Origin of the sequence: Dactylosporangium sp. NPDC006015 (assembly GCF_040614215.1) — a bacterium.
GTDB classification, from domain to species: Bacteria; Actinomycetota; Actinomycetes; order Mycobacteriales; family Micromonosporaceae; genus Dactylosporangium; species Dactylosporangium maewongense.
The window spans coordinates 58043-173385 of sequence record NZ_JBEXUD010000019.1; the positions used below are offsets into that span (position 1 = coordinate 58043).

Annotated in this window: 94 protein-coding genes (1 of these 94 cut by a window edge); 50 read left to right on the top strand and 44 right to left on the bottom strand. The window is 72.8% G+C overall.

From position 1 onward, the window contains the following. Window positions 1-457 precede the first annotated feature (457 nt). A complete protein-coding gene (locus tag ABZ321_RS30425) occupies window positions 458-985 on the top strand; it encodes a hypothetical protein (RefSeq protein WP_354897568.1) in 528 nt (175 codons plus the stop codon). A 107-nt stretch (window positions 986-1092) separates the two neighbouring features. Here ABZ321_RS30425 and ABZ321_RS30430 read toward each other — a convergent pair whose 3' ends face one another. Together ABZ321_RS30430 and ABZ321_RS30435 are read right to left on the bottom strand one after the other, a co-directional pair. After that, the gene (locus tag ABZ321_RS30430) at window positions 1093-1527 is read right to left on the bottom strand and encodes a hypothetical protein (protein ID WP_354897571.1); all 435 of its coding nucleotides are present in this window, start codon (window positions 1525-1527) and stop codon (window positions 1093-1095) included. A 353-nt stretch (window positions 1528-1880) separates the two neighbouring features. Next, a complete protein-coding gene (locus tag ABZ321_RS30435; RefSeq protein ID WP_354897574.1) occupies window positions 1881-4487 on the bottom strand; it encodes an Hsp70 family protein in 2607 nt (868 codons plus the stop codon). Between the two features lie 95 nt (window positions 4488-4582). Between ABZ321_RS30435 and ABZ321_RS30440 the strand changes: the two genes are divergently transcribed. From ABZ321_RS30440 to ABZ321_RS30455, 4 genes are all read left to right on the top strand, one after another. Further along, window positions 4583-5113 (top strand): flavoprotein, encoded by a 531-nt coding sequence (locus ABZ321_RS30440; RefSeq protein ID WP_354897577.1) that lies wholly within the window; start codon window positions 4583-4585, stop codon window positions 5111-5113. Continuing rightward, the gene (locus tag ABZ321_RS30445; protein WP_354897579.1) at window positions 5110-5712 is read left to right on the top strand and encodes a nucleoside monophosphate kinase; all 603 of its coding nucleotides are present in this window, start codon (window positions 5110-5112) and stop codon (window positions 5710-5712) included. The genes ABZ321_RS30440 and ABZ321_RS30445 overlap by 4 nt, the downstream gene beginning before the upstream one ends. After that, a complete protein-coding gene (locus ABZ321_RS30450) occupies window positions 5706-6485 on the top strand; it encodes an alpha/beta hydrolase (protein WP_354897582.1) in 780 nt (259 codons plus the stop codon). The genes ABZ321_RS30445 and ABZ321_RS30450 overlap by 7 nt, the downstream gene beginning before the upstream one ends. A gap of 78 nt (window positions 6486-6563) precedes the next feature. Continuing rightward, on the top strand, window positions 6564-7715 hold the full coding sequence (locus ABZ321_RS30455; protein WP_354897585.1) for a serine hydrolase domain-containing protein: 1152 nt from the start codon (window positions 6564-6566) through the stop codon (window positions 7713-7715). Window positions 7716-7974: 259 nt separating this feature from the next. Here the strand turns inward: ABZ321_RS30455 and ABZ321_RS30460 are convergent, their stop codons facing one another. From ABZ321_RS30460 to ABZ321_RS30475, 4 genes are all read right to left on the bottom strand, one after another. After that, on the bottom strand, window positions 7975-8742 hold the full coding sequence (locus tag ABZ321_RS30460; protein ID WP_354897588.1) for a class I SAM-dependent methyltransferase: 768 nt from the start codon (window positions 8740-8742) through the stop codon (window positions 7975-7977). 150 nt (window positions 8743-8892) lie between these two features. Continuing rightward, window positions 8893-13416: a hypothetical protein gene (locus ABZ321_RS30465; protein WP_354897591.1), complete on the bottom strand. Its 4524-nt coding sequence runs from the start codon at window positions 13414-13416 to the stop codon at window positions 8893-8895. A 26-nt stretch (window positions 13417-13442) separates the two neighbouring features. Beyond that, window positions 13443-14225 (bottom strand): hypothetical protein, encoded by a 783-nt coding sequence (locus tag ABZ321_RS30470; protein WP_354897594.1) that lies wholly within the window; start codon window positions 14223-14225, stop codon window positions 13443-13445. Then, the gene (locus ABZ321_RS30475; protein WP_354897597.1) at window positions 14222-15754 is read right to left on the bottom strand and encodes a hypothetical protein; all 1533 of its coding nucleotides are present in this window, start codon (window positions 15752-15754) and stop codon (window positions 14222-14224) included. The genes ABZ321_RS30470 and ABZ321_RS30475 overlap by 4 nt, the downstream gene beginning before the upstream one ends. 111 nt (window positions 15755-15865) lie before the next feature. Here ABZ321_RS30475 and ABZ321_RS30480 point away from each other — a divergent pair, with 111 nt between their 5' ends. Next, on the top strand, window positions 15866-16162 hold the full coding sequence (locus ABZ321_RS30480) for a hypothetical protein (RefSeq protein WP_344504134.1): 297 nt from the start codon (window positions 15866-15868) through the stop codon (window positions 16160-16162). Here the strand turns inward: ABZ321_RS30480 and ABZ321_RS30485 are convergent. The 3 genes from ABZ321_RS30485 to ABZ321_RS30495 form a co-directional block, all read right to left on the bottom strand. Further along, complete coding sequence (locus tag ABZ321_RS30485; protein ID WP_354897600.1) at window positions 16159-17211, bottom strand: hypothetical protein; 1053 nt, start codon at window positions 17209-17211, stop codon at window positions 16159-16161. The two genes, ABZ321_RS30480 and ABZ321_RS30485, sit on opposite strands and share 4 nt — an antisense overlap. Next, window positions 17211-17723 (bottom strand): SigE family RNA polymerase sigma factor, encoded by a 513-nt coding sequence (locus ABZ321_RS30490; RefSeq protein WP_344504137.1) that lies wholly within the window; start codon window positions 17721-17723, stop codon window positions 17211-17213. Before ABZ321_RS30490 ends, ABZ321_RS30485 begins: the two co-directional genes overlap by 1 nt. A gap of 61 nt (window positions 17724-17784) precedes the next feature. Beyond that, on the bottom strand, window positions 17785-18684 hold the full coding sequence (locus ABZ321_RS30495; protein ID WP_354897603.1) for an ADP-ribosylglycohydrolase family protein: 900 nt from the start codon (window positions 18682-18684) through the stop codon (window positions 17785-17787). Window positions 18685-18817: 133 nt separating this feature from the next. On the opposite strand from ABZ321_RS30495, the gene ABZ321_RS30500 reads away from it, so the two are divergent. After that, window positions 18818-19483, top strand: coding sequence for a methyltransferase domain-containing protein (locus ABZ321_RS30500; protein ID WP_354897606.1), 666 nt, complete (start codon window positions 18818-18820; stop codon window positions 19481-19483). Here the strand turns inward: ABZ321_RS30500 and ABZ321_RS30505 are convergent. From ABZ321_RS30505 to ABZ321_RS30515, 3 genes are all read right to left on the bottom strand, one after another. Then, window positions 19461-19712 (bottom strand): hypothetical protein, encoded by a 252-nt coding sequence (locus ABZ321_RS30505; RefSeq protein ID WP_354897609.1) that lies wholly within the window; start codon window positions 19710-19712, stop codon window positions 19461-19463. The genes ABZ321_RS30500 and ABZ321_RS30505 overlap by 23 nt on opposite strands. A 132-nt stretch (window positions 19713-19844) precedes the next feature. After that, window positions 19845-23150 carry a family 16 glycoside hydrolase gene (locus ABZ321_RS30510; RefSeq protein WP_354897612.1) on the bottom strand — a complete coding sequence of 1102 codons (3306 nt, stop codon included), beginning with the start codon at window positions 23148-23150 and terminating at the stop codon, window positions 19845-19847. A 194-nt stretch (window positions 23151-23344) separates the two neighbouring features. Continuing rightward, window positions 23345-25399 (bottom strand): carbohydrate-binding module family 20 domain-containing protein, encoded by a 2055-nt coding sequence (locus ABZ321_RS30515; protein ID WP_354897615.1) that lies wholly within the window; start codon window positions 25397-25399, stop codon window positions 23345-23347. A 286-nt stretch (window positions 25400-25685) separates the two neighbouring features. Here ABZ321_RS30515 and ABZ321_RS30520 point away from each other — a divergent pair, with 286 nt between their 5' ends. Both ABZ321_RS30520 and ABZ321_RS30525 read left to right on the top strand, forming a co-directional pair. Continuing rightward, the gene (locus tag ABZ321_RS30520; RefSeq protein WP_354897618.1) at window positions 25686-28628 is read left to right on the top strand and encodes a carbohydrate binding domain-containing protein; all 2943 of its coding nucleotides are present in this window, start codon (window positions 25686-25688) and stop codon (window positions 28626-28628) included. Window positions 28629-28645: 17 nt separating this feature from the next. Beyond that, the gene (locus tag ABZ321_RS30525) at window positions 28646-30745 is read left to right on the top strand and encodes a carbohydrate-binding module family 20 domain-containing protein (RefSeq protein WP_354897621.1); all 2100 of its coding nucleotides are present in this window, start codon (window positions 28646-28648) and stop codon (window positions 30743-30745) included. Window positions 30746-30774: 29 nt separating this feature from the next. Here ABZ321_RS30525 and ABZ321_RS30530 read toward each other — a convergent pair whose 3' ends face one another. The 5 genes from ABZ321_RS30530 to ABZ321_RS30550 all read right to left on the bottom strand — a co-directional run bounded on the left by ABZ321_RS30530 (window position 30775) and on the right by ABZ321_RS30550 (window position 36642). Then, window positions 30775-31314: a hypothetical protein gene (locus ABZ321_RS30530; RefSeq protein ID WP_354897623.1), complete on the bottom strand. Its 540-nt coding sequence runs from the start codon at window positions 31312-31314 to the stop codon at window positions 30775-30777. A 100-nt stretch (window positions 31315-31414) separates the two neighbouring features. Then, the gene (locus tag ABZ321_RS30535) at window positions 31415-33040 is read right to left on the bottom strand and encodes an insulinase family protein (RefSeq protein WP_354897626.1); all 1626 of its coding nucleotides are present in this window, start codon (window positions 33038-33040) and stop codon (window positions 31415-31417) included. 4 nt (window positions 33041-33044) lie between these two features. Further along, window positions 33045-33986: a hypothetical protein gene (locus tag ABZ321_RS30540; RefSeq protein ID WP_344504147.1), complete on the bottom strand. Its 942-nt coding sequence runs from the start codon at window positions 33984-33986 to the stop codon at window positions 33045-33047. A 54-nt stretch (window positions 33987-34040) separates the two neighbouring features. Further along, entirely contained in the window at window positions 34041-35579 is a 1539-nt protein-coding gene (locus ABZ321_RS30545; RefSeq protein ID WP_354897629.1) for a glycoside hydrolase family 13 protein, read from the bottom strand. 49 nt (window positions 35580-35628) lie between these two features. Further along, on the bottom strand, window positions 35629-36642 hold the full coding sequence (locus tag ABZ321_RS30550) for a LacI family DNA-binding transcriptional regulator (RefSeq protein ID WP_344504149.1): 1014 nt from the start codon (window positions 36640-36642) through the stop codon (window positions 35629-35631). A gap of 230 nt (window positions 36643-36872) precedes the next feature. Here ABZ321_RS30550 and ABZ321_RS30555 point away from each other — a divergent pair, with 230 nt between their 5' ends. The 6 genes from ABZ321_RS30555 to ABZ321_RS30580 all read left to right on the top strand — a co-directional run bounded on the left by ABZ321_RS30555 (window position 36873) and on the right by ABZ321_RS30580 (window position 45165). Beyond that, on the top strand, window positions 36873-38126 hold the full coding sequence (locus ABZ321_RS30555) for a maltose ABC transporter substrate-binding protein (RefSeq protein ID WP_354897632.1): 1254 nt from the start codon (window positions 36873-36875) through the stop codon (window positions 38124-38126). A 2-nt stretch (window positions 38127-38128) separates the two neighbouring features. Next, window positions 38129-39658 (top strand): ABC transporter permease subunit, encoded by a 1530-nt coding sequence (locus ABZ321_RS30560; protein ID WP_354897635.1) that lies wholly within the window; start codon window positions 38129-38131, stop codon window positions 39656-39658. Beyond that, a complete protein-coding gene (locus ABZ321_RS30565; RefSeq protein ID WP_354897637.1) occupies window positions 39655-40500 on the top strand; it encodes a sugar ABC transporter permease in 846 nt (281 codons plus the stop codon). Before ABZ321_RS30560 ends, ABZ321_RS30565 begins: the two co-directional genes overlap by 4 nt. Next, complete coding sequence (locus ABZ321_RS30570) at window positions 40497-42230, top strand: glycoside hydrolase family 13 protein (protein WP_354897640.1); 1734 nt, start codon at window positions 40497-40499, stop codon at window positions 42228-42230. Before ABZ321_RS30565 ends, ABZ321_RS30570 begins: the two co-directional genes overlap by 4 nt. A 22-nt stretch (window positions 42231-42252) precedes the next feature. Then, complete coding sequence (locus ABZ321_RS30575) at window positions 42253-43200, top strand: hypothetical protein (protein WP_354897643.1); 948 nt, start codon at window positions 42253-42255, stop codon at window positions 43198-43200. Between the two features lie 93 nt (window positions 43201-43293). Beyond that, window positions 43294-45165 carry a ricin-type beta-trefoil lectin domain protein gene (locus ABZ321_RS30580; protein WP_354897646.1) on the top strand — a complete coding sequence of 624 codons (1872 nt, stop codon included), beginning with the start codon at window positions 43294-43296 and terminating at the stop codon, window positions 45163-45165. 25 nt (window positions 45166-45190) lie between these two features. Here ABZ321_RS30580 and ABZ321_RS30585 read toward each other — a convergent pair whose 3' ends face one another. From ABZ321_RS30585 to ABZ321_RS30595, 3 genes are all read right to left on the bottom strand, one after another. Continuing rightward, a complete protein-coding gene (locus tag ABZ321_RS30585; protein WP_344504156.1) occupies window positions 45191-45496 on the bottom strand; it encodes a DUF3817 domain-containing protein in 306 nt (101 codons plus the stop codon). A gap of 104 nt (window positions 45497-45600) precedes the next feature. After that, window positions 45601-46125: a DUF6886 family protein gene (locus tag ABZ321_RS30590; RefSeq protein WP_354897649.1), complete on the bottom strand. Its 525-nt coding sequence runs from the start codon at window positions 46123-46125 to the stop codon at window positions 45601-45603. Beyond that, window positions 46125-46757, bottom strand: coding sequence for a CGNR zinc finger domain-containing protein (locus ABZ321_RS30595; protein ID WP_354897652.1), 633 nt, complete (start codon window positions 46755-46757; stop codon window positions 46125-46127). Before ABZ321_RS30595 ends, ABZ321_RS30590 begins: the two co-directional genes overlap by 1 nt. Window positions 46758-46842: 85 nt before the next feature. On the opposite strand from ABZ321_RS30595, the gene ABZ321_RS30600 reads away from it, so the two are divergent. After that, window positions 46843-47760 carry a pyridoxamine 5'-phosphate oxidase family protein gene (locus ABZ321_RS30600; RefSeq protein ID WP_354897655.1) on the top strand — a complete coding sequence of 306 codons (918 nt, stop codon included), beginning with the start codon at window positions 46843-46845 and terminating at the stop codon, window positions 47758-47760. Here the strand turns inward: ABZ321_RS30600 and ABZ321_RS30605 are convergent. After that, window positions 47750-47896 (bottom strand): hypothetical protein, encoded by a 147-nt coding sequence (locus ABZ321_RS30605; RefSeq protein WP_354897658.1) that lies wholly within the window; start codon window positions 47894-47896, stop codon window positions 47750-47752. The genes ABZ321_RS30600 and ABZ321_RS30605 overlap by 11 nt on opposite strands. Window positions 47897-48058: 162 nt before the next feature. Here ABZ321_RS30605 and ABZ321_RS30610 point away from each other — a divergent pair, with 162 nt between their 5' ends. Further along, window positions 48059-48496, top strand: a complete 438-nt coding sequence (locus ABZ321_RS30610) for a hypothetical protein (protein WP_344504162.1) — start codon at window positions 48059-48061, stop codon at window positions 48494-48496. A 58-nt stretch (window positions 48497-48554) separates the two neighbouring features. Here ABZ321_RS30610 and ABZ321_RS30615 read toward each other — a convergent pair whose 3' ends face one another. The 3 genes from ABZ321_RS30615 to ABZ321_RS30625 are packed head-to-tail and all read right to left on the bottom strand — an operon-like array spanning window position 48555 to window position 51666. Then, a complete protein-coding gene (locus ABZ321_RS30615) occupies window positions 48555-49817 on the bottom strand; it encodes a cysteine desulfurase-like protein (RefSeq protein ID WP_354897661.1) in 1263 nt (420 codons plus the stop codon). Then, complete coding sequence (locus ABZ321_RS30620; protein ID WP_354897663.1) at window positions 49802-50788, bottom strand: RNA ligase family protein; 987 nt, start codon at window positions 50786-50788, stop codon at window positions 49802-49804. The genes ABZ321_RS30615 and ABZ321_RS30620 overlap by 16 nt, the downstream gene beginning before the upstream one ends. Window positions 50789-50829: 41 nt before the next feature. Further along, window positions 50830-51666 (bottom strand): undecaprenyl-diphosphate phosphatase, encoded by an 837-nt coding sequence (locus tag ABZ321_RS30625; RefSeq protein ID WP_344504165.1) that lies wholly within the window; start codon window positions 51664-51666, stop codon window positions 50830-50832. Between the two features lie 195 nt (window positions 51667-51861). Between ABZ321_RS30625 and ABZ321_RS30630 the strand changes: the two genes are divergently transcribed. Next, on the top strand, window positions 51862-53412 hold the full coding sequence (locus ABZ321_RS30630; RefSeq protein ID WP_344504166.1) for a GGDEF domain-containing protein: 1551 nt from the start codon (window positions 51862-51864) through the stop codon (window positions 53410-53412). 56 nt (window positions 53413-53468) lie between these two features. Here the strand turns inward: ABZ321_RS30630 and ABZ321_RS30635 are convergent, their stop codons facing one another. Genes ABZ321_RS30635 through ABZ321_RS30645 form a run of 3 tightly spaced genes read right to left on the bottom strand, consistent with a single transcriptional unit; the run spans window position 53469 to window position 56826 of the window. Next, window positions 53469-54215 carry a succinate dehydrogenase/fumarate reductase iron-sulfur subunit gene (locus ABZ321_RS30635; protein ID WP_354897666.1) on the bottom strand — a complete coding sequence of 249 codons (747 nt, stop codon included), beginning with the start codon at window positions 54213-54215 and terminating at the stop codon, window positions 53469-53471. Then, window positions 54215-56152 carry a fumarate reductase/succinate dehydrogenase flavoprotein subunit gene (locus tag ABZ321_RS30640; RefSeq protein WP_354897669.1) on the bottom strand — a complete coding sequence of 646 codons (1938 nt, stop codon included), beginning with the start codon at window positions 56150-56152 and terminating at the stop codon, window positions 54215-54217. Before ABZ321_RS30640 ends, ABZ321_RS30635 begins: the two co-directional genes overlap by 1 nt. Further along, on the bottom strand, window positions 56149-56826 hold the full coding sequence (locus ABZ321_RS30645) for a succinate dehydrogenase cytochrome b subunit (RefSeq protein ID WP_354897820.1): 678 nt from the start codon (window positions 56824-56826) through the stop codon (window positions 56149-56151). Before ABZ321_RS30645 ends, ABZ321_RS30640 begins: the two co-directional genes overlap by 4 nt. Before the next feature lie 111 nt (window positions 56827-56937). Between ABZ321_RS30645 and ABZ321_RS30650 the strand changes: the two genes are divergently transcribed. From ABZ321_RS30650 to ABZ321_RS30660, 3 genes are read left to right on the top strand one after another with little or no spacing between them, the layout of a single operon-like run. Beyond that, window positions 56938-57882, top strand: a complete 945-nt coding sequence (locus tag ABZ321_RS30650) for a LysR substrate-binding domain-containing protein (protein ID WP_354897672.1) — start codon at window positions 56938-56940, stop codon at window positions 57880-57882. Next, entirely contained in the window at window positions 57879-58967 is a 1089-nt protein-coding gene (locus ABZ321_RS30655; protein WP_354897675.1) for a type VII secretion target, read from the top strand. The genes ABZ321_RS30650 and ABZ321_RS30655 overlap by 4 nt, the downstream gene beginning before the upstream one ends. Further along, window positions 58964-59203, top strand: coding sequence for a hypothetical protein (locus ABZ321_RS30660; protein ID WP_354897678.1), 240 nt, complete (start codon window positions 58964-58966; stop codon window positions 59201-59203). The genes ABZ321_RS30655 and ABZ321_RS30660 overlap by 4 nt, the downstream gene beginning before the upstream one ends. 31 nt (window positions 59204-59234) lie before the next feature. Here ABZ321_RS30660 and ABZ321_RS30665 read toward each other — a convergent pair whose 3' ends face one another. The 4 genes from ABZ321_RS30665 to eccB all read right to left on the bottom strand — a co-directional run bounded on the left by ABZ321_RS30665 (window position 59235) and on the right by eccB (window position 63817). Continuing rightward, window positions 59235-59903 carry a hypothetical protein gene (locus ABZ321_RS30665; protein ID WP_344504172.1) on the bottom strand — a complete coding sequence of 223 codons (669 nt, stop codon included), beginning with the start codon at window positions 59901-59903 and terminating at the stop codon, window positions 59235-59237. Window positions 59904-60606: 703 nt separating this feature from the next. After that, the gene (locus ABZ321_RS30670) at window positions 60607-61827 is read right to left on the bottom strand and encodes a hypothetical protein (RefSeq protein ID WP_354897681.1); all 1221 of its coding nucleotides are present in this window, start codon (window positions 61825-61827) and stop codon (window positions 60607-60609) included. After that, window positions 61817-62176 (bottom strand): hypothetical protein, encoded by a 360-nt coding sequence (locus ABZ321_RS30675; RefSeq protein ID WP_354897684.1) that lies wholly within the window; start codon window positions 62174-62176, stop codon window positions 61817-61819. Before ABZ321_RS30675 ends, ABZ321_RS30670 begins: the two co-directional genes overlap by 11 nt. Before the next feature lie 45 nt (window positions 62177-62221). Then, complete coding sequence (gene eccB / locus ABZ321_RS30680) at window positions 62222-63817, bottom strand: type VII secretion protein EccB (RefSeq protein WP_354897687.1); 1596 nt, start codon at window positions 63815-63817, stop codon at window positions 62222-62224. 461 nt (window positions 63818-64278) lie between these two features. Here eccB and ABZ321_RS30685 point away from each other — a divergent pair, with 461 nt between their 5' ends. Genes ABZ321_RS30685 through ABZ321_RS30695 form a run of 3 tightly spaced genes read left to right on the top strand, consistent with a single transcriptional unit; the run spans window position 64279 to window position 67303 of the window. After that, window positions 64279-65517, top strand: a complete 1239-nt coding sequence (locus tag ABZ321_RS30685; RefSeq protein ID WP_354897690.1) for a type VII secretion protein EccE — start codon at window positions 64279-64281, stop codon at window positions 65515-65517. After that, a complete protein-coding gene (locus ABZ321_RS30690) occupies window positions 65514-66185 on the top strand; it encodes a hypothetical protein (RefSeq protein WP_344504178.1) in 672 nt (223 codons plus the stop codon). Before ABZ321_RS30685 ends, ABZ321_RS30690 begins: the two co-directional genes overlap by 4 nt. Beyond that, window positions 66182-67303 (top strand): S8 family serine peptidase, encoded by a 1122-nt coding sequence (locus ABZ321_RS30695; protein ID WP_354897693.1) that lies wholly within the window; start codon window positions 66182-66184, stop codon window positions 67301-67303. The genes ABZ321_RS30690 and ABZ321_RS30695 overlap by 4 nt, the downstream gene beginning before the upstream one ends. 64 nt (window positions 67304-67367) lie before the next feature. Here ABZ321_RS30695 and eccD read toward each other — a convergent pair whose 3' ends face one another. Then, on the bottom strand, window positions 67368-68765 hold the full coding sequence (eccD, locus tag ABZ321_RS30700) for a type VII secretion integral membrane protein EccD (RefSeq protein ID WP_354897696.1): 1398 nt from the start codon (window positions 68763-68765) through the stop codon (window positions 67368-67370). Window positions 68766-68921: 156 nt separating this feature from the next. On the opposite strand from eccD, the gene eccCa reads away from it, so the two are divergent. The 7 genes from eccCa to ABZ321_RS30735 all read left to right on the top strand — a co-directional run bounded on the left by eccCa (window position 68922) and on the right by ABZ321_RS30735 (window position 78183). Beyond that, the gene (gene eccCa / locus ABZ321_RS30705; RefSeq protein WP_354897699.1) at window positions 68922-72887 is read left to right on the top strand and encodes a type VII secretion protein EccCa; all 3966 of its coding nucleotides are present in this window, start codon (window positions 68922-68924) and stop codon (window positions 72885-72887) included. A 144-nt stretch (window positions 72888-73031) separates the two neighbouring features. Then, window positions 73032-73346: a WXG100 family type VII secretion target gene (locus ABZ321_RS30710; RefSeq protein WP_344504182.1), complete on the top strand. Its 315-nt coding sequence runs from the start codon at window positions 73032-73034 to the stop codon at window positions 73344-73346. A gap of 24 nt (window positions 73347-73370) precedes the next feature. Further along, window positions 73371-73649 (top strand): WXG100 family type VII secretion target, encoded by a 279-nt coding sequence (locus ABZ321_RS30715; RefSeq protein ID WP_344504183.1) that lies wholly within the window; start codon window positions 73371-73373, stop codon window positions 73647-73649. A gap of 118 nt (window positions 73650-73767) precedes the next feature. Next, window positions 73768-74328, top strand: coding sequence for a hypothetical protein (locus ABZ321_RS30720; RefSeq protein WP_354897704.1), 561 nt, complete (start codon window positions 73768-73770; stop codon window positions 74326-74328). Between the two features lie 5 nt (window positions 74329-74333). Further along, window positions 74334-75683 carry a hypothetical protein gene (locus ABZ321_RS30725; protein WP_354897707.1) on the top strand — a complete coding sequence of 450 codons (1350 nt, stop codon included), beginning with the start codon at window positions 74334-74336 and terminating at the stop codon, window positions 75681-75683. 5 nt (window positions 75684-75688) lie between these two features. After that, window positions 75689-77344 (top strand): S8 family serine peptidase, encoded by a 1656-nt coding sequence (locus ABZ321_RS30730; RefSeq protein ID WP_354897710.1) that lies wholly within the window; start codon window positions 75689-75691, stop codon window positions 77342-77344. Between the two features lie 77 nt (window positions 77345-77421). Further along, window positions 77422-78183 carry a hypothetical protein gene (locus ABZ321_RS30735; protein WP_354897713.1) on the top strand — a complete coding sequence of 254 codons (762 nt, stop codon included), beginning with the start codon at window positions 77422-77424 and terminating at the stop codon, window positions 78181-78183. Window positions 78184-78567: 384 nt separating this feature from the next. Here ABZ321_RS30735 and mycP read toward each other — a convergent pair whose 3' ends face one another. Further along, window positions 78568-79935: a type VII secretion-associated serine protease mycosin gene (mycP, locus tag ABZ321_RS30740; protein WP_354897716.1), complete on the bottom strand. Its 1368-nt coding sequence runs from the start codon at window positions 79933-79935 to the stop codon at window positions 78568-78570. A gap of 85 nt (window positions 79936-80020) precedes the next feature. Beyond that, the gene (locus ABZ321_RS30745) at window positions 80021-81034 is read right to left on the bottom strand and encodes an alcohol dehydrogenase catalytic domain-containing protein (protein WP_354897719.1); all 1014 of its coding nucleotides are present in this window, start codon (window positions 81032-81034) and stop codon (window positions 80021-80023) included. 29 nt (window positions 81035-81063) lie between these two features. Between ABZ321_RS30745 and ABZ321_RS30750 the strand changes: the two genes are divergently transcribed. Next, on the top strand, window positions 81064-82782 hold the full coding sequence (locus ABZ321_RS30750) for a dihydroxy-acid dehydratase (protein ID WP_354897722.1): 1719 nt from the start codon (window positions 81064-81066) through the stop codon (window positions 82780-82782). A 117-nt stretch (window positions 82783-82899) separates the two neighbouring features. Beyond that, window positions 82900-83280 (top strand): hypothetical protein, encoded by a 381-nt coding sequence (locus ABZ321_RS30755; protein ID WP_354897724.1) that lies wholly within the window; start codon window positions 82900-82902, stop codon window positions 83278-83280. Between the two features lie 828 nt (window positions 83281-84108). Here the strand turns inward: ABZ321_RS30755 and ABZ321_RS30760 are convergent. After that, on the bottom strand, window positions 84109-84822 hold the full coding sequence (locus ABZ321_RS30760; RefSeq protein ID WP_354897727.1) for a DUF4386 domain-containing protein: 714 nt from the start codon (window positions 84820-84822) through the stop codon (window positions 84109-84111). A gap of 61 nt (window positions 84823-84883) precedes the next feature. Between ABZ321_RS30760 and ABZ321_RS30765 the strand changes: the two genes are divergently transcribed. The 7 genes from ABZ321_RS30765 to ABZ321_RS30795 all read left to right on the top strand — a co-directional run bounded on the left by ABZ321_RS30765 (window position 84884) and on the right by ABZ321_RS30795 (window position 92735). Next, entirely contained in the window at window positions 84884-85369 is a 486-nt protein-coding gene (locus ABZ321_RS30765; RefSeq protein ID WP_354897730.1) for a MarR family winged helix-turn-helix transcriptional regulator, read from the top strand. 33 nt (window positions 85370-85402) lie between these two features. After that, entirely contained in the window at window positions 85403-85936 is a 534-nt protein-coding gene (locus tag ABZ321_RS30770; RefSeq protein WP_344504195.1) for a hypothetical protein, read from the top strand. A gap of 149 nt (window positions 85937-86085) precedes the next feature. After that, window positions 86086-86229: a hypothetical protein gene (locus tag ABZ321_RS30775; protein WP_354897733.1), complete on the top strand. Its 144-nt coding sequence runs from the start codon at window positions 86086-86088 to the stop codon at window positions 86227-86229. A gap of 1170 nt (window positions 86230-87399) precedes the next feature. Next, the gene (locus tag ABZ321_RS30780; protein ID WP_354897736.1) at window positions 87400-87657 is read left to right on the top strand and encodes a hypothetical protein; all 258 of its coding nucleotides are present in this window, start codon (window positions 87400-87402) and stop codon (window positions 87655-87657) included. Window positions 87658-87708: 51 nt separating this feature from the next. Then, window positions 87709-89475 (top strand): hypothetical protein, encoded by a 1767-nt coding sequence (locus tag ABZ321_RS30785; protein ID WP_354897739.1) that lies wholly within the window; start codon window positions 87709-87711, stop codon window positions 89473-89475. A 167-nt stretch (window positions 89476-89642) separates the two neighbouring features. Continuing rightward, window positions 89643-92075 (top strand): DUF2334 domain-containing protein, encoded by a 2433-nt coding sequence (locus ABZ321_RS30790; protein WP_354897742.1) that lies wholly within the window; start codon window positions 89643-89645, stop codon window positions 92073-92075. A 138-nt stretch (window positions 92076-92213) separates the two neighbouring features. After that, the gene (locus ABZ321_RS30795; protein ID WP_354897745.1) at window positions 92214-92735 is read left to right on the top strand and encodes a hypothetical protein; all 522 of its coding nucleotides are present in this window, start codon (window positions 92214-92216) and stop codon (window positions 92733-92735) included. Here the strand turns inward: ABZ321_RS30795 and ABZ321_RS30800 are convergent. The 3 genes from ABZ321_RS30800 to ABZ321_RS30810 all read right to left on the bottom strand — a co-directional run bounded on the left by ABZ321_RS30800 (window position 92713) and on the right by ABZ321_RS30810 (window position 95393). Beyond that, complete coding sequence (locus ABZ321_RS30800; RefSeq protein WP_354897748.1) at window positions 92713-93918, bottom strand: NAD(P)/FAD-dependent oxidoreductase; 1206 nt, start codon at window positions 93916-93918, stop codon at window positions 92713-92715. The two genes, ABZ321_RS30795 and ABZ321_RS30800, sit on opposite strands and share 23 nt — an antisense overlap. A 63-nt stretch (window positions 93919-93981) precedes the next feature. Beyond that, window positions 93982-94563, bottom strand: coding sequence for a PadR family transcriptional regulator (locus tag ABZ321_RS30805; protein ID WP_344504202.1), 582 nt, complete (start codon window positions 94561-94563; stop codon window positions 93982-93984). Beyond that, window positions 94560-95393 (bottom strand): oxidoreductase, encoded by an 834-nt coding sequence (locus tag ABZ321_RS30810; RefSeq protein WP_344504203.1) that lies wholly within the window; start codon window positions 95391-95393, stop codon window positions 94560-94562. The genes ABZ321_RS30805 and ABZ321_RS30810 overlap by 4 nt, the downstream gene beginning before the upstream one ends. Window positions 95394-95479: 86 nt before the next feature. On the opposite strand from ABZ321_RS30810, the gene ABZ321_RS30815 reads away from it, so the two are divergent. The 4 genes from ABZ321_RS30815 (at window position 95480) to ABZ321_RS30830 (ending at window position 100618) form a co-directional block, all read left to right on the top strand. After that, window positions 95480-97003 carry a radical SAM protein gene (locus ABZ321_RS30815; RefSeq protein WP_354897752.1) on the top strand — a complete coding sequence of 508 codons (1524 nt, stop codon included), beginning with the start codon at window positions 95480-95482 and terminating at the stop codon, window positions 97001-97003. Further along, window positions 96903-97754, top strand: coding sequence for an NAD(P)-dependent oxidoreductase (locus ABZ321_RS30820; RefSeq protein WP_344504205.1), 852 nt, complete (start codon window positions 96903-96905; stop codon window positions 97752-97754). The genes ABZ321_RS30815 and ABZ321_RS30820 overlap by 101 nt, the downstream gene beginning before the upstream one ends. Before the next feature lie 101 nt (window positions 97755-97855). After that, complete coding sequence (locus ABZ321_RS30825) at window positions 97856-98935, top strand: serine hydrolase domain-containing protein (RefSeq protein ID WP_354897755.1); 1080 nt, start codon at window positions 97856-97858, stop codon at window positions 98933-98935. Window positions 98936-99049: 114 nt separating this feature from the next. After that, on the top strand, window positions 99050-100618 hold the full coding sequence (locus ABZ321_RS30830; RefSeq protein ID WP_354897758.1) for an ABC-F family ATP-binding cassette domain-containing protein: 1569 nt from the start codon (window positions 99050-99052) through the stop codon (window positions 100616-100618). Between the two features lie 52 nt (window positions 100619-100670). Here ABZ321_RS30830 and ABZ321_RS30835 read toward each other — a convergent pair whose 3' ends face one another. The 5 genes from ABZ321_RS30835 to ABZ321_RS30855 all read right to left on the bottom strand — a co-directional run bounded on the left by ABZ321_RS30835 (window position 100671) and on the right by ABZ321_RS30855 (window position 106070). Beyond that, the gene (locus ABZ321_RS30835) at window positions 100671-101987 is read right to left on the bottom strand and encodes a hypothetical protein (RefSeq protein ID WP_354897761.1); all 1317 of its coding nucleotides are present in this window, start codon (window positions 101985-101987) and stop codon (window positions 100671-100673) included. After that, a complete protein-coding gene (locus ABZ321_RS30840; protein ID WP_344504209.1) occupies window positions 101966-103195 on the bottom strand; it encodes a hypothetical protein in 1230 nt (409 codons plus the stop codon). Before ABZ321_RS30840 ends, ABZ321_RS30835 begins: the two co-directional genes overlap by 22 nt. A 113-nt stretch (window positions 103196-103308) precedes the next feature. Next, window positions 103309-104355, bottom strand: coding sequence for a 3-deoxy-7-phosphoheptulonate synthase (locus ABZ321_RS30845; RefSeq protein WP_354897764.1), 1047 nt, complete (start codon window positions 104353-104355; stop codon window positions 103309-103311). A gap of 211 nt (window positions 104356-104566) precedes the next feature. Then, window positions 104567-105730 carry a metallophosphoesterase gene (locus ABZ321_RS30850; RefSeq protein WP_354897767.1) on the bottom strand — a complete coding sequence of 388 codons (1164 nt, stop codon included), beginning with the start codon at window positions 105728-105730 and terminating at the stop codon, window positions 104567-104569. A gap of 28 nt (window positions 105731-105758) precedes the next feature. After that, complete coding sequence (locus ABZ321_RS30855) at window positions 105759-106070, bottom strand: DUF3303 family protein (protein WP_354897823.1); 312 nt, start codon at window positions 106068-106070, stop codon at window positions 105759-105761. Window positions 106071-106302: 232 nt separating this feature from the next. Here ABZ321_RS30855 and ABZ321_RS30860 point away from each other — a divergent pair, with 232 nt between their 5' ends. Next, window positions 106303-107298 carry a LacI family DNA-binding transcriptional regulator gene (locus tag ABZ321_RS30860; RefSeq protein ID WP_354897770.1) on the top strand — a complete coding sequence of 332 codons (996 nt, stop codon included), beginning with the start codon at window positions 106303-106305 and terminating at the stop codon, window positions 107296-107298. 11 nt (window positions 107299-107309) lie between these two features. Next, window positions 107310-108146 carry an AAA family ATPase gene (locus tag ABZ321_RS30865; protein ID WP_354897773.1) on the top strand — a complete coding sequence of 279 codons (837 nt, stop codon included), beginning with the start codon at window positions 107310-107312 and terminating at the stop codon, window positions 108144-108146. Window positions 108147-108254: 108 nt separating this feature from the next. Here ABZ321_RS30865 and ABZ321_RS30870 read toward each other — a convergent pair whose 3' ends face one another. Beyond that, a complete protein-coding gene (locus tag ABZ321_RS30870) occupies window positions 108255-108824 on the bottom strand; it encodes a hypothetical protein (RefSeq protein WP_344504215.1) in 570 nt (189 codons plus the stop codon). Between the two features lie 78 nt (window positions 108825-108902). On the opposite strand from ABZ321_RS30870, the gene ABZ321_RS30875 reads away from it, so the two are divergent. From ABZ321_RS30875 to ABZ321_RS30890, 4 genes are all read left to right on the top strand, one after another. Beyond that, window positions 108903-110225: an ATP-dependent 6-phosphofructokinase gene (locus tag ABZ321_RS30875; RefSeq protein WP_344504216.1), complete on the top strand. Its 1323-nt coding sequence runs from the start codon at window positions 108903-108905 to the stop codon at window positions 110223-110225. Window positions 110226-110404: 179 nt separating this feature from the next. Next, the gene (locus ABZ321_RS30880) at window positions 110405-114451 is read left to right on the top strand and encodes a DUF4132 domain-containing protein (protein ID WP_354897777.1); all 4047 of its coding nucleotides are present in this window, start codon (window positions 110405-110407) and stop codon (window positions 114449-114451) included. 126 nt (window positions 114452-114577) lie between these two features. Further along, a complete protein-coding gene (locus tag ABZ321_RS30885) occupies window positions 114578-115135 on the top strand; it encodes a DUF4291 domain-containing protein (protein WP_354897780.1) in 558 nt (185 codons plus the stop codon). A 137-nt stretch (window positions 115136-115272) separates the two neighbouring features. Further along, a protein-coding gene (locus ABZ321_RS30890) for an EAL domain-containing protein (protein WP_354897782.1) crosses the window boundary here: on the top strand, window positions 115273-115343 show its 5' portion. Its footprint extends 2233 nt past the window's final position; only the first 71 of its 2304 coding nucleotides appear in the window; it begins with the start codon at window positions 115273-115275; its stop codon lies beyond the right edge, outside the window.

The window sequence follows — 115343 nt, forward strand, 5'->3', positions numbered from 1 at the left end:
CGTAACCGATCCCGCGCCCGGCCGACTCCGCACCCAGCCTGCGCAGCCCCTCGTCCCCGGCGATCACGGTCGGCCCAGCCGGCGCCGAGCCGACGACGGCGACGCGCTTGGAGCAGACGACGTGCCCAGCGAAACCACAACGACGGCGCCCGGCTCAATCGCGCGGTGATCGACGAGCGCCAGTCCATCGCCGACGAACGAACACCAGCGCAGGCCGGCAATCCATGCGGAGGTGGCCGGCCCACCTGGTCGGCCCGACGGACTGCTGCCGCCAGCCCCCGATGTGGCGGAGGCCCTTCTGGTGGTGGCCGGCACCAATGCCGCCGGTCCGAGCCGAAGATGTGACGTCGGCAGCCCGCGGCGCCGAGCGGAAACCGGCAAGCGGAAGTGTCGTGGTCGTAGCTCCTTTGTCGATGGTGGCTGCCGGTCGCAGCTGTCTGGGCGCGATCGCGCCGCGGTGGTGATGGTGGTGGCGGGCGTGACGACGGTGGGGCGCCGACATGGTTCGCCGCTGCGCAAGAGCATCGCGGCGGTGGCTCGCCCGGCCGGAGGCGCCAGACCGACGAGGGCAATCCGACGAGACCACGCCGAGCGAACGACGCCGCCCGATGAGGTGGCGGCGAGTCAGCGGACTCCGGCGGATGAGACGACGGTGAACCAGCAGCGATGCCCGGACCAGCAACAGCGACGGCCGACCCGAGCAACCGTGGACTGCCGGTTGCGGCAGGCGCAGGTGAACGCTGACAGTCGTCGACGACCGGTAGGGCCGAGGCTGAACCCGCGACTGTCACTGGTGGACATGTTTCGGCCGCCGGGCTGGGCGGATGTGGACGGATGCTGGCACCCGGTCGAGCCGGTGGCGGTCCGATGGTCGGTGCCACCGTGGGTGGCGATGACGGCGGCGATGACGGCGGCGATGACGGCGGCGATGACGGCGGCGATGACGGCGGCGATGACAGCGGAGATGGTGCGGCAGTTGGTCTGAGCGCCTGCGCGCCAGCCTTGGTCCGTGGCCGCGACGCCGAACGCGCGCCCACGGCCGTAGCGGCTGGCGGTTGGCCTGTTGCGGTGACTGGTGCAGGTGCCTGCGGATCAGTGGTGGCTGGTGGAGGTGCCTGCGAACTGGTGGTGGTTGGTGGTCGGGGTGGTGAGTCGACCACTGAGGCCCGGCTGGGTGGTGACAGACGCGTCCCAGTCGGTGGGTTGGGTGATGAGCCAGCTGCTGACGTCCGATGGGGTGGTGATGGGCGCGTTGTCGCCGGTGGTCTGGGTGCCTGTGGGTCGGCGGTCGCGACAGGTCCGGGCCATGGTGTGCCGGCGGCCGGCCCGGGTGGAGGTGGTGCGGTGGTTGGTCTTGGTGATGGTGTGCCAGCGGCTGTTCTGGGTGGCAGCGGGGCGGTAGTTGGTCTGGGTGGTGTGCTGGCGGCCGGCCTGGCCCGCGGTGGGTATGGAGCAGGGCCGCCCGGAGCTGGTCCTCCTGCCCCCGTGCCCTCTCCGCCTCGGCCGGCGGGTGGTCCAGATGGGCACGGCTGTGGTGGGGTGGGTTGGTCGACCTCGCGCAGGATCTTGGCGTTGCGGAGGCGGGTCAGCTTGGTCGCGTGGCGGGCGGCGAGGCCGTGCGTGCGGGCTTCCGCGAACTCCGCCCTGGCTCGCTGCTTCGCATCGCGGCGGCGTTGCCACTCGGCGGCGGACGCGGCGCGGCGGGCTTCCCCGCTGACAGGGTCCAGCGTCGCCAGTGGGCTGGAATCTGGTGCTGACAAAGAAAAGTACGGTCGTGGCATGCGCCGCCTCCCCCGATAGGCGCTGCCCCAGCATTCTCCCAACCCCCACACCCCACCGTCCAGTCCGATGACGCACAGCGAGCGTCATCGCACCGTGAGTCAGGCTGTGATTTCGAGGGTGGCTTTTGTGGGACGCTTGGAGCGGGAGCCGGTCAGTTCGACGGTGGTCTTGCCCTCGGTGAGGGCTGCCGTCGGCATGGTCCATTCGACGGTGCCTGTGGAGGTGGCGGTCTTGACGGTCTTCTGGGTGCCGTTGACCTTGATGGTGACCTGTTCGCCCTTGTCGAAGCCGGTGCCGGTGACCTTGACCGAGGCGGTGCCGACCTTGACGGAGCCGGGGGTGAGCTTGGCGGTCGGGCCGGGGGCGGCGGCAGTGGTGGAGGGGGCAGCGGAAGCGGCGGCCTTCGTCGGGGTGGTCGAGGCGGGCGCGCTCGCCTGCGGATTACCGGTCCACTGCTCGATCTTGTCGCGGCCGGCGCTGAGCAGGCCGCGGCCCCACGGGGTCAGGGCGAGGACGATGATGAGCGGCACGGCCATGAGACGGAGGCGCCAGAAGAAGCGGGAGATGGAGAAGCCTGAGCCGCTCCGGCGGGGACGGGCGGGCGGCGGTGCCGGCGGTGGGTCCGCGGGACGCTCCGGCGGGTCTTCGCGGGCGTACTGCGGCATCAGGTCCTCGTCGCCGTAGATCGCGACGTTGCCCTGCATGGTGACGCCCGGGCCGATGATGACCGAGGGTCGCTGTGGGCGTTGTTGCTGCGGTACGACCGGAGCCTGCTGGACCACCGGAGCCTGCAGGGCGGCCGGAGTCTGCGGGGGTGCGCCGTGCGCGGGCGGGTAGGCCGGTGCGGGGGATGCGTACGCCCCGGGGCCGGAGGTCTGATACGTCGCAGGCGGTGCGGATGCAGGGAAGCTCGCCGAGGGGGGATAGCCGGCCGGTTGCCCAGCACCCGGATGGGCCCCGGACGTACCGGAGGCCGGGTAGCCCGCAGGCGGCGTAGAAGTCTGGTAACCCGCAGGCGGTGAGGAAGCCGGGTAACCAGAAGACGGTGAAGAAGCTGGGAAACCAGAAGACGGTGAGGAAGCCGGGTAGCCGGCAGGCGACGCGGAAGTCTGGTAACCCGTGGGCGGCCCGGAAGCTGGGTAACCAGACGACGGGGTGGAACCCGCGTAGCCGGCAGGCGGGGCGGAAGCCGCGTAGCCAGACGACGGTGAGGAAGCCGCGTAGTCAGAAGGCGGGGCAGAAGCCGGGTAGCCAGACGACGGTGTGGAAGCCGCATAGTCAGACGACGGGGTGGAAGCCGCATAGCCAGACGACGGGGTGGAAGCCGCGTAGTCAGAAGGCGGGGCAGAAGCCGGGTAGCCAGGCGACGGTGACGAGGCCGGATAGGCAGAAGCCGGGTAGCCAGAAGATGGGGCAGAAGCCGCGTAGCCGGCAGGCGGGGCGGAAGTCTGGTAACCCGTGGGCGGCCCGGAAGCTGGGTAACCAGAAGACGGGGTGGAAGCCGGGTAGCCCGCGGCGGGTGTGGAAGTCGTGTACCCGGGCGGCGAAGAGAGGGGATAGCCCGGCGGCGGGTCGGTGGGTGGTGGGGCGGAAGGATATGCCGCAGGGGCGCCCAGAGTAACGGTGTTGCCCAGGAGGAGGGCGCCGAAGGCGACCGGCAGCTCAGGCTGCTCCGGCACGATGGGGGCCATGCCGAAGCGGGCGTGCAGGCGGCTCGCCACCAGGGGCAGCCGGCTGGAGCCGCCGACCAGGAGGATCGCGTCCAGCTGGGAGGCGGGGACGCCGGAGCGTTGCAGGACGCGGCGGGTCTCGTCGACGGCGCGGTCGACCAAGGGGCCCGCGACCCGGTCCAGCTCCTCCCGCGTCAGGTGGGTGGCCTGGTCGACGCCCGGCACGTGCACCGGCGCGGAGGCGGCTCTGGAGAGCATCTCCTTCGCTGCGCGTACCTCCGACCAGAACGCCATCCTGTCGCGGAAGTCGGCACCTGTACGCGGCTGCTGCAGGCGGCGCCACAGGTCGGGGTCGTGGGCGGCGATCTGCTGGCCGAGGTGGCCGACCAGGGCGGCGTCGATGTCGGTGCCGCCCAGGTCGTCGAGGCCACCGGTGGCCAGGACGCGCAGAGCGTCTGGCGAACCCGGAGCAGCCGCGGCGGCCACGGTGACGTCCAGCGTGCCGCCGCCGAAGTCGAACACGGCGACCGCGCGGCCGGGAGCGACACGGGCGCCGAGGACCCGCATGCAGTACGTGGCCGCGGCCACCGGCTCGTCCAGCAGCGTCACCCGGCCCAGCCCGGCGACGTCGGCCGCCGAGGACAGCACGGCGCGGCGGCGCGGGCCCCAGTCGGCGGGGCAGGTGAGCACCGTGGTGCCGCCGGCCAGGACGCCGGTCTGCGCGGCCTCGCCCGCGACGCGGCGCAGGATCGCGGCGAGCAGCTCGACGACGGGCACCTCGCGGTCGCCCAGCAGGATGAGGCCCTCGTCGACGTGACCCTTGGGGTTCGGCTCGTAGCGCGCCGCGTCGGTGGCCATGTGCCGCTCGGCGTCGCGCCCCACGAACACGGTGCCGGAGGCGTCGGCGAACACGGCCGACGGCAGCAGCGGGTTGCCGTCGAAGAGCAGCGGGCGCGGCGTGCCGTCACCCCGGTCGACGACCGCGACCGTGTTGGAGGTGCCGAGGTCGACGGCGAAGCGGACCTGACCCTGCACGAAGCACCCCCACAAGCGGACCGGACGCCGAATGGTACGCCACCACGGAAGGTACGCAGCCCGCAACTGAGACGAACGGAGGTTAGGGTTGGCGGATGCCGGTGCTGTACGTCGTGGCCTGCGGCGGGCGCCCCGCTGCCGACCTGCCCGACTTCGTCGCCTCCGCCCAGCGCGACGGGTGGACCGTCTGCGTGGTCGCGACCCCCGACGGACTCAAGTTCATCGACGCCGCCGCCCTGCGGGAGCAGACCGGATATCCGGTGCGCTCGCAGTACAAGAACCCCGACGAGCCTGACGTCCTGCCGCCCGCCGACGCGTTCGTGGTCGCGCCGGCCACTTTCAACACGGTCAACAAGCTCGCCGCCGGGATCAGCGACACCCTCGCCCTCGGCCTGCTCAACGAGGGCATCGGCCTGGGCCGCCCGGTCATCGCCGTCCCCACCCCCAACGCGGGCCTGTCCCGCCACCCCGCGTTCCTGGCGAGCGTGCGCACCCTGCGCGACTGGGGCGTCACGGTCCTGTTCGACCCGGCCGCCGTCCCGCCCCTGGACAGCGACCCGACCACCCCGGTGCCCCCGTTCCCGTGGCCCGCCGCCACCGCCGCGCTCCGCGCCCTGCCCAGATGAGACGCCTCGCCGTCATCGGCGTCCCCGGCACGGACCCGTGGGCCATCGCAGACATGATCGCCGCGCGCCTCGGCGTCGGTGCCGTCAGCATCCGCGATGCCATGCAGGCGGAGTTCCGTGCCGGCACCGCCCTCGCGGCCGAGGCGGACCGGTTCATGCGTGCCGGTGAGATCGTGCCGACCGAGCTGCATTTGTCGATCCTGCTGCCGCACCTGCACCGCGACGGCTTCGTCCTGGCCAACTTCCCGAGAGACCTCGCCCATGCCGCCGGGCTCGCCGAGCGGGGCGTCACCCTCGACCGCGTCGTCGATCTGGTGCTGCCGGACGCGGAGGTCGTCCGCAGGCACGACGGCCAGCGGATCTGCCGCGGCTGTGGCCGGGTGTGGCAGGTCGACGACGCCCCGCCGGACCGTTGCGACCGCTGCGCCGGCGAGCTGTTCCGGCCCGGTGCCAACGCCCCCGGACTCGCCGTGATGAGAGTGCGGAACTACCGGTCCATGGTCGCGCCGGCGCTGGAGCACTACCGGGCGCTGGGGATCCTGCACCCGGTCGACGCGACCCTGCCGCCGGAGCGGATCGTCGAGGCGGCGCTGTGCTGACCCGGGACGGGTGTCGACTGTGGACGGAGGTCGGCGGGGACGGGCCGCCGTTGGTGTTCTGTCACGGCGGGCCGGGGCTGTGGGACATGGCCGGCGACCTTGCCACGATGTTCGCCGGGCACCACCGGACCGTCCGCTGGGACCAGCGGGGCTGCGGGCGGTCGGAGCGGCGCGGGCCGTACACCCTGGACCAGAGCCTCCAGGATCTCGATGACGTCATCGAGGAGCACGCGGGCGGTAGGGCCACGCTGCTCGGGCACTCGTGGGGTGCGCACCTCGCCCTCGAATACGCGCTGGGGCATCCGGATCGTGTGCGGCGGCTGGTGTACGTCGCCGGCACGGGCATCGACGACGAGGACACGTGGAAGCCGGCGTTCCGGCGCAACCTCGGCGGCGTGCTGAGCGGCTGGGACCGGGCGTCGGTGGTGCGGCTGTGGACCGCAGAGTTCCCCGATCGGGAGCGGGCCGCCGAGCACGCCGAGGCGATGGCGACGCCGTGGTTCGACATCAACCGGGAGTGCAGCGCCACCATCAACGCCGAGATCGCGCGGCGGCTGCGGGAGACGGACCTGGCCGCGCGGTGCCGGGAGCTGCGCGTGCCGGTGCTGGTCGTCGACGGCAGCGCGGACCTGCGGCCGCGGTCGGCGGTCGACTCGCTGGTGGCGGCGCTGCCCGACGTGCGCAGGGTGGTGCTGGACGGGGCGAGCCACCTGCCGTGGGTGGAGGACCCTGACGGCTTCTCGGGGGCGGTTCTCGGGGACCCGCGGAGGTAAACCCCGGATGCCCGTGCGGCGGCTGCGGCGAAAGGGTGGGAGGGACAGATTTCCACCTATCGTTGGAGGTGACCGCAAATGCGCGCACTCGGTGCCGCACTCGTCGCGGCGGCGCTCGTCGTCGGGACGGCCGTGCCCGCCCAGGCACACGGCACGCACGGGGAGCGGTGCACGCCCGTGGCCGCCGGGACCCCGCTGGGGGAGGCCATCGCGGGGCTGCCGGACGCGGAGGCGTCCGGGGCGCTCCTGCTGCTGCACGACGCCGGCGGCTGCCGGCAGGGCGCCGCCGGGATCGCCGACGTCCGCACCGGACGGACGGTGCCGGTGGACGGCAGGTTCCGGATCGGCAGCATGACGAAGACGTTCACGGCGGTCGTCACGCTGCAGCTGGTCGCCGAGGGGCGGCTCGACCTGGACGAGACCGTGCAGCACTACCTGCCGGACCTCCTGCCCGCCGGCACGGCACCCGTGACGGTGCGGCAGGTCCTCACGTACACCAGCGGCATCAACCACGTCGAGGTCCCCAACAAGCAGTCGGCGTGGTTCCTGGAGCACCGCTACGACCGGTGGGCCAAGGGCAGCCAGATCGACACGGCGAAGCCCTTGGCGTTCACGCCCGGCACGAAGCAGCGGTACGGCAACGTCGACTACATCGTGGCCGGGCTGCTGATCGAGAAGGTGACCGGCCGCACCTGGGAGTCGCAGATCCAGCGCCGGATCGTCGAGCCGCTCGGCCTGCGCGGCACCACCGCGCCCGGCCGGGACGTCGAGATCCGCGGCCCGCACGCCCACGGCTACGAGGCGACCGACGCCGGCTGGGTCGACGTGACCCGCGCCGACACGTCGCTGCAGTGGTCCGCCGCGTCGATCGTCTCGACCGCGCCGGACCTGGACAGGTTCATGGTGGCCCTGTTCAGCGGCCGGCTGGTGCCGGAGCCCCAGCTGTCGGAGATGTTCACCGTGCCCGCGGGGATCAAGCTGTACGACGGCAACGACGACCCGTCCGACGACAAGGACGCGGTGTACAGCGCCGGCCTGACGAAGCTGCCCGTCGGCCCGCTGACGCTGTGGGGCAAGAGCGGCGACCGCCCCGGCTACAACAATGGGATGGCCGCGACCCGGGACCTGTCCTCGCGCCTGGTCTTCTCCGTCAACACCCTGCACATGGGCGGCAGCGACCAGCCGGTCCGCTCCCAGCGCATCATCGCCGCCGCGCTCCTGGGACTCTGACCGCTTGCTCTTGGTCTCCGCGAAGACAAGCTGCACGGAGACTAAGGGGAGCCATCTGGGGCCGCGGCTCGGGCCGGCGATCACCGGCGACTTCCCGGACGTCGTCGCGGCCCTCATCGCGCAGGCGCGGGTAGGGGCGTAGAGGATGGCGTTGCGGCCGGACGAGAGCCCGGGGTTCCTGCTGTGGCACGTCACGCTGCGCTGGCAGCGGGGCATCGCGGCGGCGCTCGGGCCGCTCGAGCTGACGCACGTGAAGGGCTTAGGGCTTCGTGCCGGTGATGAGGACCGAGTGTTTGCCCACGTGGAATGCACCCTCCGTGTCGATGCGGGTCTGCACGTAAGCGGCCGCGGCGGCGCGTTCGGACGGGGTCAGCGGGGTGTCGGCGAGGCTCTCCAGATAGGCCAGGACCGGCTCGACCCTGGTTATGCGCAGGTCACAGTGGTACCGCTCGACGCGCACCCCGGTACACCAGCGGTCGATCAGGGCCGGAGCTGACTCCGCGCTGAAGTCGCCGAGCCGGCCCGCCAGCTGCAGGTCGGGCCGGCCGATCGCGGGGCCGATGGCGTCGAGCTCGGCCAGGTGGGCGCGGCCGTTCGTCGTCGTGATCAGGCGACCGCCCGGGCGTAGGACTCGGACCAGCTCGCGGACGCCGGCGGGCGGCTCGTCGAGGTGGTACAGCATGTGGTTGGCCAGCACCGTGTCGAAGGCCCCATCGGCGAACGGCAGCCGGGTCACGTCGCCGCGCAGGACGCGGGCGGACGGGACCGCCGTCAGCCGCGCGCACATCGCGGCGGAGAAGTCGGCCAGGGTCAGGGTGCGCACCGCCTCGGTGCGGGCATACGACCACAGCGCGCCGGTGCCGGCCCCGGCCTCCAGCACGTCGCCGGCGAGGCGGAGGCGCTCGGCCAGCCAGTCGAACCAGCTCTGCGGGTTGGTGCCGTGGTTCTGGTGCAGCGCGATCCGGGCGGCCAGGCGCCCGTCGCTTTCCGCGTACTGAATGACGGCGTGCGCGGCGGCGGCGGTCATGCGCCTCAACCTACCGTGTCGCGCAGCCCCCGGTAGGCCGCGAGCGCGCCGGGCAGCGTCACCGCGCCGCCGGCCCCGTTTACCGGAGACCTCGCCTTCTATCGATCACCGACACGCAGCCAACCAGCTCGACGACGTACCAAACACGGCTTAGAGCAGCGTCTCCTGGTGCGGGAACGTGAGCCGGGCGGTGGTGATCCCCTCGATCACCTGGTCGTCGTTCAGCTCGCGTTCCTGCACCTGGGCGTAGTTGCGGCCGCGGTGGTGGGTGTTGCGCATCCGGACCACGTTGGGGAAGCGGCCGACGGCGCGCATGTCGCCGAGGCCGGACAGGAAGACGAGCTGGATGCCGTTCGCCGCGGCGACCCGGCGCTGCAGGTCCAGGAACGCGACGTAGTTCGCCGTGCCGAGCGGGTTGTCCATCGGCAGCACGCCCAGGCCGGGCACGTCGCCGCCGCGGTTGGCGGCGCGCAGGCGGGCGAGCATGCAGAACAGCAGCAGGCTGATCGTGACCTTCTCCCCGCCGGACCACTTGCTCATCAGCTCGACCGGCTGGCGGTCCTCACCGAGCTCGGTCGACGGCTTCAGCACGCGGGCGGTGAAGTTGCCGCGGCCGACGACGGCGGTGGTCGCCTCCCACACCAGCGTCAGCCCGTCGGGGATGTTCTCCTGGCGGGCGACGAGCCGCTCCACGAGGCGCTCGACCCGGCTGCGCAGCGTCGCGTCGGTGGTGTCCACAGTGGAACGCGGTCCGACGTCGAGGAAGCGGCGGTTGCGCAGGTGGTCGGCGAGGCCGGGCGGCAGCTGCGCGTGGTGCTGGGCCCGCTGCAGCGTCTTGAGCCCCTCGCGGACCTCGGCGCACAGCGCGGTCACCACGAGGTGTTTGTCCTTGTCGACGGCCTCGAGCTCGCCGGCGAGCGCGTGCCGGTAGGTGCGCAGCTCCCCCGCCAGCTCCGGCGGCAGGTCGGCGGTGCGCTCGCCGCGGAACCGGTCCCGCACCTCGGCGGTGACGGCGGCGAAGCGCTCCTCGCCGGCCCAGCGGTCGACGCGGTGCACCTCGGCGGCGAGCTGGTTGCGGGCGGCGGTGACCGCCTTCTCGGCCGCCTGCAGCGCCCGCCGCGCGGCGCGGCCCGCCTCCCGCGCCGCGTCGACGTCGCCGTCGAACGGTGGCGCGGCGACCGGGTCGTGCTCGCCGAGGTCGGCCTCCAGGTCCCCGGCGAGGCCCTGGAAGTCGGCGGCGCGGCGGTGCTGCGCCTCGGCCGCCCGCACGGCCGCCGCCTGCCGTTCGCGGGCCACCCGCACGGTCTCACCGGCGGCGTCGAGGTGCTCCTGCAGGTTCTGCGGCGTCGGTACGGCCGGCGACAGCTCCTCCGGCGCCGGGCGGCTCGCGCCGCGGTCGGCGAGGTCCCGGCGGGCGGCGTCGCGCTCGGCCTCGGCCCGGGTCGCTGCCGCCCGCGCCGCGAAGTGCTCCTGCTCCGCGAGCTCGGTGTCGCGGGCGACGAGCGCCGGGTCGGCGGCCTCGGGCGTGGCGGCGAGCCGGGCGGCGGTCTCGTGCTCCTCGGCGCTGAACTGCCGCGCCTGCCGGTCGAGCGCGTCGAGCCGCCGGCCGATCTCGCTGATCGTGGCCTCGAGGGCGTCGCCGGACGAGCGGCGCGTGTACGCCTCGTCGGCCGCCTGGTACGCGCTCATCGCCGCCGCGAGGCTCACCGGCTTTCCGATGCCTGCCGCCGCGCCGGCGCCTTCGCGGGCCGGCCCGGCTCCGGGCGCCGGTTCGGCGACCCGGCGGAGCTCGTCCATCCTGGCGCGGTGGCCCCTGGCGGTGCTCCGGTGCTGTTCGGCGTCCGAGGTGCAGCGGGCGGCGACGGTGGCGTGCCCGCGCTCCTGCTCCTCCGCCTGCTCCAGCTGCCCCTCCAGGTCGGTCCGGGCGGCGGGCAGCCCGCGCAGCTCGGCGCGCTGCCGGTCGGCCTCGGGCGCCCGGCGGGCCAGGTCCTGCAGCACGCCGAGGCGGGTGGCCAGGATCCGGCGCCGCTCGGCGAGCAGCTGCTGGGCCTGGCGCAGCCGGCCGGCGCGGGCGTCCAGCTCCCCGCGGGCGCCGTCCAGCTCGACCGCCCGGCCCCGGGCGCCGCGCAGCAGCTCGCCGATCCGCTGGTGCTCGGCGTCGAGGTGCTCGCGATGCCCCGGCGGGCACCGGTCGGCGAGCTGGCGCAGCTGGTCCTTGAGCCGCAGGTCGTGGTCGCGGGCGTCGAGCAGCTCCTGGACCCGCTCGCCCCGGTCCCGGCGGCTCTCGGCCCGGCGGTCCGCCTCCCGTGCCGCCGCGGTCCGGTCGTACATGGCGGGCGCCGGCTCCAGGACGAACCCCGGCCCCGGCTCCCCTGACTCCCCTATGGCGGCGTCGAGGTGCGCGGTGGTGGAGACCTGGACGGCGCTGGTGGGGAAGAGCCGGGCGGCGTGCAGGGCCGCGCGGGCGCGGCCGAGGTCGGCCTCGTCGTGCAGGAGGAGGCCGCCGACGAGGTGCGGGACCCGGTCGACGAGCGCGGCCCAGCGGTCCTGCGGGACCCGGTCGGCGAGGTGGTGCCAGCCGGTGCTGGCGGGGATGCGCTCGGCGGCCAGGACGTCGGCGGCGCGGGCCAGGTCGAGGGCGGCGGGCAGCAGCCCGCGCGGCGAGGCGAGCGCCTGCACGGCCCGGTCGTCCTCGGCGTCGGCGACGGCGAGCTGGATGCGCTGCCGGTCGGCGCCGACGATCGCCTCCGACAGCTGGTCGACGAGGAGCCGCTGCTCGCCGACGGGGTCGACGGTGTCGCGTTCGGTGAGCGCGGTGAGCCGCGGGTCCGTGGCCAGGGCGTCGATCTCGGCGAGCAGCGGCGTGCGGACGCTGTCGAGCGTGGCCAGCTGCCGGGTCAGCTCGGTGACGGCGGCGTGCACCGAGGCGCGTTCCCGCTCGTGCGTGGCCCGGTCCGCGTCGAGCCGCTCCGCCTCGGCCGGCAGCTCCTCCGCCAGCCGCCGCGCCGCCTCCTCGTCGGTGGCACGGGCCGCGGCCAGCGCCGCCCCCAGCCGCTCGACGGTGCCCACCGCCTCCCCGTCCTCCGTGGCCGCACCGGCGCCGAGACCGCGCGCGGCGCTGACCTGGCCGGCGGCACCGACGTGACCAGCGACGCCGAGGTGGCCGGCGGCGGCCGGGTCTGCGGCGAGGTCGGTGGGGTCGGCGGTGATCGGGGCGTCGGCGGTCGGGTCGGTGGTCGTGGTGAGGTGGCCGGCGGTGGCGGCGGCGCGCACGTCGTGGTCGAAGGTGGCGAGGTACTGCTCGATCGCGCGTTGCCGGCCGGTGAGGCCGCCCAGGTCGGCGCGGAGGCCGTCGGCGAGGGCGCGGGACTTCGCCTGCTGCTCGGCGGCGTCGGCGGCCTGCGTGGTGAGCGTCGCGACGGTGTCGTCGAGCTCCGCGCACGCGTCACGCAGGGCCGACAGGTATCCGGCGGCGGCCTCCGACCTGGCCTGCCGCAGCGGGGCGGCGCCCGCCTCCGCCTCCCGCTGCCGGCCCCGGGCGGCGGTGAGGCGGGAGGTGAGCTGGTCGCGGTCGACGAGGAGCGGGACGAGCTGCCAGGCGCGGTGCACCCGGCGCCGGGCGAGGACGGTGGCGGCGGCGTCCTCGACGGCGGTGCGGGCGTCGGCGTGCCGGCGGGAAGCGGCCTGCCACTGCTCCTCGCGCAGCAGCACGTCGAGGGTCGCCGCCCTGGTCTCCGCGTCGGTGGCGGCGAGCGCGGCGGCGCCGGCCACGGCCTCGTGCTCGCCGCCGGCGGCAGCGGCGAGGGCGGCGGCGCCGGTGAACGACGCGGCGAGGCGCACCGCCGCCTGCCGGTTGGCGGCGGCCTCGGTGGTGGCGGTGGTGACGGCGGCGCGGGACCGGTCGAGGACGTCGAGGAGGTCGACGGCCTCGTCGCAGAAGGTGACCTCGGCGCGCAGGCGCGGCTGGCGGGCGAGCCGTTCGCGGGTGCCGCGCAGGATCGTGGCGACCTTCGTCGCCGAGGTGGGCTCGGTGACGAGGCTCAGCAGGTACTGCACGAAGTCGTCGGACGTCCTGAACTTGAAGTGGTGCTCGATGCCGCCCTCGGAGGCGTTGATCCGCAGGATGGCGGTGAACAGGCCCGGGTCGAGGCCCCGGTCGTGCAGCGCCTGCGCCCACCGGTCCTGCTTGGTGGTGACGACGGCCTCGGCGCCGGCCGGCAGCGCCTCCACGGCCCGCACGAACTCCTTGAAGTCGGCGGTCGCGAACGGCAGGGACTCGATCTCGACCTCGGGCGTGAAGGCGTACCAGGTCTGCTTCAGCCGGTCGTGCCCGGCGTTGGGGTCGGCGGGCTGGACGCGGTCGGTCCACTCGTAGACGGCGCCGGTGACGAGCCGCCGGCCGGTCGGGTCGGTCCACTCGACGACGACGTGGCCGGTGTCTGCGCCGAGGATGCAGTCCTCCAGGTGCCGGCCGGTCGTGGCGGTGGCGAGGAAGTCCCGCCGGTCGGGCCGGATCAGGGCGCAGATGAGGGCGATCAGCGTCGACTTGCCGCCGCCGTTGCGCATCCACAGGATGGTGTCCAGCGGCGTGCCGTCCTTGCCGGTCAGGTCGAGCCACACGTCGCGGAAGCGCGCCGCCGGTGAGCCCACCCGGTCGAGGTACACCCGCCGCATCTGCCACAGTCTCGCCGGCGCTGCCATCACACACCCTCCACAGTGGACCCGCCGGTAGCGCTGACCGCGTCCGAAGCGGCCGGGCCCGGCGCGGTCGCGGTGCGGCGCACCGAGCGGAGCGCCTCCAGGGCCTCGCCGCCGGCCACGTCCGCGACGAGCAGCCGGAAGCGGTCGGTCAGCTGAAACGAGCCGGCGCCCATCTGCGGCACCTGCCGCGCGGCGCCCCGCTCGACGAGCCAGCCCAGGACCTCGAGGACCGCGAACTGCGTGCACCCCCGCGCCGGCCCCGGCAGCCGGTCCTTCGGCTTGAACGCGGAGGTCCGCCGGTACACCTCGGCCGCCCTGCGGGCCTGCCCGTCGACGGTGTCGGGGTCGCCGGTCAGGGCGAGGACCCGGTCGGCGGCGTCGCGGACGAACCGATCCAGCGCCGCGACCTCCACGATCTTCACGTCGGTGGTGTCGAGGTCGACGTCGTGCGGGAACGCGTACGCGGCGATGCCCAGCACGACGAGTCCGGCGATGAGCTTGTCGTCGGCGCTCATGCTGCCGCCGCGCAGGTCGGCCATGCGCAGCGCGAACACGCTGCCCGGCTGGGTGCTCAGGACCAGGCCGGTGCGGGCGGGCGCGCCGAGCACGACGAGGCCGAGGCCCCCGGCGACGGTGTCGACCGCGTCACGGAAGGCGGTGTTGGTGCGGTACCGCTCCAGCAGCTGACCGTAGGTGTTGCCGTCGGTGGGCCGGGCGCCGGTGCGCAGGCCGAACGCGACGAGCTCGGCCGCCGACCACACGTCCTCGATCGGGACCGTCACGAGTCCAGGCCTCCTTCGTAGCGCACCAGCAGGTCGTCGCCCCAGGCGAGGGGATGGTCGAGGCGGTCGCCGGAGCGCTCCGCGGACAGCGCCTCGGTGAGGGCCGTGAGGTCGGACTTGGCGTCGGGGTCCCCGACGTCGGGCGCGTAGGACCACAGCGCCGTCAGCAGCACCAGCTCCCGCAGGTCGTCGCCGCCGTCGGTGGCCTCGGTGGCCTCGGTGGCCTCGGTGGCCCAGTCCAGCAGCGCCGACAGCGGGACCGGCTCGTCCGCGGCGCGGCGCAGGATGCGGGTGGCCTCGGCGACGACCGCCGGCGGGTAGGCCTGCAGGTCGACGCCCTCGACGTCGCCGGGCGTCTCGGTCTCCTGGTCGGCGGGTTCGGCCGCGCGGGGCGGGGCGAGCAGCATGTCGACGAGCCCGTCGAGGTGCAGCAGCCGCGGCACGCGCAGGCCGAGCACCCGGTCCCCGAACGTCTCGGCCACGACCCGGGCCTGCTCCGCCGGCGCGTCGAGCACGGGGTGGAACAGCTCCGGCTCGATGTTGAGCAGCCGCAGGTGGACCCGGCGGGCGAAGACCTGGCTCAGCTGGGCCTGCAGGAACACGCCCCGCGCGCCGGCGACCCGCTCCGCGAGGTCCAGGTGCACCCGGCGGATGCGGCGCAGGGTCTCCACGAGGTCGCCGGACGCCTGCCGCACGGCGCTGTCGGTCTCGGTGTCGATGCCCGCCGCGACGTGGTTGAGGACCTCGGCGTCGGCGGCGATGCGGGCCTCGACGTGCTCGCGGGCCCGCGCGAGGCGGTGCGGCACGTCGGTGATCCAGTCGAACGCGCGCACGTCGCGGCGGGTCGCGTCGAGCACGTCGGCGAGGGACGCGGACATGGCCACCGACACGCGCTCGGCCTGCGTGGCGGTGCGGGCGGCGGCCTCGAAGCGCCGGTCCCGCAGCTGGCGCTGCAGCACGACGGAGAACGCGGCCTCGGCGTCGTCGACGTCCAGGTCGAGGCCGTTGAGGTACAGCATGACCGCCTGGTGGGAGGCGAGCACGACCGCGCCGTCGGGGCCGTCCTGCAGCTGCAGGAGCTTGAACGCGTACTCCTCGCGGCGCGGCGGGAACGCGTGCGCGTCGACGAACGAGTAGACGAACGCGCCCTGGTTGTCGGCGTCGTTGAGCAGGCCTTTCACGACCCAGCGGGCGGCGTCCTGGTGGTCGCCGGCCGCGCCCCCGGGGTGCATGACGGCGGCGAGCTCGGCGGTCGACTCGATCAGCTCGGCGAGGGTGATCTGCCTGGCGAACCCCATCGACGCGACCGCGATGTCGACGGCGGCGAGGGCGAGCTGGCGCAGGTCGTAGGCCTGGTGGACGCTGGCGTGGGCGGCGTTGCGGACGAGCCGGGCGACCGGGTCGGTGAGGATCAGCGCCCGCCAGCGGGCCCGCATCGACGCGTCGGCGGCCGGTGAACGGACCTCGGGCTGGTCGGAGCTGGTGACCGGGCCGCTGTCGAAGAGGTCCGGCTGCCACTCCTGCACCACGCGGCCCTGCTCCTCCCGTTTCGCCTTTTGCTGCGGTCCGCAACCCTATCGGCGGATTCGAGCGGCGGCCAACTCACCGGCCCCGCACGTCGGGGGGATACCCTGCTCGGTGTGCTCGTCGTGCTGTTCGTCGCCGTGGCGTACGCGGTACTGATCGCCCTCCACGCGTGGATGATCCGGCACCACCGTCTCGAGGGCGCGTACGAGCCGCGGGCGGCCAGGTGGCTCGCCGCCCGCTTCGGCCCGCTCCCCCCGCCCCGCCCGGCCGGCCCCGTCCTGGCCCGCCGCGAGGCGAAGGCGTTCGACCGGCTGCTGACCGGCGACCTGGACCCGGCCGCGTACCGCGACCTGATGGCGTTGCTGGCGGCCCAGGACGCCGTCGAGCGGCCGCTGCGGGTGCCCCGCTAGCCCGGCGGTCCGATGCTGATCGCGGTGCCCGGCTCGGCGCCGGGCACGTCGAGCGTGGCGGTGACGGTGCCGTCCGGGGTCACCACGAGCACCTTGCCGTCCCGCACGGCCAGCAGCACGTCGGCGGTCACCCACACCGCGGGCCCCGGGAAGGGCACGCTCTGCCCGGTGGTGGTGTCGAAGCGCCGCCAGCCCGCCGACGCCCCGGGCACCGGGGGGCCGGCCACGACGTACCGGCCACCCGGAGACCACGAGAACGGGCCGGACGGCATCGCCGGCACCTGCGCGAAGCTTCTGGCCTCGCCGGACGTGGCGTCGAAGTACTGGAGGTGGTCGACACGTTCCTCCGCCTCACCGCCGGAGCGGTCGGCGATGGGCAGCGTGACGCCGCCGCCGTCGCGCGTCCAGGTGAAGGTGCACTCGCTGCAGTCGTACCGGTCGTGGTCGATCCAGTGCCGGCGCACCTCACCGGTCCCGGCGTCGATGACGGCGAACCCGACCTGGAACGGCTCCTTCTGGCTGATCCCGCCGACGAGGCGGTCACCGATCGCGTTCCAGCTGTAGTCGCCGACGAAGCCGGCGGTGTCGACGGTGACCGGGTTCGTGCCGCGGACGTCGCTGATCCGTACCTTCTCGGGGGCGACGACGGTGAGGACCCGCTTGCCGGCCGGCGCCGGCCACACCACGCCGGACGTGGCGACGAGCTCGCCGGTCGCCCGGTCGAGCACCCGGTCGCCGATCTTGGTCACGACCCAGCCACCGGGGAGTCCCGACCCCCACGCGAGTGTCGCCGCGGGTGACGCCTGTCGGGACGCCGTCACCGACGCGGCCGGCACCACGGGCGCCGCGCCGTCCCGGTGCGGCAGGGCCAGCCACGGCACGGCGACGGCGGCGACCGCCACGGCCGCGGCGGCGCCGACGGCCAGGCGGCGGGTCCGGCGGATGCGCCGGCCCTTGGCCATGCTGCGGGCGGCGAGGCCGGCGCCGGGGGCGTGGACCTCGCCGGCCATCTCGTCGATCGTCTCGTGGAGCAGCCGCTCGAAGCGCATCAGTGCCGACCTCCCACTTCCACCCAGTCGAGCTGCGGCACGAGCTCGCGCAGTTTCGCCAGGCCGCGGGACGCCTGGCTGGCGACCGTGCCCACCCGGCAGGACAGGATCTCGGCGGTCTCCTCCACGCTCATGTCCTCGAAGTACCGCAGGATCAGCACCGCCCGCTGCCGGGGCGGCAGCGCCCGCAGGGCGTCGCGCAGCAGCAGCCGCAGCGCGGTGTCGGAGTCGAGGTGCCGGGTGCCGGCGCGGTCCGGCGGCTCGGCGACCGTCACCTCCGCCTGCCGGCGCCGGCTGCGCCACCCCGACGCGAACTCGTTGTAGATCATCCGCCGGAGGTACGGCTCAGGCTCGTCGATGCGCCGCCACCGGGCGAACGCCTTCGCCAGGGCGTTCTGCACGAGGTCCTCGGCGGCGTGCCGGTCCCCGGTCAGCGCGTACGCCGTCTTCAGCAGCGCGTGCGCGCGCTGCTCGACGAAGGCCGAGAACTCGGCCTCCTCGGGTGTCTCCACGACGTGGCACCTCCTTCACCGCCATTGACGCCGTCGGTGCCGGAAAGTTTGCATCGCGGCCTCAGGGTGCCGCGACCCAGCCCGGCAGCTGCTCGCGGTGGGTGAGCCAGTCCTTCGGGATGCCGTCGCGGCCGACCGCCGCGGCGACGACACCGCCGGTGATCGCGGCCGTCGTGTCGACGTCGCCGCCGGCCTCCACGCACGCCAGGATCGCCGCGCGGTAGTCGGCGAGGTGGGTCGCGGCGGCCCACAGCGCGAACGGCACCGTGTCCTGCGCGAGCACCTGCGAGCCGTTGCCCAGGACGTACGCGGCCTCCGCCACGCCCGCGCCCTCGTCGACGAGCCGGCGGGCCCGCTCCAGGCCGCTCTTGACCTGGCTGTCCACCTGGTACGCGAGCACCGCGTCGAACAGCTCGCCGGGCTCCAGCGGCGCGTCGACGAGCCGCCCCCAGCCCGCCTCGGCGGCCGCGACGGCGACGGCGACCGCGCCGAGGATGCCTTCGCTGTGCGCGTGGGTGACCTCGGCGCTGCGCATCGCGTCGAGCGCGGCGCTGCGCGAGTCCCCGGCGTGGAACGCCCCGAGCGGCGCGACCCGCATCGCGGCGCCGTTGCCCATCGAGCCGAGGCCGTCGAACGCGTCCCGGGACGCCTCCCGCCACGGCACGCCGTCGCGGATCCGGTGCAGGACGACGACGGCGCCGCCGCCGTAGCCGCGGTACGGCTCGTACCGGCGGGAGAACGCCGACGCGAGCCTGTCCCGGTCGATGCGCCCGTGCACCGCGAGCTCGTCGACGATCGAGCAGGCCATCTCCGTGTCGTCGGTCCACGGCCAGGCGCCGGGCGGCTCCTTCGCCTCGGTGATGTGGGACAGCGTGGTGCCCGGCACGAAGAACTGGGCGCCGACCGCGTCGCCGACGGACAACCCGTCGAGGCTTTCGTAACAGAGGTCGAGTGAGGTCATGTCGCGGGCAATCATGCTGTCACCAGCTGCCCCACCGCAAGCGGCGGGTCCCGCGCGGGGGTTCCCACCCCGCGGGCCCCCCATGCGCCGCAAGCGGCGCACGACAACCGTCTGCGCATGGCATGGTTGCCTGATGTCCGAGGTCACCGCCGACGGCCGCCCCGTCGGTCTCTACGCGGTGCTGCCCGACGGCGGCGAACCGGCCTTCGTCCACACCAAGGTCCCGCCGGGCGCGGCGATCCTGGACCTCAGCCACGCCGGCGGGCGCTTCGCGAACGGCCTCACCGGACTGGGTCACGAGGTGGTGGTCGTCGACGACTCGCCGGGCATGCTGGCCCAGGTCCGCGACGCCCGCACCGTGCAGGCGGACCTCGGCGGCCTGGACCTCGGCGAGCGCTTCCCCGTGGTGCTGGCGGCGACCACCCGCGTCAACGCCGCCGACGTCACGCTGCGCGACGAGCTGCTCGCCGCGTGCCGCCGGCACGTCACCCCCGATGGCCTGGTCGTGCTGCGCTGGCTGCCGCCGTCGTGGTTCGACACGGCGGTGCGGTTCACCGGCCGGCTCGGCCCGCTCGAGGTCACGTTCGAGATCGAGTCCTTCGACGGCACGGTCCTGGACGGTCACAACACCTACCGCCGCGGCGGCACCACCTGGGAGCTGCGCAACTCGGTCCGCCGCCTCAGCAACGCCGACATGCGCGCCGCCCTCCTCGCCACCGGGCTGCGCTTCGACCGGCACCTGCGCGGCGGCCGCCAGTTCTTCTCCGCCGTGCCCGTCAGCGACCCGCCAGGGGCTTGAGCGTCCGGATGACGGCGGCTGCGTCCGTACCGGCGAAGAACGCGGCATCGGCGGCCTCGACGGCCTCGATCGCGCGCTGGGCGACCTCGGCGCCCCGGTCCGTGACCCGCAGCCGCCTGGCCCGCGTGTCGGCGGGGTCGACGGCCCGCTCGATGAGGCCCTTCTCCTCCAGCTTGTAGCGCTCGGGGTCGAACCACTGCGCGTCGGTGAGATCGTGCCGCCTCGTCACCGCCTAGCTGGCCACGAGGTCTCCGGTATTCAGGTTTGCCTGGTCGCTGACCCACCTACCGGAGACCTCGTTTCCTATCTATCACCGACACGCAGCCAACCAGGTCGACGACTTACCAGACACGCCCTTGCCCTACGCGGGCTCGATCCAGATGTTGCGGTAGCGGACGTTGGCGCCGGGGTCGTTGTGGTCCTGCAGGCGGATCGGCAGCGCGGCCGCGGACTCGGCGGCCCCGTTGCCGGTCGGGCCGTCGATCGCCACGTCGTTGTGGACGACGACGCCGTTCCACACGACGGTGACGCGGGCGTTCTCCGTCTTCGTCGCGCCGTTCCAGCGGGCGGCGCGGAACGTGACGTCGTAGGTCTGCCACGTCTCCGGTGCCGTCGCCGGGTTGCTGTCCGGTGCCCGCTTCAGGTAGATCGCGCCGCACTCGTTGGTGGCGAGGGTGGCCCTGCCGTACGTGTCGAGCACCTGCAGCTCGTAGCGGTCCTGCAGGTAGATGCCGCTGTTGCCGCGCGCCTGGCCGGTCACCTCGGGCGGCAGGTTCGGCAGCCAGAACTCCACGTGCAGCTTGAAGTCGCCGTAGGTCTGCTTGGTGCGCAGGTCACCGCCGAGCACCTCCACCGATCCGCCGGACACGGGCCAGGTCGCCGCGCTGCCGTCGGACGCGGCGAACGCGTTGAGGTTGCCGCCGTCGAACAGCTGCACCCGGCTGACCCCGTTGTGCGTCCACACCTGCCGCGCGTCGCCGATCTGCAGGGCGGCGCCGCCGGCGTTGAGGAACCGGCCCGACTGCGGGTTGAGCAGCGCGCCGTCGGGCTGGGCCTGCCACACCTGGGCGCCGCTGCCGTTGCAGTTCCACAGCTGCACCGGGGTGCCGGCCGCGGTGTTGCCGCCGCTGACGTCCAGGCACCTGCCGAGGGCGCGCAGGGTGTCGCCGGTGCGGGTCCAGCTCTGCGCGGTCGTGCCGTTGCAGCCCCACAGCTGGACCTTGGTGCCGTTGGCGGTGTCGGCGTTGCTGACGTCGACGCACCGGCCGTCCGCGCCGGTGATGGTGCCGGTGCGGTCGCCGGGCGGCAGGCCGACGGTGAGGCTGTCGAGGTTCACGTGGCCGATGTCGCCGCTGTCCACCTTGTACGCGATGGTGTTGCCGCCGGCCCGCAGCGTCACCCGGTCCACCGCGTTGGCCCACGTCTCCCAGTCGCCGGTGCTGGCGAGGCTGACCTGGCGGACCTTCGCGCCGTTGACGTAGAGGCTCACCGTCTTCGTCCCCGGCGACGGGTTGGGGCCGTTGCTGTAGCGCAGGTTGACGTCGTACGCGCCGGCCGTCTGCGTCGTGACGCTGAACGTGGTCGCCGCGCCGGCCGTACCGTAGCCGGCGACGAAACCCGACCCGGTGTATCCACTGTGGTCGGTCGCGACGTGCGCGCTGCCGCTCAGGCCGGCGTGCTCCGCCTCGAGCCGGCCCGGTTGCGCCAGGGTGCCGTCGACGAGGCTGTTCAGCGTGTACCACGCCTCCGTGCTCCACAGCGACGCCCCGGTGGTGGACGTGAAGGGGCGCGGGGAGCGCAGGTAGACGACCCGGCCGGGCTTGAGGCCGGCCAGCTGGAGCGTCACCTTGAGCCGGTCCGCGGACAGCGTGGCGGACGTGACCTGCAGCGTCTCCTCGTCGACCTTCGGGCCGCCGTACGCGAGGGTCGGGACGTAGCGCCACTGCTTGGCCACGTAGGAGGCCGCGGTCGCCGAGGACACCGGCTGGGTGTATTCGAGCTCGAAGCCGCCGGCGATCGCCCGCATCGCCTTGATCTCGAAGGCCGAGGCGCCGTTCGGGGTGAGCTTCTGCAGGCCGTAGGTGAGCTTGCCCTCCTGACCCCAGTTGCCGCCCGCGCCGAGCCCGCCGGCGTACAGCGCGCCGTCGGGGCCCTGGCTGAGCCGCAGCACGCCCATCTCCAGGCCTTGCGTGAGCCGGAAGACCGCGCCCTGGTACTCGCCGTTGACCTTCTCCAGGTACGCGCGCTGGATGCCGCCGTAGGTGACGTCGCCGAACAGCAGCTGGCCGGCGAACGGGCCGCTGGACAGCAGCAGCGGGGTGCTCGGGGAGTTGGCGATCTCGTTCTGCGGCAGCCACAGCACCGGGGCGGTCACCGGCTGGTTGTCGAACGGCCCGTCCGGGTTGGTGTAGTGGCCGAAGAACCGGTCCTGCTTGATGCGCACCAGCTTCGAGGCCGGCAGCCAGCCGCCCTGGTTGTCGGTGACGAAGATGTCGCCCTCCGGGCCCCAGCCGATGCCGTCGGGGGTGCGCAGGCCGCCGGCGACGTACTGCACCGCGCCCGTGCTGCGGTTGATCTTCAGGCTGGTGCCGCGGTTCGGCGAGCCCTGCGGTTCGGTGGTCGCGCCGCCCTGGTTGATGGACACCGACAGGTTCAGGTAGAAGAAGCCGTCCTTGTACAGCAGCCCGAACGCGAACTCGTGGAAGTTGCCGTCGAACGGCCACGTCGCGACGGTGCGGTACTGGTCGATCTGGCCGTCGCCGTTGGTGTCGTTGAGCTCGGTCAGCTCGTGCTTCTGCGACACGTACAGCTTGCCGTCGACGTACTTGATGCCCATCGGCTCGCGCAGGCCGGTCGCGATCCTGGTGTAGGTCACCTGCGCGGGCGATGTGGCGCCGGTGACGCCGCTGAGCAGGTAGACCTCGCCGACGGTGGTGTTGCTGCCGCCCCAGGTCGTGATCGCCAGCCGCCCGTCGGGCAGCCAGTCCATGGCGCTCACCTGCGGCTGGAAGCCGTTCGGGCGGAGGTTGGTCAAGGTGTACCCGGGATGCACGGCGTTCAGCGGCAGCCCGTCGCCGGGGCTGTCGGCGGCCCCCTCGCACTCCTTGCGCCCGGGCGCGGTCACCCGCACGACCCCGGCGTCGGTGCTCAGCGCCGAGTTCGGCACGACCGTGAACCCGGACGCGCCCGGCGGCCGCCACTCGAGGGTCAGCTGCTGCCCGCCGGTCCGCTCGAAGTAGTCGATCCGGATCGCGTGGTAGCCGGTGCCGAGGGTGACGGTGCCGTCCATGGCGGTCGCCCCGTGCAGCCCGTCGTGGTTGATGACGGTCGCGCCGTCGACGAGCAGCCGGGAGCCGTCGTCGCTGGTGAGCCGGAAGATGTACGACCCGGCGGCGGTGACGTTGACGTTGCCCGTCACCTGCGCCTGGAACAGGTCCTCGAGACCGAAGTCGGCGGCCGTGCTCCAGTTGACCGTCGGCATGAGCTTGTCGATGTTCGGCGTCTGCCCGGTCTTGAGGGTGCAGATCGAGCTCAGCGGCGTCTGCACGTCGAAGACGCGCAGCGTGACGCCGGGTTCCTGCGGCGGGACGGCGGCGCGGGCCTGCGTCGCGGGCAGCAGGCCCGCGATCAGGACGGCGGCCGCCGCGCCGAGGACGGTTCTCCTCATCGAGCGCTCCAGAGGGTAGGAGTTGTCCGGCGGCACGGTGCGCCGCCCTGAGAACTCCCGCGCGCTCGCCGAAGGGCGACACGGGCACCGCGAGCCGCCACCTTGCGGTGACGGCCCTCGATGTGTCAGCCACGCTAGAAGACTTTTGCTCGAATGTCCATGACTTCTGTCGATCAGACCGAAAGTGCTGCCGGTCAGCGCCAGGTGTCGTTCAGGGCGATGCTGCCGCCCGACGGGGTGGCGACCGTTCGGTTCGGGTCGCTCTCCCAGGTGACGGTGCCGGCGGCGTCCTTGCGGATGTACTTGTACTCGACGACCGCCGAGCCCGGCAGGGTCACCTGGCCGGTCCACGTCGCGTCCGCCGCCTTCGTCAGCGGCACGGCGTTCGCCGGGTTCCACGAGCCGATGGAAGGCGCGGCGCCGACGAGGAACAGCTGCTGCCCCGGCTCCTCGGCGACGTGCAGCGTCACGTCACCCTGGACGGTGGCGCCGGCCTCCCAGCCGTCCGAGGTGGACAGCCAGCCGTCGGCGGGCACGGTCTCCGTGCGGTTGGGGCGGCTCTCCCAGGTGACCGTGCCGTCGGCGGCGAGCTTCACGTACTTGTACTCCAGCGCGGTGCCGGCCGGGACCTGGACCCGCGCGGTCCACTGTGGATAGCCGCTGGAGGACAGCCGCACGCCGTTCGCGGGGTTCCAGGCGCCGAGGGCGGGGGCGTTGCCGACGAGGACGAGGCGCTCGCCCGGGGCGACCACCGCGTACGCGGAGAACGACACCGCCGCCGCGGGAGCCGCGACGGGCCGGGAGACGCGGTGCCGCACGTCGATCGCGAGGGTGCTCAGCCCGGGCACCGTCGTGGTCAGCGCGCCGCCCTTGCCGACGGTGACGGTCGGGCCCGTGCACCGGTCGCCGCGCACGGTGCCGCGGGTGACGTCGCAGTAGACGCCGGCCGGCAGGCCCGTGTCGAACGTGCGGGTGACGGCGGTGCTCTCCCGGTTGAGCACGATGTAGCCGCGGCCCTCGCGGGCGAAGGCGATCGCGTTGTCGCCGTCGCTCCACCAACGGCTGACCGGCGCGGTGCCGGCGGCGTTGCGGAAGCCGACCAGGCCGGTGGTCGCGGTGTCCCGCTGCTGGCAGAGCCAGCCGCCGGGGCCGCTGGTGACCCCGCCGCAGCGCACGGCGCCCAGGTCGCCGGCGGCCGACGATCCCGGCGGCCCGGCGTCGGTGCTGGTGAACCCGTAGCTGGACAGCACGAGCGGGTGCCCGTAGGGCCACGCGAGGGAGAAGGCGTTGCCGAGCGCGAAGAGCGGCCCGTCCTTGTACGTGAGGGTCGCGCCGCTCTGGTCGCGCTCGGTGTCGTGGCTGTCGACGTAGACGACGGCGGTGGCGGACGGGGAGAAGCCCCACGCCTCGCCGAACTGGTCGAGCCAGCTGAGCTTGCCGGATTTCACGACGCGGCTGATCTGCTGGCCGTACGCGTCCTCGATGACGTCGCCGACCGGCAGGTAGTCGGACTTCGGGATCGGGGCGTTGCCGAGGACCTCCTGGTAGAGGTACGCGGGCCGCTTCAGCTTGGCCTTGATGGCGGCGAGGTCGGCCGCCGGGACGTGCTTGGCGGCGTCGATGCGGAAGCCGTCGACGCCGAGGCGCAGCAGGCCGTTGAGGTAGCCGGCGATGTCGGTGCGCACGTCCTCCTGCTCGGTCGCGAGGTCGGACAGGCCGAGCAGCTCGCAGTGCTGGATCTCCCACGCGTCGTTCCAGTCGTGGATCCAGTCGTCGCCGTTGCGGCCGCAGTGGTGGAAGTCCGTGCTGTCGTACAGGCCGGGGTAGTCGTACTTGCCGAACCGGGTGCCGCCGCTGCCCACGCCGCCGGTGGTCTGGCCCGACATGTGGTTGATGACGGCGTCGACGTACACCTTGACCCCGGCGCGGTGGCAGGCCTCGACCATGCCGGCGAACTCGCGGGGGTTGCCGTAGCGGCTGTCGAGCTTGTAGCTGACCGGCTGGTACGCCTGCCACCACGGATACCCCTGCGCGGGTAACTCGACGTGCTCCTGGGGCGGGGTGACCTGCACGGCGGCGTAGCCGGCCGGGCCGAGGGTGGTGCGGCACTCGTGGGCGACGTCGCGCCACGGCCATTGGAAGAGGTGTGCGGTGACGTCGCCGCGGTCCGGGGACGCCGCCGCGGGCGGGGCACTGAGCCCGACGGCGGTCAGGGCGAGGACCGCCGCGAGCATGAGGGGACGCTTCACGAATACGCTCCACTGTAGGCGGCTTGCAGGAGTTGCAAGGTCTTGCAAGAGCGCCCTGATGCTAGCTTCCCGTAACGCGCCGGTAAAGACCTGTTGATCTTTGCAAGATGGCGTCGAGGTTTCAGCAGCTCAGCCCGGATCTGTCCGGTGAGGAGTTGGTGATTTTTGCAAGAAGCTTGACATGTGTCAATCGGCCAGATCAGTCTTCCTCCACGCGCTGCCATGCCCCGCCAGGCTGTCACGTCGGTCGGTCCGCCGCCGCATCGATGCACGCAAGGAGCACCCCGTGTCCCGAAGAAGAGCCCTGCTGCTCGCCGTCCTGACGCTGCTGGCGTCCCTCCTCGTCGTCCCCGCCCTCGCCGCCGCGGGCACCACCGTCACCGTCTACTACAAGCCCGCCGCCGCCTGGACCACCATCAACATCCACTACGCGCCCAACGGCGGCGCGTGGACGGCCGTGCCGGGCGTGGCGATGACGCCGGCCTGCACCGGCTGGTACAGCAAGACCATCGACCTCGGGTCCGCCAACGGCCTGCAGGTCGTGTTCAACAACGGCTCCGGCACCTGGGACAACAACTCGGGCCGCAACTACGCCCTCGGCACCGGCGACGTCACGGTCGCCGGCGGTGTCGCGGGCACCGGCAACCCGTGCGGCGGCCAGCCGACGCCGACGACCCCGCCGCCGACCGGCAACACCGCCACCGTCTTCTACTCCACCGCCGGCAGGAACTGGCCGGTGGTGAACATCCACTACGCGCCGAACGGCGAGGCGTGGACCGCGGTGCCGGGCGTCGCGATGAACGAGGTCGCCTGCGCCGGCTGGGTGAAGAAGACCGTCGCGCTGGGCGCCGCCACCGGCATGCAGGCGGTGTTCAACAACGGCTCCGGCACGTGGGACAACAACAACGGCGCCAACTACCGCATCGACGCCGGCACGTCGAAGGTCGCCGGCGGGGTCGTCACCGGCGGCGCGACCGACCCGTGCGCGGCCGTCCCGCCCGACACGACCCCGCCGAGCGTCCCCGGCGGCGTCACCGCGACCGCCGACCACGTCACCGTCACGCTCGCCTGGACCGCCTCGACCGACGACCGCGGTGTCACCGGCTACCAGGTGACCCGCAACCCCGGCGCGACCGTGCTCACCACCGCCACCAACGGATACATCGACGGCGGCCTCGCGCCGAGGACCAGCTATTCGTACACCGTGAAGGCCGTCGACGCCGCCGGCAACCTCTCCGGCGCGTCCAGCACCGTCACCGTCACGACCGGCGACGCGCCGCCGCTGCCCGCCGGCGGATCCATGCTCGGCGGCGACCCGCGCAAGGAGAGCATCTACTTCGTGCTCACCGCCCGCTTCTACGACGGGGACGCCTCCAACGACAGGGGCGGCAGCCAGCACGTGAAGTCGGGCAACGCGGCCAACAACGACCCGATGTTCCGCGGCGACTTCAAGGGCCTCGTCGACAAGCTCGACTACATCAAGGGCCTCGGCTTCTCCGCGATCTGGATCACCCCGGTCGTGCTCAACCGGTCCGACTACGACTACCACGGCTACCACGGCTGGGACTTCTTCCGCGTCGACCCACGCCTCGAGTCGCCCGGCGCCAGCTACCAGAACCTCATCGACGCCGCGCACGCCAAGGGCCTGAAGATCTACCAGGACGTGGTCTACAACCACAGCTCCCGCTGGGGCGCCAAGGGCCTGTACGTGCCGACCGTGTGGGGCGCCCGGGACGGGCAGTGGGACTGGATGTACAGCGAGAAGGTCCCCGGCAAGACGTACAACCCGCTGGAGGAGAACGCGCTCGGCCGCGCCTACAACGGCGACCTGTGGTCCACCACCGCGCCCGCCGGCAACACCTGCCCGAACTACGGGCAGACCAACGGCACGTTCAGCCCCGAAGGCTACGCCAACCACCACTGCCAGTGGCCGAGCCCGACGGCGAAGATGTTCCCCGCCGACCTGTACCACCAGTGCTGGATCGGCAACTGGGAAGGCGAGGACGCCCGCTCCTGCTGGCTGCACGACGACCTCGCCGACTTCAACACCGAGAACCCGGTCGTGCAGCAGTACCTCATCGACGCGTACAACTCCTACATCGACATGGGCGTCGACGGGTTCCGCATCGACACGGCCGTGCACATCCCGCGGGTCACCTGGAACCGGCGCTTCCTGCCGGCCCTCCAGCAGCACCTGGTCCAGAAGTACGGTGCCGCGAAGGCGAACGACTTCTACGTCTTCGGCGAGGTCGCCGCGTTCGTCAACGACAAGTGGAACCGCGGCTCCGTCAACCACTCCGCGCAGTTCTACACGTGGAAGGAGCGGCGCACCTACAGCGCGGACGACGCGACCGCGGCCCTGGAGCAGTTCAACTACGAGAACCTGCAGGGCACCGGCAACCAGCCGACGTCGACGAACGCGTTCCTGAACGGCAACCTCTACCACGCGCCGGACCACAGCCAGTTCTCCGGCATGAACATCATCGACATGCGGATGCACATGAACTTCGGTGACGCCGCCAACGCCTTCAACAACGGCAAGGACTCCGACGACAGCGTCAACGACGCCACGTACAACGCCGTGTACGTGGACTCGCACGACTACGGCCCCAACAAGTCCAGCACCCGCTACGCCGGCGGGACGGATGCGTGGGCCGAGAACATGGATCTCATGTGGACGTTCCGCGGCGTCCCGGTCCTCTACTACGGCTCGGAGGTCGAGTTCCAGGCCGGCAAGCAGATCGACTGCGGCCCGACGTGCCCCCTGGCGAACACCGGCCGGGCCTACTTCGGGTCCTATGTGGAGGGCACGGTCGTCGCCTCCGGCTACGGCACCGTCGCCAGCGCCAGCGGCCCGGTCGCCACGACGCTGAACAAGCCGCTCGTCCAGCACGTCCAGCGACTCAACCAGATCCGCCGCGCGGTGCCGGCACTGCAGATGGGGCAGTACTCCACCGCGGGCGTCTCCGGCGGCATCGCGTACAAGCGCCGCTACACCGCCGGCAGCGTGGACAGCTTCGTCCTCGTCGCCATCTCCAGCACCGCCACCTTCACCGGCATCCCCAACGGCACCTACACCGACGCCGTCACTGGTGACGTGCAGACCGTCACCGGCGGCACCCTCACCGCCACCGTGACCGCCAAGGGCGCCATGCGCGTCTACGTGCTGTCGCTGCCCGGCAACCCCGCGCCGGGCCGGGTCGGCACCGCCGGCCCCTACCTCCGCTGAGCATTGGAGACACCCCTGTGAAGAAACGTGTCCTGAGTATCGGCGCGGTCGCGCTCGCCATGACCGGCGCGCTCGCCTACCCGCTGCTGTCCGCCGACCGTCAGGCCGACGCGTCCGTCGCCTCCGACGACGTCATCGCCAACCTGTGGCTGTGGCCGTGGACGTCCATCGCCACCGAGTGCACCAACGTCCTCGGCCCCGCCGGCTACGGCGCCGTGCAGGTCGCGCCGCCGGAGGACTCGATCAGCGTGGCCGGCCACCCGTGGTGGGACATCTACCAGCCGGCCGCCTACGACCTCAACAGCCGCATGGGCACCCGGGCCCAGTTCACGGCGATGGTCAACGCCTGCCACGCCGCGGGTGTCAAGGTGTACGTGGACGCCGTCATCAACCACATGACCGGCGCCAACCAGTCCTCGACGACCGCGTACGGGCCAGCGTCCTTCACCAACAACTACAGCTACCCGAGCGCCGGCTACGGGTACAACGACTTCCACCACAACCCGGGCGCCTGCCCCCAGGCGGACAACCAGATCCACGACTGGAACAACCAGACGGAGGTCTGGAACTGCCAGCTCGTCGGCCTCTCCGACCTGACCACCGAGACCGACTACGTCCGCACGAAGATCGCCGGCTACCTCAACGACCTGATCAGCGTCGGCGTCGACGGGTTCCGCATCGACGCGGCCAAGCACATGGCGCAGGCCGACCTCGCCGCCATCAAGGGCAAGCTGACGAACCAGAACGTGTACTGGGCGCAGGAGGTCATGCCCGGCGGCAGCGGCAACCTGTCGATGGCCGCCTACGAGGGCATCGGCGGGGTCCTGGAGTTCAACTACGCCACCAACCTGAAGAACCAGTTCACCGGCAGCATCGCGAACCTGCAGACGTTCGGGACCAGCTGGGGCCTGCGCCCGTCGGACAAGGCGACCGCGTTCGTGTCCAACCACGACACCGAACGCAACGGCTCCACCCTCAGCTACAAGAACGGCAGCACCGACACCCTCGCCACGGTCTTCATGCTGGCGTGGAACTACGGCACCCCGAACGTGATGAGCTCGTTCAGCTTCACCAACAACGACGCGTCCCCGCCCGCCGACGCCAACGGCTACGTCACCGGCGTCACCTGCGGCAGCGGCTGGGAGTGCCAGCACCGGCAGCGGTCCGTGCGCAACATGGTCGGCTTCCACAACGCCACCAAGGCCAGCACGACCGTCGGCAACTGGTGGAGCGACGGCTCCAACGCGATCGCCTTCTCCCGCGGCGCGCTCGGCTGGACGCTCATCAACAACGGCGGCGGGTCGGTCGCGTCCCGCACGTTCAGCACCGGCCTGCCGGCGGGCGTCTACTGCGACGTCATCCACGGCGACTACACCGCCTCCGCCGGCACGTGCAGCGGCCCGACGGTGACCGTCAACGGCTCCGGCCAGGCCACGGTCGGCGCGAACGCGAAGGACGCCGTGGCGCTGCACGTCAACGCCCGCGTCACCGGCGGCACCCCGTCGCCGACGCCGTCCACCTCGTCGCCGGTGCCGGCGGGCGTCGCGTTCACGGTGACCGGCGCGCCCACGGGCAACCCCGTCTACCTGGTCGGCTCCGTCGCGGAGCTCGGCTCCTGGAACACCGCCAACGCCATCCCCATGACCGCCTCGGGCTCCGCCTGGACGAAGACCGTGACGCTCCCGGCGGGCGCCGCGGTCGAGTACAAGTTCATCACCAAGACCAGCGCCGGCGCCGTCACCTGGGAGCCGGGCAGCAACCACACGTACACCGTGCCCGCGAACGGCACGGGCACCGTCAGCACCACCTGGAACGGCTCCACGACCACGAACCCGGCGGTCAACTTCAACGCGACCGTCACCACCGTCCTCGGCCAGAACGTGTACGTGGTCGGCTCGATCCCCGCGCTGGGCTCGTGGAACACGGCGAACGCGATCGCCCTGTCCTCCGCGAACTACCCGGTCTGGTCCGGCACCGTCACGCTGCCGTCGAACACGGCGGTGGAGTACAAGTTCATCAAGAAGGACGGCGCCGGCAACGTCACCTGGGAGAGCGGCGCCAACCGCACCCTGAACACGGGCACCGCCAACCAGACCGTCAACGCCCCCTGGAAGTAGTTCACCCCGCCGCAGCCCGGGTCCGCTGTTCAGCGGGCCTGGGCTCCGGCCTGCGTCCCAGGTCGGCCGGCGCCCTCGGACCTGGTCTTCCGGGGGCGGGTGAGCAGGGCGACGACCACGTTGCCACCGCCGCCGAACACGCCGGCGAGCAGGAGGACGTAGCCGGTGTTACGCCAGAAGTCCGCCCGGCTCGCGGGCGTGCCATCGACGTCGAACACCAGCGACGGGCCCTCGACACGCACGGGCTCGCCGCGGTACATCGTCACCCGCACCGCCTTGCCGACGTGGGTCTCGGGTGCGCCCTTGATCACGGCGTCCACCGTGTAGTGCCGCCCCCAGACGTCGAGACCGGCGCGGGAGCCGGTCGCGTCGGTGACCGTGCCGTCGAACGTGAACCGGCACCGCGCCGGCGTGAAGGCCTGCTCCGCGGTGCACAGCGGAGCCGTGCGGACCCGCTCGTCGGCCGCCGAGAAACGCCCGGCGACGCCCAGCAGGACCCCGCCGGTCACGCAGGCCAGGACGGTGACCGCGCACGCCTCGCGGAGCGACAGGAACCGCGTTTCCCACATGGGCCGATTCTGTCAGCTCCGGCGACCCGGCCCGGGCGTCGTGCCTGCTCGCCGCCCCGGTCCGGGCCTCAGCGCCGGGAGCGGATGCGGCGGACCAGCGTCACGCCGGCCGAAGCGGGCCGGTCGCCGGCGAGAACCTGCCGGTCGCCGGCGGGAGCACCCCGTCGGGCGGGAGCATCGTGATGGTCCGCGGGATGACGCCGGTCGCCGGCGGGCGTCCGCCGGTGGGGGCCGGGAACGTGCCGGTGGACGGCGGGAACGTGCCTGTGGCAGGTGCCGGCGACGGGCGGGGGATGTCGTCCGGGTTGCGGGCCGGCATCGGCAGGACGATCGACGGGTCCACGGACCGGTCGATGCGGGCGGTGGTGTCCGCGGGCGCGGCGAACAGCGCCGGCTCGACCAGCACCGCGATCCCGTCCAGGCCGATCAGCTGCCGCGCGCCGTCCGGCCACGCGTGCACCACCGCGCAGGAGCGGTAGCGGACCGTCGCCCGGCACTCGCCCTCGACGATGCTGACCCCGTTCGCGCCGAGGACGAGCGAAGCGCCGGAGCCGTCGAGCGCCCGGTACGTGTGCCCGGGGACCGCGTCCGTGGACGTCGTCGGCGCCGCCGCGAACCCGGCCCAGTCGGCGCGGCTGCCCGGCGGCACCTGCAGCAGCCCCGAGCCGAGGACCTGCAGGGCGGCGTCGTGCACGTCGGCGAGGGTGACGGCGAAGAGCTGGCCGCGCAGCTGGTCGAGGGTGCGCAGCCGCGCGCCGGTGAGCAGGTCGGTGGCCAGGCCCGGCAGCCGGCCGGCGTGCGCGTCGGGGTGGCGCAGCGCCTCGTCGCGTTTCGCGCGGACCGCGTCGAGGTCGGTCTGGGAGATCCGGCCGACCCGGAACCCGGCGAGGACGTCGACGAAACCGCCGACGACCGCGCCCTGCTTCTCCGGCAGCGCGTCGGCGAACGCGGTGACCACCGCCATGCCGTCGCCGCGCGGGTCGTAGGAGGCGCTCGCCGCGTATGACAGGCCGCTCTCCTGCCGCAGCGACCGGAACAGCTCCCGCTCCAGCATCAGGGCGAACATCGAACCGGCCACGTGCCGGCGCATGACGCCGTCGAAGACGACGCCGCCGCCGGCGCCGGTGAAGTACGCCGGTGTCGCCGGCAGGATCGTCGTGGCGACCGGCACCGGGCGGAGCGTCCCGGCCGGCAGGCGCAGCCGCAGGCCCGGCGGGATCCGGTCGCCGGAGATCCACAGCACGGCGTTCGCCTGGGTGAACCAGGCGTTCGCCCAGGCCCGCACGTCGTCGGGGCCGAGCCGGTCGATGCCCCACTCGGGGTAGCTGACCAGGCCGTAGTGCTGGGCGCCGTACCGCCACATCGGCAGCATCCGGTTGACGCCGCCGCGCCCGGCCGCCTCGGTGCGCAGGATCGCCTTCTCGGTCTCCAGCCGCTGCACCGGCAGGTCGGCGAGGGAGTCGCAGACCATCTCCAGGTACGTGACGATGTCGCGCTCGCTGCCCTGCATGTGGAAGTGCGTGACGACGCTGCCGGTGGCGCCGTTGTAGTGGTAGTCGGCGACGCCGTGCCGGTGCAGCGCGAGATGCTCGACGAGGTGCGTGATGCCGATGCGGGCGGCGCCCTCGTCGGCCAGGCCGACCCGGAAGGTCAGCCCGGCGGTCATCGGGCCGGAGCTCGGCGCGAGCAGCGTCGGGACGCCGTCGACGTCGGTGCGGTGCAGCACGGGATCAGCCTCTCGCCAGCGCGCGGTCACGGAGGTCGGCGTACGCGGTCCCGGGGTTGTCGAAGTACGACGCCCAGAGCGGGGTGCGCCGCCCGGCCAGGGCCCGGAAGTGCGGCGCCGCGGCGGCGTGGTCGCCGATGAGGGAGAACAGCATCGCGAAGTAGTCGTGCGCGGTGTGGAACCGGTAGCCGCCCTGGAACGCGGGGTGCCGGACGGTCTGGTCGGCGACCTGGTGGATCTGCGCGACGACGGCCGGGGCGCGCAGGAGCGCGGTGCCCTCGGCGTCGGAGTCGGAGGCATGGAACCGCTCCATGTGCCCGGCGAGGACCGTCAGCAGCCCGAGCGACCCGGCCGGGGCGGTGCGCAGCAGCTCGGCGCCGAACTCGGACACCTTCTCCCACGAGCCGCCCCACTTCGGCTGCAGCTGCTGCACGAGGTGGTATCCGGCGATGTACGCGAACGGGTGGTGTGCGCTCAGCCGGTCGTAGCGCCGGCGGGCCTCGTCGTGGCCGAGCGAGATGCCCCGGCAGATGATCATCCGCTCGAGCCACGCGTAGCCCGCCCGCGGCTCGCGGGCGGTGACGTCGATGAGGATCTGCTCGGCCCGGTTGAGGTGCTCGTAGAAGCCCGCCCACTGCTGCCGCGTGACGCTGCGGGCCCAGCCGGTCCCGCGGATCTTCCACCCGCGCAGCACGGTGCGGACCCCGAGGATCGTGTGCGCCAGCGCCCAGGCCGGGTCGCCGTACGGCACCCGCTCGAGGACCTGGTCGTCGAGCTTGTCCTCGATCTGGCCGCACGCCACCGCGAGGTCGTCGAGCGACCGCAGCCCGCCGAGGAACGCCGCCACGGCGGGCCAGTCACCCCGGCCGGCGTCGGTGGCGAGACGGCGCAGCTCGGTGAAGAGGTCGACCGGCTGGCTCTCCGGCACCGGCATGTGAAACGGCACGGCGGGCAGCATATGCGACCCGCCGTGCCCCGGATGCCCCCTGACGGGACGGTTCTACCGCAGCCAGACCGCCGTGTCGGGCGGCAGCGTCCCGTCAGGCAGGTCGCCGCTGGCAAGGACGACGGAGCCCGCCGGGACCGCGACGGCGGCGCCGGACAGGTTGACCACGCAGCGGACGCCGTCGCGGCTGAGGTCCAGGACGTCGGCGGGGGAGTCGTGCCAGGTCAGCGGGCCGGTGAAGGTGCGGCGCAGGCGCAGGGCCGTGCGGTACAGCTCCAGGAACGACGACGGCACGCCATGCTGGGACGAGGCGGCCAGGGACGCCCAGTCGGGCTGCGGCAGCCACGAGCGGCCGGTCGTCGAGAAGCCGTACGCCGGCAGGGAAGCGTCCCACGGCAGCGGGACGCGGCAGCCGTCGCGGCCGGGGTCGGTGCCGCCGGAGCGGTGCCACACGGGGTCCTGGCGGGCGTCGTCGGGCAGGTCCAGGACCTCCGGCAGGCCGAGCTCCTCGCCCTGGTACAGGTAGGCCGCGCCCGGCAGGGCCAGCATGAGCAGCGCCGCGGCGCGGGCGATGCCGGGCGAGCCGAAGCGGGTCACGTGGCGGGCCTTGTCGTGGTTGGACAGGACCCACGTGGTGGGGGCGCCGACGCTGTCCGCGGCCTCGACGCAGGCGTCGATCGTGGCGCGCAGCTGCGCGGCGGACCACGGCGCGGCGAGGAAGTCGAAGTTGAAGGCCTGGTGCAGCTCGTCGGGGGCGACGTAGCGGGCCAGCCGCAGCGGGGTGGACGCCCACGCCTCGGCGACGGCCATCCGGTCGCCGGGGTAGGAGTCGAGGATCTTCCGCCAGGCGCGGTAGATCTCGTGCACGCCGTCCTGGTCGAAGTACGGCAGCGGCTCCCGGCCGAGCAGCCCGATCTGCTGCGGGTGCCCGACGGACGGCAGGCCGGCCGCCTTCACCATGCCGTGAGCGACGTCGATGCGGAAGCCGTCGACGCCGCGGTCCAGCCAGAACCGCAGTACCGACTCGAACTCCGCGCGGACGTCGGCGTTGTCCCAGTTGAGGTCGGGCTGGCCGGGGTCGAACAGGTGCAGGTACCACTCGCCGTCGGCGGTGCGGGTCCAGGCCCGGCCGCCGAAGATGGACTCCCAGTCGTTCGGGGGCTCCTCCGGCGACGAGGAGGAGGACGGCCGGAAGATGTACCGGTCGCGCTCCAGCGACCCGGGTCCGGCGGCGAGCGCCGAGGTGAACCACGGGTGCTGCGACGACGTGTGGTTGGGCACGATGTCGACGATGACGCGGATGTCCAGGGCGTGCGCCGCGGCGAGCATCGCGTCGAAGTCCGCCAGGGAGCCGAAGAGCGGGTCCACGTCGCGGTAGTCGGCGACGTCGTAGCCGCCGTCGACCATCGGCGAGCGGTAGAACGGCGTCAGCCAGATCGCGTCGACGCCGAGGTCGCGCAGGTACGGCAGGCGCTCCCGCAGCCCGATGAGGTCGCCCTCGCCGTCGCCGTTGCCGTCGGCGAAGCTGCGGACGTAGATCTCGTAGATGACGGCGGTGCGCCACCAGTTGGAAGGCACGTCGGAAGAAGGCACGGTGAAGGGTCCCTTGCGATGAAAGGCGAAAGAGGGGAGAGAAGGACCGTCAGCGGGCGACGATGCCCGTCGAGCCGCGGACCACGAGCTCCGGGTTGAAGAGGAACTCCGAGTGCGGGGTCGGCTGCCCGTTGATGGTGTCGACGAGGGCGCGCACGGCGGCGTTGGACATCGCCCGGACCGGCTGCCGCAGGGTCGTCAGCGGCGGGTCGGTGAAGGCGATGAGCAGCGAGTCGTCGTAGCCGACGACGGAGACGTCCTTCGGCACCGACAGGCCGCGGGCGCGGGCGGCGCGGATCGCGCCGAGCGCCATGAGGTCCGAGCCGCAGACGAGGCCGGTCGCGCCGCGCGCGATGAGCCGGTCGGCGGCCGCGGCGCCGCCCTCGACGCCGAAGAGGGACAGCTCGACCATCTCGTCGAGGCCGTGGCGCTGCATCGCCGTGCGGTATCCGGTGAGCTTGCGCTGCACCGGCGAGAACCGGTCGGGGCCCGAGATGAGGCCGATGCGGGTGTGGCCGAGCGATGCGAGGTGGTCGACCGCCGTCTGGCTGGCGAGCCGGTCGTCGCAGGAGATGCAGGGCGCGTCGAGGCCCGCGACGTGCCCGGTGATCATCACGATCGGCAGGGGCCGGTCGATCAGCTTGCGGTAGCGGTCGTGGTCCGCGGTGGTGTCGGCGTGCAGGCCGGAGATGAAGATGATCCCGGCGACGGACCGGTCCAGCAGCATCTCGACGTACTCGTCCTCGGTCACGCCGCCCGGGGTCTGCGTGCACAGCACGGGTGTGAAGCCGTGCTGCGCGAGGGCCGACTCGATGATCTGGGCGAAGAGCGGGAAGATGGGGTTCTCCAGCTCCGGCGTGACCAGCCCGACGAGGCCCGCGCTGCGCTTGCGCAACCGCTCCGGGCGCTCGTAGCCGAGCACGTCGAGCGCGGTGAGGACGGCCTGCCGCGTGTCCGCGCTGACGCCGGCGCGGTTGTTGAGCACGCGGGACACCGTCGCCTCGCTGACCTCCGCCTGCCGGGCGATGTCAGCGAGCCGGGCACGGGGTGGCTCGGTGGACATAGGCCGACTGTAAAGCATCGAACCGGTGTTTGTGAAAGGTCGATGCAAGGTCTTTCATTCGACGCAAGGTCTTGCTAGCGTTCGGCCACGACGCGCGGGTGCTGTTGGAATCGCGACCCGGCACCCGCCCGTCACACCCCGCTCAGGCGCATTCCCCGTGGCTCCTTCCAGGAGACCGCGCACCACACCCTGCACACCCCGATTTCCCTGTCCGAACAGGAGATTCCCCCATGCGCATCCGCATCACGGGTGTCGTCACCCTTGCGGCTCTGTCGTTGGCACTCACCGGCTGCGGCAAGAGCGACGGCGACAAGGCCGGCTCCGCAAACGCTTCCAAGGCGGCCGGCGGCACCCTCACCATCTGGGCCGACGACCAGCGGTCCGCGGCCCTGAAGCCGTTCGCCGAGAAGTTCGGCAAGGACAACGGCGTCACCGTCCAGGTCCAGGCGGTCTCCAAGGACCTGCAGACCAACTTCGTGACCGCGTCCCAGTCGGGCAAGGGCCCGGACATCGTCGTCGGCGCGCACGACTGGATCGGCAACCTGGTCCAGAACGGCGCGATCGATCCGGTGCAGCTGCCGGACGCGCAGAAGTCGGCGTTCGCCGAGGTCGCGGTCAAGGCCGTCACGTTCAACGGCCAGCTGTACGGCGTCCCCTACGCGATCGAGAACCTCGCCCTGATCCGCAACACCGACCTGGCGCCGACCGCGCCCGCGTCGATCGAGGACCTCGTCAAGGCCGGCCAGACGCTGAAGACGGCCGGCAAGGTCACCAACATCATGTCGCTGCAGGTCGGCACCAACGGCGACGCGTACCACGCGTACCCGCTGTACGCGTCCGCCGGCGGCTACCTGTTCGGGCAGAAGGCGAACGGCGACTACGACCCCGCCGACCTGGGCGTGGACAAGCCGGCCTCGATCGAGGCGTTCAAGAAGATCGCCGCGCTCGGCGAGAAGGGCAGCGGCGCGCTGACCCGCTCCATCACCGGTGACAACGCCATCCCCACGTTCACCGGCGGCAAGACCGCGTTCCTCATCTCCGGCCCGTGGGCGGTCGCCGACATCAAGAAGGCCGGCGTCAAGTACGACATCACCCCGATCCCGGCATTCGCCGGCGGCAAGCCCGCCCAGCCGTTCGTCGGCGTGCAGGCGTTCTACGTCGCCAGCAAGGGCAAGAGCAAGGCTCTGGCGAACGAGTTCATCACCAACTACCTGACCAAGCCCGACCTGCAGGTCGCGCTGTACCAGGCCAACCCGCGCCCGCCGGCGCTCGTCGCCGCGCTCGACCAGGTCAAGGGCAGCGACCCCGACATCCAGAAGTGGCTCGACGCCGGCAAGGGCGGCGCCGTGCTCCCCGCGATCCCGGCCATGGCCGCGGTGTGGGACCCGTTCGGCAAGGCCGAGGCCGCGATCGTCGGCGGCGCCGACGTGCAGTCGACGCTGACCGCCGCGGGCAAGGCCATCGCCGAAGCGATCAACAAGTAACCATGACGACGACCCAGCGGGGAGGCGGCTCGCTCGCCGGCCCCACCATCAAGATCGCCCTGCTCGGCGCCGGGCTGGCGTTGGCGATCGCGGCCGCCCTCCCGCTGGTCGACGCCCACGCCTGGGGCTGGCTCGCGGTGCTCGCCGCGACCACCGCGCTGCTGTTCTACGTCTACCTGACCCCGCGGCACATCGCCGCCAAGTACCTCGTCCCCGGCACGATCTTCCTGCTCGCGTTCCAGGCGCTGCCGGTGCTCTACACCGCGAGCACGGCGTTCACCAACTACGGCGACGGGCACCGCGGCAGCAAAGCCGACGCGATCGCCGCCGTGCAGGGTGCGTCGGTGAAGCAGGTGCCGGGCTCCATGGAGTACGACCTCGCCGTCGCCACCCGGGAGGGCGCCATCGTCTTCCTGCTGGTCGACAAGACCGGCGCGACGTTCGTCGGCGACGGCACCGGCCTGCATCCGGCGCGGTTCACCGTCGAGGGCGGCCGGATCGTCGAGGCCGACGGCTACACGCTGCTGACGCTCGGCGAGGCCAACCTCCGCAACGACGACATCCTCGCGTTCAGCGTGCCGACCGGCGAGGGCGCCGTCCGCGCGTCCGGCCTGACCCGCGCGTACAACGGCCAGGCGACCCAGTTCTACGACGGCGGCTGCGACTGCGTCACCGACCGCGGCAGCGGCAAGCAGTGGAAGGCCGACGGCGCGTCCGGCAGCTTCGTCGCCGCCGACGGCGAGCGGCTCCCGCAGGGCTGGAAGGTGTCGGTCGGGTTCAGCAACTTCACCCGGGTCCTCACCGACTCCCGCATCTCCGGCCACTTCCTCGGCACCCTGCTGTGGAACTTCGCGTTCGCGATCGGGTCCGTGCTCGTCACGTTCGGGCTCGGCCTCGGCTGCGCCCTGGCGCTCAACGCCGACCGGCTGCGCGGCCGCAGCGTGTACCGCGTGCTGCTGGTGCTGCCGTACGCGATGCCCGGGTTCGCGATGCTGCTCGTCTGGCGGGACATGTTCAACCAGCAGTTCGGGCTCATCAACCGGTTCTTCGGCCTCGACGTCGACTGGTTCGGCCAGCCGTGGACGGCCCGGATGGCGGTCATCCTCGTGCAGCTGTGGATGGGGTACCCGTACATGTTCCTCGTCGCCACCGGCGCGCTGCAGGCCATCCCGAAGGAGATGACGGAGGCCGCCACCATCGACGGCGCGTCGGTGCTGCAACGCTTCCGCCAGGTGACCCTGCCGCTGCTCCTGGTCGCGCTGACGCCGCTGCTGATCGCCTCGTTCGCGTTCAACTTCAACAACTTCAACGCGATCTACCTGACCACCGAGGGCGGCCCGTTCCCGCCCGACGACTCCACCGTGGGCGCGACCGACCTGCTCATCACCTACACGTACCGGCTGGCGTTCGGCGGCTCCGGCGCGCAGTTCGGCTTCGCCGCGGCGATCTCGGTCTACATCTTCGCCATCGTGGCCGTCGTGTCGCTGATCGGCTTCCGGCGCAGCCGCAAGCAGGAAGAGGTCTACTCATGACCAAGTGGATGCGCAGGATCGGCTGGCGGCACGCCGTCGGGATCGCCGCCCTGGTGTTCTCGCTCTTCCCGATCGTGTTCGTGGTGTCCGCGGCGTTCAACCCGGTCGGGTCGCTGAGCTCCACCGAGCTGTACCCGACCGGGGCCAGCACGGCGAACTTCACGGACCTGTTCGGCAAGACCGCCTTCGGCCGCTGGTACGTCAACTCCGTCGTCATCGCCAGCATCGCCGCCGCGACGGCCGTGTTCCTGTCGGTCCTCGCCGCCTACGCGTTCTCCCGCATGCGCTTCGCCGGCCGGCGGGTCGGGCTGATGGCGCTGCTGCTCATCCAGATGTTCCCGCAGTTCCTCGCGGTGGTCACCATCTACCTGATCTTCGCCGAGATCGGTGACTTCTACCCGGCGTTCGGCCTGGACACCCCGTGGGGGCTGATGCTGCTGTACCTCGGCGGCGCGCTCGGCGTGAACACCTGGCTGATGAAGGGGTTCCTCGACACCGTCCCGCGGGAGCTGGACGAGTCGGCGGTCATGGACGGCGCCACCCACGCGCAGACGTTCTTCCGCATCACGCTGCCGCTGATCGCGCCGATCCTCGCGGTCACCGCGCTGCTCGGCTTCATCGGCACCATCAACGAGGTCCTCCTCGCCAACACCTTCCTGCGCTCCGACGACTCCAAGACCCTCGCCGTCGGCCTGTACGGGCTGATCGCCGGGCAGCGCAACGCGAACTTCGGCATGTTCTGCGCCGGGTCGCTGCTGACCGCGATCCCGACGGTGCTCGTCTTCCAGTCGCTGCAGCGGTACATCGTGTCGGGTCTGACCGCGGGTGCGGTGAAAGGATGACGATGATCCACCACGACGGCTCCGAGCTGCACGTCCCGGACCAGTCCCCGGCGCCCGGCAGCGACGTCGAGGTCTTCCTGCGCACGTCGCCCGGCGTGAAGCAGGTGCACGTCCGGTCAGTCCTGGACGGCGAGCCGCGCTTCAGCGACGCCGTCGCCGAGCGCCGCGGCGACGAGCTGTGGTGGCGGGCCACGATCCCCGTGCACAACCCCGTCACGCCCTACCGGTTCCTGGTCGACGGAAACTGGTTCACCGCGACCGGTCTTGCGGGCCACGAGGTCGCGGACACGACGGACTTCAGGCTGGTGGCGCACCCCGCGCCGCCGGCCTGGATCCGCGACGCCGTCATCTACCAGATCTTCCCGGACCGGTTCGCCCGCTCGGCCGCGTACGCCGAGCGCGCCCTGCCCCCGTGGGCGGTGCCGTGCGGCTGGGACGCCCCGGTCGTCGGCCGCGGCGAGCTCACCAGCCGGCAGATCTACGGCGGCGACCTCGACGGCATCGCCGGCCGCCTGGACCACATCCAGTCTCTCGGCGCCGACACCGTCTACCTGACCCCGTTCTTCCCGGCCGGCTCCAACCACCGCTACGACGCGTCGACGTTCGACACCGTCGACCCGCTGCTCGGCGGCGACGCGGCGCTCGCCCGGCTCGCCGACGCGCTGCACGCCCGCGGGATGCGGCTCGTCGGCGACATCACCACCAACCACACCGGCGACGCCCACGAGTGGTTCCACGACCCGGCGGCCCGGGACCGCTACTACCACGCTGACGACGGCACCTACGCCGCGTGGTACGGGGTGCCGAGCCTGCCGAAGCTCAACTGGAACTCCACCGGGCTGCGCAAGGCGTTCGTCGACCCGTTGCAGCGCTGGCTGGAGCACCTCGACGGCTGGCGGGTGGACGTGGCCAACATGACCGGCCGGCACGGCACCGACGACCTCACCCACGAGGTGTCGCGGCTCGTCGCCCGCGCGGTACGCGACGTGCGGCCCGACGCGATGCTCGTCGCGGAGCACGCCCACGGCGCGGGCAGCGACCTTGACCTCGGCGGCTGGCAGGGCACCATGAACTACGCCGGCTTCACCCGTCCACTGTGGACCTGGCTGCGCGGGCCGGACCTGGCGCTGCCGGACTTCCTCGGCGTCCCGGGCGGCGTGCCGACCCGCGGCGGCGACGCCGTCGTCACGGCGATGCGCGCCGTCTCGGCGAGCATGTCGTGGCGGTCGTGGACGCACTCCTGGACGGCGCTGAGCACCCATGACACGCCGCGCGTGCGGACCGTCGTCGGTGACGCCGGCCGGGTCGAGGTGGCCGCCGGTCTCCTCGCGACCCTGCCGGGCGTGCCGATGCTCTTCGCCGGCGACGAGATCGGCCTCACCGGCGCGTGGGGCGAGGAGTCCCGGCAGCCGATGCCGTGGCACGACGAGGCGGGCTGGGACCACACCACCCTGGCCCGCTACCGGGCGCTGCTCGGGCTGCGCCGCGCCCACCCCGCGCTGCGGCACGGCGGGATGCGGGTCGAGCACGCCGACGCCGACACCATCGCGTTCTGGCGGGAGACCGCGTCGGAGCGCCTGCTGGTCTTCGCCCGCCGGGCGTCCGGCCCGCCGGTGGACCTGCCCCTCGCCGGTGCGGTCAACGTCTACGGCGGCGCCGCCGAGGCTCCGGCCGACGGGCCGACCTTCCAGGTATGGCAATTCATGGCAACACCGATTGACCGAACGTGATGCCTTCCCTTCACTGACTGTCATGTCTCTGCGTCGTCTCGCGCTGCCCGCCGCCGCCCTGCTCGCGATCTGCCTGATCCAGTGCTCGTCCCCGGGCACCGCGGCGGCCTACACCACTGTCCACACCGGCTCGGGGCGGCCCGCGCTCGCCCTGGCCGGCGGCCGCCTCTACGCCTCGTGGGCCGGCTCCACCTCCGGCACCTACGGCAAGCAGCTCATCATCGGCACGTCGGTGGACGGCGGCCGCACGTTCACCAAGGACAACAGCGTCGTCGAGCGCACCCCGGAGGGGGAGGGGCCCGCCCTGAGCGCCGACGGTCCCGGCGTCCGGCTCGCCTGGTCCGCCGCCAACAACGGCAACACGCTGACGGTGGCGTACACCGGCGGCACCGGCCTGCAGTGCCGGACCGCGCTGACCGGGGTGCGTACCGACCGCTCGCCGGCCCTCGCCGCCGACGGCACCGGCATCCGCTGGATCGCCTGGACCGGCACCGACAGCCGGATCAACATCGCCCGGCTGTCCGGTGGATGCCCCGGCGGCTTCTCCCTGCAGGACCGGGTGACCCTCGCCGAGACCACGCCCTACGGCCCGGCGCTCGTGTTCGACGACTCCGGCGCGGAGAACGGCCTGCTCCTCGGCTGGACCGGCGCGGACGGGAGCATCAACCTCGGCACCGTCACGACCGGCTCGGCCGTGCTGACCAACCGCTCGACCGTGATCCAGCCCGGGCAGCAGCTGGCCACGGGCGGGCTCGGGCTCACGTCGCACCCGGCGGACCTCTACGTCTGGTTCCGCGCGACCGACGGCTCCGTGCGCCGCGGCTACTCCCAGGGCTGCCGGCCGACCTGCTTCTACGTGTACAGCTCGGAGCTGCAGTCGGCGTCCGCGGTCGGCGTGGGCACCGACGGGTTCCACGACACCATCGGCTACTTCGACGCTCGCGGGAAGCTCAACGTGGCCACCTATTGACAGGTTGGCTGCCTATTGCGGAGAGTTCGGTCAGGACTTTTTTCAGGTCCTGAAGTTTCCGGCTCTTCCCGCCCCCCGCCAGGAGCACCCTTCATGGTCCCAACCCGACCGCTGCTCGCCCTGTCCGTCCTCGCCGCCTCGATGGTGGCCCTCAGTGCGCCCAGCGCTGAGGCCGCCGCGACCAGCGTCCAGGTCTACTGGAGCTCCGAGTCCCGCACCGCCGGCTACGAACCGAAGAACGGCAACTGGTACACCAGCCCCGCCACGGGCCTTGCCGGGACGCCCTACCAGCTGTCCCGCCAGGCCGACGTGCCCGTCGTGGCGGCCGCCGGTACACCCACCATCACCGCGGACACGAACGGCCGCTTCCAGACGATCCTCGGCGTCGGCTCCTCCCTCGAGGAGTCGACGGTCTACAACCTGTCCAGGATGAGCGCCGGCGCCCGCGACCGGGCCCTGCGCGCGCTCGTCGACCCGGCCACCGGCGCCGGCTTCAACGTCATCCGGATCACCTTCGGCACCAGCGACTTCACGTCGCACGACTTCTACACCTACGACGACGGCGCGGCCGACCCGTCGCTGTCGCGCTTCTCCATCCAGCGCGACATCGACTACGGCATCATCGCCACCGTCCGGCAGGCCCTCGCCATCAACCCCGACATCAAGGTGTTCGCGAGCGCGTGGTCGGCGCCGGGCTGGATGAAGACCAACAACGCCATCATCGGCGGCAGCCTCGTCACCGCCCAGATCCCGACCCTCGCGGCGTACTACCGGCGGGCGGTGCAGGCGTACACCGCGCAGGGCATCCCGATCCACGCGCTCACCCTGCAGAACGAGCCGCTGTTCTCCCCACCGGACTACCCCGGCATGCTCGTCTCCGCGGACCAGGAGCGGCAGCTCGCCAAGGCGCTGCGCACCGAGCTGTCCGCCAACGGGCTCAGCACCCGCATCTGGGCCTTCGACCACAACTTCTCCGAGTCGGTCTCCTACGCCGCCGGCGTCCTGGGCTCGTCCGGTGCCCACTCCGACGCCTACTCCTCCGTGGACGGCATCGCGTTCCACGACTACGCGGGCGACCCGTCCGCGATGAGCACCGTGAAGGCGTCCTACCCCGACAAGGACATGCTGGTGACCGAGCGCTCCGTGTGGGGCACCTCGGGCGCGGACCGGATCGTGCAGTACTTCCGCAACAACGCCACCCTGTATGAGGGCTGGGTCAGCATGCTCGACCAGAACCGCGCACCCGAGCGCTGGTCCGGCTCGCCCGACCCGACGATGCTCGTGCAGAGCACCAGCAACCGCGACACGTTCTGGGCGCTGCCCGACTACAACATGGTCGCCCAGTTCTCGAAGTTCGTGAAGCCCGGCGCGCGGCGCGTCGCCACCGGCTACGGCAGCACCGGCACCGTCACGAACGTCGCGTTCCTCAACCCCGACGGCACCCTCGTCACCGTCGTGGTCAACCAGACCGGCGCCTCGCAGGCCTTCACGCTGAAGGTCGGCACCCAGCAGATCGCCAGCACCCTGCCGGCGAAGACCGTCGGCACGTACCTGTGGGCCGGCGCCGACAGCGGCACCCCGTCCACGCGGGTCGGGCCCATCACCGGCTACGGCGCCAAGTGCGTCGACGTCGCCGGCGCGGCCACCGCCAACGGCACGAAGATCCAGCTGTGGACCTGCAACGGCACCACCGCGCAGTCCTGGACCGTCGGCACGGACGGCACCCTGCGCGCCCTCGGCAAGTGCCTCGACGTGGCCGCCGCCAACTCCGCGAACGGCACCAAGGTCCAGCTGTACGACTGCAACGGCAGCGCGGCCCAGACCTGGTCCGCTCCCGGCGACGGCACGCTCCGGGCGCTCGGCAAGTGCCTGGACGCCACCGGGCCCAGCTCCGCGGACGGCACCCAGCTGCAGATCTGGGCGTGCGGGACGGGCCAGAACCAGCGCTGGACTCTGCCTTCCTGACAGCCGTCCTGACAGGTTTCCCGGGTCAGGCGCGGGCCACGGCCGGCGTGCGCCTGACCCACCATTCGAACAGCAGCGTCGTGAACGGCGGGATCGACGCCGCCGCACCGACCGCGAGCCGCGCGAAGCCCCACCGCTCCTTGACGGTCACCCACGCCAGCGCGGCCAGGTAGGCGACGAACATCGCGCCGTGGATCGGCCCGAACACCTTCACGCCGATCTCGTTCTCCACGACGACGTACTTGAAGAACATCCCGACCAGCAGGCCGAGCCAGGAGCAGGCTTCCCCGATCGCGGCGTACCGGAACACCCGCGCGGCATTGTTGTCCACCGCGACAGCCTGCACCCCGCCGCGGACCCGGGTCGCGGCCGGTCACCTCCGCGGTGACCGGCCTCACGCCGCCGCTGTCGCCGGTCTTGGCGTGCGCCCGGACGTCAGCGGGGCGTCGCGTTGTGCATCCGGATGGCGCTGAACCGCAGTGTGCTGGCCACGACCGCGTCCCAGAACGGCCACAGGACCGGCAGCACCCTGAGCTGGATTCCGGCGGCGGCGTGCAGGGCGAAGAGGTCACCGACCGGCTCGGGCGGGCCGAGCGGCACCACCGGCTCGACGGCGACGTGCGCATGCTCCCCCAGCGGCCGGAACGGCGCCGCCGGCAGCCGGTACGCGTACAGGCGCGCGGTCCGGATCGCCTCGAGCCAGCCGTACTCGACGGCGTGCACCCGCTCGCCGCAGCCCGGGCCGAGGATGCGGTCGCGGTCGTCGCCGGTCGTCTCCGGCCCGGCCCACGCCATCGCCCGCGGGCACTGCCGCGGGAACCAGTAGTCGGGCGACCGCCTGTCGTCGACGGCCCACACGTAGGGCTCTGACTCTTGCGCGGTCGCCGCCACGTGCGGCACGAACCTGGTGATCGTCGGGTCCTCGGAGAAGTGCAGCACCTGCCCGGGCTCGGGCCGCATCAGCCGTCCTCCTTCGATCCGCCGTGGTGGCGCTGGTAGTGCCTTGCGACGCGGGCGCGGTTGCCGCACCCGTCGGAGCACCACTCCCGGCGGGGATGGTTGCGGATGAAGTACAGCACGCAACCCGGCGCGTGGCAGGCCCGCAGCAGCGCCCGGTCCGGGCCGGCGAACAGCGCCACCGCCTCCTCCGCGATCGCGGCCACCGCGGCGAGCGCCGGGGCGTGCGCCGTCCGCACCGCCCGCTCCGGACCGCCGTCTTTGTCGTCGGGGTCGGGCCAGTGCAGCTCGGACCACGAGGGGGCGCGGGCGCAGGCGCGGTTGACGACGGTGACCGCGGTGGCGAGGTCCCCGGCGGACGGTCCGGCCGGCTCCCGGTCGTCGCCGGTGGCCGCGGCGGCCAGCACCCGCAGGGCGTCGCGGAGGTCGCGCAGCTCGGCGACGGCCTCCCACCCGGCGATGCCGACCTCGACGCCCTGGATGCCGCTGCCGGCTCCCGCCCTCGCTGCGTCGGCGGCATTGGGGGGCGCCTCCCTCAGCCAGCGTGCGGCGGCGGCCGGGTCGGCGATCGTGTCGTGCACGCCGTCACGGTCCGCCCGGACGGTATTCATCAGCTCGACCGGCAACGGCTCCACGTCCTAATGGTAAGGCATTGCGGAAACCATTTGATCGTGTACTAATGGATGGTGGAGTGTTCAGCCGTTAGGAAGGTGGTCGGCGGTGTTCCACGAAGGGGAGCTCAGCGTCCAGGAGCGGGCCGGCGTGCGGTTCGAGGCGGCCCGGCTGAGCGGCATGCTCGCGCCCGGCGGGCTGAGCCGGGGTGCGGGCGGGTGGCTGGCGGAGCGGACCCTCGCCGCGCTCACCGGCCGCGACCGCGACGGCAGGCTCTGGGTCTCGGCGCTGACCGGCCCGCCAGGGTTCCTGGCCGGGCTCGGGCAGACGCTGCGGGTGGCGGCGGTGCCCGCGCCCGGCGACCCGCTCCACGACCTCCCCGCCGGCCAGCGGGTGGGCCTGATCGCGATCGACTTCGCGACCCGCCGCCGGATGCGGGTCAACGGCGTCCTGAGCGGCACCCTGAGCGGCACCCTGACCGGCGCTGGAGGCGGCCTGACCGTCGACGTCGCCGAGGCGTTCGGCAACTGCCCCCAGTACATCCACCCCCGACGCCTCACGAGTGCGCCGATGCCGGCCGGGGGAGTGCCCGGGACGTTCACGGTGACGGAGGCGCTCACGGCGGACGGCGAGGCCACGATCCGCGGCGCCGACACGTTCTTCCTCGGCACCACGCACCCCGACCGCGGCGCCGACGCCTCGCACCGGGGCGGGCCGCGCGGGTTCCTGCGGGCCGGCGACGGCGGGCTGTGGTGGCCGGACTATCCGGGCAACAACATGTTCAACAGCCTCGGCAACCTCGCCACCGACCCGTCCGCGGCGCTGCTGGTGCCCGACTTCGCGACCGGCCGCACGCTGCAGCTGTCAGGCACCGCGGCCGTCGAGTGGACCGAGCCGGGCACCGGCGCACCCGACGAGGTGACCGGCCGCCGGGTCCGCTTCCACCCGGCGGCCGTCGTCACCGGCGAGCACCCCGCGCTCGTCGCCGCGGCGGACGTTCCCGACCCGCGCGGGGTCAGGCGCTGATCACGGGCCACGCGTAGGCGAGGAGCGCGAACGCGGCACCGAGGATCGCCAGGTTGAAGCCGCGGGACGGCACCGGCAGCGCCGCGACGGCGAGCAGGATGATGGCGATGAGATAGAGGATGGCCTGTGTCGACATGGGGAACCTCCGTGGGGGGGGAACGGTTGAGCAAGCGGGTTCCCGAGGCCGCCGGAGCCGAAACACCCGCTGGCACGTATCCGGGATTCGCGCCGCTCCCCGCGGACCTACCGTCTATCTCAACAACGCGGCACGCCAACACAGCAACCAGGGGAGATGGACATGAGCGACTACGAGACCGGCGACACGGGCTACGACGGCGGCGACTCCTACGGCAACTACGAGGCCGGGCAGGACCACCAGTCCCTCGACCAGCTGCACCAGGTCGACGCCAGCCAGAGCAACTACGACAACCAGTTCAACGTGTACGAGCAGGACCACGCGGCCGCCGAGTCGACCTCCTTCGACCAGGGCCACCAGGTGTCGTACACCGACGCGAGCGGCGCGCAGTACCAGGAGTCGGACTTCACCTCCTACGACCACTCCGCCGCCGAGACCGACCACGTCTTCGCCGCCGAGGGCTCCGAGTCGGCGTCCTCCAGCGAGTTCCACCAGCTCGACGCCATCCAGGCCCGCCTCGACTCCGCCTTCACCTCGATGACCGAGATCAACGGCGGCAACGGCGGCGGCACCGCCGAGCTCGGCGTCGCCTCGAACTGACAGCACCGCAACCCCCTGGCGTGCGGCCGGCCACCGACGGTGGCCGGCCGTAGCCATGTCAGAGGGCGGCGAGCAGGCGGTCGACCTCGTCGGCCGTCGTGTAGTGGTAGATCCCGGCGCGGACCGCCCCGCCGGTCTCGCGCAGGCCCATCGCGGTGAAGTACTCGGCGGCGTAGTAGTCGCCGGAGAAGACGCAGATGCCCTGGTCGCCCAGGCGGGCCGCGGTCGTCGCCGGGTCCTCGCCGGCGACCCGGAAGGACACCGTCGGGCAGCCACCGGCCGGCGCGGGCAGCACCCGCACCGCGGGCATCGACCGCAGGCCGTCGAGGAGCCGTTCGAAGAGCCGCGTCTCGTACGAGTGGACCGCCGCCATCGAGCGCAGCACGCGCTCCCGGCGCGGCCGCGACGCGGCGCCGTCGAGCACCCCAGCGCCGTCGAGCGTCCCAGCGTCGTTGAGCGTCCCAGTGTCGTCGGGTGTCCCGGCGTCGTCGAGGGTTGCGAGGAAGTCGACCGCCGCCGTGAAGCCGGCGAGGAGCTCGAAGCTCGGCGTGCCCAGCTCGAACCGCTCCGGCACCGCGTCGGACGACGGCAGCAGCTTCAGCATCGCCGTCCGCTCCCACTGCGCCGGCGCCGCCACGCAGGCGGCCAGGTGCGGCCCGGACCACTTGTAGGCGCTGGTGACGTAGTAGTCGGCGCCGAGCGCGGCCACGTCGACCGGCAGGTGCGCGGTCGCGTGCACCCCGTCGACGTGGACGACGGCGCCGAAGCCGTGCGCGAGCGCGGCGATCGCGGGCACGTCGGGGACGGTGCCGATGGCGTTGCTGGCCGCGGTCACCGCCACGACCCGGGTCCGCGCGTCGACGAGCGGCTCGAACGCGGCGACGGGCAGCGCGCCGGTGGCCGGGTCGAACGCCGCCCACCGCACCTCCACGCCCATCGCCGACGCCAGCTGCACCCACGGCCGCACGTTGGCGTCGTGGTCGAGGCGGGTCACGACGACGTTGTCGCCGGGCGCCCAGGTCCCGGCGAGCCCGCGGGCGACGGTGTAGACCAGCGCGGTGGCGCTCTGCCCGAACACGACCCCCGCGGGGTCTGCGCCGAGGAGGTCACCGGCGGCGGCGCGGGCCGCGTCGACGATCGCGAGGGCGCGCCGCCCCGGCGCGAACGCGGTCGTCCGGTTGCTCACCGCACCGCCGAGGACACCGGCGACGGCCCGCGCCACCGGCTCCGCGACCAGCGTGCCGGCGGCACCGTCGAAATGGGCGTACCCCTCGGCGAGCGCCGGGTGGGCCTGTCGGATCCGTGCTACGTCGAACGGCATACGGCGACGATAGCGGCCTCGCGGACGGTGTCCTCGATCGCCGCCTGCCCGTCCGCGTCGAGCGCCGCCACCGCCGCCGGGTACGCCTCCGACAGGTCGACGAGCACGTCCAGCACGATCTCGTCGACGAGCGGGCCGGCGCCGACCTCCGACTCGCGGCCCGCCGCCCGCGGCGCCGGACCGGCGCCGACCTTCGACCGGGCGCTCGCCACCCGCGGCGCGTTGACCAGCCCGGCGGCGACCCGCGCGAGGTCGGCGCCCGGGATCCGGGCATGCGGGTCCCACGGCAGGCTCTCGCCGAACCGTTGCTCGTCGAACTCGGCGATCTTCACCTTGACGACGGTCCGCTCCTGCGGGCCGAGTGCCGCGTCGGGCCGCAGCACGACCCCTTCGGCGAGGTTCCCTTCCAGCGGCGGCAGGTGGTGTACGAGCGGCAGCCGCGACTGGAACCTGGTCGGCACGGCGTCGACGGACGCCCGGGTGCCGCGCCCGAGCAGCGGCACCACGTCGAGACCGGCCTCGGCGGCGACCCGGGCGGCCCCGGCGTACGTCCGGTAGACGCCGGCGTCGTCGGGACGCTCGTGGTCGAGGACGTCGAAGACGGCGAACCGCACGTCGGGGGAGTACCAGACGCCGGTCTGCACCGCGGCCGCGCCGGGCGCCGGCGGCACGTCCGGGTGCGGGTAGTGGCCGCCGTAGAGCTCGCCGTACACCCGTACCGTGGCCGCACCCTCGGCAAGAGCGGACCGGGCCGCCTGCTCGAACGCGGGGCGCAGCAGCTGCCAGCCGAAGAACGGCTCGTCGCCGTCCAGCCACGCCTTGCGCTTGCCGACCTTCGTCACGTGGCCGTCCGACACGATCACCAGCTGCGCGCCGTGGACCTTCTCGGTGGCGATCCACGGCCCGCCGGCAGACCGGCCGCTGCCGAGTTGTCTCGCCGTCGGGATCTTCGGGTACGCCACGTGCCGCATGCGCAGCAGTATCGCCACCGGCGCGCGGCGCGTCCCCGGATTTACGTGGCGCTGATGACGCCGCCCCACAGGAGGGCGACGATGATGCCGCCGACCGCGGCGCGGTAGTAGACGAACGTGGCGATGGAGTTGCTGGCGACGAACTTCAGCAGCCAGGCGATCGACGCGTACGCGACCACGAAGCTGACGACCGTGCCGACCGCGGCCGGGCCCCAGCCGACGGTCTCGCTGATCTCGCCGGCGCGCTGCACGCCCTCCAGGGTGCCGGCGGCGGCGAGGGCGGGGATGCCGAGGAAGAACGACATGCGGGTGGCGGTGACCCGGTCGAGGTGCCGCAGCAGGCCGACGCTGATCGTCGCGCCGGACCGGGACACGCCGGGGATCAGGGCGATGCACTGCGCCAGCCCGATGATCAGCGAGTCCTTCCAGGTGACGTCCGCCTCGCCGACCTTCTGCGTGGCGAGGTGCTCGGCGAGGACCATGACGAGGCTCCACACGACCAGCGCCCCGGCGACGAACCACAGGCTGCGCAGCTCGCCCTCGATGAGATCCTTGAACAGCAGGCCGACGACCGCGATCGGCAGCGACCCGATGATCACGTTGATCGCCATCTTCCAGCCGGTCTCCTTGCGCGCCTCGGCGCTGCGCAGACCCTTCACGAACCCGGTGATGAACCGGACGATGTCGGTGCGGAAGTAGATGATCGCGGCGATGATCGCGCCGACCTGGATGACCGCGGTGAACGCCGTGACGCCCTTGTCGTCGATCGGGATGCCCATCAGCTTCTCGGTGATGGTCAGGTGTCCCGTGGAGGAGACCGGGAGGAACTCGGTCACGCCCTCCACGACGCCGAGCACGACCGCTTGCCAGATCTCCACTGGGACCCTCCTTCGTGCCACCGACGTCCGCACGATCCTAGGCGGACCCGCTCGGCCGTCGCGCTCAGGTCCCGGGCGTGGCGTCCTTGCGTGGCGTCTTTGCGCGGTGCGGCGTGGCGCCGCGTGGCGTTGCGCTCCGGTGGCGGGCGAGGTGCCGCGCTCAGGTGCCGGCGCGGCGTGCCGATCGTGGCGGTCATGACTGGCACAGCAGTGATCAGCGCCGACCGGGTCGCCGCCGTCGTGCTCGGCATGGAGGTCGACCGGCGCACCGCCGACCGGGAGCAGGCCGAGGCCGCCGAGCGCGCCGCGGTCGAGCTCGGCCGCGACGACCTCGCCGCCCGCGCCCGGCTCGTCATCGCCGACGCCCTCGCCCGCGGCGGGGAGCTGACCGCGTCCGCGCCGCTGCTGCACGAGGTCCACCGGTGGGCGGTCCTCGAGAACGACCAGTACGTCCTCGCGCGCACCCACTTCCTGCTGTCGATCCTGCACACCTGCCTCGGCGACAACGCGCAGGCGCGGCGGCACGCGCTGATGTCGGTGGACCACCTGCCGGACCACGTGCCGCCGCTGATCCGGGGCGCGCACCTGGTCATCCTCGCCCTGTCCGTCGACGTGGTGTCGCGGGCCGACGCCGCTCCCTACCACGCGGAGGCGCTCGACATCGCCGCCGCGGCCGGCGACCACGAGCTGAGCCGTTCGGTGCTCAACAACATGGCGTACGCGGCGTACCAGGCGGGCGACGCGGACGCCGCGGGCGAGCTGGTCGAGCGGATGCGCCGCCTGGTCGAACGGACCGGCGTGCAGCTGCGCCCGCCGGACCTGGACACGGTCGCCCGCGTACAGCTGCTGCAGGGCCGGTTCGAGGAGGCCGAACGCACCCTCCTGCCCCTGGTCGACCCCGCCTCCACCCGCCGCGACGCGGAAGGCAACATGCTGCCCGAGGTGCTGCTGACCCTCGCCGAGGCGCAGCGGCTCGGCGGCGCGCTCGACCGCGCCGGGGCCACGGTCGACCGGTGCCGGGCGCTGAGCGAGCAGCGCGGCATGGTCGACGTCGGCGCGAGGGCCCGCCGCGAGCTCGCCCGCCTGCACGCCGCGAGCGGGCGTTTCCGGGAGGCGTACGAGGAGCAGTGCCGCTACGACGAGGAGTCCCAGGCGCTCCGCTCCGCCGAACGCGAGGAGCAGGCCCGCCTCGCGCAGCTGGTGTTCGAGAGCCGCGAGGGCCAGCGCGAGACGGTCCGCTTCCGCGAGATGGCGCTGCGTGACGCGCTGACCGGCCTGTACAACCGGCGGTTCGTCGACGCGCAGCTGCCGGCCCTGCTCAGCCGTGCCGAGCAGCGCGGCGAGGCCGTGTCCGCGGCCCTGGTCGACATCGACTTCTTCAAGCGGATCAACGACACCCTGTCGCACGAGGTCGGCGACCTGGTCCTGCAGCGCGTCGCGTCCGTCATGGCCGGCGCCGTCGACGAGCCCGCCACGGTGGCCCGGCTCGGCGGCGAGGAGTTCGTGATCGTGCTGCCCGGCGCCGGCGCGGAGGAGGCGGTCGCCCGCTGCGAACGGGTCAGGTCCGCCATCCAGCGCCACCCGTGGCCCGAGCTGACCGGCGACCTGCCGGTGACGGTGAGCATCGGCGTGTCCAGCACCCCCGACGGCCGCATCACTTCGGCTGCCCTGCTCAGCCAGGCCGACCGCAACCTGTACGCGGCGAAACGCTCCGGCCGCAACCGCGTCCTCGCCGACCCCTCCTGACCCGGCACCGACCGGGCCCGCCGCCCCGCCGAGCGGCGAGGCGGGCGAGGCGGGAGTCAGCCGCGCTTGGTGACGGCCTTGCGGTAGTCGGAGTTGAGGCGGCCGATGAGGGTGAGCGGGATGCCCTTGGGGCAGACGGTGGTGCACTCGCCGGCGTTGGTGCAGCCGCCGAAGCCCGCCTCGTCGTGGGCCGCCAGCATGCCGACGACGCGGGTGTCGCGCTCGGGCTGGCCCTGGGGGAGCAGGCCGAGGTGGCCGACCTTCGCGGCGGTGAAGAGCATCGCGGAGCCGTTGGGGCACGCTGCGACGCACGCGCCGCAGCCGATGCAGGTCGCGGCCTCGAAGGCGGCGTCGGCGTCGGCCTTCGGCACCGGGGTGGCGTGGGCGTCGGGGGCGGCGCCCGTGGGGGCGCTGATGTAGCCGCCGGCCTGGATGATGCTGTCGAAGGCGCCGCGGTCGACGACGAGGTCCTTCACGACGGGGAACGCGGCGGCACGCCACGGCTCGACGTCGATGGTCTCGCCGTCCTTGAAGTGGCGCATGTGCAGCTGGCACGTGGTGGTGGCGCGCGACGGGCCGTGCGCCACGCCGTTGATCATCATGCCGCACATGCCGCAGATGCCCTCGCGGCAGTCGTGGTCGAACGCGATGGGCTCCTCGCCTTCGAGGATGAGGCGCTCGTTCAGAACGTCCAACATCTCCAAAAATGAGGCGTCGGGCGAAATGTCCGTAACGTCGTAGGTGACCATGCGGCCTCGGGAGGTGGGGCCGGTCTGGCGCCAGACGCGCAGCTTGAGGTTCATTACTTGTAGCTCCGCTGGCTCGGGTGGACGTATTCGAAGTCGAGCGTTTCCCGGCGTAGCACCGGCGGCTCCCCGGTCCCGGCGAACTGCCACGCCGCGACGTACGAGAACTCGTCGTCGTGCCGCAGCGCCTCGCCGTCGGGGGTCTGGCTCTCGGCGCGGAAGTGCCCGCCGCACGACTCCGCACGGTGCAGCGCGTCGACGCACATGAGCTCCGCGAGCTCGAAGAAGTCCGCGACCCGGCCGGCCCGCTCCAGGTTCTGGTTCAGCGTCTCGCCGGTCCCCGGCACCTTCACCCGCGTCCAGAACTCCTCGCGCAGCGACCGGATGAGGCTGATCGCCTTGGTGAGGCCCTCCTCGGTGCGCTCCATGCCGCAGTACTCCCACATGATGTGGCCGAGCTCGCGGTGGAAGGAGTCGACGGTACGGTCGCCATCGACGGCAAGCAGTGCAGAGATGCGCTCCGAAACGGCGGCACGGGCCGCGGCCACGTCCGGGTGGGATGCGGAGAGCGCGGGGAACGGGCCGGAGGCCAGGTAGTCGTTGATGGTGTTCGGCAGGACGAAGTAGCCGTCGGCGAGGCCCTGCATGAGCGCGGACGCGCCGAGCCGGTTCGCGCCGTGGTCGGAGAAGTTGGCCTCACCCACCACGAACAGGCCGGGGATCGTCGCCTGCAGGTCGTAGTCGACCCACAGCCCGCCCATCGTGTAGTGCACAGCCGGATAGATGCGCATCGGGGTGATGTACGGGTCGTCGCCGGTGATCCGCTCGTACATCTCGAACAGGTTGCCGTACTTGGCCTCCACGGCGTCGCGGCCGAGCCGGGCGATCGCGTCGGCGAAGTCGAGGTAGACGCCGAGGCCGCCGGGGCCGACGCCACGCCCCTCGTCGCAGACGTTCTTCGCGGCGCGGGAGGCGATGTCGCGCGGGACGAGGTTGCCGAACGACGGGTAGATCCGCTCGAGGTAGTAGTCGCGCTCGTCTTCGGGGATGTCGGCGGGGACGCGGTCGTCGCCGGCGCGGACCGGCACCCACACCCGGCCGTCGTTGCGCAGCGACTCGCTCATCAGCGTGAGCTTGCTCTGGTGCGTGCCGGACTCGGGGATGCACGTCGGGTGGATCTGCGTGTAGCAGGGGTTGGCGAACAGCGCGCCCTTGCGGTGCGCCCGCCACGACGCGGTGACGTTGCAGCCCTTGGCGTTGGTGGAGAGGAAGAAGACGTTGCCGTAGCCGCCGGACGCGAGGACCACGGCGTCGGCGAACTCCGTCGAGATCTCGCCGGTGACCAGGTCGCGCACGACGATGCCGCGGGCCTTGCCGTCCACGACGACGAGCTCGAGCATCTCGTGGCGGGTGTGCATCTCGACGTTGCCGAGCGCGACCTGCCGCTCCAGGGCCTGGTAGGCGCCGAGCAGCAGCTGCTGGCCCGTCTGGCCGCGGGCGTAGAAGGTCCGTGACACCTGGGTGCCGCCGAAGGAGCGGTTGTCCAGCAGGCCGCCGTACTCGCGGGCGAAGGGCACGCCCTGCGCGACGCACTGGTCGATGATGTTCACCGAGACCTGCGCCAGCCTGTACACATTGGACTCGCGGGCGCGGAAGTCGCCGCCCTTCACCGTGTCGTAGAACAGCCGGTAGACGGAGTCGCCGTCGTTGCGGTAGTTCTTCGCGGCGTTGATGCCGCCCTGCGCGGCGATCGAGTGGGCGCGGCGCGGGCTGTCCTGGTAGCAGTACGACCGGACCTTGTAGCCGGCCTCGGCGAGCGTCGCGGCCGCGGAGCCGCCGGCGAGGCCGGTGCCCACGACGATGACGGTCAGCTTGCGGCGGTTGGCCGGGTTGACCAGCTTGGCCGCGAACTGGCGGCGCTCCCAGCGGGTCTCGATCGGCCCGTCGGGCGCCGCGGTGTCGCCGATCGGGTCGCCCTCGCTCCAGTAGTTCACTTGACCGCTCCGATCAGCACGGCGAACGGCACCGACAGGTAGCCGACGACGAGGACGACGGACAGGACGAGGGCGATCGCGCGGGCCCGGCGCTCACCGCGGGGCGTCTGCTGGCCGAGGGTGCGCAGCGCGCTGAAGATGCCGTGCCGCAGGTGGAAGCCGACGGCGACGATCGCCAGGGTGTAGAAGAGCGTGACGTACCAGCGCGCCGGCGCGAAGTCCGCGACCACGTTGCCGTAGGGGTGCTGGGCGTCGCCGACCGGGTTCACCGTGCCGGTGGTGAGGTCGAGGATGTGGAACACGACGAACAGCAGGATGATGACGCCGCCCCACCGCATCGTGCGGGCTGCGTAGCTGCCCTGCACCTTCGGGCGGTGCGCGTAGCGGACGGGGCGGGCGAGCCTGGCCCGCCGGGCGAGGACCACCGCCGCCGCGATGTGGCCCACGACGGCGAGGGTGAGCCCGCCGCGCTGGATCCACAGGTACCAGGTGTGCGGCAGCAGCGGGGTGCCGATGTCGCGCAGCCAGTGGGCGTAGTGGTCGAACGCCTCCGCGCCGACGAAGATCTTCAGGTTGCCGGCCATGTGCGCGAACAGGAACAGCACGAGCAGCAGGCCGGTGCCCGCCATGAGGAGCTTCAGGCCGACGGACGACCTGCGCTTCTTCGGTTTCATGGGCGCCGCGATGGGCTTGACCGCTGTATCTACCGCCACGGGTTCGACGGTAAGGACCGCCATTTTCATTCGTCCAATGCATGAAGCGCTCAGTCTCGATAGCCGTAGGCTATGAGAGTGCAGCTGCAACAGCTCCGATACTTCGTGTCAGTGGCCGAATCAGGACATTTCACGCGTTCGGCCGAAGCGCTGGGAGTGAGCCAGCCGACACTGAGTAAACAAATTCACACGCTTGAGGCGACGCTCGGCGCGCCCCTGTTCGACCGCTCCCGGGGCGGCGTCATGCTCACCACCGCCGGCGAGACCCTGCTGCCGCTCGCCCGCCGGATGGTCGCCGACGCCGACGCCGCCCGCGACGCCGTGCAGGAGGTCGTCGGGCTGCGCCGCGGCCGGGTCCGCCTCGGCGCCACGCCCAGCCTGTGCACGTCCCTCGTCCCGGCGGTGCTGCGCCGCTTCCACGCCGCCCACCCTGACATCGCCCTGCACGTCGACGAGGGCGGCTCCCAGGACCTCGTCGCCGGGCTCGTCGCGCACCAGCTCGACCTGGCCCTCATCGTCGCCTCCGCGCACGGCACCGACCCCGCCCTCGACGTCGTGCCGTTCCTGCGCGAGGACCTCGTGGTCGCCTCCGTCCACCCGCTGCCGACGATGCTCACCCTCCGCGAGCTGCGCGACACCCCGATGGTGATGTTCCGCATCGGGTACGACCTGCGCGACGTCACCATCGAGGCCTGCCGGCGGGCCGGGTTCACCCCGCGGTACGCGGTCGAGGGCGGCGAGCTCGACGCGGTCCTCGCGTTCGTCGAGGCGGGCCTCGGCGTCGCGCTCGTGCCCAGCATGGCCCTGGTGAACCGGCCGCTGCTGCGCGCCACACCCCTCGCCGCGCCCGGCGTGCACCGCACCATCGCCCTCGCCAACCCGCGCGGCGCCGTGCTGTCCCACGCGGCGCGAGCACTGCGCGCGATGCTGCTGGAACAGACCGTGCAGACCCCCGGGGTGCGGCGCGTGCAAGCGCTAGAGTCCCCGTCAACCGAGGTCAGGGGGAGGCCGGGGTGAACGATTTCCACGTCGATCCGAGCGGGATGCGGGCACTGAGCGGGATGCTCGCGGGGGCGGGCGGCGACGCCCGGGACACGCTCGACTACACGCGACGGCACTGCTCGCTCAGCTGGGACCGCCGCGGGCTGCTGATGCTCGTCGCCGACCCGCACGGCAAGGCCTACGACCGGGTCACCACCGCCCTCGGCCGGCTGCGGGACCTCAGCGACGGCGCCGCCGACCAGGTCGCGCGGGCCGCGGGCGGCTATGCGGCGGCCGACCACACCGCCGCGGCCGCACTCGACGCCACCTATGCCGGCGCCACCGACCCGCAAGGGCTGCGCGGCACGCTGCACCAGTCACGGCCCGACCTGCTGCCGTCGCGGACCCCGTTCGCCCATGCCGCTCCTGTACTGGCAGCGCCCGTCTACGAGCCGCAGACCGACGCGTTCACGCTCAACCCGCTCACCGACCTGCTCAGCCCCGCCGCGTGGATCCGGCAGGTGGCGGTGTGGCTGTTCGGGGTCGACCCGTTCGAGCCGTGGCTCACCGCGTACAGCGGCGACTGGCGGGCCTATGAGCACTGCATGCACGCGTGGCCACACATCGGCGCCGCCGCCGGCACGATCGGCGGCAACCTCGTCACCGGCGCCGCCGACGTCACCGCCGTGTGGCGCGGCAATGCCGCCGAGGCCGAGCAGGAGTTCCAGCTGCTCCTCGGCGGCGCCGCGACCGCCCTCGGCCCGGCCTGCGCCGAGTATGCGCGGCTCTACCCGCTCGCCGTCGACGCGTGCCGGCAGCTGTACGAGGCGACCGGCGGCCTCGTCGAGCAGCTCATCGACGCGCTCATCATCGTCAGTGTCGCCGGCGTCGTCGGCACCGCCACGATCGAGACCGGCATCGGCGCCCTCACCGGCTACGCCACCGTCGGGTTCTACACGTGGCAGGCCATCCGCCTCTATCAGGAGATCTCCCGGCTGTATGGCGCTGCCGAGACCACGTTCCGCCTGATCGCGGCCCAGATCGAGGCGGTGCGGGCGGGCGCCGAGGTGACCCGCCTGCCGTCCCTGCCGCCGTACCACCACCCGGCGGTTCCCCGATGACCGCCGACCCGGTGGCCCGGGCGGTCCTGCGCCGCCTGGCCGAGCTGCGCCCGCCGGACGACCCGTTGCACGCCTTCGCCACGACCGTCCTGACGGGCGAGGCGACCCTGCGCGCCGCCGCCATCCACCCCGCCTTCACCGAAGCCTTGCAAGCGACGCTAGAGGCCACGCTCGAGGCCGCCCTTGACGACGCCCGGCAGCGGACCGTCCCCGGGCGAGGTGAGGCGCGAGGCTGAGCGGGCCGTGATCCGGCAGGCGCCCCACGGGTCAGGTGTGGTGGACGACGGCGTGACCGGTGTCGACGTTGACGGTGATGGTGCGCGGCGACGACTCGTCGCGGACGACGTCCACATCGGACAGACCACGGTCGCTGCGGACCGCGTACGTGGCGCCGGACGGCACCCGCACGTCGACCTCGCCGGTGTCGACGGTGGCCACGACGTCGGTGGGGGAGGTGGCGTGGGCGAGCTCGATCCGGCCTGAGTCGACGACCACGCGGTACGTGGCGCCGCGCAGCCCCGACCCGGTGACCTCGCCGGTGTCGACCACCGCGGACGCGTCACCGGCCAGGTCACGCAGCGTCACCTCGCCGGCGTCGATACGGATCTCGGTGCGGGTCGCGGCCGGCACCGTCACCGTCAGCGTGACCTCACAGCGCCGGCAGCCCGTGGACGTCAGCTCCAGCCGGCCCGCCTCCATGCGATGCGCCGCCTGCGGCGCCGCGCCACCACTCGGCCACCGCCGCCGCTCGACCACGGTCACCGGCCCGTCACCGGTCTTGACGGTGACGTTCACCGCGTCGCCGGTGACGACGAGCGCCGCGACGGGCTCCTCGACGCGGTACTGCCGCGACGCCGTCTCCCGAGGTCCGAACCCGCACCCGGCGACCGAGGCCAGCAGCAACACAGCGACCGCAGCGGTGGGAACAGCACGCATCGTCGTCCTCCAGGATCCCGGACACCAGGATGTCGAGGCTCACAGCCTCCCCCGGATCCCCCGGCAACACATGCGGGTTCCTCACTGAACCTGCCCCTAAGGGTCGACCGACCCCGCCCGGCACGGTCGGTCGTGAACCACGACGGCGACCGCGCCGCCGGCGGCCGGTGTGATGTGGGTGGGTCGTGAGGCCAGCGACGGTGTGGAAGCACCGGATGACGCCCTCGACGGCAAATCGCAACGCCGATCTCCACGCCGCCGGCTTGATCGAAGGACGACCGCGGCCGCCATCACGACCGCAACCGTCCTTCGATCATCGCGCCGCTGTCAGCGCATGGTGCGGGGGAGGCATCGCTCGGATTGTGAGGCCAGTGACGGTGTGGAAGCACCGGATGACGACCTCGACGGCAACCGCAACGCCGATCTCCAAGCCGCCGGCTTGATCAAAGGACGGCTGCGGCCGCCATCACGACCGCTACCGTCCTTCGATCATCGCGCCGCTGGGCGCCGCTGTCAGCGCATGGTGCGGGGGAGGCATCGCTCGGACAAATACGAAATGTCGGATAAATTCGGGCGCTTGCGCCTGGATTTATCCGGGAAGAGCTTCGAAGAGAAGCTCTGGGAAGGTCCGGGGGCTGCCGTGGAAAGTGCTGTGCGGCGCCCGGAAAGACCGGGCGCCGCAGCAGGACAGGAGTAGAACCGGTCAGTTGGCCGGTGGGGGAGGCGGGACGGAGCCGCCGAGGACCGAGGGCGGGGCGTTCTCGTCGTCGCTCCACACCATGTCGTCCTCGGTGAGCCAGGTGTCGTACGTGTCTTCCTCGTCGCCGTCGCCGTTGCGGGCGGCGCCGCGCTGGCCGAACATGCCGTCGCGGCCGGGGACGCCCATGCGGTTGGTGCGGCCCGCGCCGGGGCCGCGCTCGCCGCCGGGGCGGGCGCCCGCGGTGCGGCCCGTCTCCCGCATGTTGCCGGGCGTGGTGCGCTGGCCGCTCGTCGGGCCGCCGTCGTTGCGGCCCGCGCCCGGCTGGCCGAGGAGGCCGCCGGCGGGGACGGTGCTGGCGAGGCTGGTGCCGATGCTGAGGCCGGGCACGCTGCCGGAGCCGCCGACCGAGACGATCTGGCCGGCGAGGGCGGTGCCACCGAGGAGAGCGCCGGCGCCGATGACGCCGGTCTCGACGCCGAGCAGCGACGTGCCGGTCTGCGTCTGCGACGGGTCGGCGCCGGGGCCGCCGCCGGGACCGGTCGACACGGGGACGACGGTGTCGGTGGTGTTGGTCTTGCCGCTGCCGGGCGCGTGCACGCCGGGGCCGCCGGACGGGGAGTGGACGCCTGGGCCGCCCTTCGGGTCGACCTCGGTGTGCGGGTCGCCGCCCGGCAGGCCGATCGGCGGCGGCAGCGGGTCCATGACCGCGTTGTTGTTGACGGCGTAGTCGGCGGCGAGGTTGGACATCAGCGTGACCATGCGCTGCTGCGCTTCCTTCTTCTGCTGCTCGTCGCGCTGGTGCCCCAGGTACCCGCCGATGAGCGCGCCGGGCAGGCCGGCGATGGCGCCACCGCCCGCGGCGCCGCCCCACATGCTGTCGTTGTCGTCGGTGTCCTCGGGGTTGTCCGCGTTCTTCTGCGCGACCCGCAGCGCGCCGCCGATCGAGCTCAGCGCGGTCTTCACGGTGCCGTGGTCGTCGGCGAGGCCGGTGGAGAAGGCGCTCACCACGCCGAGGCGCTGGCGGTACTCGGTGCCCGCTTCGCCGGCCCAGTCGAGCTTCAGCAGGTCCTTGTCGATCTCGCCGGCGATGTGCCGGGCCGTCGTCTCGGCGGAGTGCCAGTCGGCGGACACGCCCTCGACCTGCCCGGGGTCGCCCGCCATGAGCTGGTCGTAGAGCTCACGGTGGCTCTTGCCCGCATAGTGCGCCGTGTACTCATTGCTCATTGGTCGGGCCCTCCAGGGTGAGGGTCACGTCGCCCAGCGCCCGGCGGATCTCGGCCTGCGTGGCCGCGTTGCGCGACTCGGTGGTCTTGTAGTTGCGGATGATGCTGTCCGTGGCGCTCTGCGCCGCCTCGATGGCGGAGACCAGCCGGTTGGCCCGGGCCACGTGCTGACGGTGCACGCGGTCGTAGTCGCCCCGGGTGGCGTGCGCGTCCTGGAACGTGCCCAGCGCCGGCTTGCTCATGCCGTTGAGCTTCTGCACCAGCGCCTTGGCGTCGGTCAACCGGCTGTCGAGCCGGCTCCGGAACTCCTCAAGGGTGAGGAGGTCGACTCTGTTCGTGCCGTCGCCCATCAGATCCCCGTCTCGGTCCTCGTCCTTGTCTTCGGTGCCGTGAAGTCAGGCTACTGGGTCGATACCAGTGAAATCGACCCTATCCGATCGCTGTCGCCGCCGCGCGCCCCGCGTGGCCTGCGGCGCGCGCCTGCCCGACCGCGTGGTGGACGGGCTCGCCGGCGTCTTCGGCGTGGTCGCCGACGGGGACGACTGAGCCTTCGACGTGCTGCTCGGCGACGGTGTCCTCGTCGAGCTCGACGTCGGCGCCGGGCTCGCCGGCACGACGAACTTGCGGGCCACCTCCGGGTCGAGCACCGGGCCGCGCGGGATCAGCGACAGCAGGCTCGACGGCACCCCGACCGGTGTGACGCCCTCGTACCCGAGTGCCTTCATCGCCTGCACGTCGCCGCTGTTCTGCAGCGGGTAGCGGATGCCCTGGTCGGTGATGAGGTACACGGTGCCGGTCGCCGTCCCGTCCGCCCCGGGCAGCGCCTGCGCGAGCGTGCCGCGGCCCTCGGGCAGCGTGACCTGGTCGGCGATCGTGCCGGTGCGCTGCTTGGACAGGTCGGGGTCCAGGGCCAGCTGCTCGGAGCCGGGCCCGAACAGCGACAGCCCGAGGGTCTGCCGCCCGCTGCCCACGGCCGCGCCGAACTGCGCGCACACCGTGGTCTCCGACGTGTCGTCCTTGATCGTCGGCTTCGCCTGCGGGAAGCCCTCCGGCTCCACCGGCGAGCCGAGCGCCTGCGCCGCCTGCGCCGCGGTGATGTCCGTGGCGGGCTTGCCGCTGGCCAGCAGCAGCGCCGCGGACACCTCGCCGATCGTCGCCAGCCCGGTCTTGGTCAGGACGTAGTACTGCTGGCCCTGCTTGTAGACGGTGCCGACGTCGGCGGTCGAGCCGGCGACCTTCTTCGCGCTCGGCTGGCCGTTGCCGGGCAGCTTCAGCGGCGCCAGGTCGGGGCCGGACGTGATCGCGTCCAGCAGCGCCCGGTCGATCTGCATCGGCCGCACCGACGCGAGCTCCAGCGCGGTCAGCGTCGTGCGCTCGGCGATGCGCAGCCGGTGGTCGTGCCACAGCAGGTACAGCGGCAGATCCCCGCTCGCGGACGTCGTCACCAGCAGCGCCTCGTCGCCGAGGGGGACGCCGCCGGACGGCGTGCGGCCGATCACGAGCTGGGTCCCGGCGGTGCCGGCGACGGAGACCTTCACGCCGCACACGTTCCACGGCAGGCCGACGAGCGCGTTCTTCGGCGGCGGCGGGTCGGGGGCGTCGCGGATGCCCACCGGCGGGCCGACGGGCAGGCTCACCAGCGACTTGTGCGACATGGTCCGCACCTTGGGGCTGGGGTTGCCGACGATCAGCCGGGCCGAGGTGAAGTTGAGCACGGGGTGCAGGCGGCCCTCGATGAAGACGTACCGGGCGCCGCTCTCCCGTTCGATGACGATGTCGTTCTCCTCCGGCTTGCCGCCGGACGGGTTGATGAAGCCGTAGACGCCGACGACGGCGAGCACGATCATGCCGACGAGCAGGCTGCCGAACAGTGACATCCCGAGCCGCCGCACCGGCAGTTCGTTGCTCTCGGGCTCGCCGGACAGCATCGCCGAGACGATCCGGCGCGTGACGAACCGGTACGCCCGCACCTGTTCGTATCGCGCGACCATGCCTGGCGCCTCCCGCCTTGCCGCCGTGCCCCGTGCGCGGCCGCGCACCAGCGGCGCCCGGCTGCCCCATCACCGAGTGGCGATCGTAGCCGGTCCTGCTCCGCGCCGTTGACCGCGCCGGTGCCGCACGCCGGCGACCTGACCAAGGACCGCCCGGCCCGCGCCCGCGCGGCCTGGCCAAGGACCGCCCGGCCCGCGCCCGCGCGACCTGACCAAGGACCGCCCGGCCCGCGCCCGTGCGGCCTGGCCAAGGACCGCGCGGCGCGGCCTGACCGCACCCGGCCCGCGCCGGGATCCCGCGGAACCAAGGACCGTGGACCGCGCGGCTCGCGCCGTGCGGGCGCCAGGCGTGCGAGCTGACCGCGGACCGCGCGGCGGGGGCTCCGCCCGTACACTGTGGGCGCCTCGGCTCGGACCGGATCCTCGGCGGGCGCGTCGCAGCGGAGGGAGCACGGGAACAGGTGACATCGGCAACGGCTCAGGGCAGGCCACCCGCGGGCGGCCCCGGCCCGGCCCCCCAGCCCATCCCCGGCGGCCGTCCACCGGAGCGCAACGCCCCGGCGCAGCGGCTGCGTCCGGCCTCCGGCAGGCCCGGCGAGTTCGGCACCGTCCAGCTCGTCGCGATCGAGGTCTCGGCCGTCGCGGTCGGCGCGGCCGTGTTCTCCGGCAACCCCGTCGCGATCGGTGTGGGCGCCGCCGTCGCCGTCGGTGCGCTCGCGGTCGGGCTGAGCCGGTCCGGCGGGCGCTGGGTGTATCAGAGCCTCGGCCTGCGCGCGGCCATGCGCCGCCGCCGCAAGGCCGGTGCCGCGGCCCTGCCCGCCCCCGCGTTCGAGGTGTACGGCTACGACGACCGCGGCACCGAGCTCGGCATCGGGCAGGACCGCGACGGCTGGTTCATCGCCATCGCCGTCGGCGGCGCCGACGAGATCCTCGGCCGGCGGCGCCCGGCGCTGCGCCTCGACCGCCTGCTGCGGCTGCTCGACGAGGGCACCGCCCGCCCGTCCGCGCTGCAGCTGGCGAGCCTGCGCACGCTCGCGCCGGCCACCGGCCCCGCGCCCAACAGCGCCGCCGCCAACTCCTACCGCGAGCTGCTCGCGCTCACCACCGGCCGGCAGACCGGCCCCGCCGCGCACCTGACGTGGGTCGCGGCGCGGCTCGACGCGGCCGACGCGATCGAGGCGGCCGCCGACCGGGGCGGCGGCGTCGACGGCGTCCACCGGGCGCTCGCCGCGATGGCCGGCCGGCTCGGCAAGGCGCTCAACACCGCCGGCGTCCCGTACCAGATCCTCGACGCCGCCGCCCTCACCGCCGCCGTGCACGCCTCCTGCGGCCTCGACGGGCTGCCCGACGGCGCCCCCGTCACCGCCCGCGAGCGCTGGCAGGGCTGGCACGCCGCGGGCCGGGAGCACATCGCGTTCGAGGTCGAGCAGTGGCCGGCGCCGTTCGACCCGGCCGCAGTACAGGCGCTGATGAACGTCCCGGCCGAGCACCTCGCCGTGTCCGTCGTCGCAGCCCGCCGCGGCGCCGCCGTCGGGCTGCGGACCGTGGTGCGGGTCATGGCCGCCCCGGACCGGCTCGCCGCTGCGGTGGGCACCGTCCGCGAGTACACCAAGACCCTCGGTATCAAGCTTCGCCCGATGCACGGCCAGCACCAGCCGGCCGTCTACGCGTCGGCACCGACCGGCGGAGGCACCCCGTGAGGCGGCGACCCGGCAGCGGAGGGCTGGAGCTCACCGGCGACCAGAGCGTCGTCGGCGGCGTCTCCCTCGCCACCGACCCGGGCGGCATCGTCCTCGGCTTCGACCAGCACCAGAACCCGGTGACGCTGCAGCTCTTCCGGGCCGAGCCGACCCGGGTGCTGCTCATCGACCGCGGCTGGGTCGAGCGGCTGCTGATGCTGCGGGCGCTCGCCATCGGCGCGCGGGTCGTGGTCCACACGCCCGACGAGCCGCTGTGGGCCGGCTTCGGCGAGTCCGTCACCGGACGCACCGACCTGTTCCACGCCGCGCCGCCGTACCAGAAGGTCGAGCTGCCCGGGACCGTCGCCGCGCCGGTCCTCTTCGTCGCCGAGCGGCACCCGCTGAGCGTGCCGGACCTCGGCCCGTGGCAGGCGCTGCTGACCGTCGCCGGCTGGTTCGGCGAGTACGTGGCGCAGTCCCTGTTCGAGGCCGACGTGGTGATCCTGCGCCGGCTCACGGAGCGGCAGCTGGCGGCCGCGGCGACCCTGATGCGCCTCGACGCGATGCAGGCCGCGACGCTGCAGGCCACCCCGCCGGACGGCCTCGTCGTCTACGAGGCGGGCTCGTGGCAGTACCTGCGGCTCGCGACCACCCAGATCGAGCAGCAGCTCTTCGGGGCGCCGCAGTGAGGGCGCGGGTGTTCGCGGCCCTGGCCGTCGTCGCCGCGGGTGTCGCTCCGGTACTGGTGCCGCCCACGCCGGCGTCCGCCGAGACGATGCGCGACCGGGAGTGGTACCTGAAGACCCTCGACGTCGCCGCCGCGCACCAGGTCACGGCGGGCGACGGGGTCGTCGTCGCGGTCCTGGACACCGGCGTCGGCAGCCATCCCGACCTCGACGGCCAGGTGCTGGACGGCACGTCGTTCATCGGTGAGGCGGGCTCCTTCCGCACCGACAACGACGGCCACGGCTCGGGCATGGCCGGCGTCATCGCGGCCAAGGGCGGCAGCGCCGACCACCTGCTCGGCATCGCGCCGAAGTCGAAGATCCTGCCGGTCCGCATCGCGTCGCGGTCCTCCGCGATGGGCCCGACGAACATCCCCGAAGGCATCCGCTGGGCGGTCGACCACGGCGCGAAGGTGATCAATCTCTCAACCGGCGGCACCGTGATCGACCGCACCGCCGAGGACGCCGTCCGCTACGCGCTCGACCATGACGTCGTCGTGGTCGCGGCCACCGGCAACGTCGCGGAGTTCCCGTCCGGCAGCGGCGTGATCGCCCCCGCCCGCTTCCCGGGTGTCGTGGCCGTCTCCGCCGTCGACCAGAGCGGCAACGCCTGGTCCGGCGCCATCCGCGGCCCCGAGGTCGTCCTGACCGCCCCGGGCGTGGCGATCCCGCTGGTCTCCGCGTCCGGCGGCGGCCGTGTCGTCGGCTACTACCCGGCCGCCGACGGCACCAGCGCCGCCACCGCGATCGTCTCGGGCGCCGCCGCGCTGATCCGCGCCAAGTACCCGCAGCTGCCGGCGAAGGACGTGATCCAGCGCCTGATCGCCACCGCCGACGACGCGGGCCCGCCCGGGCGCGACCCCGACTACGGGTACGGCCGCCTCAACCTGGTGAAGGCCCTCACCGCCGACGTCCCGGCCGTCCCGGCGAACCCCCTGGCCGCGCAGTCCGCCGCCGCCGGCGATGCCGGCAAGGAGACGGGCAGCGGCCCCAGCCTGCTCCTCGTGGCCGGCGGCGCGGGCGTCCTCGTCCTGCTCGTGGCCGGCATCGGCGGCTGGCTCCTCCTGCGCCGCAGGGCCTGACGCAGCATCCGAGGCCGATGTACTGACGGGCGGCGCCGCACGGGGCGGTGCGGCCCGGCGGCGGTCAGCCCTCGCGGATGGTGCGGATCCAGCCGTACAGGCCGCTGACCCAGAAGGCGAGCGGGATGATGCCCAGGATCAGGATCGTCTCGAAGATGTCCAGGGCGCGGCCCCACATCGGGGACCGGCGCTTCTCGGCGCCGACCACCGCGTAGGCGATGACCGCCGCCGCCACCGCGAGCGTCGCCGTCACCCCCACGGCCAGGCGGAGCACCTGGTCGGCGGCGGCGTAGGCGCCGACGGCGACGACCGCGAGGGCGAACAGGCCGGAGACGAGCAGCGGGATGCGCTGGCGGCGGCTGATGAACCAGCGGGCCCGGGCGACCATGACCAGGCCGAACACGGCGGCGAGGGACGCGCCGGGCACGCCGCCGTCCCAGGCGAGGGTCAGCGACGCCAGGCCGCCGATGACGGCGAGGGCGCCGAGCATCCCGGCGAGGATCTCGTCGGCGCGCTCGCTGAGGGCGAGGACCTGCCGGCTGGAGACCATCTCGGTGTCGGTGCGGATGTCCGCGGCGTCGGTCGGCACGGACGGGATGGGCAGGCCGGCCAGCCGGTAGGAGAGCATCGGCATCAGCGGCAGCGTCGAGAAGGTCAGGGCGGCGACGACGGCGGCCGCCGCGGCCGGGGACGCGTCCCAGATCATGCAGACGAGGGCGGCGGCGCACAGGGCGACGGCCGCCATGCTGGTGCCGAGGAAGACGGCGACGGCGGAGGCCACGCCGACGGTGGCGACGGCGGAGGCGAGCAGGATCGCGGTGCCCGCGACGAGAACGTTGGCGGCGCTGAGGTCGGTGAGGCTGTGGTCGCCGGCGAGCAGGAGCAGGCCGCCGACGCCGGCGTACGCGAGCGCGACGATCCCGAAGACGACGCCGGTCCGGCTGTTGCGCAGGGCCCGGGACAGCACCGCGGCGGTGGCCAGGAGCAGGGCCGCGACGCCGACGCCGACGATGCCGGCGGGCAGCTGCGGCGGGCCGGAGAACAGGACCATGACGGCGCCGACGACGAGGGTGGCGACGCCGACGGTGAGGCCGAAGCGGCGGGTCGAGGCGGGCCGCCAGCGCCCGGCGCGGTCCTGCGTGGAGGTCGCGACGGCGTCGACGACGTCGTCGAAGATGGGTTCGGTGAACTCGTCGCCGCGGGGTCGCAGGTACAGCATCTCGCCGTCCTCGACGTCCAGCTGGATCGGCGTGCGGTCGATGGGCATCGGCGCGCCGCCGAGCCGCGACAGCACCCAGCCGTCCCGTCCTGCGGGGTCGTCGGCGAGGCCGTCACCGGCGTACCGCAGCACGGTCGGCAACAGATCGGCGAGCGGCACGTCCGAGGGCAGCGCGAGGTCGACCCGGGTCTTCGGTGCGACGATCGTCACCCGGCTCATCCCGCCGCCGGTCGTAGTGGCCACGTCACAGATCCCTTCGATCGGAGCCGCCCCGACGCCCGCAATGCAACTGCGGGTCATCGCGTCCTGGGCAGACTACATACGATGGCCGCATCACGCGGTGCCCCGCCCTGCCCCTCCGGGTGCGATCACGGCGCCGCGCCGTACAGGAGGAGACACGTGAGCACCGTCGTCTTCCGCAGGCCACCCCGCCGTCCAGGGCCTCAGCTGCCCCGCGGCGAGCTGCTGCTGGAGTCGCCGCCGGAGCTTCCGGAGCGGCTGCCGAAGGGCTTCGGGCAACTGCTGATGATCCTGCCGATGGTCTGCGGCGTGGGCGCGATGGCCTTCCTGTACACCGGCGGCGGTCGCGGCTCGGGCCCCATGATGTGGATCGTCGGCGGGCTCTTCGGCGTGTCGATGATCGGCATGGCGATCGGGTCGATGAACTCCGGCGGCGGCGACTCGAAGGCCGAGCTGGACGCGGAGCGCCGCGACTACATGCGCTACCTCGCCCAGGTGCGGCGGCAGGCCCGGCGGGCCGCGGCGCAGCAGCGGGCGGCGCTGCTGTGGCAGCACCCGGCGCCGGACGTGCTGTGGGCGGTGGCGGCGTCGAAGCGCCGGTGGGAGCGGCGCGCGACCGACGACGACTTCGGGCAGGTGCGGATCGCGCTCGGCGCGCAGCGGCTCGCGGTCTCGATCATCCCGCCGGAGACGAAGCCGGTCGAGGACCTCGAGCCGATGACGGCGATCGCGCTGCGGCGGTTCATCCGCGCCCGGCAGACGGTGCCGGACCTGCCGATCGCGGTGTCGGCGCGCTCGTTCAGCCGGGTCGTGCCCCGCGGCGACCGGCAGGTCGTGACGGATCTGGTCCGGTCGATGCTGTGCCAGCTCGCGACGCTGCACTCGCCCGACGACGTGAAGATCGCGGTCGTCGCGGCGCCGGAGCGGCGCGGGGAGTGGGAGTGGGTCAAGTGGCTGCCGCACGCCCAGCACGATCGGCAGACCGACGCGGCCGGCGCGGTGCGGCTCATGTTCGACTCGATGACGGACCTCGAGGAGGTGCTCGAGGACGAGCTGCACAGCCGGTCGAGGTTCGCGCCCGAGCTGCGCCCGCTGACCACCGCGCCGCACCTGATCGTGGTCGTCGACGGCGGCGAGGTCGCTCCCACCTGCCAGCTGCTCGGCATCGGCCTGCAGGGCACCACGGTCGTCGACCTGTCCGGCACGGTGCCGCGTGACTCGGGCCGCTGGCTGCTGTCACTGCAGGTGACCGCCGAGCAGATCGCCGCCGACCAGGGCAAGAAGGTCACGCCGCTGGGCCGGCCGGACCGGCTCAGCGTGGTCGCCGCCGAGGGCCTCGCCCGGCAGCTGGCACCGTTCCGGCTGTCGCAGCAGACGACGTCGGAGGAGCCGCTGGCGCGCAGCATCGAGCTGCCGGACCTGCTCGGCATCGGCGACGCCGCCGCCGTCGACCCGCTGCTCACCTGGCGCCCCCGGCCCAACCGCGAGAAGCTGCGGGTGCCGATCGGCGTCGGCCCCGACGGGCAGCCCGTCGACCTGGACTTCAAGGAGTCCGCGCAGGACGGCATGGGGCCGCACGGCCTGATCATCGGCGCGACCGGCTCCGGCAAGAGCGAGCTGCTGCGCACCATCGTCGTGTCCCTGGCGATCACGCACTCGTCGGAGGAGCTCAACTTCGTCCTCGTCGACTTCAAGGGTGGCGCGACGTTCGCGTCGCTGGACGTGCTGCCGCACACCAGTGCCGTCATCACGAACCTGTCCGACGAGCTGCCGCTGGTCGACCGCATGCAGGCCGCGCTCAACGGCGAGATGGTCCGCCGGCAGGAGCTGCTGCGCGCCGCCGGCAACTACGTGTCACGGTTCGAGTACGAGAAGGCGCGCCTCGCCGGCGAGCAGTTGGCGCCGCTGCCGAGCCTGCTCATCATCTGCGACGAGTTCAGCGAACTGCTCGCGGCGAAGTCGGAGTTCATCGACCTGTTCGTGATGATCGGCCGCCTCGGCCGGTCCCTCGGCGTGCACCTGCTGCTGGCCAGCCAGCGCCTCGAGGAGGGCCGCCTGCGCGGCCTGGACACCCACCTCTCCTACCGCGTCGGCCTGCGCACGTTCTCGGCCGTGGAGAGCCGCGTCGTCCTCGGCGTCCCCGACGCGTACGAGCTGCCGAGCGCCCCCGGCCACGGCTACCTGAAGACCGACACGACGACGATGACCCGCTTCCGGGCCGCGTACGTGTCCGGCACCTACCGCCAGGCGGGCCTGGTCCCCAGGTCGCAGGCGACGGTGCGGATGCAGATCGTGCCGTACGGCACCCAGCACATCCCCGTGCCGGTGCTGCCCGCGGACGAGCCGGAGGAGGAGCCGGAGATCGAGTCCGGCCGCGGCGAGAGCATGCTCGACGTCATCGTCGGCAAACTGCGCGGCCGCGGCGCCCCAGCGCACCAGGTGTGGCTGCCGCCGCTCGGCGAGCCGGCGACCCTCGGCGAGCTGCTCGGCGCGCTGACCGTCGACGAGCGCCGCGGCCTCGTCGCGACCGGCTGGCCCGGCACCGGCCGGCTGTCCGCCCCGGTCGGCCTGGTCGACCGGCCGTTCGAGCAGCGCCGGGACCCGCTCGTCGTGGAGCTGGACGGCGCCGCCGGCAACGTCGTGTTCGTCGGCGGCCCCCAGTCGGGCAAGAGCACCGCGCTGCGCACGCTGATCAGCTCGCTCGCGCTCACCCACAGCCCGTGGCAGGTCCAGTTCTTCTGCCTCGACTTCGGTGGCGGCGCCCTGCGGTCCCTGGCCGGCCTGCCGCACGTCAGCGGCGTCGCCGGCCGGCGGGAAGGCGAGGCGGTGCGGCGCACCGTCGCCGAGGTGACCGCGCTGCTCGACGAGCGGGAGGCCCGGTTCACCGAGCTCGCCGTCGACTCGATCGCCTCGTACCGGCGGGCCCGCAACGCCGGCGAGGTCACCGACGACCCGTTCGGCGACGTGTTCCTGGTCGTCGACGGCTGGAGCGCGATCCGCGAGCACTACGAGGAGCTCGAGGCCCGCATCACCTCGGTCGCGGCCCGCGGCCTCGGCTTCGGCATCCACGTCGTCCTCGCCGCGAACCGCTGGGGCGAGGTCCGCACCAACCTCCGCGACCTGCTCGGCACCCGCATCGAGCTGCGGCTCGGTGACCCGACCGAGTCCGAGATCGACCGGCGCTCCGCGGTCAACGTGCCGGAGCGCACCCCCGGCCGCGGCCTCACCCACGACAAGCTGCACTTCCTCGCCGCGCTGCCCCGCATCGAGGGCGGCGAGGGCGTCGACGACCTGGCCGCGGGCGCCGCGGAGCTGGTCCGGCGGGTCCGTGAGGGCTGGCCGTTCCAGCCCGCGCCGCCGGTGCGGCTGCTGCCCAAGATGCTGCCGCGGGTGGAGCTCGCGAAGCTGGTCGAGCAGCGACCCGCGGTGCCCGGCGTGGCGATCGGCATCAACGAGACGCATCTCGCGCCGGTGCACCTCGACTTCGCCGCCGAGCCGCACCTGCTGATCCTCGGCGACGCCGAGTCCGGCAAGACCTCGCTGATGCGGCTCATCGCCCGCAGCATCATCGAGACGAAGACACCGCACGAGGCGCGGCTGTTCGTCGCCGACTTCCGCCGCGGCCTGCTCGGCGTCGTCGACCGCGAGTACCTGCTGGACTACGCGCCGTCGCACTCGGCGCTCAACGAGATGATGCCCAACATCCGGGGCGCCATCAACGACCGCCTCCCGGGGCCGGACGTCACCGCCGAGCAGCTGCGCAACCGCAGCTGGTGGCGGGGGCCCGACCTGTACGTCCTGGTCGACGACTACGACCTGGTGGCGCTGCCCGGCAACAACCCGCTCACCCAGCTCATGGAGCTGCTGCCGCAGGCGCGGGACGTGGGCCTGCACGTGATCCTCACCAGGCGCGTCGGTGGTGCGTCACGCGCCCTGTACGAGCCGGTCATCCAGCGCCTGCGCGAGCTGGACGCGCCCGGTTTCCTGATGTCCGGCAGCCGCGAGGAAGGCCCGCTGTTCGGTGACCTGCGGCCCAGCCCGCAGCCGCCGGGGCGCGGTACCCTCGTGCGCAGAAGCGACGGCAGGCAGCTCGTCCAGACCGCTTGGATCGATCCTGTGCCATGATGTTGGCGGTTCAGGGCTGCGCAATCTTGCGGGTCTCCGATACCGTCGCAGGGGAAACACCATCGTCGATGACCGCGGTGCCACCGTACGGGGGCTTTCCAAGTGCCTTGTCCCGCGGGACGGACTGAGAAGGGGTGAATTGGCGTGACGCAGCCGACGAGAGTCGATGCAGCGACCATGCACGCTGCCGCGAAGGACGTTCGTGCCACGCACGACACCGTCAACGGCAAGCTGAACGACCTGCGGGGCGCGATCGATGATCTCGTCGCCGCGTGGAAGGGTGAGGCCTCGTCCGGCTTCGCGCAGGTGATGACCCGCTGGGACCAGGACTCGGTGAAGCTGCTCACCGCCCTCAGCGACATCGCCGACCTCCTCGACAAGGGTGCCAACACGCACCAGGCAAACGAGGAGCAGCAGGCGGCGATGATGAACAAGTACGGCAACTCACTCAACTACTGACGGCCTGAGAGGCAGGGACTAGGGATGTCGTACTTCCAGACGAACTACGCCCAGATGGAGACTGCTTCGCAGACCATCCAGGGCATCTCCAAGACGATCGACACCGAGCTGGACACGCTGCGCCAGCGGCTGCAGAACATGACCTGGGACGGTAAGGACCGCGAGGCCTACAACGCCCACCAGGCGAAGTGGGACTCGGCCGTCCAGGACATGAACAACCTGCTCAACGAGATCGGTGGCGCCGTGGGGATCGCCCGCGCCAACTACATCACGACCGAGATGAACAACGCTCAGGTCTGGTAATCGTAGCCACGACCGCTGCATCTGGTCGGATCGGCGTGGCACCGCGGGTGCCACGCCGATCCTGTCTCATGACCTGTTTCATGACCAAGCGCGGTCCGCAGTTCGAGAGGAAGGCGCCATGGGGGAACCGTCCCTGCCCAAGGACTCCGATGTCAACGTCGAACAGATCGACAAGCTGCCCGCACTCCTGAAGGAGCTGCAGGGCTATGTCGAGACGTACTGCATCGGGCAGATGACCAACATCCGCGAGCACCTGGACATGTCCGGCCTCAACATGGAGGACGTCGACATGAAGCTCAACGGGCAGGCGACACCCTTCGGCGGCTTCTACAGCGCGTTCGGCATCCAGGCCAAGGCCGACGGGGCGTACAAGTCGGTGAACAAGTCGCTGCACGAGCTCGCGAAGCACCTCGGCAAGATGATCGGCCCGACGGAGCGGATCGCGAAGAACTACCGCACCACCGAGGACCGCAACCACGCCAACATGGCGGACATCAAGAAGCTCCTCGACGCCGGCACATACACGCCGATCGACCAGACCGCGGTGGACAACCGCAACGAGACGGCCCCGGCCGCGCAGGACCCGCGCACGATCACGTCCCACACGACGACCCTGGCGCCCGGCTCGTTCGACGGGCAGCAGCACGGCGGCTCCGGCACCGGGACCACGGAGGTCTAGGGCACATGGGCGATGAGACCAACCTCGACGTCACCAGCTCGACGTACTCGAAACCCGCGGCGGCCAACGACGGCGGCTGGTTCGGCGACTCGTACGCCAACGAGGGCGACCCCTCCTGGGAGGACGTCATCGCGATGGTCGTCATCCCCGGCAGCCCCGCGCGTGTCAGGCAGGCGGCCGACGAGTGGACCGCGCTGCTGACCCGCCTCGGCGAGGTCGAGCGCGTGCTGAAGGCGGTTCAGGCGGACCTGGAGACCTGGAAGGGCCCGGGTGGCGAGGAATACCGCAACCACCTGACCACGATGATCACCAGCGTCCAGACCGTCCGCGACGACCACAGCAACCTGCCGCACTACCTGCACCTCGCCGCCGGCGACCTGGAAGGCGCCATCGCGAAGATCCCGATTCCCGACGACATGATCCACGAGGTCATGGCGGCGAAGCAGGGCTACATCGACAGCGGCATGATCTCCGACGCGTTCGGCCCCAACTCGATCTATCAGCATCTGCTGCCGGTGTACGGCAACAAGTGGTTCGACGAGGCGCGCGAGTTCTTCACCTGGGACTGGGCGTCCAACAAGCTGCGCGACTGGATCTCCTCCCAGGACGACAAGGCCAAGCAGGCCTACCACGAGTTGGCGGGCAAGCACGTCCGCACGATGGACTCGATCCCGGGCACCAACCCGGTGGACTACACCGACCCGCGCGAGCCCTTCAACCCGGACACGTTCGGCGGTGGCGGCGGAGGCGGCGGCGCGGGCGGCATGCCGAACGCCAAGATGCCCGGCGGTGGCAGCGGCATCCCCGGCGGCAGCGTCCCCGGCGTCGACGACATGACCGGCCCCGGCGGCATCGGCGACCCCAACCTGACCAACCCTGGCGGCGGCAGCGGCTACGACCCCGACGACCTGCCTGGCAGCGGCCTGGCCGGCGTCGGCGGTGGCGGCATCACGGGCGCCGGCCCCGGCGCGGGCGGTCTCGGCCCCGGCATCGGCGGCATCGGCCCCGGCGGCGGCGGGCTCGGCGCCGGTGGTCTCGGCGCGGGCGGTCTCGGCCGTGGCCCGGGCGCGGGCGGCGGCATCGGCGGCATGGGCATGATGCCGGGTATGGCCGGCGCGGGTGCCGGCCGTGGCGCGGGGCGTAACGTCACCGGAGCGGGCGCGGGCAAGGGCGGCGTCCGTGGCGCCGGTGCCGGCGCGGGCCGTGGCGGCGCTGGAGGCTTCCGCGGAGGAATGATGCCCGGTGCCGCAGGCGGCGCCGGCCATGGAGAGGGCGAGGACCACACGACGTGGCTCCAAGAGGACGACGACCCGTGGGGCTCCGACAGCGAAGCGCCACCCTCGGTGCTGGGCTGACCCCTGTGCCGACGTTTTCCCGGACCGCCCCGGTGCGGCGGGTCGTGCAGCGGATGGCGGCCGTGGTCGCCGCCGGGGTCCTGCTCGGCGTGTCCGGCGGCGTCGGCGCGGGGATCGTCGCGCCGCAGGCGGCCCACGCCGACTCGGTGCGGGAGCGGGAGTGGTGGATCAGCTCGCTGAAGCTGACCCAGGCGCAGAAGGTCTCGCAGGGCGACGGGGTCGTCGTCGCCGTCATCGACTCCGGGGTCGAGGCCGGCCACCCCGACCTCAACGGCGCCGTCCTGCCCGGGACCGGCATGCTCGGCAGCACCAGCGAGAAGGGCTGGGACGACCCGAACGGTCACGGCACGCTCATCGCGGGCATCATCGCGGCGCGGGGCGGCAACAGCAACATGCAGATGCTCGGCATCGCGCCCAAGGCGAAGATCCTTCCGGTCGCGCTGCCGGTGCCCTTCACGGGCAGCATCAACGAGCCCATCCGGTATGCGGTCGACCACGGCGCGAAAATCATCAACATGTCCTTCGGCGGCAAGGGCGCACAGCTGAAGGCCGACGAGGACGCCATCGCCTACGCCCGCTCCAAGGGCGCCATCCTCGTCGCCGCCGGCGGCAACTCGACCCAGGGCGACGACCACGTGCCGCACCCAGGCAGCTACCCGGGCGTCATCACGGTCAACGGCACCGACCGCGACGGCAACCTGTGGAGCGGCGCGCTGCAGGACGACACCATGGAGATCGCGGCGCCGGCCCAGGACATCATCAGCACCCTCCCGAAGAAGGTCGCCCCGTCCGGCTACGGCACCGGCTCCGGCACGAGCAGCGCCACCGCCATGGTCTCCGGCGCGCTCGCCCTGATCTGGTCGAAGTACCCGAAGCTCGACGCGGCCAACGTCGTCAACCGCCTCTTCAAGACCGCCGTCGACAAGGGCCCCGCAGGCCGCGACGACCGGTTCGGCTTCGGTCTCATCGACCCTCTTGCCGCGCTTTCGGCCGATGTACCGGCAGTGACCGCCGACCCCCTCGGCCCCATCTCCGCCGGCACGGCGAGCGCGGCCCCGGGCGCCACCGGCGGCTCCGGCGACATCGACGACGGCCCCGGCACCCCGGCGACCCGAGCGGCCATCGTGGCCGGCGTGGCCCTCGTCGGCCTCACCATCCTCGTCCTCGCCATCGTCCTGCCCCTCCGCGCCATGAACCGCCGCCGCGAACGCACCGCCGCCGCAGCCCGCGGCTACCCCCCACCCGGCGCCACGGGCCCCTTCGGCCCACCCGGTCCACCTGGCGCTCCGGGCCAGTTCGGTGCGCGGGGCCCGTCCGGTCCCCCCGGCGCCCCTGGGCAGTTCGGCCGGCCCGGTCACCCGCCGCAGACGTATCCACCGACCGGATCCATCACCGGCCAGTACCCAGGCGGACCCGTGACAGGCCAGCACCCGCCCGCCGGCTACCAGACCGGCCCCGTGACCCCGGCCGGCTACCAAACCGAGGCGATCACAGGTCACCAGCCACCAGCCGGTCAAACCCACGACCCGAACCGCCCGCCCACCGCACAGTTCCCCGCCCCCGGCGACCAGTCGAACGGCACCACCGAGTTCCCGACAACCGGCCACCCCCCACAGCCACCCCGCCCACCCCGCTGGGAACCACCGCAAGACCAACGCTGACTTGCCGCCCCCGGCGGGTGAGATCCCAACGGATCCACCCGCCGCCCACGTTCGGGCGTGACACCTATGCTCCGCTCGTGAGCACCCACCACTCGATCGTCGTCGCCAGGTCCACGACCCCGTTGCCGCTGCTGCCGGAGGTTTGTAGCGCGTTCGGCACGGGCTGCTTCAATCTCGTGCTGTTCGGGGACGGTTGGCAGATGGCCGAGATGACCGTCTGGCCCCACCAGTGGCCCACCGTCGGGGCCGGTCCAGGGCCGATCGCCGCCGCGACCGGTGCGCCGGTCCTGGCCGCCTGGATCTCCGACACCGCCTGTGCGCAGATGGCGGCCGATGTCCCCGGCGGCCCTTCGTGGACCGCGCATCTGGTCGACGAAGGGCGGCAGGACTGCGGCTTCGACCACGAGATCTTCAACACCCTGCGGTCGCCCGGCCCCGAGCAGCCGCCGGCCGATCACCACCGGCTCGCCGTCGATCTGGCCGCGTGGTCCGCGGCGGCGGGCCGTACCACCACGGCGGAACGTATCGAGGCGGTGCTCCGTAACGAGAACATGCTGCTGGAGCACCGGTACCGCGCGATGGTCGACGAGTTGGGTCTCGGCGCCGGTGTCGCGTTCGAACGCTCGTCCCGGACCGATGACCGCATTCGCACGGCGTGGTCGGAGGGGTTCGCCGCCAGTTGCGAGTTCCCGACGCCGTGGAACCGGCGGTCGAAGGCGTCACCGCGCTCCACCGCACTGGTCGCGTTCCTGGAACTGCACGACGCGGCCGAGTTCGATCCGGCCATCACCGAGGCCGACCTCGTCACGCATGCCGAGAAGGCGCTCGCTTCGGGCTAGCGACGTGGTGGTACGGCCTCCACACCACCAACGACCACACGCGTGGCCGATACCCGGCTGACCGCAGACCCTGCGCAGGCCGACAAGACAACGGTGCACCGGGCGGCCGACAACGCCAAGTTTGCAGGTGGGTGGGGCGGCGATCGTGGCCTGGGCGGCGGCCGGGTCTCGTGCCGATGTCTGAAGACCAACGCGGGCACGGGAATGCTGCTTGAGTGGGTGGCACGTCGATCGCGGCCGGACGTAGCTCATGCCCTCACGCGGGGTCGGGCGACCCGGACCTGTACCAGCGGACATGAACCGACGGGCGTGTGGGTGGCGACGGGTCGTACGGGCGCCGCACGAACGGTGGCGAGGGGGTCGTGGGTGTCCGTTGGGGGAGGGTCAGCGGCCGCCGCTGGAGGAGGTTGGCATGCTCAGGGAGCGGGAGGCGTTGGCCAGGCCGCGGGAGGATTGGGTGCGGTGGACGGTCGGGGGGCGGACGTTCATCGGGCCGATCGTCGGCTCGAACCGGTCCTGTCCGGCGCGGCGGGGCTCCTGGTGACCGGCCGCTGCCGCGGGGGCGCCGTGGAGCCTGCGGCGGGCGCGTTGCACGAGCAGGCCGGACCAGATCAGCGCGGTCGTGACCACCGCGGCGAACGCGACCCAGATCGCCGGCAGCGACGACTCCGCGGCCGACCGGGCGCTCTCGGGGCCGAGGCCGGCGCCGCCCTGACGGGTGGTCTCGGGTGGGGCGGCGCCGTCGAGGAGGGCGGCGACGGCACGGTACGGGTTCACGGTGCCGAACCCGACCTGCGGGTCGCGGCCGCCGGGCGGCTGGTCGGCGGTGGCGGTGATCCGGTCCGCGATCTGCTGCGGCGTCATCTCGGGGTAGTAGGCGCGCAGGAGGGCCGCGGTGCCGGCGACATACGGCGCGGCGAAGCTCGTCCCGCCGCCGGTCCGCATGCCGAACCCGCCGCCCTGCGGTGCCGGGCCTTCGATGTTCACGCCGGGCGCGGCGACGTCGACGTAGTCACCGGACGTGGACGTGGACACGTGCTTGTCCTGCTCGTCGACGCCGGCGACCGCGATCACGCCGTCATACGCCGCCGGATACGCCGGCTGGTTGGCGTTGGTGTTGGCGCCGTCGTTGCCGGCGGCGGCGACCACGATGACGTTGCGGCTCAGGGCGCGGGCGACGGACGCGGCGAGCTTCGGCGTCGGCTGCGTCACCAGCGACAGGTTGATCACGCCGGCGCCGTGGTCGACGGCGTAGTCGATGGCGTCGGCGATGGTGTTGGGCAGCTCCTGGTCGAAGCTCCTCCGGTCGTCCTCCAGGACGCGGATCGGCAGGATCTTCGAGGCGGGCGCGACACCGTAGAACCCGTTGCCGGGCAAGCGGAGCCCGGCGATGATCCCCGCCACGAACGTGCCGTGTGCGGCCTGGTCGCAGTCGCCGACCCCGCCGGGCTGCACGTAGTCCTTGCCGGGCAGGACCTGGTCCTTCAGCGACGGGTGCGTGGTCGACACGCCGGAGTCGATGACGGCGACGATGACCCCCTCACCCTTCGTCATCGGCCAGGCCAGCTCGGGGTGCAGGCGCTTGAGGGGCCATGGGGTCTCGGTGAGCTTGTTGGGGAACGTCGCCCCGCACGCCGACGGCGCCGCGACGGCCATCTGGGGCGCCGCGAACGGGACCGGGGTCACGACCAGCGCACAGGTCGCGAGCAGCCCGGCGACCGCCCGAACGCCGATCCGTCGAAGTTGCCGCACGTGCCACAGGTTAGCGGTTCCCCGCCGCCCGATGCTGCCCTGGCCGGTGTGCCCTGTGGACAACGGGGTGCTTGTGGACGACGCGTCACAGGGAAGGGTCGATGTGGACCTTCGGGGCGGCGCCCCACGCGGCCGGCCGGGCGGGGGACAGGGCGGCCGCCGCCTCCGACAGGCCGATCGTCGCCGCGACCAGGGGGCGCGGGTCGACGGCCCCGGAGGCGTACAGCTCGACGGTGCCGGCCAGCCCGCCGGACGCGCTGAGCACGCCGACCGCGGTCACGTCCTTCAACGCGAGGGTCCGCGAGTCGAGCAGGCTCGGTGTGCCGGACAGCCCGATGTACACGACCCGGCCGCCCGGCTCCACGAGGTCGAGCGCGGCCGCCGGCGACGTCGCCGCGTTGGAGGCGTCGACGACCGCGTCCCAGCGCAGCGCCGGCAGCGTGGCGGCGGTCCACACCGCGCCGCAGCCGAGCCCGCGGGCGAACTCGACCGACGCGGCCGTCACGCCCAGCAGGTGCACCTCGACGCCCTGCGCGGCGGCGATCTGCGCGACGAGCAGCCCGATGGTGCCGGGCCCGAGGACGAGCAGCCGCTCACCGGCCCGGACGCCGGCGCCGCGGACCGCGCGCAGGGCGTTGCCGCCGGGCTCGACGAGCGCGCCGAGCGCCGGCCCGACCTGCGGCGGCAGCGCCTGCAGCGCCCGGGCCGGGACGAGGAGCCGCTCGGCGAGGGCACCGGGCCACCCGTGGCGGATGCCGATCTCGTGCCTGTGCGCGCAGAGATGCTGGCGCCCGCTCGTACACCTGAAGCAGCCGCCACAACCGAGCATGGTGTCTCCCGTGACACGCCGGCCGACCCAGCCCGCGTCGACGCCGGGGCCGGCCTCGCGGACCACGCCGGACCACTCGTGCCCGATCCGGATGGGGTATTCGGCCTGGCCGTCGTGCAGGTACGACATCTCGCCGGTGAAGAACTCGACGTCGGTGCCGCACACGCCGGCGCGCTCCACGTCGACGACGACCTGTCCCGCCCCGGCGACCGGTTCCGGGACGTCCTGGACCTCGGCCCGGCCGGGCCCGATGATGACGAATGCGCGCACGTTCCCCATCTTCCGCCGAAGCAGGTGCCATGACACGACTGCGCAGCGCCGACTGGTACGCCGGCGACGACCGCAACGCGTACATCCACCGCGCCTGGATGCGGCGCGGCCTGCCGGCCGACGCGCTCGACGGCAGCCGGCCCCAGATCGCGATCGCCAATACCGCCTCCGACCTGACGCCGTGCAACCGTCACCTCGACGAGGTCGCCGAGCACGTCGCCCGCGGCGTCTGGGAGGCCGGCGGCGTCCCGCACAACCTGCCCGTCGTCTCCCTCGGCGAGACCCAGGTCCGCCCGACCGCGATGCTGTGGCGCAACATGGCGGCGATGGCGATCGAGGAGATGCTGCGCGCCAACCCCATCGACGGCGTGGTCCTGCTCGGCGGCTGCGACAAGACGATCCCGGCGCTGCTCATGGCGGCCGCGTCGGTCGACCTGCCGGCCCTGGTCGTCCCCGGCGGCCCGATGCTCACCGGCACCTTCCGGGGCACGCCGCTCGGCTGCGGCACCGATGTCTGGCGGCTGTCGGAGGAGGTACGGGCGGGGACGCTCACCTCGCAAGGCTTCCTGGACTCCGAGTCGTCGATGATCCGCAGCCGCGGGCACTGCAACACGATGGGGACCGCGTCGACCATGGGCCTGCTCGCCGAGGCGCTCGGCATGACGCTGCCCGGCACCGCCGGCATCCCCGCCGCCGACAGCCGCCTGCTCGCCCGCGCGCACGCGTCGGGGCGGCTCGCCGTCGACCTCGTGCACGCCGAGCGCCGCCCGTCGACCGTCATGACCGCCGAGTCCTTCCACAACGCGATCGTCACGCTCGCGGCGACGGGCGGGTCCACCAACGCCGTGGTGCATCTGCTCGCGATCGCCGGTCGTCTGGGTGTACCGCTGTGCCTCGACGACTTCGACCGCATCGGCGCCGGCGTGCCGCTGCTGGTGGACCTGCAGCCGGCGGGGCGGTTCCTCATGGAGGACCTCCATCGGGCCGGCGGCCTCGCCGCGGTCCTGTCCGAGGTGCTGGACCTGCTGTCGCCCGCTGCGCTCTCCGTCACCGGCGCGCCGTTCGTGTCGTCGCTGGAGGGCGCGTCCATCTGGGACAACTCGGTCATCCGGCCGCGAGTGGATCCTGTACTGCCTGCCGCCGGGATCGCTGTGCTGCGCGGCAACCTGGCCCCCGCCGGCGCGATCATCAAGCCCGCCGCCGCGACGCCCGCCCTGCTCCAGCACCGCGGCCCGGCGCTCGTCTTCGACTCCATCGAGGACTTCCACGCCCGCATCGACGACCCGCTGCTGGACGTGGATGCGTCGACTGTTCTTGTACTGCGTGGCTGCGGCCCGAAGGGCTACCCGGGCATGCCGGAGGTGTCCAACATGCCGCTGCCCGAGAAGCTCCTGCGCGCCGGCGTCCGCGACATGGTCCGCATCTGCGACGGCCGGATGAGCGGCACCGCGTACGGCACCGTCGTCCTCCACGTCGCCCCCGAGGCCGCGGCCGGCGGCCCCCTCAACCGCATCCGCACCGGCGACATGATCGTCCTGGACGTCCCCGGCCGCACACTCACCGTCGACGTGCCCCAGGCCGAGCTCGACGCCCGCCCGCCGTCCCAGGCGCTCCTCGACGCCCTGGCTCGCCCCACTCGCGGCTGGGAACGCCTCTACGTCGACACCGTCCTCGGCGCGGACACGGGCGCCGACTGCTCGTTCCTGCTCGGCTCCTCCGGCCCCCAGGTCAGCCGCGATTCCCACTGACCCGGGCCCGGCGGCGCTGGCACGTTTCCGTGATTCGGCGAGGTCAGCGGCTCCGTAATGTTTGGTGCATCGCAAGGAACACTTCGCGAACCACCGACATACATAAAGGGATTTGAGATGAGCGAGTACGGCGAGATCGAGACCGGCGAGCAGCACGAGGCGTTGGACCAGCTGCACCAGGTCGACGCGAGTGAGAGCAGCTACGACTCGCAGTTCGGGGTGTACGAGCAGGACCACGCGGCGGCTGAGTCGACGTCGTTCGATCAGGGTCACCAGGTGTCGTACACGGACCCGAGCGGTGCGCGGTACGAGGAGTCGGACTTCACCTCCTACGACCACTCGTCGGCCGAGACGGACCACGTGTTCGCCGCCGAGGGTTCGGAGTCGGCGTCCTCGAGCGAGTTCCACCAGCTCGAAGCGCTGCGTGCCCAGCTGGACTCGGCGTTCGCCCAGGCGACCGTGGTCCAGGACGGCCCGGCCGGGATCGCCGCCTCCTGAACGACAGCAACAACAGATGCGTGAATCCCAGCAGCGGTGCCGGTCAGCCTGAGACATGGCGGGCCGGCACTGACTCGTTCCTGGCCAGCCATGCAGGACGAACTCACCTCAGGCCGAACTCACCCGGCGTACGGGATCCGCACCGTCGACTGGTTGCCGTTGGCGGCGGACACGTCGATCCGGACCGTGGTCGCAGCATTCCAGACCTCCATGCGGACACACCCGTTGCTCATCAACCGAGGCTGCCGGAGGAGAACGCCCTGCAGGTCGCTGGGGTGAAACACCTGCGCGAGGAGGCCCACCGCCTGCGTGTACATCTCCGTCCCCGCCACCGGTCGGTGACGAAGCACTGGTACATCTCCACGGATCCCCTGCACATCTCCACGAGTCCCCGGCCCGCCGCGAGACGCATGCTGGCCCGGCACCGCGCGAGCGTTCCCCGGCGTGACGATCGGCTTCGGTCAGTGCGCTCGGATGGCTCGTCGCGAGGTGCATGTTGGCCCGGCACCGTGTGAGCATGCCCGGCGTGACGACCGGCTTCGGTCGTCGCGCTCGGATGCGGTGAGGCGCCGGGGCGGATCGTCGGTCGTCACCTGGTGGTGCTGGAGCGGCGGTGGAGCGGGAGCTTGGAGCCCGCGGTCGCGAGGTGCATGTTGGTCCGGCACCGCGTGAGTGTTCCCGGGGTAACGATCGGCTTCGGTCAGTGCGCTCGGATGGCTCGTCGCGAGGCGCATGCCGGCTGGTGCCGCGCGAACGTTCCTCGGCGTGACGAATCGCTTCGGTCGGCGCGCTCGGACGCGGTGAGGCGCCGGGGTGGGCCGTCGGTTGTCACGTGGTGGTGCTGGAGCGGCGGTGGAGCGGGAGCTTGAAGCCCGCGGTGATCAGCCAGGCGAGGGCGGTGAACCTTGCGACCGGCAGCAGGTACGTGGCGGGCTCGAGTAAGAGGCCCAGCGTGGCGAGCTCGGCGACGGCGGCGATGGCCAGGCCGGCCCAGGCGAGCCAGCGGGGCAGCAGGCCCGCGAGGAGGCCCGGGACCGCGATCCCGGCAAGCAGCAGGCCCAGCGGCACCACGTGGCCGGGGCCGCCGGTGGCGAAGGCGAGCAGCTGCAGGAGGCGGATGACCTCGGGGTCGGTGGTCGCGGCCGGCTGGGAGAGGGTCCAGCTGACGAGGCCGGAGAAGGCCATGAAGGCGGCGGCGAGCAGGCCGCCAGCGAGGGCGATGGTGGCGCCCGGGGCGCGGATGCCGAGGCGGTGCAGGCGGGCCGAGGCGGTCGCCGCGTAGATGGCGAGGGGGATGGCGGCGGCGAACTGGAGCGTGCCGCCGACGCGCACAGCGAGCTCGTGGTCCTGGAAATACGCGACGATCTGTGCCGCGTCGCCGAACGGTGACGGGAACGGGGTCCCGTCGGCCAGCATGGTGCCGAGCACCAAGCCGGCGATGAACAGGGCGGTGACGATGACGCCGAGAACGCCGAGCGGTGGGCCGCCTTGGTCAGGCCGGGAAACCGGCCCGGCGGCAGCCTGGACAGCAGGCGTGGCCATGATGTGATCCCTTCACGAGATGAATGGTTCAGTCGAGTGAATTATTCAGTACACTAGCGCTGTGACTAGTCCTGGGCAACCCCCGCAGGGTGCGGCGTTTCTCGTCGCGCAGGTCGGTGCGCACGCCGCCGGCAGGTTCGCCGAGCGTGTCGAAGCGCTGGGGCTGACGCCGCCCGAGGTCGGGCTGTTGCGCATGATCGCCGGGGCGCCGGGGCGGAGTCAGCAGTCGGTGGCGGCCGACATGGGTGTGGTGCCGAGCCGCGTGGTGGCGATCCTCGACACGCTCGACCACAAGGGGCTCGTCGAGCGGCGGCCCGGCGTGAGCGACCGACGGCATCACGCGCTGCACCTCACCGACGACGGCCGGCAGGTGCTCATGGAGATGCGACAGCTCGCCCGCGCGCACGACGAGGATCTCTGTGCCGCACTCGACCCTGACGAGCGGGCGCAACTCGCCGGGTTACTGCAGCGCATCGCCGACCAGCAGGGTCTCACTCCCGGTGTACATCCCGGCTACCGTCAGCTGAGCGCGAAGCGCAGGCGCTGACGTGAGCCAGTGCATCCACTACGGTCTACGACCATGACGGCACCACAGCGCGCTGAGTTCACGGCGGCAGGCATGGGGGCCCGGGTCATGGCGCTCGTCGGCGCCCTGGCCGCGGTGCTCGCCATGAGCATGCCGTGGGCCAGCGAGGACAACACGGGCGTCGCTGAGACCGGCGAGGTCCTGTTGATGCGCGGCGGTGTCGAGTGGACCGGCTGGGGCATCTACGGCGCGAGCCGCCTGGACGGGCACCGCCCCGTGTCGCTGACCGTGGCGATGATTCTCATCGCGGGCACGGTGGTGCTCGCGCTCGCGGCGTGGGTGGCGTTCGAGCGGACTCGCCGACGGTGGTTACCCCCGGCGACGGCCGCCGCTGCCGTGATCATGCTGGTCGTCAGCTTCCCCGGCCTGGAGGGCGTCAACGGGCGGTTCGGCACCGGCCACATCACGACGACCGAGTTCGGCATCGTCGTCTGGCGCCTCGCCGTGGCCGCGGTGGCCCTCGGCTCGACCCGTCTCGCGCTGTTACAGGAGGAGGCCGCGCAGCCGCTGCGCCACGACGCCGCCTGATACCTCGGCACCAATACCTGTTCTGCGACGGCTCCATCGCTGACGGGTGCCGCACCCCGAGCGGTGGACGACGAGCTGTGTTGGCCAGCAGGCGGGGCCGCGGCAGTGTCCGTGTTGGGGTCGGATGGCGGTGGCACCGCGGTGTCAGGATGTCGGCGGCGCTGAAGGTCCTCCCCGACGCCGCGGTCGGCGACGAACCCGAACTCGTCGCGAAGGTCGTGCTGCCGGTGGATCGGGTTTGGTGGTGCGGGTTCTTCGTGGGTGGTGCGGGCTGTGGTGGTGGTCGGCGGTAGTGGTGGTGGTCGGGGTGGAGGGCGGGTGTGGTGGTGTCGGCCCGCGGTGATGTAGGCCTGCGGTGGTGTGGGCCTGCGGTGGTGTGGGCTCGCGGTGGTGTGGGCCTGCGGTGGTGTGGGCCTGCGGTGGTGTGGGCTCGCGGTGGTGTGGGCCTGCGGTGGTGAATTGGTGCGGTGGTGTGGGGAACGGCAGGCGTGTGAACGGGCTGGATTTGTGTTGCGCTGCGGTGGCGTTGCGGTCTTGCGGGGCGGGGGCGGCGGCCGGGGTGCTGGCAATCCCGTGGTTCGGTGCTTCTGGGGTGGCGACCGCTGAAGGGTCTGGTGCCGAGCTCCGCGCCGTCGTCCTGCGCGCCGTCGTCCTGCGCCCCCGACCTGACCGGGTGAGGCCGGCTGGGGCTGAGGTATCTGAGGTGGGCGAACGCTGTCGTGTCCGGCGCTCGTGGGTTTGTCGGAGCAGGGTCGGGCGGTGTGGTGATCGAAGGATGGGGTTGGTCGTGGTGGCGGCCAGGACTGTCCTGCGATCGAGGCGGTGGTGGGAAGGGCGGTGTCGGTGCTGGGCGGCTCTTGTCGTTGTGCGCCGGTGCGGGTGAAGTTGCTGTGCGGCAGGGGCGGTGTTCGAGGCGGGTGGCGGTGGGGGTTGTCGGTGGCGTCGGTATTGAGGGCGTGGTGGGGGTTGTCGGTGGCGTTGGTATTGAGGGCGTGGTGAGGGCCGATGTTGCTGGTGGTGGTTGACGAAGCTGCGCCGGGCTGGATGTCGTCGCGGCGGTCGGTGCGGGATGTGCTGCGGTGCTGTGGTGGCGGTGGGTGTTGGGTGGGGGGTTGCTGTGGGCCGTTTTGTGAAGGTTTGGCTGGGTGGTGTCACTCTCTGTGGTTGGGTTTGCGCGGTGGGGGAGGGGTTGTCATCTGACTGGGGTGGTGGGGTGCCACTCGGTTGCTGACAACCTCGTCGCACCCGGGCGGCTACCTTAAGTGGACCAGCCGCACAGGCTGGCGGGAAGCAGTGATCCGCCGGGCGTCTTTGGTCGCCAGTTTGGTCCGGTGGGGAGCGAGTGGCGAAACCGGGCCCGTGTTCAGGTGAGTATTCGCGGGGGAACCGGTGTGCGTATTTTTGCGCCCTCATGAGCAGCAGTGAATCGCTGACGTAAAACGTGTTCCACATTCTTGCCCTCGGTGATTCGAGGGTTTCTCAAGCGTGCCGTGCTGCGGCGGGAGCGGGGGTTTTCCGTGCTGAAGAAAGCTGTGATGGGCTTCGGGGCCGCTGTTGCCGCGGTGGCGCTGGGGGCCGTGATCTACCTGGCGGCGGCGCATCAGACGCCGGCGGCGGATGCCGGTGTTGTTTCCCGGCCCGCTGGTCGGAGCGAGTTGCAGCCGCCGCCGAAACCGGAACTGCTGAAGCCGTCCGAGCGCGTCGTCGTCACCAGTAAATAGCGAAGCAAGTCGTCACCGATAAACGTACCGCCCCCAGATTAGGAGAACTGCGTGTTCCGCTCGAAGAAGCAGAAGATCGCCGCCATCGGTGCGACCGCCGCGGCTGTGCTCGTCGGTGTCGGCGCTGCCGCTTACGGTGCTGTGCCGGCCAGCAACACCGGTGTCATCACCGGGTGCCGGGACAAGAACACCAGCGCGCTGCGTGTCATCGACTACCAGGCCGGCTCGCGGTGCCGGAGCAGCGAGCAGATGGTGCAGTGGAACCAGACCGGGCCCAAGGGTGCTACCGGCGCGACGGGTGCCACCGGCGCCGTCGGCGCGACCGGCGCCACCGGCCCGAAGGGTGCTACCGGCGCGACCGGTGCCACCGGCGCGAAGGGTGCCACAGGTGCGACGGGCGCGACGGGCGCCACCGGCGCGAAGGGTGCCACAGGTGCGACGGGTGCCACAGGTGCGACGGGTGCGACGGGTGCCACCGGCGCGACTGGCGCCCAGGGGGCGGCCGGCGCGACTGGCGCACAGGGTGCCAAGGGCGAGACGGGTGCGGCCGGCGCGACCGGCGCTCAGGGCGCCAAGGGCGAAAACGGTGCTACTGGCGCCACCGGTGCCCAGGGTGCGCAGGGCGCTCAGGGCGAGAAGGGCGAGGCGGGTGCTCAGGGTGCTCAGGGCGAGAAGGGTGAGACCGGCGCGCAGGGTGCTCAGGGCGAGACTGGCGCCCAGGGAGCCCAGGGAGCCCAGGGAGCCCAGGGAGCCCAGGGAGAGAAGGGCGAGACCGGTGCCACCGGTGCCCAGGGTGCTCAGGGTGCTCAGGGTGCTCAGGGCGAGAAGGGCGAAACCGGTGCGACCGGCGCCCAGGGTGCTCAGGGTGCTCAGGGGGAGAAGGGCGAGACCGGTGCGACCGGTGCGACCGGTGCCCAGGGCGAGAAGGGCGAGACCGGCGCCCAGGGTCTCCAGGGCATCCCCGGCATCAACGGCAAGGACGGCGACCCGGGTCCCAAGGGCGAGCAGGGTGAGAAGGGCGAGACCGGCGCCGCCGGTGCGGCCGGCGCGCAGGGTGAGAAGGGCGAGCAGGGCATCCAGGGTCTTCAGGGCATCCAGGGCATGCCCGGCCTGAGCGCGTACGACCTGGCCCTCGCCAACGACCCCACCATCGGCACGGTGCAGGAGTGGCTCGCCTCGCTGGTCGGTGTGAACGGTGTCGACGGCAAGGACGCGTACCAGCTCGCGGTCGACATGAACGCGTTCACCGGCACGCCGGAGGAGTGGCTGGCCTCCCTCAAGGGCAAGGACGGCGCCGCCGGTGCCGCGGGTGCGACCGGCGCCCAGGGTGCCGCGGGTGCGGCCGGCGCGACCGGTGCCACCGGCGCCGCGGGTGCCACCGGCGCACAGGGGCCCGCGGGTGCGGCCGGCGCGAACGGCTCGGTCTGGCTGACCGGCACGGGTGCCCCGGCGGGTGCGAACGGCGCGGTCGGCGACATGTACCTCGACACCGCGACGTACAACCTCTACAAGAAGACCGCCGCGACCACCTGGACGCCGAGCGGCAACATCAAGGGCGCGGCGCCCACGGCGACGTCCTCGACGAAGCCCGGCACGCTCAACATCGGCAGCGGCACGTCGACGAACAACGTCCTGAACGTCACGTGCGACAACGCGGGCATCGCGATGGTCGGCACGTGGAGCGAGACCGGCTCGGGCAACGTGACGCAGTCCAGCAGCAAGCAGTCGACGGACGGCAAGACCTGGCAGTTCACCTTCACGCACAGCGGCAGCTCCAACTCCGTGAGCGCGCTGGTCACCTGCGTCAGCTTCGGCTGAATCGCCAAGGCTCAACCGCCAAGGCTAACCGCCAAGGCTTAACCGCCAAGGCTTAACCGCCAAGAGCAAAGAGCACGGACCACGGTGTGGGCCCCGGTGAAGACGCTGGGGCCCACACGCACAAAGCCCAAGCCGTACACACGAAACCCAAGCGAAAGCGAGCACCTGTGCGCACTGTGGTGAAGCTGGTGGCGTCGACGATCGTCGGCTCCATCGCCGCCGGTGGCCTGAGCACGGCGGCCCACGCCGCGGGGCCGGCGGTCAGCGGGGTCACGCCGAAGAACGGGACGACCGGCGTCGCCGTCGGCGTCCGCCCGACGATCAGCTACGGCGACGCGGTCGACCCGACGGCGATGCGGTACTCGTTCGTCAAGACCAGCGGCGGCGCATCGGTCGCGAGCTATTACGCGTACGACGCGCCGACGCACACGTTCACGTTCACCCCGCGCGCCGCGCTCGCCGAGCAGACGAAGTACACGATGACGGTGAAGGTCAGCACGTCGACCTACACGTGGTCGTTCACCACCGGGGTCACGGACAGGACGGCGCCGAGCGTGCCGGGCGCGCCGAGCGTCGCGGACGTCACCACGACGGGCGCGACCGTCAGCTGGGGCGCCTCCACTGACGCCGTCGGCGTGACGGGCTACCAGGTGTTCGACAACGGCACCCTGAAGGCGACCGTCACCGGCACCTCCACGGCGCTCGCCGGCCTGGAGCCGGGCACCGCGCACAGCGTGACCGTCAAGGCGCTCGACGCCGCCGGGAACGCGTCCGCGGCGTCGGCAGCGGTGGCGTTCACGACCCTGACGCCGCCGCCGGCGCCGGACACGGCCGCACCGACCGCCCCGGGCGCCCCGGTCGCGAGCGCGCTCACGTCGACCGGCGTGACGCTGACATGGCCCGCGTCGACCGACAACGTGGGCGTCACCAAGTACACGGTCACCGGCGGCCCGGAGGTCGTGACCAGCACCGTCAACAGCGTCACGCTGACCGGCCTGTCGCCGCTGACCGCGTACTCGTTCAAAGTCACCGCCGAAGACGGGGCGGGCAACACGTCCCCGGCGTCGCCGAGCACGGTCGTGACGACCCCGGCCACGCCGGTCGCGAACGGCGTCAACGGCGCCGGCATCCCCGGCTCGACCGGCAAGACGCTGGTGCTGTACGACACCACCGGCCCGTACGGCTTCCTCGGCGAGCTGTACGCGACCGCCGCCGCGAACCTCAGCTCCCACTTCGGCGACTGGACCGCGCAGCCGGTGACCAGCTACGCCGCCGGTGAGCTGGAGCAGTTCCAGGCCGTGGTGTACCTGGGCAGCACGTACGACGAGCCGCTGCCGCTCGCGTTCCTCGACGACGTGACCGCGACCACCAAGCCGGTCGTGTGGATCTACGACAACATCTGGCAGCTGACGGCCCGCGACCCGAACTTCGTGGCCAACCGTGGCTTCACGTGGACCGGCTTCGACGTGTCTTCGGTGTCGACGGTGAACTACAAGGCGAAGACGTTCACCCGGGACCCGCAGAACGGCGCCGGCATCATGAACACCACGATCAGCGACGCCACCAAGGCGACGCCGGTCGCGACCGCGGTCCGCGCCGACGGCACGACGCTGCCGTGGGGCGTGCGGTCCGGCAACTTCACCTACCTCGGCGAGATCCCGTTCTCGTACATCAGCGCCGACGACCGGTACGTCGCCTTCTCCGACTTCCTGTTCGACGTGCTCGCGCCGTCGACCGCGGAGCGGCACCGCGCCCTGGTGCGCATCGAGGACGTCGGCCCGGACGCGGAGCCGAGCGAGCTGCGGGCGATCACCAACTACCTGTACGGCAAGAACATCCCGTTCTCGGTGGCCGTCTACTCCCGCTACCGTGACCCGCTGGGCTCCGGCACGGGCGGCACGGCCGAGGACTACACCCTCGCCGACCGGCCCCAGGTCGTCGCCGAGCTCAAGTACATGCAGTCGCACGGCGGCACGCTGCTGATGCACGGCTACACGCACCAGTACGAGAGCATGATCAACCCGTACAACGGCGCCAGCGCGGACGACTTCGAGTTCTACTCCGCGCACGTCGACCCGGTCACCAACTACGTGATCTACGACGGCCCGGTGCCGGCGGACTCGCAGGCCTGGGCGCAGGGCCGCATCGACGGCGCGTTCGCGGCGTTCAAGGCGGCCGGCCTGGCCGCGCCGACCATCTTCGAGTTCCCGCACTACGCCGGCTCCGACGCGTCCAACAGGGCGGTCGCGGCGACGTTCAAGACGCGGTACGACCGCGGTCTGTACACCTCCGGCGCGCTGCGCGGCGGGGCGCTGGACAACAGCCGCATCTTCGGCCAGTTCTTCCCGTACACGGTGCGCGACATCTACGGGGTGCTGACCGTGCCGGAGAACATCGGCAACATCGAGCTGGAGCCGTTCAACAACCACCCGGCCCACCTGTCGGCGGACATCGTGAAGTCCGCGCAGCTGAACACGGTCGTGCGGGACGGTGTGGCGAGCTTCTTCTTCCACCCGTACGTGCCGCTGAGCTACCTGCAGGAGACCGTCACGGGCATCCAGGCGGCGGGCTACACGTTCGTCGCGGCAGGGTCCATGTAGTCACCACGGCAACACCCAGTAAGGCCGGTGCCCCCAGCGCCGGCCTTTCTGGCTGCCCGGGGGACAGATCCGCACCCCGATTGCACCTAAATTCGACATGTCAGCAAAATTCAGCGCTTGTACCGCAGGAGGCCCGCGTTGGTAGCGTCCCTGGAGATCTCCGAGGAGCCGGCGACGGCGACGGCTGAGGAGACGAAGCCGCGTCGCAACCCGAAGCTCGCCGCCGGTGCGGCCCTGCTCGCCGTCGCGGCCGGTGTCATCGGCTGGCAGGCCCCGCGGGTCGTCGACATGCTGACGAAGCCCGCGTACCTGGGGGAGCCCGCCGCCAAGGTCGCCGCCGACCTCGGCTGCGACAACTACACCCAGGCGACCACCCACGACGAGTCGGTGTACCGCTTCCACGACCAGGGCACCTGCTCCCTGGAGGGCACCGTCGTCACGATCACCACGTTCGACCGGGCGAGCGACGCGCAGGCGTTCGAGTCGGTGATGAAGGCGCTCATCCCCGTCGTCCACCCGACCTGGCAGGGCGCCACCTACGCGGCCGGCGAGGGCTGGAACGTCGCCGACGCCCGCAACCTCACCCCCGAGACCGCCACCCTCGTGGTGCAGCGCCTCGGCACCGGCGCCACGAAGGTCATCCCCTTCCCGAAGGGCTGAGCGCCGTCCCCGTGGTGACCGGCGCCGCGAAGTCGATCGGGTGGTCGAACTGCCACCGCCACTTCGCGGGGTTGGCGAACAGGCGCATCATCGGCGGCATCAGCAGGTCGCGCAGGATCCGCGCGACCGGACCGGCGGCCTTGTCGCTGTTCGTGCGGGCCGCGGTCGCGATCACCCGCTCGACCCGGGCGCGCCGCAGTTGCTCGTACGCCGTGAACGCCGCCGGCACGGGAAGGTCGCGCAGGCAGCGGGCGAGCTGCACGGCGCTCTCGATGGCGAGGGACGCGCCCTGCCCGGAGCTGGGCGAGGTGGGGTGCGCGGCGTCGCCGATGAGGACGGCCCGGTCGCGGTGCCACACCGGCACCGACGGGATGTCCTCCAGGCCGCCGGTGACGACGAGAGCCGCCGGGTCGGTGCCGCGGATCAGCGCCACGGCGGGGATCCGGTCGCCGGCGAACGCGTCCGCGAGGATCGGCAGCCACTCCTCGCGGCTGAAGGTCGCACCGTACGACGGATCCTTCGACGGCAGGTTGACGAACCAGCCGCTGTCCCCACCGGCGGTCACCTGGTAGCCGAAGAACGCGCGCCGGCCGAAGACCAGGTGCATCTTGTCGCCGGTCGGGGCCACCCCGGCCGGGCCGCAGCGGGCGCCGAAGCCGAGCAGCCCGACGTAGCGGGGCGAGGGCGCGGACGGGTCGATGAGCCGGCGCACCGTGGAGCGGATCCCGTCGGCGCCGATGACGACGTCGGCCTCGGCGGTGCTGCCGTCGGCGAAGCCGGCGACGCCGCCGCGCACCGAGACCAGGCGCTTGCCGTGCACGATGCGGACGCCGCGGGCGACGGCCTCGTCGTAGAGGGCGCGGTAGAGCTCGTGCCGCCAGACCAGCTGCATCGGCGGCAGGTCGTCGAACGAGCCGAACTCGGCGAGCCGCTTGCCAGTCCAGCTCTGCATGACCATCCCGGACATCGGTGTGCCGACCCGCTCCACGACGTGGTCGGCGTCGACGGCGGCGAGGGCGGTGCGCCCGTTCGGCGCGATGCTCAGCGCCCCGCCGACACCGTCGGCGAAGCCGTCGTGCCCCTCGTACACGGTGGCGGCGATGCCCGCCTTCCGCAGGGCGAGCGCGGCGACCGGGCCGGCGATGCCGCCGCCGACGACGATCGCGGACGTGACAGTTCCCATGACGAACCCCCGACGAGACGATTGGTTGACACCAACTATCCGCCGCTGACTAGTCAGAGTCAACTATTTCGCGTCGTGGTACGCGGCCCACATGGGACGCCAGCCGTCGGCCGGGTCGGTGATCTGTTCGATGAACCGCTCGACGAAGGCGATCTCCGCGTCGAGCAGGCCCAGCCGGTACACCTCCTCGATCAGGAACAACGGGTGCGGCTCGGTGCCCCCGGCCAGCTCCGCGGCGGTCGCGCGGTCGGTCCGCAGCCGGGACAGGCGCTCGCGCAGCAGCTCGACGACGACGTCCGGGTGCAGGGCGCTGACCAGGGACAGGGCGGACCCGAACGCCGGGTACTCGTGCCGCGGCACGCCGACCAGGTCGCGCAGCCACCCTTGCAGCTCGGCCCGCCCTTCGGGGGTGATGCCGTAGACGGTCCGCTCGGGACGCTGCCCTTCGCGGGTCGTCTCCTGCTCGGCGATCAGGCCGGCCTTCAGCAACTGCTCGACCACCATGTACACCGAGCCGTGGGTGAACTTGATGCTGCGGTCGTCGCCGTGGTTGCGCAGGGTCTTGGACAGCTCGTACGGGTGCATCGGCCGCTGGCTCAGATACGCCAGCACCGCGAGCGCCAGCAAATTCTTCCGGTTGCTCATCCGATTTCTTCTAGAGCGAGGTCGTCCAGGACGACCCGCCCCGCGCCGACGTTCTCCTCGAGGTGCTCCAGGGAGGCGGTGCCCGGGATGAGCAGCGTGTTGGGCGCGATCGCGAGGATCCAGGCCAGGGCGATCTGCGCCGGGGTGGCGTCGAGGCGCAGCGCCGCGGACTTCACCGCCGGGTGGCCGAGGACCCGCTCCCGGCCGAACGCCGCGCCCAGCGGGAAGAACGGCACGAAGGCGATCCCGCGGTCCGTGCACGCGCGCAGCACGTCCTCGCCGCCGCGGTCGACCAGGTTGTACGGGTTCTGCACGCACGCGACCGCGGTCCGGGTCAGCGCGTGCTCGAGCTGGGCGAGGGTGATGTTGCTGAGCCCGACGGCGCCGATCAGCCCCTCGTCGCGCATGGCGATCATCGCGTCGAGCTGGGCGTCGAAGTCGCCGTCCGGGCCCGTCACCCGCAGGTTCACCACGTCGAGCCGCTCCACGTCGAGGGAGCGCAGGTTGTCCAGGACCCCGGCGCGCAGCTGCTCGGGCTCCTGCGCCGGCAGCCAGCCGCCCTTGTCGTCCCGCGCCGCGCCGACCTTGCTCACCAGCACGAGGCGGGAGTCGTACGGGTGCAGCGCCGAGCGCAGCAGCTCGTTGGCCACGTCGGGGCCGTAGTACTGCGCGGTGTCGATGTGGTCGACGCCGAGCTCGACCGCGCGCCGCACCACGGCGAGGGCCTCGGCACGGTCCCGGGGCGGCCCGAAGGCACCCCGGCCGGGCAGCTGCATCGCCCCGAAGCCGATGCGGTGGACGGTCCGGTCACCGAGCTGGAATGTCTTCACGCAGCCAGCCTACGACGGCGGTCGCGCACGACATCTGCACATCTCGCACACCTGCTCGCCCCCGGTCGATGCCTACCGTCGGTGCCATGCGGGTGCTGATGATTCTTCCGGCCCTGACCGAGGCGACCAGCCCACTGTTCCGGCCGATCAAGTACAGCCTCTTCCCACCGCTCGGCCTCGCGACCCTCGCGGGCTACCTGCCCGGGGACGATGAGGTGCGCATCGTCGACGAGCACGTCGAGCACGTCGAGCGCTTCGACCCGGCCCTCGCCGACCTGCCCGACCTCGTCGTCATCCAGGTCTACATCACCTCCGCGCGGCGCTCCTACGAGCTGGCGGACTGGTACCGGGCCCGCGGCGTGTTCGTCGCGCTCGGCGGGCTGCACGTCACGTCGTTGCCGGACGAGGCCGCCGCGCACGCCGACAGCGTCTTCTGCGGGCCGGGCGAGGACACGTGGCCCGCCTTCCTGGCCGACCTGCGACAGGGGACCACGGCCAAGCGGTACACCTCGAAGCAACGCACCCTCGCGGGACTGCCGCCGATCCGGCGGGACCTCATCAAACGCCACCGCTACCTGGTGCCCAACTCCATCGTCGTGTCGCGGGGCTGCCCGCACCACTGCGACTTCTGCTACAAGGACGCGTTCTTCGAGGGCGGGAAGTCGTTCTACACGCAGGCGGTCGACGACGCGCTCGCCGAGATCGACCGGCTGCCGGGGCGCCACCTGTACTTCCTCGACGACCACCTGTTCGGCAACGCGCGCTTCGCCACCGAACTGTTCGAGGGGATGCGCGGCGCGGGCCGGGTGTGGCAGGCGGCCGGCACCGTCGACTCGATCCTGCGGCCGGGCCTGCTGGAGCGGGCCGTCGACGCGGGCCTGCGCAGCCTCTTCGTCGGCTTCGAGACCATCAACGCCGGGAACCTCGCCGAGCAGCGCAAGCGGCAGAACGTCGGGCGCGACTACGGCCAGGTCGTGCGCCGGCTGCGCGACGCGGGCGTGATGGTGAACGCCAGCTTCGTGTTCGGCATGGACTCCGACGGGCCCGACGTGTTCGACCGCACCGTGGACTGGGCGGTGCGGCAGGGGATCGAGACCGCCACGTTCCACATCATGACCCCCTACCCGGGCACCGGCCTCTTCCGCCGCATCGAGGCCGAGGGCCGGATCGTGCACCGTGACTGGGAGTTGTACGACACCCGGCACGTCGTCCACGAGCCGCGCGGCATGACCGCCCGGCAGCTCGAGGACGGCTACTGGCGGGCCTACAAGGACTTCTACCGCTGGTCCAACCTCTGGCGCGGCGCCTCCGCGAAGCCGCGGCCCGGCGACCGGCTGCGGCATCTGGCGTACGCGGGCGGGTGGAAGAAGTTCGAGCGGGTGTGGGACGTGCTCATCCGGTCCGGGCAGGTGCTGCACGCGCTGCCGCTGCTGGAGACGGCGCTGTCCAGCTTCGGCACCCGGTCCCCGGGTGGGACAATGCGCGGGGACCTCCTGGAAGGGGCAGTGGATGACCGTCGCGGTGCTGGGGACCGGGATCATGGGCGCGGCCGTCGCGCGGAACTGGCTGCGGGCCGGCGTCGCGGTGCGGGTGTGGAACCGCACGGCTGAGACCGCGGAGGCCCTGGCGCCGGACGGCGCGGTCGTCTGCGACACGCCCGCCGCGTGCGTCGACGGCGCCGACGTGGTCGTGACCGTCCTGTTCGACGCCGCGTCGGTGGCGACGGTCATGACCGCGGCGGCGCCCGCGCCCGGCACCCTGTGGCTCCAGCTGAGCACCGTCGGCGTGCCCGGCGCCGACGACCTCGCCGCCCTGGCCGCCGAGCTCGGCCTGGTGTATGTCGACGCGCCGGTCCTCGGCACCCGGCAGCCCGCGGAGCAGGGCAAGCTCAACGTCCTCGCGTCCGGCCCCGCGGAGGTGCGGGAGCGGGTCGAGGCGCTGTGCGCGCCGATCGCGGCCAAGGTCACCTGGCTCGGCGACGCCGGCGCCGGCAGCCGGATCAAGCTCGTCGTCAACAGCTGGGTGCTGACCGCCGTCGCCGGGCTCGCGCAGAGCGTCGCGCTCGCCGACGGCCTGGGCCTCGACCCGAAGCTGTTCCTGTCCCTGGTCTCCGGCGGGGCCCTGGACATGCCGTATCTGCACGCGAAGGCACCGTCCATGATGGAGCGTTCCTACCCGGTGGCCTTCCCGGTGAGCGGCGGGGTGAAGGACGCGGAGCTGGTCGGCGACCTCGCGTCGGCCGTCGGCGTCGACCGGTCCGTCGTGGACGCGGCGGCGGCGCTGCTGCGGACCGCCTCGGACCGGGGGTTCGCCGCCGACGACCTGGCCGCGCTGTACGAGGCCGTGCGGTCGCCGTCGTAGTGCGCCGCCGTGCCCTGCTCGGCATCGGTCTGGGGGCTCTGGCGGGCTGCACCGCCCGCCCGGCCCGCGGGACGCCTCGCGCCCCTGCCAGCCCTTCGCCGGTGTCGCCCTGGACGCTGCCGGTCGCCACGCCGTCGCCGTGGCGGACCGGGAAGTCGCGCGCCGACCGGCTGCGGGACGCCGTCACGCCGTTCCTGTCCTCGCTGATGTTCCCGGGCGGCGTGGTGTTCGCGGCCGTCGACGGGGCGGTGGTCGCGCACTTCGCGTTCGGCGACGCCGTCCGGTACGACGCCGCGAAGGTCGAGCTGCCCGCGGACCGGCAGGTCCCGGCGACCACGGAGACGCTCTACGACCTCGCCTCGCTGACGAAGACGTTCACCGCGGTGCTGGCGCTGCGCCTCGTCGAGCAGGGCCTGCTCGCGCTGGACGCCCCGGTGGCCGGGTATCTGCCGTCCTTTGTGGACAAGCCGGCGATCACCGTACAGATGCTGCTGACGCACACGTCGGGGCTGTCGAAGGACGTCCCGCTGGCCGGATCGACGCCCGCCGAACGGGTCGAGCACGTGCTGCGGGAGCCGCCGGTCGGACCGGCCGGCGGCGGCTACCTGTACGCCGACCAGAACTTCATCGCCCTCGGCGCGATCGTCTCCCGGCTGAGCGGCAAGCCGCTCGACCTGCTCGTCCGGGAGCAGATCGCCGGGCCGCTCGGCCTTGCCCGCACCGGCTACAACCCACCTTCGTCGCTGCCCACCGCCGCCACCGAGGGCGGGATCCGGGGGACGGTGCACGACCCGTCGGCGGCCGCGTTCGGCGGTGTGGCCGGGCACGCCGGGCTCTTCGCCACCGCCTCCGACGTCGCGCTGCTGGGCCGGGCGCTGCTGACCGGTGGTGGCCCGCTGCTGCGACCGTCCACAGTGGACCTGATGCGCGCCGACGCCAACCGGCGCTTCGGCCCGTCCGCCGCCCACGGGCTCGGCGTCGACGTCGACCAGGCCTGGTACATGGGGAAGCTCGCCGGCCGGGGCGCCTTCGGCCACACCGGCTTCACCGGCACGTCGCTGGTCTGCGACCCGGGCCGCCGCATCGTCCTCGTCCTGCTCACCAACCGCGTCCACCCCGATGCCAGCAGGGGCAGCAACAACCCCGCCCGCCGGGCTGTGGCCGACGCCATGCTGTCGTAGCACCGCGTCATGGGGTATCTTGGAGGGGATGTGATCCACTGACACCTCCCCGACCCGCGCCCGAGGCCACTTGCCCGGCGGGTTTCCGTTTACCCAAACGTCGGTGGTGTCCGCATGTCCTCTTCCGCCCTGCTCGCTTATGACCTCGTCCGCACGTACGGCACCCGCCGCGTGCTCGACGGCGTCTCCCTGACCGCATCGCCAGGCCACCGCATCGGCCTCATCGGCGAGAACGGCGCCGGCAAGTCCACCCTGCTGAGGCTGCTCGCCGGCGCCGAGGAGCCCGAGACCGGCACCGTCGTGCGCCCGGAGGACCTGGGGTACCTGCACCAGGAGATGCCGTTCGACGCGGACGCCACCATCGCCGACGTCCTCGACGACGCGCTGCGCGAGTCGCGCGCCGACGTCGCGGCGCTGGAGTCCCCCTCCTCGATGACGCTCGAGGAGTACGGCGTGGTGCTGGAGCGCGCTCAGCTGCACGACGCGTGGGACGCCGACCGGCGCGCCGAGCTCGTCCTCGACGGCCTCGGCCTGGGCGCGCTGGCGCACGACCGTCCGCTCGGCTCGCTCTCCGGCGGGCAGCGCGGCCGGCTCGCCCTCGCCGCCGTGCTCATCCGCCGCCCGGCGGCGCTGCTGCTGGACGAGCCCACCAACCACCTCGACGACGCCGCGGCCGCGTTCCTGGAGGCGCAGCTGCGTGACCTGCCCGGCGCGGTCGTCCTCGCCAGCCACGACCGCGCCTTCCTCGACGCCGTCTGCACCGACCTGATCGACCTCGACCCCGCCGTCGACGGCCCCACCCGCTTCGGCGGCAACTACACCGGCTACCAGGCTTTCCGTCTCGCGGAACGGGACCGCTGGCAGCGCCGCTTCGAGGAGGAGCAGGAGCAGCTCGACGAGCTGCGCCGGGCCGTCGCCGTCACGGCGCACCAGGTCGCCCCCGGCCGCGAACGCCGCGACAGCGAGAAGATGGGCTACGGCCACACCGCCGGCCGCGTCCAGCAGCAGATCTCCCGCCGCGTCCGCAACGCCGGCCGCCGCCTCGACGACCTCACCCGCACCCAGGTCCGCAAACCCCCTGCCCCGCTGCGCTTCAACGCCACAGCGCTCGCTTCGGCGTCGGCGGATGGTGTACTGGTGGCCGCCCGCTCCCTGACGGTGCCGGGCCGCCTCGCCGTCGACCGCCTGGACATCCTCGCCACCGACCGGATCCTCGTCACCGGCCCCAACGGCGCCGGCAAGTCCACCCTCCTGGCCGTCCTCGCCGGCCGGCTCCCGTCCACGGGCACCGTCGAGCGCCGCGGCGGCCTCACCGTCGGCCTCCTCACCCAGGACACCGTCTTCCCCGACCCGGACCGTACGGTGGCCGCCGTCTATGACCAGACCGTCGGCCCGGACCGCGCCGCGTCGGTGCCGCTGCGGTCGCTGGGCCTGATCGCCCCGCGCGACGTCGCCCGGCCCGTGGGGGAGCTGTCGGTCGGCCAGCGCCGCCGGCTCGCCCTCGCCCTGCTCATCGCCGACCCGCCGGAGCTACTGCTCCTCGACGAGCCGACGAACCACCTGTCCCCGACCCTCGCCGACGAGCTGGAGGACGCCCTGGGCCCCGGCCCCGGCGCGATCGTCGTCGCCAGCCACGACCGCTGGCTCCGCTCCCGCTGGCCCGGCCAGGAGCTGCGCCTGTGAACCGGGCTGCGCCTTGACCAGCGCTCGACCCGGCCGCCGCGCCGGCCGCGGGTTATGCCGGTGAACCGCGCTCGACCCAGATCTGGGTCCGGCTGCCGCGCACGGTGACGGCGCCGCCGGCGAAGAACTGCGCCAGGTCGTCCGCCGCGCCGAGCCGCTGCACCTCGCCGACCGGCGGGCCCAGGTCGGCGCTCACCGCCGCCCGGTACAGGTCCGTCGGGACGGCGGTCGGCTCGCCGTCCGCACCGGCGACGATCACCCCGCCCTCGTACTGGAACGGGTCGTGCCGCTTGTCGATCACCCAGCGGGTGTAGCTGCGCCCGCGTGGGAACCCGAGCCAGCCCTCCGGGCCGCCGGCGCGCACGTAGGCCTCCTGCATGGGCTGTCCAAGCTCGATGGGCCGCAAGCCGTCCGCGACGTAGACGGTGACCGGGTCGTCCGGCGGCCCGAAGTCCTGCCAGAAGCCGCGCTGGCCGTACGCCGAGCGGACCGGCGGCGCGGCCGGACCCACCGGTCGCCGATGGGCCCCGCCGCGCCCCAGAAACGCGCGGACCGTTTCGTCGACGGCGATGTGGCCGCCCGCGCCGTCCGAGTGGATGTCGGCGTACTCGAACCGCTGCAGCGTCCCGTCGCCACGCGTGACGATCTCGGTGACCGGCGCGCCCCACATTCCGGGCACCTCCAGGCGCGACACCGTGGTGGTGAACACGCCGGCGGGGGACTCGACGACCACCCAGTCGTCGCCCTCCACCTCCAGGCCGTCGAACGTCACCAGGCTGCCGTCCGCCGCCGCTCCCACCGGCAGGCCGAGCCGGCCGCCCGGGCCTCCGGCCGCGAGGTAGTACCCGTCGATCGGCTCCGGCACCGCCACCGGACGCGCCGACCGGTGCCAGTAGACGGCGCCGCGGGCGCACGGCAGCCGGAACGCGCGCAGCGGCGGAGGAGCCGGGTGGGGCTCGACCGGCCCCGACTCGTCGCCGAGCAGCGCCCGCGCGGTCGCGTGCGCCGCCCTGATCTCCGTCACCGCGTCCGGCAGGTCGCCGATCCACTCGGTGTCTGCCCTGAGCCGGCGGATCAGCGCCGCCGCCTTCCCCCGGTGCATGCTGCACAGGACCGCGACGGTCCGCGCCTCATCAGTGGCGAGCAACCGCTGCAGCAGCGGCACGGCCTCGTCGGGCGCGATGCCGGCCAGCAGGACCGCGGCCTCGTCGACGTCCTCGCGCAGCAGCCGGCGCGCGGCCGCCACTGGGTCGAGGTCGGTGAGGTGGGCCCTGGTCAGCGGCTGCCGGGGCACCACATGGTGGTTGACCTGCGTGGTGTGGTCCCCGATCGGCACGCCCTGCGCGTCTACGAACTGATGCGGGTCCACGCCTGCACCTGCTCCCCACGCACCGTGACCATCCCGTAGTCGAAGCACTGCGCCTGGTCCCCACCCGTGCCGAGCGGCTCGACGTCGCCGGTCGGTGCTCCGAGACCGTGGGCCGCCATGAAGATGGCGTGCGGGACCGCGAAACCCCCGGTGATCACGCCACCCTCGAAGCTGAATGGACGCCGTTCCGAGGAGCGGCGCCGCCGTGGAAAGCCGAGCCATCCCCCCGGACCCCCGGCTGCCTGATAGATGGCCTCGATCTGAGGGCTGAGGACCGCAGTGTCCTCCTGCCCGGCGACGTACACGACCACCTCGGCACGCGACGGCCCGAACCGCTGCCACGCCCCTCTCGTGCCATAGATCGACGAGACGGGGCGGGCGCGGTCGGCACACGCTCGCAGCTTCCTCCAGGGCGTGTCGCGCAACGCCGCACGGATGTCCTCGGCGACGACGAACACGCCGCCGAAGTCGTCGGTGTCGACGTCACCGTGCTCGAAGCTCTGCCGCCATCCGAAGTCGAGTCGCACGGCCTCCGAGAGCGGGGCACCGAGGAACTTCTTGCGATACAAGGGCAGTTCGGTGGTGAACGTCCCGTGCCCGGAGGTGACGACGACGAGGGAGTCCTCGAACTGCTGGCCGCCACCGCTGGCCGCACGCAGCGGGAAGCCGAGGCGGCCCGCCGGGCCGCCGGCCGCGTCGTAGTAGGTGAGGAACGGTCCGTGGACCGGCACGGCGCCGGCGTCCGGGCTCCAGTAGATCGTGCCGCTCGTGCAGGGCAGGCGGAAGCCGCGCGGGCCGGCCCGGGTGATCGCGCCGGCCTCGTCGCCGAGCGTGTCCCGCGAACTCCCATGCACCCGCCGGATGGCGGCGGTCGCGGCGAGCAGGTCCGCCAGCCAGGGAGCGGTGTGGGTCAGGCGGTCGATCAGCTGCTTCGCCTTCGCCGGGTGCATGCACGTCAGCACCGCAAGGGTGTGCTCCTCGCCGGCGGGCAGCATCGCCTCCAGCACCGCGACCGCGCTCGCACTCGTGGCGACCAGGACCGCGGCCTCGTCCGGGTCCTCGCGCAGCAGGCGGCGGGCGGCGCTCGCCGGGTCGAGCTCGGTCAGGTGCGCCGGGGTCAGCGGCTGGCGGGGGATCGCGAAGTGGTTCGTCTGCGTGTTGTGGTTGCCGACCTGCATCCCGCGGGCGCCGACATCACCGTCCGTCACTCGATGATTGTGCCGGACGGTGACCGGGGATCGACATACCGTTCCGGTCCGTCGCCGGTCGGATCATCGGGTGCCGCCGGCCACCTTTGGAAGATGGCCGGCGGCGGGGTGGCTCAGGCGGCGCGGCGGGCGCGGACGGCGGCGGCCAGGTCGGCCAGGAGGGTCTCCGTCGTGTCCCACGACATGCAGGCGTCGGTGACGCTCTTGCCGTAGACGAGCTCGCCGCCGAGGTCCTGCCGGCCCTCGACCAGGAAGCTCTCCAGCATGACGCCGGCGATACCGGCCTGGCCCGCGGCGACCTGCTCGGCGATCTCCCGTGCCACCGCCCCCTGGCGGACGTGGTCCTTGCCGCTGTTGCCGTGGCTGGCGTCGACCACGAGCCGCTGCGGCATGCCGGCCTTCTCCAGGCGCGCCAGGGCGTCGCTGACGTCCGCCGGGCCGTAGTTCGGGCCGGAGCGGGCGCCGCGGAGGATGATGTGGCAGTCGGGGTTGCCGGCGGTCTCCACGACGGCGGCGCGGCCGTCCTCGTCGACGCCGAAGAACACGTGGCGGCTCGCGGCGGTGTGGCAGCCGTCGATCGCGACCTGCACGTCGCCGTCCGTGGCGTTCTTGAAGCCGACCGGCATCGACAGGCCCGACGCCAGCTGGCGGTGGACCTGGCTCTCCGGGGTCCGCGCGCCGATCGCGCCCCAGGAGACGGCGTCGGCGATGTACTGAGGGCTCGTCGGCTCCAGGAACTCGCAGCCGACCGGCAGCCCGAGGCCGAGCACGTCCAGCAGGAGCCGGCGGGCCAGCCGCAGGCCCGTGGGCACGTCGAACGTCTCGTCGAGGCCGGGGTCGTTGATGAGCCCCTTCCAGCCGACGGTGGTGCGGGGCTTCTCGAAGTACACCCGCATCACGACGCACAGGTCTGCGCTGTGCTCGGCGGCGACGGCGGCGAGGCGGCGCGCGTATTCGACGGCGGCGACCGGGTCGTGCACCGAGCACGGGCCGACGACGACGAGCAGCCGGTCGTCGCCGCCGGTCACGATCGCGTGGACCTCGTCCCGGGATCGTCGGACGACCTCGGCGCGGGCGTCGTCCATCGGCAGCTCGGCCTGCAGCTCGCGCGGCGTGACGAGTGGCCGGTAGCCGGTGACGCGCAGGTTGCTGGTGTTCATGTCCCGTCCTCTTCTCAGGTGTGAGGCGGGTCCGGTGCTCCAGCCCGCCGTGTGACACGACAAAGGGCAGAGACGTTGGTCTCTGCCCTTGCTGGCTCCGGGTGATGTCAGGTCAGCGCAAACGCCCGCCGGCTCCACCCGGAGCCACGGTAAAGCGCCAATACGCCGTCATCACGCGGCCATCGTACGCCAAGAACACCGCGATGCACCCTCAGGCGGACCGCAGTTCGATCAACGTCACATCTGGCGGCGCGCCGACCCGCACCGGCGGACCCCAGAAGCCCGCCCCGTTTGTGACATAGACGGGCATACCGTCCACGGCGCCCAGGCCGCTGATCACCGGCTGGGACATCCGGGTCACATGGTGGAACGGCCACAGCTGCCCGCCGTGCGTGTGCCCGGACAGCTGCAGGTCGACGCCGCGGCGGGCCGCCTCGTGCGCCTGGACCGGCTGGTGGGCGAGCAGGACGACGGGCCGGGCCGGGTCGCGGCCGGCGAGCGCCAGGTCGTAGTCGGGCGGGTCGCCGACGGTGCCGCCGGTCGCGTCGTTGACCCCGGCGAGGTCGAGCCCGCCGAGCTCCACCCGCGCGTTGCGCAGCACCCGCAGCCCCAGCGTGCCGAGATGCTCGACCCAGTCCTCGTGCCCGGAGAAGTACTCGTGGTTGCCCGTCACGAAGTACGCGTTGCGCAGCGCCCGCAGCGGGGCGACGGCGTCGGCGAGGTCACCGACAGTACCGTCGACGAGATCACCGACCATGGCCACGATGTCCGCGTCGAGGGCCTCGACGGCCGCGACCACCCGCTCCGTGTGCGCCCGGCCGAGCAGCGCGCCGAGGTGGACGTCGGACACGAGCGCGATCCGGGTGCCGTCCATGCCGCGCGGCAGCTTCGCGAGGGGGATCTGGACCCGGCGGGTCCGCGGCGGGCCGAGCGCGGTGACCATCCCGGCGGCGGTGACGCCGGTCGCGGCGAGCCCGGCGGCGATCGCGGCACCGCGCGCCACCAGCAACCGCCGGCTCCGGTCCGCATCCTCACTCGTCGTTGCGTTTTCCGCTGATGTACGGCGTAAGCCGCGGACCCACGTCGCCAACCGGACCGGCAGCTCGAGGACGAGGAGCGCGAGGGACAGGTAGGCCGCTGCTGCGATCCACACGTAACCGGGCCAGCCGACGACGCGCTCGAACGTCATCTCGAACCGGCGCGGGAGCGCCCGGTTCCCGACGGCGGTGACGGCGAAGAGCAGCGCCAGCGCGCCCACCACCCAGGCGCCGATCCGCCGGGCCCGGGGGTGGCGGGTCGTGTCGCGCACCAGCCGCAGCCACAGGTACCCGTGCGACGCGGCGACGGCGACGAGGACCAGTCCGGCGAACAGCATCCGGCGATCGTGCCAGCCGCCCGCAACCTCAGCCGGTGACCGCGGCCGCCGCCTCCGCGCTGGTGACGACGGGCGCCGCCTCGGCGCTGGTGACCGCGGCCGCCGCCTCTGCGCTGGTGACCACCGGCACGACCTCGAAGTCGACCAGGTCGGACCACTGGGCGATCCACGTCATGAGCAGCGTGAGGTCGTCGCACTCCATGAGCTGGAAGCAGCGGGCGAAGCTCGCCTCGACCCAGCTGTCGACGTAGCGCAGGCCGTCGGGCATGAGGCGGCCGCGCTCGCGGGCCCGCTCGTACACGGGCCGGGGCTGACCGTCCTTGAACCGCTCGATCACCATGAACAGCACCGGGACGAGCGTAGTGGACGGGGCGGCCGGCCCCGACCGTCCGCCCCGTCCGCCAGGCCTGGACGACCACCCCACCGTCGCCGTCCTCGCCCGGACACCCCTGCCGGGGAGCTGTAACAAATGAAACATCGGCGTGTAACATCGCCTGGAACCAGGAAACAGCCCTGGTCGGCCTACTGTCAAGTGTCCTTCCCAAAGACGCCGGAAACGGGGACCGCAACGGATGCGCAAGGTCACGGTGAGAGAGATCGCGGCGGCGACCGGTATGTCGATCGCCACGGTGTCGCGGGCGCTCAACGACCACGGCACGGTCGCCCCGCACACCCGCGACCTGGTGCGCCAGGCGGCGGAGCGGCTCAGCGCGCAGGGGCCCGCCCGGGAGCCGCGCCCGGCCGGCGACCGGGTGTACCTGCGCTGCCCGTATGTGCTGACGGACTACTTCGGGCTGATCGTGTCGTCGATCGCCGAGACCGTCCAGCTGCACGGCCGCCAGCTGGTCCTCACCGCGGGGGAGGCGGCCCAGCGCACCCCGCTGCTGCGCGACCTGGAGCGGCACGACGGGATCGGCGGCATCATCGTCATTCTGCCACCCGAGCCGGGCGCGGACCTGGTCGAGCTGCAACGGCGGCGGATCCCGTTCGTCGTCGTCGACCCGCGCACCACGCTGCCGCCCGACATCGTGTCGGTGTCGGCGGCGCACTTCGCCGGCGCCCGCAAGGTCACCGCGCACCTCGTCGGTCTCGGCCACCGCCGCATCGGCGTCATCGGCGGCCCGACCGAGTGGCTGGCCAGCGACGCCCGGCTGGCCGGGCACAACGCCGCGCTCGCCGACGTCGGGGTCCTGCCGGCCGTCGAACTCCTGCGGGCCATCGAGCCGACCACGGAGCACGGCCGGCGGGCCGCGGGCGCGCTGCTGGACCTGCCGCAGCCGCCGACGGCGCTCGTCGCGTTCAACGACAAGGCCGCCGTCGGGGCGATGCAGGCGGCCGCCGAGCGGGGCCTGCGGGTGCCGGACGACCTGTCGGTGACCGGCTTCGACGACATCGACCTGGCCGAGGCCACCAGCCTGACCACGGTCCGCCAGCCGCTGCCGGAGATGGGGCGGATGGCGGTGTCGCTGCTCGTGCGCCTGCTGGAGCGCCACCAGCTGGACGCCCTGCACGTGGAGCTCGCCACGCACCTCGTGGTGCGGTCGTCGACGGCGCCGCCGCGGGCTTAGGATCGTCGTCGATGTCGTTGCCTGTACGCGGCCCGTGGGTCGTGACCCCCACCTCGTCGTCCGTCGACTGGGTGGTGGCCGCGGCCGCCCTCGCCGCGACCGCCGACGGGAGCGCCGCCGCGGTGGTGCTCGGCGGCCCACCGGCCCCTTCGCGGTTCACGCCCCCGTCTTCGGAGGTCGTGGCGCCGTCTTCGCAGTTCGTGGCCCCGTCGTCGGACGTCGTGGCGCCGTCTTCGGAGGTCGTGGGATCGGATTCGCAGCTCGCGGTGCTGGCTTCGCACGTGGCGGCGCTTGTCGAACTGCCGGCCGGGACCGGGCTCGACGCCGTCACCGCGGTCGTGAGGGACCTTGGTGCGAAGCACGACCGGGTCGTGATCCTCGTCGGCGACGGGGTCGTCACGCCGACCGGCGGTGACTGGACGGTGGCCGACCTCGCTTCCGCCGTCCGCGCTCCCGTCGCCGTGGTGACCGGCACCGACGCGGACGCCGTCGGCCACACCCTCCTGGCGCTGGAGGCCCTCGACCGCCGGCGGGTCCCCGCGTCGGTGATCGTCGTCGGCGACGGCGGCGACTTCGACGCCCTGCCGGTCCGCCTGGCCGGACGCATCCCCGCCGACCACACCGCGTTCGCCGGCGACTTCGCGGTCGCGGCCGCCGGCTGGGTCGACCCCCTCGACGGCAGCCGCCCCGCTTCCGCGCAGCCGCCCGTCGTGACCCCCGCCCGCCCACGCGACCTGCAGACGCGGGTGGCGATCCGCGCGGCGTGGACCCTCGGGATCGCGTTCCTCCTCGCGATCGTGCTGCTGTGCCTCTGCGGTGGACTGCGTTACCCCGGTTCGTACACCTAGGAAACCGGCCGCGACGTCTGCTGTGCCGCCCCGGTTCGTACACCGAGAAATCCCGCCGCAGCGTCTGCTGTGCCTCTGGGGTGGGCGGCGCTACCTCGGTTCGTACACCTAGGAAGCCCGCCGCAACGTCTGCTGCCGCCGCCGCACCTTGCGCTCCAGCGGGGCCAGCCGCCGGTGCCGCGGCCACGTCAACGTCAGCTCGGCACCCACCTCAAGGCCCGCCCACGTCCGCTGCGCGGCCCGCAGCGCGGCGACCGCGCGCACCACGGCCGCCTTGTCGCTCACGGCGAGCGGGTCCGCGCCCTGCTGGGCGGCGAGCCGGTCCAGGTCCAGGTCCCCGTCCGGGACGGCGGCGGCCCGCTCGACGAACCCGCCGATCAGCTCGGCCCGCTGCAGCCGGTCGCGGTTGGCCCGGATCAGCTCCGCCGAACGCTCCGCCGCGTGCGGCGGCCGGCGCCCCGACACGTGCGTCATGCTGCGGAACACGACCCCGCCCGCGATCGAGCCCCAGATCCCGTCGGGCATGCCGAGGGCGTCCTCGACGGTGAAGTGCACCAGGTCGTGCGGCGCGTGCGCGGTCACCGGACCCGCGTGCATCCGGTAGACGACACCGTCGTCGCGCGCGATGAGCACATCGGCCCACTGGTGGTCGGCAAGCCGGTGGAAGGTGACCCGCATCGCTCCACCATCCCCGCCGGCGGCAAAGCGCTCAACCGAATTCACCGGCACGAAACGCGCGTCCACCAGCATGGGCACATGGTGGACGAACGGGCCAGGCTCGAGGTCAGGACGCTCGGCGAGAGCCGCATCGACTCACCCCTGGCGGCGTTGCTGCGCACCGGGCGCACCACCCAGCACTACGTCGACGAGTCCGACCGGGTCCTGCTCGACGACACCGTGTCCCTCGTCGCGGCGCGCGGGGTGCCCGTCGACGAGCTGCCCGGCTTCGAGCCCGGCGGCCCCCGCCGCAAGATCTTCTTCGACCCGTCGAAGACCCGCGTCGGGATCGTCACCTGCGGCGGGCTGTGCCCCGGGCTCAACGACGTGATCCGCGCGCTGGTCCTGGAGCTCACCAACCACTACGGCGTGCGGCGCATCTTCGGCTTCCGCAACGGCTACCAGGGTATGACCGCCCGCTACGGCCGGTCCGTGGTCGACCTCGACGCCGACGTCGTCGCCGGCATCAACGAGTACGGCGGCACGATCCTCGGCACCTCCCGCGGCAACCAGGACCCGGACGAGATCGTCGACTGCCTCGAGCAGCTGTCCGTCAACGTCCTGTTCGTCATCGGCGGCGACGGCTCCATGCGCGGCGCGCTGAAGATCGCCGAGGTCGTCGCCGAGCGCGGGCGGCGCATCGCCGTGGTCGGCGTGCCGAAGACGATCGACAACGACATCCCGTACATCGAACGCTCCTTCGGCTTCCAGACGGCCTTCGCCAAGGCCACGGAGGCGATCCGGGCCGCACACGTGGAGGCGACCGCGTTCCCGAACGGGATCGGGCTCGTCCAGCTGATGGGGCGGCACTCCGGGTTCATCGCGTGCTACGCGGCGCTCGCCAACAACGACGCCGACTACGTCCTCATCCCGGAGGTGCCCTTCTCCCTCGACGGCCCCGGCGGCTTCCTCGCCCACCTGCGCGCCCGCGTCGTCGACCGCGGACACGCCATGATCGTCGTCGCCGAGGGCGCCGGCCAGGAGCTGTTCGACGCGGCCTCCTCACTGGACGCGTCCGGCAACGTGCGCCTGCAGGACTTCGGCCGGTACCTGCGACACCGCATCGCCGAGGACTTCGCCGCGGCGGGCGTCGAGGCCAACCTGAAGTACATCGACCCGAGCTACACGATCCGCAGCGTGCCCGCGAACCCGTACGACAGCGTGTACTGCATCCGCCTCGCACACGCCGCCGTGCACGCGGCGATGGCGGGGCGGACGGAGATGGTGGTGGGCAGGTGGCGGGGACGGTTCGTGCACGTGCCGATCTCCCTCGCGATCAGCTCCCGCAACCTCGTCGATCCCGACGGCGACCTGTGGTTGTCGGTCCTGGAGGCGACGGGGCAGCCGCCGGTGTTCGCCTGAGCCCCGCGCTCCTGTCCTCGCCCCGGCCGCGGCCCGAAATTGTCGGTGGGTCTGGTTAGGGTGACTGCGTGACTGAGAAGGCGGTGGCCGGGGGCGCTCTGCCTGCGGCGGCGCCTGCACGGCTGGTGGTGCCGGCGTCGTGGCGGCGCAGCATCCACCCGCGGCGAGGTGGGACGCGCGTGGCGTACACCCCCGTGACGGATGCGGTGCCCGACTGGCCCGACACGTCAACCGTCCTGCGCCTCTCCCCGGCCGCGGCGCTGGCCGACGCGCCCTCCGACAGCCCACCCGGCGCGGCGGCAGCGGCCGCGATCCTGCTCTGGACACCGCGGGTGCCGACGTTCGACCCCCGGGCGATCGCCGACCGCTGGATCGCCGACGGGGGCCTGGCGTTCGCCGCGGCCGCGGGCATCGAGCTCGCCGGTCTCCGACCACTCACCGTGCGCTGCGACGCCCCCGCCTGCCCCGGCCGGCACACGACGGTCACCCACCGCGCCGACGAGGCCGACGCGCACAACGGCACCACCGGCGTCGAGACGATCCTCGCCCAGCTCCGAGTCGCCCTCACCGCCGCCTCCAACGACCTCCACGCGACGGTCATCGAGTCTTTGTCGGACCTGCGGACCAGGACGCCATCCGGTCAGCTCGCCACGCCGGCGGTTGAGTCCGTGTCGGAGTTGCTGGCCGGGTCGCCGTCCGGCCAGGTCGCCACATCGGATGGCCTCGCCGCGTCGGTGGTTGCGTCCCTCGGCGGCGAGGCCGACAGGACCCGCCGCGCGTCCGTGTCGAAGCCGTGGGCCGGGGTGCGGTCCGGCCAGGTGGCCGTGTCGGGTGGTCTCGACGTGCCGGCGGTTGAGTCCGTGTCGGAGTTGCTGGCCGGGGTGCGGTCCGGCCAGGTGGCCGTGTCCGGTGGTCTCGACGTGCCGGCGGTTGAGTCCGTGTCGGAGTTGCTGGCCGGGGTGCGGTCCGGCCAGGTGGCCGTGTCCGGTGGCCTTGACGTGCCGGCGGTCGAGCTGTTGCGGGAGCCTCGGGCCGGGACGCTTGCCCGGCGGATCGCGGCGTCGTTCCTCGCCCCCGACCAGACGGCCTGGGTCGACGAGGACGTCCGAGAGCTGGCCGCCGACGGCCGGCGGCATCCGTACGCACCGCTGCTCATGGCGGCCGCGCACACCCTGGCGCAGGCGGCTCTCATCCGTCCCCAGATCCACTCCGTCGGCTGGCGGCTGCTGCGTGGCACCGCCATGATCCACTCGGTTGCCGAAGGGCTCGGCGACGGCGTCCTCGACGTCTACGCAGGCTGGCACCGGTCGGACTGGGGCACCGCCGACGAGCAGCGCGTCCTGATGGCGACCCTGGCCGCTGTCCCGACCGACCGCGCGTTCCAGGCACTGCTCGACGCGCTCGACGTCCGCGGCGCCCAGCCGGCCGTCGAGACCGCCGCCGAGCGCTTCCCGGAGCGGGCGATGCGCCTCCTGTCCTCCGCGTCCGAGCCCGGCGCCGGCCATCCAGCGACGGCACCGGCGGTCTCGAGCCATCCGGCCGCAGCGGCGGTGGTTTCGGGCGGTTCGGCTATTGCCGCGGCGGATTCGGGAAGTTCGGCCGCGGCGGGTTCGGGGAGTCCGGCTGCGGCCGCGGTGGTTTCGGGCAGTTCGGCTGCGGTGGTTTCGGGCGGTTCGGTCGCGGCGGGTTCGGGGAGTCCGGCTGCGGCTGCGGTGGTTTCGGGCAGTTCGGCCGCGGTGGTTTCGGGAAGTTCGGCCCCGGCGGTTTCGAGCCATCCGGCTGCGGCCGCGGTGGTTTCGGGCGGTTCGGCTATTGCCGCGGTGGTTTCGGGAAGTTCGGTCGCGGCGGGTTCGGGGAGTCCGGCTGCGGTGGGTCATCTGGCGGCCGACGCGGCGCAGCGTGGGGCGAGGATCGCCGAGCTGCTGCGGCGGCATGCCGTGCGGCATCCGGGGCTGGTGCCGGCCGTGGCCGACGGTGCGCGGGCGGCAGGCGGGGGCTTGGCCGAGGCCGGACGGGTGGCGTTGCCGGCGGTGCTGGTCACGCCGCCGTGGGAGGTGCGGCGGGCGGTGGTGAAGCCGGTCGTGGTGCCCGGTCTCCGGTGCGACGACGAGCCGGCCGTGGTGTGGCCGCCCGGTGAGCGGGAGCAGCTGGTCGCCCGGCTCAAGCGCGGCGTGGACCGCGACGACCCCGAGCAGCTCGCCTCGCAGCTGCGGGCCGGGTCGCTGGAGGACTGGCTCGCCGTCGACCTGTTCGAGGCGGGGCCCGAGGACCTCGTCAGGCCGCTGCTGGCGACGTGGGAGCCGAAGCGCCTGTGGGGTGCGCACTACTGGCTTCGGCTGATCGCCGCGCGGTTCGGGGTCGCGGCCCTGCCGCTGGTGTTGCGGGTCGCGCGGCGGAGTCCGGCGGACGGAGGGCCGGCGTTGCTGGCGTACGCGGGGCCGGAGGTGGCCGTGCTCGTCGCCGGGTGGCACGGGCGGCTGAAGGCGGCGCGGGCGGTCGCTCTGGAATGGCTGCGGCGGCATCCGCGGGCCGCGGCGCGGGCGCTGGTGCCGCCCGCCCTCGGCAAGCAGGGGGCGGGCCGCCGGCACGCGGAGCAGGCGCTGCTCGCGCTGGCCGCCGAGGGGCACCGGGACACGGTCCTCGACGTCGCCGGTGGGCACGGGCCGCGGGCCGGCGACGCGATCCGCGACCTGCTCGACACCGACCCGCTCGACGTCCTGCCCGCGCGGATACCGTTCGCGCCGGCGTGGGCCGACCCGGCGACGCTGCCGCCGGTCAGGCTGCGGGGCGGTGCGCACGTCCTGCCGGCCGACGCCGCCGGCCGCCTGGTGACGCTGCCGCCGGTCAGGCTGCGGGGCGGCGCGCACGTCCTGCCGGCCGACGCCGCCGGGCACCTGGTGACGATGCTGATGGTGTCGAGGAGCGGCGACCCGTACGCCGGAATCCCCATCGTCAGGGACGCCTGCGAGCCGGCCGATCTGGCCCGGTTCGCCTGGGCGCTGCTGGAGCGCTGGGAGCGGGCCGACGCGCCCACGGCGGACAGCTGGGTGCTGGACGCGCAGGCGCTGCTCGGCGACGACGAGACCGCGGTCCGGCTCGCCGCGGCCGTACGGGATTGGCCGTACCAGCGGGCGGCGGCCGGCCTGGACATGCTCGCCCAGCTCGGCACCGACGCGGCGCTGACCCAGCTGCAGGACATCGCCGCGAAGATGAAGGCCAAGGCGGTGAGGGCACGTGCCGAGCTGAAGCTCCGCGAGGTCGCCGAAGCGCTCGACCTGACCCCGGACCAGCTCGCCGACCGGCTCGTCCCGCACCTGGACCTGACGCCCGACGCGACCCTCACCCTCGACTACGGCCCGCGCGGGTTCGTGGGCGGGTTCGACGAGCAGCTCCGGCCGTACGTGATCGACGAGGCCGGGGCCAGGCGCAAGGACCTGCCCGCGCCCGCGGCGGGCGACGACCCGCGCCTCGCCCCGGCCGCCCGGCAACGCTTCGCCGCCGCGAAGAAGGCCGTCCGCAAGGTCGCCGGTGAGCAGGCGCGGCGGCTGGAGCGGGCCATGGTGATGCGGCGGGAGTGGACCGGGGCCGAGTTCCGCCGGACGTTCCTGCAGCACCCGCTGCTGTGGCAGCTCGCCCGGCGGCTGGTATGGCTCGTCACGCACGGCGGCGTGGACGTCGCGGTGCGGCTGGCGGAGGACCGGACGCTCGCGGACGCCGGCGACGGGCCCGTCCTGCTCGCCGACGACGCCGTCGTGTCGGTGGCGCATCCGGTACACCTCGACGTGCCGAAGTGGTCGGAGGTGTTCGCCGACTACGAGATCCTGCAGCCGTTCCGCCAACTGGCCCGCGATGCCCACGCGTTGACGGCCCCGGAGGGCACGGCGACGCGGCTGGACCGGTTCGACGGCAGGAAGGCGCTGACGGTCAAGCTGCTCGGCCTGGAGCGGCGCGGCTGGCGCCGGTCCGGGCAGGACGGCGGTCACCAGGACCGGATCGAGCGCGACCTGCCCGCGGGTCCGGGCCTGCCCGGCGGCGGCACCCTGATCGCCGACCTCGATCCCGGCATCATGATGGGCGTCCCGGGCGAGCACCCCGAGCAGTCCCTGGAGATCTGGATCTGCCCAGCCGGCGGCGACCAGTGGTCGAGCGAGCGCACCGTCCCGTTCTCGGCACTGGACCCGGTCTCGGCCTCGGAAATCCTCCGCGACCTCGGCGGATGCCACTGATAGAGGATGCCACTGAACCCGGCCCCAACCCGGCCGCCGGCGTCGCGAGGAGCAGGGCGGGGGCGGGGGCGGGAATCGGGTTGCTGGGGTGGGGTGGTGGGTCGATCGTCGGGGGCGGAGGTGGTGATGACCGGGCAGCGGCAGATCCGGGCCGACTTCGACGCCAGCACGATCGTGGTCTATCAGGCGTACCCGCGGGCGATCGCCGACGCGGCGCTGGCGGCGGGGAGGTTCGTGGCGCCGTTCTCGTTCGGGAGGATGACGTGGATCAAGCCGTCGCTGCTGTGGTTGATGCACCGCAGCAACTGGGCGCGCAAAGCCGGCCAGGAGCGGATCCTCGCGGTGCGGATCAGCCGGGCGGGATGGGAACGGGCCCTGGCGGAGGCGGTGCTGACGAGCGACCCTGAGCTGGCGCGGGCGCGGGTCCACGTGCAGTGGGATCCGGAGCGGTCGCTGCGCGGTGCGGCGCTCAACCACTACAGCATTCAGGTGGGGGTCGGGCGGGAGCTGATCCGCACGTACGCGGAGGAGTGGGTCACCGGGCTCACCGACCTCACCCCGGCCGTGCACAAGATCGCCACACTGGTGCGCGGGGGCAGGACCGCCGAGGCGCAGCGGTTGCTGCCGGCGGAGCGGCCGTTTCCGCTGGAGCCGGCCCTCGCCCGCCGGATAGGGGCGGATTGAAGGCCCGTCATGCATTGCGGCAATGCAGGACGGCCCGATGTGTTTCGTGACCTCAGCGATGGACGGTTGAGGTAGCGTACGGAGGCGTGTTGTCGTGATCACCTCCGGTGAGGATGCGTTCATTGTCGCGCAGACCTGTGTCCGTTCCGCTCGCCGTCGCCGTGGCCGGGGTGTTTGGGGCCGTCGGTCTGGGTGGCTCGGGTCTGCT

What these genes read in the sequence shown, in the direction of transcription:
- ABZ321_RS30440 (WP_354897577.1), top strand. Translation starts at nt 4,583, where the DNA reads ATGCCGGTGCTGTACGTCGTGGCCTGCGGCGGGCGCCCCGCTGCCGAC.
- ABZ321_RS30445 (WP_354897579.1), top strand. Translation starts at nt 5,110, where the DNA reads ATGAGACGCCTCGCCGTCATCGGCGTCCCCGGCACGGACCCGTGGGCC.
- ABZ321_RS30455 (WP_354897585.1), top strand. Translation starts at nt 6,564, where the DNA reads ATGCGCGCACTCGGTGCCGCACTCGTCGCGGCGGCGCTCGTCGTCGGG.
- ABZ321_RS30460 (WP_354897588.1), bottom strand. Translation starts at nt 8,742, where the DNA reads ATGACCGCCGCCGCCGCGCACGCCGTCATTCAGTACGCGGAAAGCGAC.
- ABZ321_RS30465 (WP_354897591.1), bottom strand. Translation starts at nt 13,416, where the DNA reads ATGCGGCGGGTGTACCTCGACCGGGTGGGCTCACCGGCGGCGCGCTTC.
- ABZ321_RS30485 (WP_354897600.1), bottom strand. Translation starts at nt 17,211, where the DNA reads ATGCGCTTCGAGCGGCTGCTCCACGAGACGATCGACGAGATGGCCGGC.
- ABZ321_RS30495 (WP_354897603.1), bottom strand. Translation starts at nt 18,684, where the DNA reads ATGACCTCACTCGACCTCTGTTACGAAAGCCTCGACGGGTTGTCCGTC.
- ABZ321_RS30500 (WP_354897606.1), top strand. Translation starts at nt 18,818, where the DNA reads ATGTCCGAGGTCACCGCCGACGGCCGCCCCGTCGGTCTCTACGCGGTG.
- ABZ321_RS30510 (WP_354897612.1), bottom strand. Translation starts at nt 23,150, where the DNA reads ATGAGGAGAACCGTCCTCGGCGCGGCGGCCGCCGTCCTGATCGCGGGC.
- ABZ321_RS30530 (WP_354897623.1), bottom strand. Translation starts at nt 31,314, where the DNA reads ATGTGGGAAACGCGGTTCCTGTCGCTCCGCGAGGCGTGCGCGGTCACC.
- ABZ321_RS30550 (WP_344504149.1), bottom strand. Translation starts at nt 36,642, where the DNA reads ATGTCCACCGAGCCACCCCGTGCCCGGCTCGCTGACATCGCCCGGCAG.
- ABZ321_RS30555 (WP_354897632.1), top strand. Translation starts at nt 36,873, where the DNA reads ATGCGCATCCGCATCACGGGTGTCGTCACCCTTGCGGCTCTGTCGTTG.
- ABZ321_RS30560 (WP_354897635.1), top strand. Translation starts at nt 38,129, where the DNA reads ATGACGACGACCCAGCGGGGAGGCGGCTCGCTCGCCGGCCCCACCATC.
- ABZ321_RS30565 (WP_354897637.1), top strand. Translation starts at nt 39,655, where the DNA reads ATGACCAAGTGGATGCGCAGGATCGGCTGGCGGCACGCCGTCGGGATC.
- ABZ321_RS30570 (WP_354897640.1), top strand. Translation starts at nt 40,497, where the DNA reads ATGACGATGATCCACCACGACGGCTCCGAGCTGCACGTCCCGGACCAG.
- ABZ321_RS30575 (WP_354897643.1), top strand. Translation starts at nt 42,253, where the DNA reads ATGTCTCTGCGTCGTCTCGCGCTGCCCGCCGCCGCCCTGCTCGCGATC.
- ABZ321_RS30580 (WP_354897646.1), top strand. Translation starts at nt 43,294, where the DNA reads ATGGTCCCAACCCGACCGCTGCTCGCCCTGTCCGTCCTCGCCGCCTCG.
- ABZ321_RS30590 (WP_354897649.1), bottom strand. Translation starts at nt 46,125, where the DNA reads ATGCGGCCCGAGCCCGGGCAGGTGCTGCACTTCTCCGAGGACCCGACG.
- ABZ321_RS30605 (WP_354897658.1), bottom strand. Translation starts at nt 47,896, where the DNA reads ATGTCGACACAGGCCATCCTCTATCTCATCGCCATCATCCTGCTCGCC.
- ABZ321_RS30610 (WP_344504162.1), top strand. Translation starts at nt 48,059, where the DNA reads ATGAGCGACTACGAGACCGGCGACACGGGCTACGACGGCGGCGACTCC.
- ABZ321_RS30615 (WP_354897661.1), bottom strand. Translation starts at nt 49,817, where the DNA reads ATGCCGTTCGACGTAGCACGGATCCGACAGGCCCACCCGGCGCTCGCC.
- ABZ321_RS30620 (WP_354897663.1), bottom strand. Translation starts at nt 50,788, where the DNA reads ATGCGGCACGTGGCGTACCCGAAGATCCCGACGGCGAGACAACTCGGC.
- ABZ321_RS30630 (WP_344504166.1), top strand. Translation starts at nt 51,862, where the DNA reads ATGACTGGCACAGCAGTGATCAGCGCCGACCGGGTCGCCGCCGTCGTG.
- ABZ321_RS30635 (WP_354897666.1), bottom strand. Translation starts at nt 54,215, where the DNA reads ATGAACCTCAAGCTGCGCGTCTGGCGCCAGACCGGCCCCACCTCCCGA.
- ABZ321_RS30645 (WP_354897820.1), bottom strand. Translation starts at nt 56,826, where the DNA reads ATGAAACCGAAGAAGCGCAGGTCGTCCGTCGGCCTGAAGCTCCTCATG.
- ABZ321_RS30650 (WP_354897672.1), top strand. Translation starts at nt 56,938, where the DNA reads ATGAGAGTGCAGCTGCAACAGCTCCGATACTTCGTGTCAGTGGCCGAA.
- ABZ321_RS30660 (WP_354897678.1), top strand. Translation starts at nt 58,964, where the DNA reads ATGACCGCCGACCCGGTGGCCCGGGCGGTCCTGCGCCGCCTGGCCGAG.
- ABZ321_RS30665 (WP_344504172.1), bottom strand. Translation starts at nt 59,903, where the DNA reads ATGCGTGCTGTTCCCACCGCTGCGGTCGCTGTGTTGCTGCTGGCCTCG.
- ABZ321_RS30670 (WP_354897681.1), bottom strand. Translation starts at nt 61,827, where the DNA reads ATGAGCAATGAGTACACGGCGCACTATGCGGGCAAGAGCCACCGTGAG.
- ABZ321_RS30675 (WP_354897684.1), bottom strand. Translation starts at nt 62,176, where the DNA reads ATGGGCGACGGCACGAACAGAGTCGACCTCCTCACCCTTGAGGAGTTC.
- eccB (WP_354897687.1), bottom strand. Translation starts at nt 63,817, where the DNA reads ATGGTCGCGCGATACGAACAGGTGCGGGCGTACCGGTTCGTCACGCGC.
- ABZ321_RS30715 (WP_344504183.1), top strand. Translation starts at nt 73,371, where the DNA reads ATGTCGTACTTCCAGACGAACTACGCCCAGATGGAGACTGCTTCGCAG.
- ABZ321_RS30720 (WP_354897704.1), top strand. Translation starts at nt 73,768, where the DNA reads ATGGGGGAACCGTCCCTGCCCAAGGACTCCGATGTCAACGTCGAACAG.
- ABZ321_RS30725 (WP_354897707.1), top strand. Translation starts at nt 74,334, where the DNA reads ATGGGCGATGAGACCAACCTCGACGTCACCAGCTCGACGTACTCGAAA.
- ABZ321_RS30750 (WP_354897722.1), top strand. Translation starts at nt 81,064, where the DNA reads ATGACACGACTGCGCAGCGCCGACTGGTACGCCGGCGACGACCGCAAC.
- ABZ321_RS30755 (WP_354897724.1), top strand. Translation starts at nt 82,900, where the DNA reads ATGAGCGAGTACGGCGAGATCGAGACCGGCGAGCAGCACGAGGCGTTG.
- ABZ321_RS30760 (WP_354897727.1), bottom strand. Translation starts at nt 84,822, where the DNA reads ATGGCCACGCCTGCTGTCCAGGCTGCCGCCGGGCCGGTTTCCCGGCCT.
- ABZ321_RS30770 (WP_344504195.1), top strand. Translation starts at nt 85,403, where the DNA reads ATGACGGCACCACAGCGCGCTGAGTTCACGGCGGCAGGCATGGGGGCC.
- ABZ321_RS30775 (WP_354897733.1), top strand. Translation starts at nt 86,086, where the DNA reads ATGTCGGCGGCGCTGAAGGTCCTCCCCGACGCCGCGGTCGGCGACGAA.
- ABZ321_RS30800 (WP_354897748.1), bottom strand. Translation starts at nt 93,918, where the DNA reads ATGGGAACTGTCACGTCCGCGATCGTCGTCGGCGGCGGCATCGCCGGC.
- ABZ321_RS30805 (WP_344504202.1), bottom strand. Translation starts at nt 94,563, where the DNA reads ATGAGCAACCGGAAGAATTTGCTGGCGCTCGCGGTGCTGGCGTATCTG.
- ABZ321_RS30815 (WP_354897752.1), top strand. Translation starts at nt 95,480, where the DNA reads ATGCGGGTGCTGATGATTCTTCCGGCCCTGACCGAGGCGACCAGCCCA.
- ABZ321_RS30820 (WP_344504205.1), top strand. Translation starts at nt 96,903, where the DNA reads ATGACCGTCGCGGTGCTGGGGACCGGGATCATGGGCGCGGCCGTCGCG.
- ABZ321_RS30830 (WP_354897758.1), top strand. Translation starts at nt 99,050, where the DNA reads ATGTCCTCTTCCGCCCTGCTCGCTTATGACCTCGTCCGCACGTACGGC.
- ABZ321_RS30845 (WP_354897764.1), bottom strand. Translation starts at nt 104,355, where the DNA reads ATGAACACCAGCAACCTGCGCGTCACCGGCTACCGGCCACTCGTCACG.
- ABZ321_RS30850 (WP_354897767.1), bottom strand. Translation starts at nt 105,730, where the DNA reads ATGCTGTTCGCCGGACTGGTCCTCGTCGCCGTCGCCGCGTCGCACGGG.
- ABZ321_RS30855 (WP_354897823.1), bottom strand. Translation starts at nt 106,070, where the DNA reads ATGGTGATCGAGCGGTTCAAGGACGGTCAGCCCCGGCCCGTGTACGAG.
- ABZ321_RS30860 (WP_354897770.1), top strand. Translation starts at nt 106,303, where the DNA reads ATGCGCAAGGTCACGGTGAGAGAGATCGCGGCGGCGACCGGTATGTCG.
- ABZ321_RS30865 (WP_354897773.1), top strand. Translation starts at nt 107,310, where the DNA reads ATGTCGTTGCCTGTACGCGGCCCGTGGGTCGTGACCCCCACCTCGTCG.
- ABZ321_RS30870 (WP_344504215.1), bottom strand. Translation starts at nt 108,824, where the DNA reads ATGCGGGTCACCTTCCACCGGCTTGCCGACCACCAGTGGGCCGATGTG.
- ABZ321_RS30875 (WP_344504216.1), top strand. Translation starts at nt 108,903, where the DNA reads ATGGTGGACGAACGGGCCAGGCTCGAGGTCAGGACGCTCGGCGAGAGC.
- ABZ321_RS30885 (WP_354897780.1), top strand. Translation starts at nt 114,578, where the DNA reads ATGACCGGGCAGCGGCAGATCCGGGCCGACTTCGACGCCAGCACGATC.